111 protein-coding genes and 4 tRNA genes (1 of these 115 running past the window's edge) are annotated in these 106,988 nt (G+C 41.6%); 62 read left to right on the top strand and 53 right to left on the bottom strand.

Going from position 1 to position 106,988, the window contains the following annotated elements; all coding sequences use genetic code 11:
- From LEP1GSC185_RS09870 to LEP1GSC185_RS09850, 5 genes are all read left to right on the top strand, one after another.
- Positions 1-680: DUF6989 domain-containing protein (locus LEP1GSC185_RS09870; RefSeq protein WP_081580602.1), on the top strand; the 680-nt coding region annotated here is incomplete at its 5' end.
- A gap of 6 nt (positions 681-686) precedes the next feature.
- Entirely contained in the window at positions 687-1,679 is a 993-nt protein-coding gene (locus tag LEP1GSC185_RS09865; protein ID WP_008590470.1) for a UDP-3-O-acyl-N-acetylglucosamine deacetylase, read from the top strand.
- Positions 1,680-1,782: 103 nt separating this feature from the next.
- Positions 1,783-2,163, top strand: a complete 381-nt coding sequence (locus LEP1GSC185_RS09860) for a TIGR04452 family lipoprotein (protein WP_008590572.1) — start codon at positions 1,783-1,785, stop codon at positions 2,161-2,163.
- A gap of 112 nt (positions 2,164-2,275) precedes the next feature.
- Positions 2,276-4,081, top strand: coding sequence for a translation elongation factor 4 (lepA, locus tag LEP1GSC185_RS09855; RefSeq protein ID WP_008591640.1), 1,806 nt, complete (start codon positions 2,276-2,278; stop codon positions 4,079-4,081).
- Between the two features lie 3 nt (positions 4,082-4,084).
- Entirely contained in the window at positions 4,085-4,987 is a 903-nt protein-coding gene (locus tag LEP1GSC185_RS09850) for a PALP domain-containing protein (RefSeq protein WP_008589597.1), read from the top strand.
- A gap of 70 nt (positions 4,988-5,057) precedes the next feature.
- Here LEP1GSC185_RS09850 and LEP1GSC185_RS09845 read toward each other — a convergent pair whose 3' ends face one another.
- Genes LEP1GSC185_RS09845 through LEP1GSC185_RS09835 form a run of 3 tightly spaced genes read right to left on the bottom strand, consistent with a single transcriptional unit; the run spans position 5,058 to position 8,406 of the window.
- On the bottom strand, positions 5,058-5,789 hold the full coding sequence (locus tag LEP1GSC185_RS09845) for a succinate dehydrogenase/fumarate reductase iron-sulfur subunit (protein ID WP_008589583.1): 732 nt from the start codon (positions 5,787-5,789) through the stop codon (positions 5,058-5,060).
- The gene (locus LEP1GSC185_RS09840) at positions 5,789-7,705 is read right to left on the bottom strand and encodes a fumarate reductase/succinate dehydrogenase flavoprotein subunit (RefSeq protein ID WP_008591217.1); all 1,917 of its coding nucleotides are present in this window, start codon (positions 7,703-7,705) and stop codon (positions 5,789-5,791) included. The genes LEP1GSC185_RS09845 and LEP1GSC185_RS09840 overlap by 1 nt, the downstream gene beginning before the upstream one ends.
- Positions 7,705-8,406, bottom strand: coding sequence for a succinate dehydrogenase cytochrome b subunit (locus LEP1GSC185_RS09835; RefSeq protein WP_008589777.1), 702 nt, complete (start codon positions 8,404-8,406; stop codon positions 7,705-7,707). The genes LEP1GSC185_RS09840 and LEP1GSC185_RS09835 overlap by 1 nt, the downstream gene beginning before the upstream one ends.
- A gap of 219 nt (positions 8,407-8,625) precedes the next feature.
- On the opposite strand from LEP1GSC185_RS09835, the gene LEP1GSC185_RS09830 reads away from it, so the two are divergent.
- From LEP1GSC185_RS09830 to LEP1GSC185_RS09815, 4 genes are all read left to right on the top strand, one after another.
- Positions 8,626-10,104 carry an aldo/keto reductase gene (locus LEP1GSC185_RS09830; protein ID WP_008590215.1) on the top strand — a complete coding sequence of 493 codons (1,479 nt, stop codon included), beginning with the start codon at positions 8,626-8,628 and terminating at the stop codon, positions 10,102-10,104.
- A complete protein-coding gene (locus tag LEP1GSC185_RS09825) occupies positions 10,088-10,570 on the top strand; it encodes a DUF309 domain-containing protein (RefSeq protein WP_008590280.1) in 483 nt (160 codons plus the stop codon). Before LEP1GSC185_RS09830 ends, LEP1GSC185_RS09825 begins: the two co-directional genes overlap by 17 nt.
- 4 nt (positions 10,571-10,574) lie before the next feature.
- Positions 10,575-11,468: an alpha/beta fold hydrolase gene (locus tag LEP1GSC185_RS09820; RefSeq protein ID WP_008591406.1), complete on the top strand. Its 894-nt coding sequence runs from the start codon at positions 10,575-10,577 to the stop codon at positions 11,466-11,468.
- Between the two features lie 168 nt (positions 11,469-11,636).
- On the top strand, positions 11,637-11,846 hold the full coding sequence (locus LEP1GSC185_RS09815) for a hypothetical protein (RefSeq protein ID WP_008590531.1): 210 nt from the start codon (positions 11,637-11,639) through the stop codon (positions 11,844-11,846).
- 71 nt (positions 11,847-11,917) lie between these two features.
- Here LEP1GSC185_RS09815 and LEP1GSC185_RS09810 read toward each other — a convergent pair whose 3' ends face one another.
- Positions 11,918-12,223 carry a hypothetical protein gene (locus LEP1GSC185_RS09810; RefSeq protein WP_010515678.1) on the bottom strand — a complete coding sequence of 102 codons (306 nt, stop codon included), beginning with the start codon at positions 12,221-12,223 and terminating at the stop codon, positions 11,918-11,920.
- Between the two features lie 233 nt (positions 12,224-12,456).
- Here LEP1GSC185_RS09810 and LEP1GSC185_RS09805 point away from each other — a divergent pair, with 233 nt between their 5' ends.
- The 3 genes from LEP1GSC185_RS09805 to LEP1GSC185_RS09795 all read left to right on the top strand — a co-directional run bounded on the left by LEP1GSC185_RS09805 (position 12,457) and on the right by LEP1GSC185_RS09795 (position 13,302).
- On the top strand, positions 12,457-12,651 hold the full coding sequence (locus LEP1GSC185_RS09805; protein WP_008590016.1) for a hypothetical protein: 195 nt from the start codon (positions 12,457-12,459) through the stop codon (positions 12,649-12,651).
- Positions 12,652-12,733: 82 nt separating this feature from the next.
- A complete protein-coding gene (locus LEP1GSC185_RS09800; protein WP_008589469.1) occupies positions 12,734-12,907 on the top strand; it encodes a hypothetical protein in 174 nt (57 codons plus the stop codon).
- Entirely contained in the window at positions 12,904-13,302 is a 399-nt protein-coding gene (locus LEP1GSC185_RS09795; RefSeq protein WP_008596609.1) for a putative toxin-antitoxin system toxin component, PIN family, read from the top strand. Before LEP1GSC185_RS09800 ends, LEP1GSC185_RS09795 begins: the two co-directional genes overlap by 4 nt.
- A gap of 7 nt (positions 13,303-13,309) precedes the next feature.
- On the opposite strand, the gene serA is transcribed toward LEP1GSC185_RS09795, so the two are convergent.
- The gene (gene serA, locus LEP1GSC185_RS09790; protein ID WP_010515672.1) at positions 13,310-14,533 is read right to left on the bottom strand and encodes a phosphoglycerate dehydrogenase; all 1,224 of its coding nucleotides are present in this window, start codon (positions 14,531-14,533) and stop codon (positions 13,310-13,312) included.
- Between the two features lie 114 nt (positions 14,534-14,647).
- Between serA and LEP1GSC185_RS09785 the strand changes: the two genes are divergently transcribed.
- Entirely contained in the window at positions 14,648-15,193 is a 546-nt protein-coding gene (locus LEP1GSC185_RS09785; RefSeq protein ID WP_008589519.1) for a hypothetical protein, read from the top strand.
- Positions 15,194-15,284: 91 nt separating this feature from the next.
- Here LEP1GSC185_RS09785 and lysS read toward each other — a convergent pair whose 3' ends face one another.
- From lysS to LEP1GSC185_RS09765, 4 genes are all read right to left on the bottom strand, one after another.
- Positions 15,285-16,784, bottom strand: coding sequence for a lysine--tRNA ligase (gene lysS, locus LEP1GSC185_RS09780; protein ID WP_008591748.1), 1,500 nt, complete (start codon positions 16,782-16,784; stop codon positions 15,285-15,287).
- A gap of 1 nt (position 16,785) precedes the next feature.
- A complete protein-coding gene (locus tag LEP1GSC185_RS09775) occupies positions 16,786-17,421 on the bottom strand; it encodes a hypothetical protein (protein WP_008590395.1) in 636 nt (211 codons plus the stop codon).
- Between the two features lie 57 nt (positions 17,422-17,478).
- Positions 17,479-17,561, bottom strand: a tRNA-Leu gene (locus LEP1GSC185_RS09770).
- Between the two features lie 64 nt (positions 17,562-17,625).
- Entirely contained in the window at positions 17,626-18,297 is a 672-nt protein-coding gene (locus LEP1GSC185_RS09765) for a CDP-alcohol phosphatidyltransferase family protein (RefSeq protein WP_008590525.1), read from the bottom strand.
- Between the two features lie 128 nt (positions 18,298-18,425).
- Between LEP1GSC185_RS09765 and LEP1GSC185_RS09760 the strand changes: the two genes are divergently transcribed.
- A tRNA-Asp gene (locus LEP1GSC185_RS09760) sits at positions 18,426-18,499 on the top strand.
- Positions 18,500-18,501: 2 nt separating this feature from the next.
- Here the strand turns inward: LEP1GSC185_RS09760 and fliG are convergent.
- From fliG to pdhA, 4 genes are read right to left on the bottom strand one after another with little or no spacing between them, the layout of a single operon-like run.
- Positions 18,502-19,521: a flagellar motor switch protein FliG gene (fliG, locus tag LEP1GSC185_RS09755; RefSeq protein ID WP_024863995.1), complete on the bottom strand. Its 1,020-nt coding sequence runs from the start codon at positions 19,519-19,521 to the stop codon at positions 18,502-18,504.
- Positions 19,522-19,543: 22 nt separating this feature from the next.
- Positions 19,544-20,878: a pyruvate dehydrogenase complex dihydrolipoamide acetyltransferase gene (locus LEP1GSC185_RS09750; protein ID WP_008590825.1), complete on the bottom strand. Its 1,335-nt coding sequence runs from the start codon at positions 20,876-20,878 to the stop codon at positions 19,544-19,546.
- Between the two features lie 44 nt (positions 20,879-20,922).
- On the bottom strand, positions 20,923-21,897 hold the full coding sequence (locus tag LEP1GSC185_RS09745; protein WP_008589422.1) for a pyruvate dehydrogenase complex E1 component subunit beta: 975 nt from the start codon (positions 21,895-21,897) through the stop codon (positions 20,923-20,925).
- The gene (gene pdhA, locus LEP1GSC185_RS09740; RefSeq protein ID WP_008591551.1) at positions 21,897-22,877 is read right to left on the bottom strand and encodes a pyruvate dehydrogenase (acetyl-transferring) E1 component subunit alpha; all 981 of its coding nucleotides are present in this window, start codon (positions 22,875-22,877) and stop codon (positions 21,897-21,899) included. The genes LEP1GSC185_RS09745 and pdhA overlap by 1 nt, the downstream gene beginning before the upstream one ends.
- Positions 22,878-23,337: 460 nt before the next feature.
- Between pdhA and LEP1GSC185_RS09730 the strand changes: the two genes are divergently transcribed.
- The 4 genes from LEP1GSC185_RS09730 to LEP1GSC185_RS09715 all read left to right on the top strand — a co-directional run bounded on the left by LEP1GSC185_RS09730 (position 23,338) and on the right by LEP1GSC185_RS09715 (position 26,514).
- On the top strand, positions 23,338-24,183 hold the full coding sequence (locus LEP1GSC185_RS09730) for a flagellin N-terminal helical domain-containing protein (RefSeq protein ID WP_008591598.1): 846 nt from the start codon (positions 23,338-23,340) through the stop codon (positions 24,181-24,183).
- A 454-nt stretch (positions 24,184-24,637) separates the two neighbouring features.
- Entirely contained in the window at positions 24,638-25,486 is an 849-nt protein-coding gene (locus LEP1GSC185_RS09725) for a flagellin N-terminal helical domain-containing protein (RefSeq protein WP_008590488.1), read from the top strand.
- A gap of 153 nt (positions 25,487-25,639) precedes the next feature.
- Positions 25,640-25,960 (top strand): ArsR/SmtB family transcription factor, encoded by a 321-nt coding sequence (locus LEP1GSC185_RS09720; protein ID WP_008589581.1) that lies wholly within the window; start codon positions 25,640-25,642, stop codon positions 25,958-25,960.
- A gap of 2 nt (positions 25,961-25,962) precedes the next feature.
- The gene (locus LEP1GSC185_RS09715; RefSeq protein ID WP_008590971.1) at positions 25,963-26,514 is read left to right on the top strand and encodes an SRPBCC family protein; all 552 of its coding nucleotides are present in this window, start codon (positions 25,963-25,965) and stop codon (positions 26,512-26,514) included.
- A 61-nt stretch (positions 26,515-26,575) separates the two neighbouring features.
- On the opposite strand, the gene LEP1GSC185_RS09710 is transcribed toward LEP1GSC185_RS09715, so the two are convergent.
- Positions 26,576-27,823 (bottom strand): lipoprotein LipL46, encoded by a 1,248-nt coding sequence (locus LEP1GSC185_RS09710; protein ID WP_008591746.1) that lies wholly within the window; start codon positions 27,821-27,823, stop codon positions 26,576-26,578.
- Between the two features lie 66 nt (positions 27,824-27,889).
- On the opposite strand from LEP1GSC185_RS09710, the gene LEP1GSC185_RS09705 reads away from it, so the two are divergent.
- The 6 genes from LEP1GSC185_RS09705 (at position 27,890) to LEP1GSC185_RS09680 (ending at position 33,357) form a co-directional block, all read left to right on the top strand.
- Complete coding sequence (locus LEP1GSC185_RS09705) at positions 27,890-29,149, top strand: exo-beta-N-acetylmuramidase NamZ family protein (protein WP_008590652.1); 1,260 nt, start codon at positions 27,890-27,892, stop codon at positions 29,147-29,149.
- A 31-nt stretch (positions 29,150-29,180) separates the two neighbouring features.
- Positions 29,181-29,786, top strand: coding sequence for an LIC_11883 family protein (locus LEP1GSC185_RS09700; protein ID WP_008590397.1), 606 nt, complete (start codon positions 29,181-29,183; stop codon positions 29,784-29,786).
- A complete protein-coding gene (locus tag LEP1GSC185_RS09695; RefSeq protein WP_008591310.1) occupies positions 29,783-30,637 on the top strand; it encodes a DUF2797 domain-containing protein in 855 nt (284 codons plus the stop codon). Before LEP1GSC185_RS09700 ends, LEP1GSC185_RS09695 begins: the two co-directional genes overlap by 4 nt.
- Positions 30,638-30,645: 8 nt before the next feature.
- Positions 30,646-31,509, top strand: coding sequence for a M48 family metalloprotease (locus tag LEP1GSC185_RS09690; RefSeq protein WP_008589432.1), 864 nt, complete (start codon positions 30,646-30,648; stop codon positions 31,507-31,509).
- A gap of 100 nt (positions 31,510-31,609) precedes the next feature.
- Positions 31,610-32,800, top strand: coding sequence for a DUF2157 domain-containing protein (locus LEP1GSC185_RS09685; protein ID WP_008591082.1), 1,191 nt, complete (start codon positions 31,610-31,612; stop codon positions 32,798-32,800).
- Positions 32,797-33,357, top strand: coding sequence for a GDYXXLXY domain-containing protein (locus tag LEP1GSC185_RS09680; protein ID WP_008591141.1), 561 nt, complete (start codon positions 32,797-32,799; stop codon positions 33,355-33,357). The genes LEP1GSC185_RS09685 and LEP1GSC185_RS09680 overlap by 4 nt, the downstream gene beginning before the upstream one ends.
- Here the strand turns inward: LEP1GSC185_RS09680 and LEP1GSC185_RS09675 are convergent.
- The 5 genes from LEP1GSC185_RS09675 to LEP1GSC185_RS09655 form a co-directional block, all read right to left on the bottom strand.
- Entirely contained in the window at positions 33,329-34,207 is an 879-nt protein-coding gene (locus tag LEP1GSC185_RS09675) for an NAD(P)-dependent oxidoreductase (protein ID WP_008591532.1), read from the bottom strand. The genes LEP1GSC185_RS09680 and LEP1GSC185_RS09675 overlap by 29 nt on opposite strands.
- Positions 34,208-34,252: 45 nt before the next feature.
- A complete protein-coding gene (gene mce, locus LEP1GSC185_RS09670) occupies positions 34,253-35,002 on the bottom strand; it encodes a mammalian cell entry protein Mce (RefSeq protein ID WP_008591769.1) in 750 nt (249 codons plus the stop codon).
- A gap of 74 nt (positions 35,003-35,076) precedes the next feature.
- Positions 35,077-35,844 (bottom strand): ABC transporter ATP-binding protein, encoded by a 768-nt coding sequence (locus tag LEP1GSC185_RS09665; RefSeq protein ID WP_008590059.1) that lies wholly within the window; start codon positions 35,842-35,844, stop codon positions 35,077-35,079.
- A gap of 3 nt (positions 35,845-35,847) precedes the next feature.
- Complete coding sequence (locus LEP1GSC185_RS09660) at positions 35,848-36,627, bottom strand: MlaE family ABC transporter permease (RefSeq protein ID WP_008590801.1); 780 nt, start codon at positions 36,625-36,627, stop codon at positions 35,848-35,850.
- A gap of 5 nt (positions 36,628-36,632) precedes the next feature.
- Positions 36,633-38,033 (bottom strand): hypothetical protein, encoded by a 1,401-nt coding sequence (locus LEP1GSC185_RS09655; protein WP_008590309.1) that lies wholly within the window; start codon positions 38,031-38,033, stop codon positions 36,633-36,635.
- Positions 38,034-38,071: 38 nt separating this feature from the next.
- On the opposite strand from LEP1GSC185_RS09655, the gene LEP1GSC185_RS09650 reads away from it, so the two are divergent.
- Positions 38,072-39,133, top strand: a complete 1,062-nt coding sequence (locus tag LEP1GSC185_RS09650; protein ID WP_008591071.1) for a D-alanine--D-alanine ligase — start codon at positions 38,072-38,074, stop codon at positions 39,131-39,133.
- Between the two features lie 145 nt (positions 39,134-39,278).
- Here LEP1GSC185_RS09650 and metW read toward each other — a convergent pair whose 3' ends face one another.
- The 3 genes from metW to LEP1GSC185_RS09635 form a co-directional block, all read right to left on the bottom strand.
- Positions 39,279-39,890 carry a methionine biosynthesis protein MetW gene (gene metW, locus LEP1GSC185_RS09645; RefSeq protein ID WP_008591316.1) on the bottom strand — a complete coding sequence of 204 codons (612 nt, stop codon included), beginning with the start codon at positions 39,888-39,890 and terminating at the stop codon, positions 39,279-39,281.
- Positions 39,887-40,996 carry a homoserine O-acetyltransferase MetX gene (gene metX / locus LEP1GSC185_RS09640; RefSeq protein ID WP_008590144.1) on the bottom strand — a complete coding sequence of 370 codons (1,110 nt, stop codon included), beginning with the start codon at positions 40,994-40,996 and terminating at the stop codon, positions 39,887-39,889. Before metX ends, metW begins: the two co-directional genes overlap by 4 nt.
- Positions 40,997-41,113: 117 nt before the next feature.
- Entirely contained in the window at positions 41,114-42,418 is a 1,305-nt protein-coding gene (locus tag LEP1GSC185_RS09635; RefSeq protein ID WP_008591311.1) for an O-acetylhomoserine aminocarboxypropyltransferase/cysteine synthase family protein, read from the bottom strand.
- Positions 42,419-42,752: 334 nt separating this feature from the next.
- Here LEP1GSC185_RS09635 and impL63 point away from each other — a divergent pair, with 334 nt between their 5' ends.
- Positions 42,753-44,429, top strand: coding sequence for a cytoplasmic membrane protein ImpL63 (gene impL63 / locus LEP1GSC185_RS09630; RefSeq protein WP_008591243.1), 1,677 nt, complete (start codon positions 42,753-42,755; stop codon positions 44,427-44,429).
- On the opposite strand, the gene LEP1GSC185_RS09625 is transcribed toward impL63, so the two are convergent.
- The 4 genes from LEP1GSC185_RS09625 to LEP1GSC185_RS09610 form a co-directional block, all read right to left on the bottom strand.
- Positions 44,430-45,182, bottom strand: coding sequence for an RsmE family RNA methyltransferase (locus tag LEP1GSC185_RS09625; RefSeq protein ID WP_008589587.1), 753 nt, complete (start codon positions 45,180-45,182; stop codon positions 44,430-44,432).
- Positions 45,183-45,188: 6 nt separating this feature from the next.
- Positions 45,189-45,653, bottom strand: coding sequence for a hypothetical protein (locus tag LEP1GSC185_RS09620; protein WP_008590628.1), 465 nt, complete (start codon positions 45,651-45,653; stop codon positions 45,189-45,191).
- Between the two features lie 62 nt (positions 45,654-45,715).
- Entirely contained in the window at positions 45,716-46,540 is an 825-nt protein-coding gene (gene fcpB, locus LEP1GSC185_RS09615) for a flagellar-coiling protein FcpB (protein WP_008590453.1), read from the bottom strand.
- A gap of 126 nt (positions 46,541-46,666) precedes the next feature.
- A complete protein-coding gene (locus LEP1GSC185_RS09610) occupies positions 46,667-47,962 on the bottom strand; it encodes an AAA family ATPase (protein ID WP_008596622.1) in 1,296 nt (431 codons plus the stop codon).
- An 81-nt stretch (positions 47,963-48,043) separates the two neighbouring features.
- Here LEP1GSC185_RS09610 and fliN point away from each other — a divergent pair, with 81 nt between their 5' ends.
- The gene (gene fliN, locus LEP1GSC185_RS09605) at positions 48,044-48,562 is read left to right on the top strand and encodes a flagellar motor switch protein FliN (protein ID WP_008590289.1); all 519 of its coding nucleotides are present in this window, start codon (positions 48,044-48,046) and stop codon (positions 48,560-48,562) included.
- 47 nt (positions 48,563-48,609) lie between these two features.
- Here the strand turns inward: fliN and LEP1GSC185_RS09600 are convergent, their stop codons facing one another.
- The 3 genes from LEP1GSC185_RS09600 to LEP1GSC185_RS09590 are packed head-to-tail and all read right to left on the bottom strand — an operon-like array spanning position 48,610 to position 50,980.
- On the bottom strand, positions 48,610-49,542 hold the full coding sequence (locus LEP1GSC185_RS09600; RefSeq protein WP_024863997.1) for an SPFH domain-containing protein: 933 nt from the start codon (positions 49,540-49,542) through the stop codon (positions 48,610-48,612).
- Entirely contained in the window at positions 49,542-50,477 is a 936-nt protein-coding gene (locus LEP1GSC185_RS09595; RefSeq protein ID WP_008596626.1) for an SPFH domain-containing protein, read from the bottom strand. The genes LEP1GSC185_RS09600 and LEP1GSC185_RS09595 overlap by 1 nt, the downstream gene beginning before the upstream one ends.
- Positions 50,478-50,509: 32 nt before the next feature.
- Positions 50,510-50,980, bottom strand: coding sequence for an NfeD family protein (locus LEP1GSC185_RS09590; RefSeq protein ID WP_024863998.1), 471 nt, complete (start codon positions 50,978-50,980; stop codon positions 50,510-50,512).
- Between the two features lie 71 nt (positions 50,981-51,051).
- Between LEP1GSC185_RS09590 and LEP1GSC185_RS09585 the strand changes: the two genes are divergently transcribed.
- The 6 genes from LEP1GSC185_RS09585 (at position 51,052) to fliM (ending at position 56,579) form a co-directional block, all read left to right on the top strand.
- Positions 51,052-51,489, top strand: a complete 438-nt coding sequence (locus LEP1GSC185_RS09585) for a heme-binding domain-containing protein (RefSeq protein WP_008590588.1) — start codon at positions 51,052-51,054, stop codon at positions 51,487-51,489.
- An 18-nt stretch (positions 51,490-51,507) separates the two neighbouring features.
- Positions 51,508-52,929, top strand: coding sequence for an argininosuccinate lyase (gene argH / locus LEP1GSC185_RS09580; RefSeq protein WP_008591707.1), 1,422 nt, complete (start codon positions 51,508-51,510; stop codon positions 52,927-52,929).
- The gene (locus LEP1GSC185_RS09575; protein ID WP_008590922.1) at positions 52,926-53,828 is read left to right on the top strand and encodes a peptidylprolyl isomerase; all 903 of its coding nucleotides are present in this window, start codon (positions 52,926-52,928) and stop codon (positions 53,826-53,828) included. Before argH ends, LEP1GSC185_RS09575 begins: the two co-directional genes overlap by 4 nt.
- Positions 53,828-54,436: a hypothetical protein gene (locus LEP1GSC185_RS09570; protein ID WP_008589517.1), complete on the top strand. Its 609-nt coding sequence runs from the start codon at positions 53,828-53,830 to the stop codon at positions 54,434-54,436. Before LEP1GSC185_RS09575 ends, LEP1GSC185_RS09570 begins: the two co-directional genes overlap by 1 nt.
- A 137-nt stretch (positions 54,437-54,573) precedes the next feature.
- The gene (locus LEP1GSC185_RS09565) at positions 54,574-55,557 is read left to right on the top strand and encodes a hypothetical protein (RefSeq protein WP_008591228.1); all 984 of its coding nucleotides are present in this window, start codon (positions 54,574-54,576) and stop codon (positions 55,555-55,557) included.
- Entirely contained in the window at positions 55,554-56,579 is a 1,026-nt protein-coding gene (fliM, locus tag LEP1GSC185_RS09560; protein WP_008596585.1) for a flagellar motor switch protein FliM, read from the top strand. Before LEP1GSC185_RS09565 ends, fliM begins: the two co-directional genes overlap by 4 nt.
- 114 nt (positions 56,580-56,693) lie before the next feature.
- On the opposite strand, the gene LEP1GSC185_RS09555 is transcribed toward fliM, so the two are convergent.
- Positions 56,694-56,912 carry a ferredoxin gene (locus LEP1GSC185_RS09555; RefSeq protein WP_008589921.1) on the bottom strand — a complete coding sequence of 73 codons (219 nt, stop codon included), beginning with the start codon at positions 56,910-56,912 and terminating at the stop codon, positions 56,694-56,696.
- A gap of 255 nt (positions 56,913-57,167) precedes the next feature.
- Here LEP1GSC185_RS09555 and lsa33 point away from each other — a divergent pair, with 255 nt between their 5' ends.
- A complete protein-coding gene (gene lsa33, locus LEP1GSC185_RS09550) occupies positions 57,168-58,097 on the top strand; it encodes a surface adhesin Lsa33 (protein WP_008590342.1) in 930 nt (309 codons plus the stop codon).
- 55 nt (positions 58,098-58,152) lie between these two features.
- Here the strand turns inward: lsa33 and LEP1GSC185_RS09545 are convergent, their stop codons facing one another.
- Together LEP1GSC185_RS09545 and queF are read right to left on the bottom strand one after the other, a co-directional pair.
- Positions 58,153-58,416 (bottom strand): SemiSWEET transporter, encoded by a 264-nt coding sequence (locus tag LEP1GSC185_RS09545; RefSeq protein WP_008591760.1) that lies wholly within the window; start codon positions 58,414-58,416, stop codon positions 58,153-58,155.
- Positions 58,416-58,829: a preQ(1) synthase gene (gene queF / locus LEP1GSC185_RS09540; protein ID WP_008590312.1), complete on the bottom strand. Its 414-nt coding sequence runs from the start codon at positions 58,827-58,829 to the stop codon at positions 58,416-58,418. The genes LEP1GSC185_RS09545 and queF overlap by 1 nt, the downstream gene beginning before the upstream one ends.
- Before the next feature lie 90 nt (positions 58,830-58,919).
- On the opposite strand from queF, the gene guaA reads away from it, so the two are divergent.
- Positions 58,920-60,731: a glutamine-hydrolyzing GMP synthase gene (gene guaA / locus LEP1GSC185_RS09535; RefSeq protein ID WP_008591477.1), complete on the top strand. Its 1,812-nt coding sequence runs from the start codon at positions 58,920-58,922 to the stop codon at positions 60,729-60,731.
- 14 nt (positions 60,732-60,745) lie between these two features.
- Here the strand turns inward: guaA and LEP1GSC185_RS09530 are convergent, their stop codons facing one another.
- Positions 60,746-61,204, bottom strand: a complete 459-nt coding sequence (locus LEP1GSC185_RS09530; protein ID WP_008590125.1) for a DUF4505 family protein — start codon at positions 61,202-61,204, stop codon at positions 60,746-60,748.
- Between the two features lie 59 nt (positions 61,205-61,263).
- Between LEP1GSC185_RS09530 and LEP1GSC185_RS09525 the strand changes: the two genes are divergently transcribed.
- Both LEP1GSC185_RS09525 and LEP1GSC185_RS09520 read left to right on the top strand, forming a co-directional pair.
- Positions 61,264-61,334, top strand: a tRNA-Cys gene (locus LEP1GSC185_RS09525).
- A gap of 17 nt (positions 61,335-61,351) precedes the next feature.
- Positions 61,352-61,438: transfer RNA gene (locus LEP1GSC185_RS09520), tRNA-Leu, on the top strand.
- 2 nt (positions 61,439-61,440) lie between these two features.
- On the opposite strand, the gene LEP1GSC185_RS09515 is transcribed toward LEP1GSC185_RS09520, so the two are convergent.
- Positions 61,441-63,411 (bottom strand): O-antigen ligase family protein, encoded by a 1,971-nt coding sequence (locus tag LEP1GSC185_RS09515; RefSeq protein ID WP_008589462.1) that lies wholly within the window; start codon positions 63,409-63,411, stop codon positions 61,441-61,443.
- A 108-nt stretch (positions 63,412-63,519) separates the two neighbouring features.
- Between LEP1GSC185_RS09515 and LEP1GSC185_RS09510 the strand changes: the two genes are divergently transcribed.
- The 9 genes from LEP1GSC185_RS09510 to LEP1GSC185_RS09470 all read left to right on the top strand — a co-directional run bounded on the left by LEP1GSC185_RS09510 (position 63,520) and on the right by LEP1GSC185_RS09470 (position 73,155).
- Entirely contained in the window at positions 63,520-64,419 is a 900-nt protein-coding gene (locus LEP1GSC185_RS09510) for a glycosyltransferase family 2 protein (protein ID WP_008591015.1), read from the top strand.
- Position 64,420: 1 nt separating this feature from the next.
- Positions 64,421-65,200 carry an LBBP_01157 family protein gene (locus LEP1GSC185_RS09505; protein ID WP_008590406.1) on the top strand — a complete coding sequence of 260 codons (780 nt, stop codon included), beginning with the start codon at positions 64,421-64,423 and terminating at the stop codon, positions 65,198-65,200.
- 2 nt (positions 65,201-65,202) lie between these two features.
- The gene (gene gmhA / locus LEP1GSC185_RS09500) at positions 65,203-65,790 is read left to right on the top strand and encodes a D-sedoheptulose 7-phosphate isomerase (RefSeq protein WP_008590434.1); all 588 of its coding nucleotides are present in this window, start codon (positions 65,203-65,205) and stop codon (positions 65,788-65,790) included.
- Positions 65,791-65,793: 3 nt separating this feature from the next.
- On the top strand, positions 65,794-66,582 hold the full coding sequence (locus LEP1GSC185_RS09495) for an ATP-binding cassette domain-containing protein (RefSeq protein ID WP_008596554.1): 789 nt from the start codon (positions 65,794-65,796) through the stop codon (positions 66,580-66,582).
- On the top strand, positions 66,566-68,044 hold the full coding sequence (locus LEP1GSC185_RS09490; RefSeq protein ID WP_008591315.1) for an FHA domain-containing protein: 1,479 nt from the start codon (positions 66,566-66,568) through the stop codon (positions 68,042-68,044). Before LEP1GSC185_RS09495 ends, LEP1GSC185_RS09490 begins: the two co-directional genes overlap by 17 nt.
- Before the next feature lie 152 nt (positions 68,045-68,196).
- On the top strand, positions 68,197-69,594 hold the full coding sequence (gene leuC, locus LEP1GSC185_RS09485; RefSeq protein ID WP_008591716.1) for a 3-isopropylmalate dehydratase large subunit: 1,398 nt from the start codon (positions 68,197-68,199) through the stop codon (positions 69,592-69,594).
- 12 nt (positions 69,595-69,606) lie between these two features.
- A complete protein-coding gene (leuD, locus tag LEP1GSC185_RS09480) occupies positions 69,607-70,233 on the top strand; it encodes a 3-isopropylmalate dehydratase small subunit (protein WP_008590100.1) in 627 nt (208 codons plus the stop codon).
- A gap of 30 nt (positions 70,234-70,263) precedes the next feature.
- Positions 70,264-71,265, top strand: a complete 1,002-nt coding sequence (locus LEP1GSC185_RS09475; protein ID WP_008591494.1) for a PLP-dependent cysteine synthase family protein — start codon at positions 70,264-70,266, stop codon at positions 71,263-71,265.
- Between the two features lie 6 nt (positions 71,266-71,271).
- The gene (locus tag LEP1GSC185_RS09470) at positions 71,272-73,155 is read left to right on the top strand and encodes an AAA domain-containing protein (RefSeq protein WP_008591097.1); all 1,884 of its coding nucleotides are present in this window, start codon (positions 71,272-71,274) and stop codon (positions 73,153-73,155) included.
- A gap of 3 nt (positions 73,156-73,158) precedes the next feature.
- Here the strand turns inward: LEP1GSC185_RS09470 and LEP1GSC185_RS09465 are convergent, their stop codons facing one another.
- Positions 73,159-73,785: an NrsF family protein gene (locus tag LEP1GSC185_RS09465; protein WP_232298402.1), complete on the bottom strand. Its 627-nt coding sequence runs from the start codon at positions 73,783-73,785 to the stop codon at positions 73,159-73,161.
- Between the two features lie 126 nt (positions 73,786-73,911).
- Here LEP1GSC185_RS09465 and LEP1GSC185_RS09460 point away from each other — a divergent pair, with 126 nt between their 5' ends.
- From LEP1GSC185_RS09460 to gshAB, 7 genes are read left to right on the top strand one after another with little or no spacing between them, the layout of a single operon-like run.
- Positions 73,912-74,472, top strand: coding sequence for an RNA polymerase sigma factor (locus LEP1GSC185_RS09460; RefSeq protein ID WP_008589970.1), 561 nt, complete (start codon positions 73,912-73,914; stop codon positions 74,470-74,472).
- A gap of 29 nt (positions 74,473-74,501) precedes the next feature.
- Positions 74,502-75,674 carry a GNAT family N-acetyltransferase gene (locus tag LEP1GSC185_RS09455; protein WP_008590815.1) on the top strand — a complete coding sequence of 391 codons (1,173 nt, stop codon included), beginning with the start codon at positions 74,502-74,504 and terminating at the stop codon, positions 75,672-75,674.
- Complete coding sequence (gene clpS / locus LEP1GSC185_RS09450; RefSeq protein WP_008590347.1) at positions 75,671-75,994, top strand: ATP-dependent Clp protease adapter ClpS; 324 nt, start codon at positions 75,671-75,673, stop codon at positions 75,992-75,994. Before LEP1GSC185_RS09455 ends, clpS begins: the two co-directional genes overlap by 4 nt.
- Positions 75,991-78,234, top strand: coding sequence for an ATP-dependent Clp protease ATP-binding subunit ClpA (gene clpA, locus LEP1GSC185_RS09445; RefSeq protein WP_008590769.1), 2,244 nt, complete (start codon positions 75,991-75,993; stop codon positions 78,232-78,234). The genes clpS and clpA overlap by 4 nt, the downstream gene beginning before the upstream one ends.
- Positions 78,234-79,997, top strand: coding sequence for a gamma-glutamyltransferase (gene ggt / locus LEP1GSC185_RS09440; RefSeq protein ID WP_008589392.1), 1,764 nt, complete (start codon positions 78,234-78,236; stop codon positions 79,995-79,997). Before clpA ends, ggt begins: the two co-directional genes overlap by 1 nt.
- 31 nt (positions 79,998-80,028) lie before the next feature.
- A complete protein-coding gene (gene gshA / locus LEP1GSC185_RS09435) occupies positions 80,029-81,570 on the top strand; it encodes a glutamate--cysteine ligase (RefSeq protein WP_008591216.1) in 1,542 nt (513 codons plus the stop codon).
- Positions 81,558-82,598: a bifunctional glutamate--cysteine ligase GshA/glutathione synthetase GshB gene (gshAB, locus tag LEP1GSC185_RS09430; protein ID WP_024863999.1), complete on the top strand. Its 1,041-nt coding sequence runs from the start codon at positions 81,558-81,560 to the stop codon at positions 82,596-82,598. The genes gshA and gshAB overlap by 13 nt, the downstream gene beginning before the upstream one ends.
- On the opposite strand, the gene LEP1GSC185_RS09425 is transcribed toward gshAB, so the two are convergent.
- From LEP1GSC185_RS09425 to LEP1GSC185_RS09385, 9 genes are all read right to left on the bottom strand, one after another.
- Positions 82,581-82,841 (bottom strand): glutathione S-transferase N-terminal domain-containing protein, encoded by a 261-nt coding sequence (locus tag LEP1GSC185_RS09425; protein ID WP_008589741.1) that lies wholly within the window; start codon positions 82,839-82,841, stop codon positions 82,581-82,583. The two genes, gshAB and LEP1GSC185_RS09425, sit on opposite strands and share 18 nt — an antisense overlap.
- A gap of 1 nt (position 82,842) precedes the next feature.
- Positions 82,843-83,154, bottom strand: a complete 312-nt coding sequence (grxD, locus tag LEP1GSC185_RS09420; RefSeq protein ID WP_008589793.1) for a Grx4 family monothiol glutaredoxin — start codon at positions 83,152-83,154, stop codon at positions 82,843-82,845.
- Positions 83,155-83,176: 22 nt separating this feature from the next.
- Positions 83,177-83,401, bottom strand: a complete 225-nt coding sequence (locus tag LEP1GSC185_RS09415) for a BolA/IbaG family iron-sulfur metabolism protein (protein ID WP_008591569.1) — start codon at positions 83,399-83,401, stop codon at positions 83,177-83,179.
- Positions 83,402-83,466: 65 nt separating this feature from the next.
- Positions 83,467-83,739, bottom strand: a complete 273-nt coding sequence (locus tag LEP1GSC185_RS09410) for a BolA family protein (protein WP_008590190.1) — start codon at positions 83,737-83,739, stop codon at positions 83,467-83,469.
- Between the two features lies 1 nt (position 83,740).
- A complete protein-coding gene (locus tag LEP1GSC185_RS09405) occupies positions 83,741-84,514 on the bottom strand; it encodes an ABC transporter permease (RefSeq protein ID WP_008589500.1) in 774 nt (257 codons plus the stop codon).
- Entirely contained in the window at positions 84,511-85,428 is a 918-nt protein-coding gene (locus LEP1GSC185_RS09400; RefSeq protein WP_008591043.1) for an ABC transporter ATP-binding protein, read from the bottom strand. The genes LEP1GSC185_RS09405 and LEP1GSC185_RS09400 overlap by 4 nt, the downstream gene beginning before the upstream one ends.
- Positions 85,429-85,490: 62 nt before the next feature.
- Positions 85,491-86,870 (bottom strand): dihydrolipoyl dehydrogenase, encoded by a 1,380-nt coding sequence (locus tag LEP1GSC185_RS09395; RefSeq protein ID WP_008590036.1) that lies wholly within the window; start codon positions 86,868-86,870, stop codon positions 85,491-85,493.
- 223 nt (positions 86,871-87,093) lie between these two features.
- Complete coding sequence (locus LEP1GSC185_RS09390; protein WP_008591492.1) at positions 87,094-87,909, bottom strand: hydroxyacylglutathione hydrolase; 816 nt, start codon at positions 87,907-87,909, stop codon at positions 87,094-87,096.
- A 27-nt stretch (positions 87,910-87,936) separates the two neighbouring features.
- A complete protein-coding gene (locus LEP1GSC185_RS09385; protein ID WP_008590086.1) occupies positions 87,937-88,251 on the bottom strand; it encodes an STAS domain-containing protein in 315 nt (104 codons plus the stop codon).
- A gap of 275 nt (positions 88,252-88,526) precedes the next feature.
- Between LEP1GSC185_RS09385 and LEP1GSC185_RS09380 the strand changes: the two genes are divergently transcribed.
- The gene (locus LEP1GSC185_RS09380; protein ID WP_008591479.1) at positions 88,527-89,483 is read left to right on the top strand and encodes an MBL fold metallo-hydrolase; all 957 of its coding nucleotides are present in this window, start codon (positions 88,527-88,529) and stop codon (positions 89,481-89,483) included.
- Between the two features lie 31 nt (positions 89,484-89,514).
- The gene (glpK, locus tag LEP1GSC185_RS09375; RefSeq protein ID WP_008590669.1) at positions 89,515-91,011 is read left to right on the top strand and encodes a glycerol kinase GlpK; all 1,497 of its coding nucleotides are present in this window, start codon (positions 89,515-89,517) and stop codon (positions 91,009-91,011) included.
- Here glpK and LEP1GSC185_RS09370 read toward each other — a convergent pair.
- From LEP1GSC185_RS09370 to sppA, 6 genes are all read right to left on the bottom strand, one after another.
- Positions 91,008-92,318, bottom strand: a complete 1,311-nt coding sequence (locus LEP1GSC185_RS09370; RefSeq protein ID WP_008590526.1) for a hypothetical protein — start codon at positions 92,316-92,318, stop codon at positions 91,008-91,010. The genes glpK and LEP1GSC185_RS09370 overlap by 4 nt on opposite strands.
- Positions 92,319-92,335: 17 nt before the next feature.
- On the bottom strand, positions 92,336-92,623 hold the full coding sequence (locus LEP1GSC185_RS09365) for a hypothetical protein (RefSeq protein WP_008589534.1): 288 nt from the start codon (positions 92,621-92,623) through the stop codon (positions 92,336-92,338).
- Positions 92,624-92,679: 56 nt separating this feature from the next.
- Positions 92,680-93,660 (bottom strand): PP2C family protein-serine/threonine phosphatase, encoded by a 981-nt coding sequence (locus LEP1GSC185_RS09360; protein ID WP_008591122.1) that lies wholly within the window; start codon positions 93,658-93,660, stop codon positions 92,680-92,682.
- Positions 93,657-94,274: a hypothetical protein gene (locus LEP1GSC185_RS09355; protein ID WP_008591325.1), complete on the bottom strand. Its 618-nt coding sequence runs from the start codon at positions 94,272-94,274 to the stop codon at positions 93,657-93,659. The genes LEP1GSC185_RS09360 and LEP1GSC185_RS09355 overlap by 4 nt, the downstream gene beginning before the upstream one ends.
- A gap of 145 nt (positions 94,275-94,419) precedes the next feature.
- Positions 94,420-95,838: an MBOAT family O-acyltransferase gene (locus LEP1GSC185_RS09350; protein ID WP_008591057.1), complete on the bottom strand. Its 1,419-nt coding sequence runs from the start codon at positions 95,836-95,838 to the stop codon at positions 94,420-94,422.
- A gap of 23 nt (positions 95,839-95,861) precedes the next feature.
- Positions 95,862-96,857 (bottom strand): signal peptide peptidase SppA, encoded by a 996-nt coding sequence (gene sppA / locus LEP1GSC185_RS09345; RefSeq protein WP_008591613.1) that lies wholly within the window; start codon positions 96,855-96,857, stop codon positions 95,862-95,864.
- Between the two features lie 170 nt (positions 96,858-97,027).
- Here sppA and LEP1GSC185_RS09340 point away from each other — a divergent pair, with 170 nt between their 5' ends.
- The 5 genes from LEP1GSC185_RS09340 (at position 97,028) to LEP1GSC185_RS09320 (ending at position 102,700) form a co-directional block, all read left to right on the top strand.
- The gene (locus tag LEP1GSC185_RS09340; RefSeq protein ID WP_008590228.1) at positions 97,028-97,900 is read left to right on the top strand and encodes an aldose epimerase family protein; all 873 of its coding nucleotides are present in this window, start codon (positions 97,028-97,030) and stop codon (positions 97,898-97,900) included.
- A gap of 76 nt (positions 97,901-97,976) precedes the next feature.
- On the top strand, positions 97,977-99,671 hold the full coding sequence (locus LEP1GSC185_RS09335) for a DNA repair helicase XPB (RefSeq protein ID WP_008596578.1): 1,695 nt from the start codon (positions 97,977-97,979) through the stop codon (positions 99,669-99,671).
- A 17-nt stretch (positions 99,672-99,688) separates the two neighbouring features.
- Positions 99,689-100,906, top strand: coding sequence for a pyridoxal phosphate-dependent aminotransferase (locus LEP1GSC185_RS09330; protein ID WP_008589769.1), 1,218 nt, complete (start codon positions 99,689-99,691; stop codon positions 100,904-100,906).
- A gap of 19 nt (positions 100,907-100,925) precedes the next feature.
- Positions 100,926-101,900, top strand: coding sequence for a hypothetical protein (locus LEP1GSC185_RS09325; protein ID WP_008591072.1), 975 nt, complete (start codon positions 100,926-100,928; stop codon positions 101,898-101,900).
- A complete protein-coding gene (locus tag LEP1GSC185_RS09320) occupies positions 101,885-102,700 on the top strand; it encodes an alpha/beta fold hydrolase (protein ID WP_008590636.1) in 816 nt (271 codons plus the stop codon). The genes LEP1GSC185_RS09325 and LEP1GSC185_RS09320 overlap by 16 nt, the downstream gene beginning before the upstream one ends.
- Here the strand turns inward: LEP1GSC185_RS09320 and LEP1GSC185_RS09315 are convergent.
- Positions 102,666-104,132 carry a sodium:solute symporter family transporter gene (locus LEP1GSC185_RS09315; RefSeq protein ID WP_008589561.1) on the bottom strand — a complete coding sequence of 489 codons (1,467 nt, stop codon included), beginning with the start codon at positions 104,130-104,132 and terminating at the stop codon, positions 102,666-102,668. The two genes, LEP1GSC185_RS09320 and LEP1GSC185_RS09315, sit on opposite strands and share 35 nt — an antisense overlap.
- 118 nt (positions 104,133-104,250) lie before the next feature.
- Here LEP1GSC185_RS09315 and thrB point away from each other — a divergent pair, with 118 nt between their 5' ends.
- Positions 104,251-105,228: a homoserine kinase gene (gene thrB, locus LEP1GSC185_RS09310; RefSeq protein WP_008590351.1), complete on the top strand. Its 978-nt coding sequence runs from the start codon at positions 104,251-104,253 to the stop codon at positions 105,226-105,228.
- On the opposite strand, the gene LEP1GSC185_RS09305 is transcribed toward thrB, so the two are convergent.
- Positions 105,225-105,869 (bottom strand): hypothetical protein, encoded by a 645-nt coding sequence (locus LEP1GSC185_RS09305; protein WP_008591114.1) that lies wholly within the window; start codon positions 105,867-105,869, stop codon positions 105,225-105,227. The two genes, thrB and LEP1GSC185_RS09305, sit on opposite strands and share 4 nt — an antisense overlap.
- 3 nt (positions 105,870-105,872) lie before the next feature.
- Positions 105,873-106,196, bottom strand: coding sequence for a hypothetical protein (locus tag LEP1GSC185_RS09300; RefSeq protein ID WP_008591727.1), 324 nt, complete (start codon positions 106,194-106,196; stop codon positions 105,873-105,875).
- Positions 106,197-106,426: 230 nt separating this feature from the next.
- Between LEP1GSC185_RS09300 and LEP1GSC185_RS09295 the strand changes: the two genes are divergently transcribed.
- Positions 106,427-106,988, top strand: the 5' portion of a protein-coding gene (locus LEP1GSC185_RS09295) for a DsbA family protein (RefSeq protein ID WP_008590841.1). The gene runs 506 nt beyond the window's last position; 562 of the gene's 1,068 nt are visible here — the first part of the coding sequence; it begins with the start codon at positions 106,427-106,429; the stop codon falls past the right edge of the window.

Raw genomic sequence — 106,988 nt, 5'->3', positions numbered from 1 at the left:
AAACGACAGAAAAGCATTCCATATTCTTTCATATTTCCTTCACAATACTATGTATCATAGTTTTATTGCTTCCGATCCCGGCTACCAGCGGCTGGAGAATGTTTTTTCTAGTTATAGTGTATAATATCTCTCTACCGATCGTTGCTCAGGTTTGGGAACATGATCGTTGGATGGATATTTTTCTTTTTGTTTTACCTGTAAGCATTCTGCAAGTGATCCCGGATTGGTTCTTATCCAAGGTGCTTGGGGTTTTGGTCTTTCCTCCGGACGGGTTTTATAAGATAGGAACTGTTTCCGCATACATGGCGGGACTTTGGACTATTCCACTTTTTATTATAGTGTACGTAGCTACCCGATTCGAGAAAAGATATCCGGAATCGAATCCAATCAGCAAATATCTGTTAGCTGGATTTGGCGCGTTTTTGATCTTCTTCTTATCCGAAGAATTTATGAGGTTGATCCCGGTTTGGTATGCACAAAATGTTTCTATGATCGGACACACCGCGATCTATGTTCTATTTCCCGAATTCGTTTTAGGGATATTCGCTACATTCGCTTACTTTCATACAGAGCATAAACCTTTCAGAACAAAATTACTTTGGGCAATCCCAACTATGTTCGTATATCTAGGGGCGCTTTCTTTTAGTTATTTATTTGTAGAAGGTGTCTGGAAAGTTTAAGAAAGAATGAAGGTCCTAACCCAAATTTCAGAAATCAAAAACTTACTCTCCGATAGAAATCCGGAAATTCTCCATCTGCCTCCAGAGTTTGCGTATCAGGTGGAGATAGATCCGGATTATTCTTATACGATCCAAAAAGAATTCAGCGTAGAAGGTAAGGCGACTTTCGAAAATAAGGATGCTGTAGTTCAAGTAAGCCCAGTAAGGAATGGAAGATCTTGCTTTAGCTGGAACGGGATCAGATACGACCTGGACAGTCGGAATTGTATTAAAGGAAATCATAATATACAACTGGGAGAAGTTAAGGTGATAGAACATCCGCTGGCATGGATGTTGGCCTTTGGGGTATATGCCGATTTTACTTTGAGCGAATCTAGTTTTCCCACCTTCGATTATTGCGATCAGGTCTATATGGATCATTCTAAAGGAAATTGCAGAAAGTTAGAAAAGAGAAAAAAGATCACAGTATCTTCTCCGTTTGCCTTAATTTGGGAAAAGGGTTATTGTGTTTTAGAACCTCCAACTAAGGATACGAAAGGACTTTTGATAGACCACCAAGTGGAATATCCCGGAACAACGGTTGGAAGGTCCAGGATATTGACCGAATTGACTCCTGAAAACTTTTCCTACTTTGGAGACGCAAGAACCACCGCATTTCGTAACAAAAAGGACGCGGAAAGTTTTTACCAGATCGGACTTGCCGGAGGATTAAAGGATTATCCTTTCACATTAGAGAACGTATTACTTTTAGATGAAGATAGAATTTATAATATTCGGGACAAATTTAAGGATCCAAACTCGGATTATAACTACGAATTCATCTGTCACGAATTGATAGATATCATGTCTTGGTTAAGGTTCGTAGAAGAAAAATATGAAGGGAAATTTTTCGGTAAGATGACAACTTTTCTTTTCGATCATCATAAACAGATAGATATCGCTCAATTTTCCTGCGATCCTGAGGAATTAGAAAAATTCGGGATCCGGATCGGAAATTAATTTCAGACAATTGATTTCCAAAAACCTAAAACTACTTGTAATAGAAACGGTTTCGTTCTAAAAAATCAAAACGGACTCCAAATTTTCTCAAAAGAGGTTTTCAATGAGGATCGGAATATTACCGCTCTTATTTATCCTATTGATCGCTGCGAACTGTGTAGCGTTGAACACTACCGGATTAACGAATCGTTATAAAGGAAGCGAGGCAAAGGATAAGATAGAAGAGGCGGCAACAGTCGCGGCACAGCTTTATGCGATCAGTACCGGGGATCTTACCGGAACGACCTATATAAACAATATCTTTCTTCCTCCTATTCTCGCAGGGATTAAACCAAGTGAATACTATGCGAAGGACGATGTAAATGCATGCGTGGATGAGATCAAATTGTTTGGTGCTTTAGGTCTTGCGCCCACTATCGGCGTTTTATTCGGTCAATGCTCTAATCTGCAGCCTGACAATAATGTGTACGGAAATATCAATTAAGTTTCCTTTTCTACACTAATTCTCCTCGACCCTGCAAACGGGGGCCGGGGAGAAATTTCCCTCAGTAAAAGACTTTTCACCGGCTCCGTCCCGCTGGACTTTGTTTTTAACAATGTCCGATCGCCAACAATTCATCCGCAATTTCTCAATTATCGCCCATATTGACCATGGAAAGTCCACCTTAGCGGACAGACTTTTGGAAATAGGCCGGATCACTGATGATCGGACAAAAAAAGACCAGATCCTGGACTCCATGGATATTGAAAGGGAGAGAGGGATCACAATTAAGGCGAACAACGCCACTTTCAACTATACCGCTGCCGACGGTCATACATATACGATGAACCTGATCGATACTCCGGGCCACGTGGATTTTACCTACGAAGTATCCAGATCCTTAAAAGCCTGCGAAGGTGTTCTTCTTATAGTAGATGCAAGCCAAGGAGTAGAAGCTCAGACCTTGGCAAACCTATACCTTGCGATGGAGCAAGATCTAGCAATCATACCGGTTATGAATAAAGTGGACCTTCCCGCAGCCGATGTAGAAAAAACCAAACTGCAGATCGAAGATAGTTTAGGTTTGGACGCGGAGAAAGCTGTAGCTATTTCCGCAAAAACAGGACTGAATGTCCAAGCCGTCTTAGAAGAAATTACAAAACAAATTCCTCCTCCTAAAGGGGATCCTAAAGGTCCACTTAAAGCGCTTATCTACGATTCCTATTTCGATCCGTATATGGGAGTTGTGATCAAGATCAGAGTGTTTGACGGTTCAGTAAAGAAAGGAGACCGAATCCTTTTGATGAGTAGCCAAAAGGATTTTACGGTAAACGAGGTCGGGATCAAAGGAATCGGTTTAACACCTACGGATTCTCTTACAGCCGGAGAAGTGGGATATATCATCGCAGGTATTAAAAAAGTTTCCGATGCAAGAACGGGAGATACTGTTACCTTATTCTCCAACCCGAGTGCGGAGGCGGTACCAGGTTACAAAGATGCAAAACCTATGGTATTTGCAGGATTATTCCCTATCATGGGGGAACAATTCGAAGAATTAGTAGATGCGATCGAAAAGATGAAACTGAACGACGCAGCTCTTGTATATGAAAAAGAAAGTTCTGCCGCATTAGGGTTCGGCTTCCGTGTTGGGTATCTTGGACTTCTCCATATGGAGATCGTACAAGAAAGATTAGAAAGAGAATTTAATCTTGATCTGATCACTACCGCTCCTTCCGTAAAATATACGATCCGAATGAAAAACGGAGAAGTATTCGATATAGATAATCCTTCCAAATTTCCGGATCCTGTTTTTATAGAAGCTACGGAAGAGCCTTACGTTAAGGCCTCTATTATCACTCCGAATGAATATGTAGGAAATATCATGTCACTGGCGATTGATAAAAGGGGAGTCCAATTGGACACCGTTTACCTTTCGCAAGATAAGGTGCAGTTGACTTATGAGATACCGCTCGCAGAATTAATTTTCGAATTTTATGATAAACTAAAATCTCTAACCAGAGGATATGCTTCTTTGGATTACGAACCTTGCGGTTATAAGGCATCAAGACTCGTAAAAATGGATATTCTCGTAAACGGAGAATCTGTGGATGCACTTTCCATGATCGTCCACACTTCCAAAGCGGAATCTAGAGGTAGAGAGATCATTGAAAAATTAAAAGAGATCATTCCTCGACATCAATTCATGATCCCGATCCAAGCTGCGGTCGGCGGTAAAATTCTCGCTCGAGAAAGTATTTCCGCTCTTCGTAAAAATGTAACGGCTAAATGTTACGGGGGAGATATCACTCGTAAGAAAAAACTTTTAGAGAAGCAGAAAGAAGGGAAGAAGAGGATGAAACAGATAGGAAACGTGGAAATCCCTCAAGAAGCCTTCTTGGCAGTTCTAAAGACCGGAGATTAATTTTTGAAAGACTCCGTTTTGCGTCCACGCAGAACTGGAGTTGATTCCGTTCTCAAAATACATTCCTCTGAACTTTTTATCAAAAGAGAAGATCGGATCTTCTTTTCCCAAGGTACCAAGATCCGAAAGTTAATTGGAATCTATAAAAGTTTAGAATCGAAATTCCGGTCCGGAGAAATAGATAAGATCATTTTACAAGGGAATTTGCATTCAAATGCAATTTTAGCAGGCAGTTTGTTCTTTCGGTTTGTCGAAGTGCCTACAAAAATCCTGGGATATTCCAGGGACCCAGGGCTAATTACTCCTGCTTCTATCATTTCTAAACAATTTTCTGAATTGGAATTGTATCCTACGAGGAAGGAGTGGGAAAAAGCTGTCGAAGATACTACAAAATTCCCCCCTTCCAACGAATTCTTAGTCCCGGAATATCTATTCACGCCCACTGCCTTACAGGGACTTACTTCTCTCTGGGAGGAAATAGATCCCACTCGGTATGATCAAATCGTTTTAGACGTCGGCTCAGGGCTTACTTGGATTTCGGCAATTCTATGGGGAAAACTTCCAGTCACTGGGATTTGTCTCGGAATACAAAAACAGAAGTTTCTGCCTTGGTTAGGGGCTCATATGTCGTCACTTCGACTTTCGCAAATGGATTTTTCCTCGGAAAAACTAATCGACCCGAAAGAGAAATTAGAAGGCGATTTTTCCTACGGTAAACAAGGGAAATTCTGGTTACAAAGATCTAAAGAATTCCAAAAAAGATTCGGACTTTATCTTGAGCCTATATATGCAGTTAAGTCCATTAGCATTATTGAATCTATGATGCAAAAAAAAGAGTTGGAAGGGAGAATTTTGTATGTTTACCAAGGAGGTATTCTTCAAGGGGGAATTTCTTCCATTTTCTAATATCTCCCAAAAATAAAAAAGGCCCTCTTATTCGAAGGCCTTTTTTTCAATCGGTATTCTACTACAATTCTTATGAAAGAATAAACTCTTTATTAAGAACTCGGATGAAATCCCGTTTGATATCTTTAGGACAGGCGGCCTCGCATTCGTATTGATTTGTACAATTTCCGAAACCTTCTTTGTCCATTGCGTTCACCATGTTTTTTACGCGTTCTTTTTTCTCAACTTGGCCCTGAGGAAGCAGTGCAAGGTGGGAAATTTTTGCGGAAACGAATAACATAGCGGAAGCGTTTTTGCAAGAAGCTACACAGGCACCACATCCGATACAGGTCGCTGCGTCCATCGCAACGTCCGCATCTTTTTTAGGGATAGGTAATGCGTTTGCGTCAGGAGCTCCTCCAGTATTGATGCTAACGAATCCACCTGCTTGGATGATCCTGTCAAAACCGCTTCGATCCACTACCAAGTCTTTTACGACCGGGAATGCTTTTGCTCTCCATGGCTCGAGAAAGATCGTGTCCCCATCTTTAAAACTTCTCATATGAAGTTGGCAAGTAGTCACACCAGGAAGCGGCCCATGAGCCTCTCCATTGATCATAATATTACAAGAACCGCAAATACCTTCTCTACAATCATGCTCGAACGCAATCGGATCTTCTCCTTTTACGATCAGGTCCTCGTTGACTACATCCAACATTTCTAAGAAAGACATATCGGGAGAAACCCCTTTGGCATCGTAATTTACGATCTTGCCTTTCTCTTTCGCGTTTTTTTGTCTCCAGACTTTTAGTTTGAGGTCCATTATTTGTAGCTCCTCGTAGCGAGTTTGATATTCTCGAATTCCAGTTTTTCTCTGTGCTCTGTAGGTTTTGCTCCTACACCTTTCCATTCCCAAGCGGTGGCATGACAGAATTTATCGTCGTCACGTTTTGCCTCTCCGTCGTCCATCTGGTGTTCCGTACGGAAATGGCCTCCACAAGATTCTTCTCTTGTGAGAGCATCTAAGCAGAGAAGTTCCCCGAATTCTAAGAAGTCTGCAACTCTTCCTGCTTTTTCCAAAGATTGATTTAGCTCAAGCCCGGAACCTGGAACATTTACATTCTGCCAGAATTCTTCTCTGATCTGAGGGATTTTTACCAGAGCTTCTTTTAGGCTCTTCTCGTCCCTTGCCATTCCGCAGTTGTTCCACATGATCTTTCCGAGTTCTTTATGGAAAGAGTCCACAGTTCTTTTTCCTTTGATGGAAAGAAGTTTGTTGATCTGTGAATTTGCGTCTGTCTCTGCTTTTTTGAATTCTGCATGATCGGTAGAAGGAGTTTTTCCAAATCCGACTTCTGCCAGATAATTTCCGATGGTGTAAGGAAGAACGAAATATCCGTCTGCAAGTCCTTGCATCAAAGCGGAAGCTCCAAGTCTATTCGCTCCATGATCTGAGAAGTTTGCCTCACCGATCACGAATAGTCCCGGAAGATTGCTCATAAGGTTATAATCTACCCAGAGCCCTCCCATTGTATAGTGAACAGCAGGGTAAATTCTCATTGGAACTTTGTAAGGATTTTCTCCGGTGATCTGCTCATACATCTGGAATAGGTTTCCGTATCTTTCCGCGATTGTATGCTCTCCCAAACGTTTGATCGCAGAGGAGAAGTCTAGATATACACCTTGGCCTCCTGGTCCTACGCCGAATCCTGCGTCGCAAACTTCTTTTGCGGAACGGGAAGCAATATCGCGAGGACAAAGGTTTCCGTAACTTGGATACTTTCTTTCCAAGTAATAATCTCTTTCGCTCTCAGGGATATCCGCAGGGTTACGAGTGTCCCCCTGTTTTTTAGGGACCCAGATACGTCCGTCGTTTCTAAGAGACTCGGACATCAAGGTCAACTTGGATTGATGGTCACCTGAAACTGGGATACAAGTAGGGTGGATCTGAGTGTAACAAGGGTTCGCCATGAAAGCTCCCTTTTTGTATGCGCGGAAAGTCGCAGTAACGTTAGATCCTTTCGCGTTTGTGGAAAGGTAGAATACGTTACCGTATCCTCCGGAAGCAAGAACCACTGCGTCAGCAGAATGAACAGTCACTTGGCCGGTTACCAGATCTCGGATCACAACACCTTTTGCATGACCGTCGATTACAACTAAGTCCAACATTTCGGTTCTAGGATACATCTTCACATTTCCTAAACCGATCTGCCTGGAAAGTGCGGAGTAAGCTCCTAACAGAAGCTGTTGTCCTGTTTGACCTTTTGCATAGAATGTACGGGAAACTTGGGCTCCACCGAAAGATCTATTGTCCAAATGTCCGCCATATTCTCTTGCGAAAGGAACACCTTGGGCAACGCATTGATCGATGATGTTTGTAGAAACTTGAGCTAAACGATATACATTCGCTTCTCTTGCTCTGAAGTCTCCACCTTTGATCGTATCGTAGAATAAACGATAAACTGAGTCGCCATCGTTTTGGTAGTTTTTCGCTGCGTTGATACCACCTTGGGCAGCAATAGAGTGAGCTCTACGCGGGCTATCTTGGAAGCAGAATGTTTTAACATTATATCCTAATTCTGCTAATGTAGCCGAAGCGGAACCTCCTGCGAGTCCTGTTCCGATTACGATAACTGTATATTTTCTTTTGTTAGCCGGGTTAACTAATTTGATATGGGATTTGTAATCGTCCCATTTTTTTTCCAAGGGACCCGATGGGATTTTGGAATCTAAACTCATTATTGCGCTCCTGGAACTTTCACGAAGTTGAGAAGAATGGCAACCGGCATGGAAGTATTGCCGATGAAGATGGTTAAAGCGTAGAGTATCGCAAATGCGTTCGTCTTAGGCGCCCAGAAAGGAGTGTTAAATCCAAGAGTTTGGAAAACGCTCGTTACTCCATGACGAAGGTGGAACGCAAGCAAGGTCATCGCTATTATATAGGAAACAGAAACGTAAACATTCTTGAACCCTAAGATCACCATGGAGTAAACGTCATGTCTTTGTTTATCGCCAATGGTTTCTTGGAGCGCGAAGTTCTCCGGCTGGATCTTACCTAAAGTAAAATGAAGCAAATGGTATATTACAAAAGCTAATAATACGGAACCTGTTAAAGCCATATAGCGGGAAGACAATGTAGCTTGGATCGTACTTTCTTTTACATAGCCAACCGGTCTTGCTTTCTTGTTTTCCAAGGACAGCTTGAGGGCGTAGTAAACGTGTAATACGAACGCTACTAAAAGAATTCCGCGGGCTAGCCATAATAGTCCGCCTAAATTGTGTAAGAACTCAGCGTAAGTGTTAATCTTATCCGGTTCTTGGAAGATCTGGAGGTTCCCCAGCATGTGTACAAACACAAAGCCGAAGAGAATGATTCCGGTAATCGCAACGATAGTCTTTCTACCGATGGACGACCTTAGATATCCAGCTTGAAAATCCATTCAAAATCTCCTGTGAGGATCATGGGAAGAAGTCATCGATTTGTTTGAGGAAGGGAGCAAAAACGAAAGATCGAATTTAGAATCCCTCTACAAAGTAGGATAAAAAATAAGGCCCAGACGAAAAGCACTTTTAAACTAAAAGACAAAAAATGGACATTTGCAGAGGAATATTTAGACTTGGTCTCATTTAGTGCGACGCGAAAATTCAAAAAACCGCAAATGATTTCAAAAGACCCATTTCAGTCTTTGTATAGAGAAATCCTTCACGAGGGGAGAAAGGAAAAATTTCCCCCAGGGAAAAAGGGGGAAGGACCTGGATATTTTTTATTCAGGGACCTTAGGCTTTCCCGAATTGCGTTCGGCGGATATAGGATCGGACTAGAAGATCCGGAACATAAGGACGCCCTTATTCTCGCACTTAAATCGGGAGTAAACGTCATAGATGTTTCAGCCAATTACGGAGATGGGGAAGCGGAAAGTCTAGTGGGCAAAGTCCTGGATGAAAATTTCAAAAAAAGGCAACTCCACCGAAAGGAAATTTTTATAGTCACGAAAGCAGGATATATCCAAGGCCGGAATATGAAATTGGTCGAGTCCAAAGAAAAGGAGAAGGATCAATTTCCGGAAATTACTTACTACCAATCCGGCTGTTACCATTGTATCTCCCCTGGATTTTTAGAAGACCAGTTGGAAAGATCTAGAAAACGCCTTGGACTTTCTACCATCGACGCCTTCTTACTGCATAATCCTGAATATTTTCTAAGCCATTCTGAAAAGAATGGCCTCTCGAAAGAAGAGGCCCATGCGGAATACTATCGTAGGATCAAAGAGGCATTCCAGTTTTTAGAGAAGGCAAAAAAAGAGGGAAAAATCCAGTTTTATGGAATTTCCAGCAATACTTTTCCTTTGGAGGAAGAGGAATATACTCATACTTCTTTGTCGAAGTGCCTACAAATTGCTGAGAAAATCGCCGGAAAAGAAAACGGATTCGCAGTGGTTCAGTTCCCAGGGAATTGGTACGAGGATGGATTTCTCCGAAATCGGTCAGAAGGCAAAACTTTACTCGAAATCTGTAGTAACTTCGACCTTCTCCCTCTAATCAACCGGCCGCTCAACTCTTTCCAAGCGGGAAAAGGAATGGTTCGGCTATCCTACACTCCTCAGAGCCAAACCCCGGATCAGTCGAAGCTACTACAAATCCTAGAATTAGAATCCTCTCTTCTTGAAACTCTTTCTCCCAACCCAAATCGGAATTCACTTTCCAAACTTTGGCAAACATATGGAGAAAAGATTCGCTCCGAAGAACAATTCCAAATCCTTCTACAAAAATCCTGGATCCCTATTTTGAGAGCAGTAATCGACGAAGTATATTCAGAAAAAGGAAAAGAATCTGCCGAGGAATATCTGCGAGTACTGAACACAGCTCTTCCTCTGTTGGAAGAACAAATACAGATCCGTTCTTCCGAAAATCTTTCTGGGCTGTACCGAAATCTGATCTCTCGATTTCATTCACAAGGAGAAGCTCCGGAAACTTTGTCCTCCCTAATGGTATTTCATTTAGCCTCACTTTTGGAGAAGGGAATAGTTCTACTCGGAATGAGAAAAAGAAAATATGTAAGGGATATTCTTCCAATCTTCAAAATACGACTGCCTGAGATCCCGAGATCGGAATGGGGAGAAAATGGAATTCGACCCTGAAATACTTTCCATATTAGAAAAAGTGAAACAAGGAGACGCGGATGCGAGCTTCGATTATGCCTGGGAGGAAGGAATAAAACTCTATCGAAAAGGAAGATATTTCGAACTACACGAAGTATTCGAATTTCAATGGAAGAAGGAAGCAGGTGGAAGAAAACTTCTATTGCATGGATGGATCCAGCTTGCAATCTCCTTAAATAAAGTTTTTGTAAAACCGAATATACGCGGATCAAAGATGCAAGCGGAGAAATCCAAGGAGAAGTTCCTCAAACTTTCCGAAACTGGAGAACTTTCTTCGCTTGGAAGAGAGCAAAACGCCCTTATTATCTCTTATTTAGAAAAATTTTTAAGCAATTTTCAAAGTGAAGAAAGTTGGGATCTAAAACGAATTACAGAACTTTCTTTGCCTGAAATGTCAGAAAACGCAAAGGAATTGTTTTCAAGTTCTGTTTTCCCAGCATCGTGACCCTATGGAAGTCTCGGATCCTCAGAATAAAAACCAAGAAAGTGGATTTTTCGAATCCGGCGGATATAAACTCCATTATACAAAGAGAGACAATGGAAAGGGAAGAGCATTGCTTCTTCTACATGGGTTTATGGATTCTTCCCAAACATTTTTGTTCCAAGAAGAATATTTATCCAAACATTTCGATCTATATCGTTTCGATTATCGAGGTCATGGGGATTCCGAATGGCTGAGAGAAGGTTTCTACCACTTCATGCTTCCATTGGTGGATACAAAAACTTTCATCCAAAAATTTCTTCCTGAAAAATTCCATATACTTGGGCATTCTATGGGAGGAGGGCTTGGCTCCCGTCTTGCTGGATTGTATCCAGAAAGAGTGGAGAGTCTCATATGTCTGGAAGGATTTAGTTCTATCCAAGATCCGGAAAAAGAAAGAAGAAGATTCCTTGGCTGGTTGGAAAATTGGGAGCTCAGCCTTGCGGGAAAAGACAGAAAGCGCCAAAAAAATTTTAAATCGGTGGAAGATGCAGCGGCAAGATTGGCTCCCATCTACCCAAGACTCCCTAAAGAAAGACTTTTAAAGATCACGGAAACTCTAACAAGGCCAGCAGAAGAAGGCGGTTATATGTGGAAGAGTGATCCTTCCTACAAAAACGGACCTCCTGTATTTTTAAGTCCCCAATTTACTAGACATCTTTGGGAAACAATCTCCTGCAATGTTCTGGTCGTCTATGGGCAGAAAACTCATCTTGCGTTGGATGATAGTAAAGAAGTATTCTCGCATATTAGAAATTTAAAATATATTGAAATAGAGGATGCAGGTCATAATATGCATCATGATCGCCCGGAACTTCTTGAGACTATACTCGAAGAATTCTACGTAACAAATTTAAAGTAAACGGATCTTAAATAGATATCGGTGTCGGATAACGTATTTGCCACTCACACATGTTTAGTACGAAAAATTCGGAGACATAAAAAAATTTCCTGATATTCTTCAAAAAAAACTTGTACTTTTATAGTACCGGAATAGTTTTCCTCCAACGTTTTGTAGTTAGGGGCGAACATGGTAAGCAGCAAATTTAAAGAGCAAATGGAAAGATACGTAAACTACCGAGGGATAGACATCATTCTTCATTTAAAAGACGGTTCTATCATCGAATTGGATAAAAACAGAAGACTCGTAGGCGAAGAGATCGTATATTTTCCACAAAAAGCGAATCCTAGCAAAATTTCTCTTACCATGATCCAGAAAGCGGATCTGTTCGTCGCATAAACAAGAACGACGAAATCCTCAAATAAAAATTCAAAACGACACCGGGTCATCCCGGTGTTTGTTTACAAACCTTAAGCTAAGGTTTGGATCAATTCTTCTATCTCTTTGATCTTATCGAAATCCTTTTCGGTGTAATTCAAGAACACGTCGTATTCCACATCGGATACACGATCACACTTGATCACCTTCATAGGAATATCGATTGAACCGGAGACACTGATCGTTCCTACTTTGAGAGCTAGGTTTGTACCCGGTTCCCATGGAATTTCCGTTCTATGCACGATTCCTACGAGCACATTTTCTGCTATCCTCAACTTCGAACTTTCTAACACCTGAAAGCCTACGTTAAGTGTGGAGGGGATTCTATTGTATTTCATGGCGGTTATCCTCCCGGTTTTCTGAAAGAGCTTAGATTAAGTCGCTTACGTTCCGATTAAGATCCTTTTACGATCCTGAAAAAATCGATCGAATCGACGAATATCCTATTTAAAGCAATTTCTATACCAGTAACCTTATATTCAGCCCCGGACAAATAGAAAATCGTGCAATGCACCAAAATATTAAGTCACTTTCCAATATAGCGAACATTTATTGAGATTAAGCAGAGAAGATGCGAGATTGGATAGTGATTTCTTCAGGAAGTCTTCCTAATGAGTCTACGTTACTACATGGCAGATTTTTAGAGAAGTTCAGGACATCCTCTTACATTGCTAATTTATTAAGCGAATTGGTAGTAATACATTCTTCTTTGGAAATTTATTATTCCGGAATCACTTTTCCTTTATTCCTTCTTTCTTTCTCTTGATTTTCTGCTGTCATTCTTTGTAATACAGAGGTCTGAGATGAGGAAAGTGGTCTCGGTTAGTCTAGACGAGGAATTGGAATCTATGTTACTTAAAAGCGCACGTAGACAAAAAGTTTCCAAAAGTGAAGTGGTTCAAGCTGCACTGAGACAATATTTCTTTTTAACCGAAGCAAAACGATTCCGTAAAAACCTGAAAAGTTACGCGGAAAAAGCTGGATATCTCAGCGAAGAAGATATCTACAAAGATATCTCTTGAAGATTGTTCTAGATACGAACGTACTTCTTTCTAGTTATTTATTCCAAGGATATACCGCAGAGGTGTTTGACCATGTTTGGTTAAATCACGAGATCATACTGTCAGAATGGATCCTTACTGAATTCAAAGAAGTATGTTCCCGGAAATTTAAGATCAAAGAAGTTGATATCCGAGAGGTTTTAGATCATCTTAGGGGCGGGGCAAAAGTTTACCAACCTAAAGGTCGTCCCCCGAAAGTTTGTGCTGATCCGGACGATGACAATATTCTGCATATTGCGGAATTTTCTAAGTCGGATTGGATCTTGAGTGGAGACTCCGATCTTCTAAAATTAAAACAGTTTCAGAAAATCGAAATCATTTCTCCAAGAGAATATAAACTGAAATTTTTGGTTTGAATGTAAATCAGTAAAGAATTCTGGTCTTGATAGATCCAGGATGTCTTTCAATTCTCTCTTTCAGTTCGTCTCCAACGCTCATATTGATTACCATGGAGAGATAACCTATTTCAGCGCTCGTTCCTAAATGTTGGGAGCTGATATTTGCTCCAATCTCGGAAACCATACTGTTGATATCTTTCAAGAATCCAGGTTGGTTTTTATGAACATTCAGTATCCTATACATTCCCTGCGGGATCGGATTCAATTCTATGTTCGGAAAGTTTACCGCAAAAGTAGTCGAGCCGTTGTTTACAAACTTCAGAAGTTTAGATGCAACTTCTGTCCCGATATTCTTCTGAGCCTCTTCCGTAGAACCGCCGATATGAGGGGTCAATATTACGTTTTGCAAATTCTGCAGTGGAGTAATGAACGGATCGCTATTGGATTCAGGCTCTTGTGGAAAAACATCGACTCCTGCACCAGCGATATGACCTGACTTAATCGCCTCAGCAAGCGCTTCCAAATCCACAACCTTACCTCTGGAAAGGTTGATAATATAAGCTCCCTTTTTAGTTGCCTTGATCTCTTTTCCACCGTATAAATTCATCGTTTCAGGAAGTTCAGGCACATGGAAGGTAACAAAATCAGATACGGATAATAGTTCTTCATAAGAATTGAGGGGAGTTGCATTTCCTAAGGGAAGAACGGTTTGGGTATCATAATAAACCACTTTTAGGCCCATTGCTTCCGCAAGCACGGAAACCTGGCTACCGATATGACCGTAACCGACGATCCCCAATGTTTTTCCTCGAACCTCGAAACAGTTCTTAGAAATTTTATTCCATATCCCTGCATGAGTGTTACGGATATGGTCCGGGACCCTTCTTGCTAACATTACGACTTCTGCAATTACAAGTTCAGCAACCGAACGAGTATTGGAATAAGGAGCGTTAAATACTGGGATCCCTTTCTTTTCCGCTTCCGCCAAGTCTACTTGGTTTGTCCCGATGCAGAAACAACCTACGGTCATCAGTCGTTTGGCCTTTGCTAAAACAGGTGCGGTCAGATTGGTCTTACTTCGAATCCCCAGAACATGAATGTTCTCGATTTCTTTCGAAAGTTCGTCTTCGCCCATGGCTTGGGGGAGAAGGCGGACATTAAAACCGTCTTTTTGAAAGAGTTGGAATGCGTCTTGGTGTACATTCTCTAATAGGAGGACGTTTATCTTTTCTTTCGGGTAGGAAATCATAGTTCTATTACCATGGAACGTATCCTCGGCTTCCCTGAAAACGGATTTTTTTACTTCACCTTTGGGAGATCGTGAGAAGAATGGAACGGAAATCACAGAGGAGACCGCTTTTCAATGATCCGTTCTAATTTCTCTTTTTTACATGTTTCTATTTTCGCGGTATTTTTTGCCGTTTTACTGAATTCTTGCTCGGCTCGTGTCCAAGTCCTTCCCGAACCCGTAGTGGAGCAGACACTTTTCAGAAGTGGTCCTATTTGTCCCGGCGCAATTTTCTGCAGCCTTGGAAAACCGGGTTCTTTGAATTTTAAAGGAATTCTTGTGAATAAGACAGGGGAGAAACCGATCTTCTTGGAATATTATATGAGCTCTTTTGAAGAAAGTTTTCCGATCGGGATCTCTATGAAGTTAGATCAAACCTGGCATAACCTCAGAAAGACTTCTACCGATTATGGGGATACTGTTCGAGTTGTGTCCATTCTTCCTTCGGATGTTGCCGACAAATTGTTCTCCGCAAAAGAGATCCAGTTCAGCTTTTCTTCTCGAGACAATACGAACACATTCACTTTAAGTTCTTCGAATACAGACAATCTAAAATCTTTATTGAAGGACCTAAAAGAGAAATTGGATTCTCAGGCAAAATTAACGATCACAAATCATTAAAAGATTATTGCCTGAGCCAACGTTTGTCTCTGGTTAAGGATTCGTTACCCGGAATATCTCGATGGATCCCCGGGCTTTAATCGGAGATTTCTTATTCAGGTCTCATCAGAGGGAATAGGATAGTATCTCTGATAGAATGAGAATTTGTGAGTAACATCACCAAACGATCTATTCCGATCCCGAGACCACCCGTCGGAGGCATTCCATATTCGAGCGCACGGATATAATCCTCGTCCATCATGAATGCCTCATCGTCTCCCGCTTCTCTTTGTTTCACCTGATCTTCGAATCTTTCTTTTTGATCGAATGGATCGTTTAACTCTGAGAATGCATTTCCGATCTCTCTACCTACAATATAAGGTTCGAATCTTTCCACATAATCAGGGTTTTCAGGATTCGATTTTGCCAATGGAGAAAGTTCCTTAGGATAATCCGTCACGAATACTGGTTGGATTAGATTCGGTTCCGCTTTTTCGGAGAATACTTCGTCCGCTACTTTCCAGATAGAAGTACATTTACTTGCGTCCACTTTTACGGAGCTAGCTTTTTCTTTGGCTTCTTCTAGGGTCTTTATCTGAGAGAAATCGATCCCTGAATATTCTTTGATAATATCCACGTATTTCACTCTCCTCCAAGGAGGGCTTAGATCCACTAGATCATTGCCATATTTGATCTTAAGAGTTCCGCAGATCTTTTGAGCTACAGAGGTTATCAGTTTTTCCGTTAACTCCAACATTTTTCCCATGTCGCCGTAGGCCATATATGCTTCTAGCATAGTGAACTCCGGATTGTGTTTGGTAGAAATTCCCTCGTTCCTAAAGTTGCGATTCAATTCGAATACTCTGTCTAGTCCGCCGACGATCAGGCGTTTTAGATACAATTCCGGAGCGATCCTTAAGAATAATTGCATGTCCAATGTATTGTGGTGAGTCACAAACGGCCTAGCTGCAGCACCTCCCGCAATCGGTTGCATCATTGGAGTTTCCACTTCTAAAAATCCTTCGGAAGTTAGGAAATTGCGGATCTCGGATACGATCCTGCTGCGAGTGATAAAAGTATCCCTTACATGATCGTTTACCACCAAGTCCACATAACGCATTCTATATCTTTGTTCTACATCGGCGAATGCGTCGTAGATAACTCCGTCTTTCTCTTTCACAACAGGAAGTGGGCGGACACATTTTGCAAGTAAAGTAACGGAAGTTAAGTGAAGAGTAGTTTCTCCTTTTTGAGTTTGAAAAAGGTAACCTTCGATTCCGATCAGATCTCCTAAATCCAAACTTTTAAAAAGAGTATAATTCTCTTCTCCTAGATCGTCTCTGGTTGCATAAAGCTGGATGACCCCGGACTTATCCTTTAAATGAGCGAAACTTGCCTTTCCCATTACACGTTTGGAATGCAAACGCCCGCCTAATAGGAATTTTTTTTCAGGACCTGTCGGGGTCTTAGAATACATCTCTATCAAAGATGCGGAATCCGAGTCAGGGAAGAATCGGACCGGGTAGGGGTCTACTCCCTTCTCCTTTAAGTTTTTGATCTTCTCGATTCTTTGCTGGATAAGTTCGTTTGTTTCTTTTAAGTCGTGGGACATTTTAATTTCCTAATAGTATCAGATATAAATGTTTAGAGAGTCTTCCAAGGATGGATTCCAGGCTTTTCGGTTTCGTAAACCAATCCCAAGAACCAATCCCTTCGTTTACTTTGGAGACTGCGATATAAATTCCCGCAGGTTCCAAAACATTCCTATATAATTTTAACAAGGTTGCAGAATCGTATTCTTTTCCTACCAAAAGAAAAGTTTTCCACTGACGATCCAGCGCTATCTTTAAGAGAGTTTTAGGGAATTCCTGAGGACCGGCTTCGACGGTATAAACCAATATTTTAGTCTCATCCACTCCGAGAGAAACTAGATAGGTTTGTAAAGCACCGCTAGGATCTCCTACAATCCCCAAATCGGAATCTTGGTTGGGAGGAGAATGTAGTATAACGATCACTGGAGCTAGGCCCTTCTTCCATAAAGTCGCAGCTTGTTTGAATTTGTCTTTTTTTCCTGTTTCAATTGTTTCCAGAACGATAGCGTCCGATTTTTTGGGGTCCGCTTTTGAAACTAAAATATAGGGAGAAGAGAAGAATAAGATCAGAAATAGGATCAATAATCCGAAAAAACCGTAAGAAACAAGTTTGGCTTTGTCTAAGAAATCTTTAACGGAGAGAGCACCCGATGTCATAGTTCTACCGAGGGTTGGTATTTCGGGATGGAGGAAAGTGGGCCAGGTAGGACGAATTGCTCGAGAGGGGACTCGAACCCCTACACCGAACCGGCACAAGCACCTCAAGCTTGCGTGTCTACCAATTCCACCACCCGAGCGGTCGCGATTGACAGAATGGGTGAGGAGGCTCCGGTGTCAAGGAAATTCAAACTGGGCTGAGGATCAGACCAATTCGTACTTTTTCTTTTGCTTTTTATCTTCCGGATCTAAGATGAATCTTTCAGGATGGAACACTATATCCCAATATCTTTTGGAATAAGCCACCACTCCGATACTTAGTACTAAGACCAAAATATAACCTGAATATTCCGGATGATGGAAGAAGTGATTTTCAGGTAAACTTGGACCGATCAGTGGTAAGGTCATATACCACAAAACTGCGGCCGCGACAAGACCCACTCCGAACTTACCCCACCAATTCGGTTTTCCTTGGATCCCTCTTTTTAAATATAAGAATCCACCCAACCAAACTCCCAAAATCTCTCTTAGGATATATATGATAAGAATCCAGAGAGGAAACTGGTAATAATGAACGATTACCGATAGACCGCCAATAGTAACAAACTTGTCGCAGATAGGATCGAGATACTTTCCCAAGACTGATTCTTGGGAAAGTAGGCGGGCTAGAAACCCGTCTAAAAAATCCGTCAGCACCGCAAGAATGCATGTACCTATGGCTAAAAATAAATATTCGCTGCTACGAGGAGACTCGATATGTTTGCGAGTGAATTGTATAAAAAAAGGAAGAAGTAAAACTCTAGAGACGGATAAAAAATTAGAAAGAGTAAATACCCTCTCTTCGAGCAGGTCCTTTGGTTTTTTTTCTTGAAGCATCTAAGAAGGCCGACAGTCGGAAAAACTCCGCTATTGGAAAGGCTATGGAATGGACTTAAAAATTCATCCCTTTTTCAGATAAACGAATTGACCCCCGAGCTCGCTCAGAAATTATGTTCTTCATAAAAGGAGCTGTAGCTCAGCTGGTTAGAGTGCCTGCCTGTCACGCAGGATGTCGCGGGTTCGAGTCCCGTCAGCTCCGGATTAGATAAACTCTTCCGAGTCCTTTTTAATAATAATTTCCCCGATCTCTTCCAAATCACGCAGTGCAGTCAACACGCTGTTCCTTGCGTCTGTGATCTCTTTTAAGGTCACTTTCCCGCGGATATCCATGCTTTCTAAAATATCGTTAGCCCTGTTTTTGGACATTGCCTCGAAGAAATGGGCTTTGATCTGGTCGGAAGATCCTCTGAGTGCGATAGCTATTAGATCGTCGTCTCCGATCCGATTGATGAGCAGTCTCATTTCTTTTGAGTTGAGAAGAAGTACATCTTCGAATGTATACAATTTTTCCCGGACTTGAGAGGCCAGTTCCGGAGACTGTTCTTCCAATTCTTTTAAAATGGTTTCTTCCAAAGATTTATCCATATGATTCAGGATATTTGCAAGAGCTTCTGCTCCGCCTGCTTCGCTGAATTCTGATTTATCTCTTTGTTCATATTTTTTCTTCAGAACTTTTGCGATTTGCCGGATCGCATCAGGATGGGTTTTGGTGGTGTTTGCGAGTCTAAGCGCCACCTTACTTTGGAGCTCCTTTGGCAAAAACTTAAGTGTTTCGGCCGCTTTTTTTGGATGTAAGAATGCAAGAGTGACTGCGATAGTTTGGGTATGTTCGGGAGCGAGTAGGTGAGCAAGAGTCTGAGGTTCTGCGTCGTTTAAGAAGGAAAAGTCCTCCTCAGTGTCCTTTCTATCCAGTTTTCCTAATATGTTTTCCGATTTTTCTTTTCCTAAAGATTTTTGGAGTAATTCTCTAGCGGTCTCGATTCCGCCTCTGGATTCTGCAGCTAGGTCTTTTAAGGAACCTTGGAAATCTAAAAGAACTTCTTCTTTTTCGGACTTGCTGATCGTTTTGATCTTCGCCATTTCCTGGACGATCTCTTCGATCAACTTTTCATCCAGTTGTGCCAATGCCTTAGCAGCCGCGTCCTTGTCTAAGGACAGAAGTAGCATTGCCGCCTTTTTAACTTTTTGGTCTCTGATCTTAAGATTGGAATCTTGGTCCACTGCTTCTTCGCCCACAAAGAAATCAGGCAAGTAACCGAAGAGGATGTTCCAGAAAATTTCGAAACACTTCCAACCAACCGGCTCCCACCGCACCGTCTACCACTCTATGATCGCAGGATAGACAGACTGAAAGAGTTTTTCCGGGGACTATATTTCCGTTTTTGATTACGGGTTTAGATACCACGTTTCCTACCGCTAGGATTGCGGCTTCCGGTTCGTTGATTACCGCAGCAAAACGATTTACACCGAACATTCCCAAATTGGAAACAGTGAAGGTTCCGTCTGAAAACTCTTCCGGTTTGAGTTTTCGTTCCCTTGCACGGGAAGCAAGCTCTTTTACCGTCCTACCGATTTCCAAAACGGACCTTTTGTCTGCATTCCTAACATAAGGAGTGATGAGTCCACCTTCGATAGAAACTGCCACGCCTATATCCACTCTTCCATGCTTTAGGATATGATCTTCTCTCCAGGAAGAATTAACTTCGGGAACTTTTAGGAGCGCAAGAGCGGAAGCTCTGATGATAAAATCATTGATACTAAGTTTGATCTCTTCTCCTGATTCCTTTAGGTCGGAGTTGAAATTTTCCCTCAATTGAACGAGAGCATCCGCATCGATCTCCATATCCAAATAGAAATGAGGCTGGTGGGTTTTGGAATGGACCAATCTAGAAGCGATTGTTTTTCTCATTCCTGAGATCGGAAGTTTCTCTTCTTGGATATGCTCACCTGCAAATGGTGAAGTTCCGCTAGACGAAAATGCGGAGATCCCATTTTCAATATCCCTTTTTATAATCCTACCGTCCGGTCCGCTTCCTCTGATCTTAGAAAGATCAATTCCACTCTCTTGCGCGAGTCTTTTGGCAAGAGGGGAAGCCTTGACTCTTCCTTCCAGAGCTCCAGGAGAAAGGCCCCTGGTAACCGGGCTTTCTTTCGTTGAGGAGGCTTCTTCTTCCTCTGGTTCCGGGGTTGTCGAAGTGACTACAATTTCAGTTTTTTTAGGCGCCGGGTTCGGGGAAGGTGAAGAACTCTGGGCGGCCAAAGGAGCCGCAGCTTGGGAAGACGCTCCCGAAGCTGAAGACCTGGATTTTGCTTCGGAAAGTAGGGAAGTGATATCTTCTCCCGCTTTTCCGATGATGGCCACCGGGGCTCCCACAGGGAGTTTGGCGCCTTCCTGGGCCAAAATTTCAAGGATTACTCCGGAATCGAAGGCTTCCATTTCCATGACCGCTTTGTCGGTTTCTACCTCGGCTAATATTTCTCCGGGAGCGACAGAATCGCCTTTCTTCTTTAGCCATTTTACCAAAACACCTTCCGACATGGTCGGGGAAAGTTGGGTCATTTCGGAAATTTTTGCCATTTAATTTTCCTATTTATAATATAATAATATTCGAATATTATGATTTACTTAATCATATCTCTTACTTTTTTGATTATTTTTTCCTCGCTGGGAAGCGAGGATCTTTCCAGATTCGCAGCATAAGGCATGGGCACATCTTCCTGTGTTATCCTTTCTACCGGAGAATCTAGATAATCGAACGCCTCTTTTTGGATCAAATAAGCGACTTGTGCTCCGAATCCTGCCACATTCCAGCCTTCTTCCACTATCAAAACTTTGTTTGTTTTTCTGACGGAAGCCAAAATCCCTTCCTCATCTAAAGGTCTTATACTTCTTAGATCTAAAACTTCTACTGAAATTCCTTCTTTTGCCAGTTTTTCCGCCGCGGGCAGAACATACATAAGAGCTCTGGACCAACTGATGATAGTGAGTTGTGTTCCTTCTCTTTTGATATCCGATTTTCCCATCGGGATCAAGAATTCACCTTCCGGAACTTCTCCTTTTGAGCCGTACAGTACTTCGCTCTCTATGAAGATGGTTGGATTATTGTCTCGGATGGAAGTTTTTAATAGTCCGTAGGCATCCGAGGGAGTGTAGGGCGCTAGCACTTTGAGTCCAGGAATATGTGCGTACCAACTTTCAAATGATTGGGAATGTTGGGCAGCAAGTCTTCCGCCGGCGCCACCCGCACCTCTGAAAACGATTGGGATCGGGAATTGTCCCGCGCTCATATAATTCATTTTGGCTGCTGAGTTGATGATCTGATCGATTGCAACAAGTGAAAAGTTCCAGGTCATAAATTCAATGATCGGTCTAAGTCCCACCATTGCGGCGCCGATCCCGACTCCCGCAAATCCGTTCTCTGAAATAGGAGTATCTATTATTCTTTTTTCTCCGAACTTTGCGAGCATTCCTTGGGAAACTTTATAAGCCCCTTCGTAATGTCCTACTTCTTCTCCCATGAGAAAGATATTCGGATCCTTCTCCATCTCTTCCGTCATGGCTCGATTGAGTGCTTCTCTATATGTGAGGACTGCCATTATACGTTCTCCGCATAAACATGCTTGTATAGCCAGCCAAGAGGGGGCTCTTCACTTTTTTCGGCGAAGTCTACTGCCTCTTCTACGGTTTTGAGAATGGTTTCGTCCATCTTGGTCAATTCTTCTTGGGCCCAACCTGCGGAGAGTAAATCCTTTTCGGCTTTGATAAGTGGGTCGCCTTGTTTATATTTTTCTAATTCTTCTTTGGTTCTATATTTTGCAGGGTCGGACATGGAGTGTCCTCTGAACCTGTATGTGGAGATTTCCATGAGGGTAGGGCCTTCTCCTCTTCTTGCTCTTTCCACAGCAACTCTTACGTGTTCTCTAACTTTTCGAACCTCGTCGCCTTCTATATGATCTCTTGCGATATCGTAGGCGGCCGCTCTTACTGAAACATCTTTGACTGAAAGAGCTCTATACTCTGGAGTTCCCATTGCATAATGATTGTTCTCGCAGATCATCACTAAGGGAAGTTTCCAGATGGCGGCCAAATTCATACCTTCGTGAAAAGAGCCGATGTTGGCTGCACCTTCTCCAAAAAAACATAATGTAACTGCGCCGTCTTCGCGGTACTTGGATGCATATGCGATACCTGCTGCAAGAGAGATATGTCCGCCTACGATCCCGTGTCCTCCCATGAAGTTTTTCTTTTTATCGAAGAAGTGCATGGAGCCTCCGTTACCGGATACGATCCCAGTTTTTTTGCCGTATAATTCCGCCATGAGAGACTTGGGTTCTAGGCCTCTTGCGAGTGCGTGGCCGTGATCCCTATAGGTGGAGACTATATAATCTTTTTGTTCTAGAGCAGAGATTGCTCCGACACCCACAGCCTCTTGACCGATGTATAAATGGCAGAAGCCGCCGATTTTACCCATGCTGTACGCTTTTGCGGAAGCTTCTTCGAAGCGGCGGATCAAAAGCATTTGTCTGTATAATTCTAATAGATCTTCTGTTTCTTTTTTTGTTTTAGGTTGGCTCATAGTACTTTAAGAAATACGAAAACAATCGCAAAATATCTTCTTAGAACTAGGATATGCAAACCGATTTCGGAAATTTTTTGAAAAATGATCAGATGCGGGGAAGGGTAGCCTCTTTTTCTAAAAAAATGCTTATGGAAATTTCCGATTCGTTCGAACTTTTAGATGAGCCCAAAAAAGGAAAATTTTTTAGAAAAATTCTCCAAATCCTTTTTCTTCCTTTCTTTAAAAACAGCTAAAAATCATCAAAAATAGGCTAAAATTGGCGAAAAGATCCATTTTCGTTAAAATTAATCTAGGCCAGGTGCTTCACCGAAGATATATCTGAAGGAAACCCTGAATTTCTAGGTTTATCCCAGATCTCAGCCTTCATTTAAACATATAGAAAAAAGACCAAAACCAAACCAGCACAGATCCCGGCACGGACGCCGGGCTCATGATCTCAGTTTCAAGGAGGAAACAAATGATCATTAACCATAACTTAGCCGCGATTAACTCCCACCGCGTTCTGAAGTTCCAGAACAACGAAGTGGCGAAAAACATGGAGGCACTTTCTTCTGGTATGCGTATCAACCGCGCCGGGGATGATGCATCCGGTCTAGCCGTTTCCGAGAAAATGAGAACTCAGGTGAAAGGACTTCGCCAAGCGGAGAGAAACACTGAGGACGGCATGTCCCTGATCCAAACAACTGAAGGATATCTGCAGGAAACTAATGATATCATCCAGAGGGTCCGTGTACTTGCTATCCAATCTTCCAACGGAATCTACGGTGCAGAAGACCGTCAGATGATCCAAGTAGAAGTTTCTCAGCTCATAGACGAAATTGATCGCATTTCCTCCCAAGCAGAGTTCAACAAGATGGCATTGCTCCAAGGCGATTTCGCTCGTGGATCAAGAACCGCTTCTATGTGGTTCCACATCGGACCGAACCAGCACCAGAGGGAACGTGTTTATATCGCAACTATGACCGCTAAGGCTCTGAATTTGATCAAGTCTGACGGAACACTTTTGACTCTTTCTACTGCGGAACTTTCAAACGAAGCAATCGGCTTTCTTGACGATGCTTTAATGAAAATCAACAAACAAAGAGCAAATCTTGGAGCTTACTATAACCGTTTAGAGCATGCATCTAAAGGCCTAATGGTAGCTTACGAGAACATCCAAGCTTCAGAGTCGAGAATCAGGGACGCGGATATGGCAGAGGAAACTGTTGCATTTACCAAGAACCAAATTTTGGTTCAATCGGGAACTGCAATGTTAGCACAAGCTAACGTAAGACCTCAGTCTGTCCTCCAGTTACTTAGGTAATTAGGACTTTCCGGCAGCGGGAGCAGTGATGCTCCCGCACCGGGAAACTTTTCTGTAGAACTCCGAAGCCGCGTCATGCGGCTATCGTTGTCTACGGACCTAATCACCGTCGCAGGCTGCGGCTATCGAAGCCCTCGCTGCGGACAATAACGAAAAGGTACAGGAAAAACGTCGGGTCCAGCATTCTTCTTTCCCCAATTTTTTTCCGGTTCCTTTTCCGAGGAGAAATTCCTAAGAAACCGAACCGGGTTAGTAATAACCTAAAGCTTATTGTACTTTTGTAAGATCGCTAACGTTAGTCTGCGCTCTTGCGGTTGATTGAAAATATCCTAACTTCCTCGGGAGAAAATGACCTGTCGGGTGGTCCGACCGGGTCCATCCCGGAGCACCGGACAGGTCATGTCCGATCGGAGGATAGGGAGATCCTCCGGAAACTCTCTACAAGGAGTGTAGGATGATTATCAATCACAACCTGAGTGCGGTGAATTCTCACCGCTCTCTGAAGTTCAACGAGCTAGCTGTGGATAAAACCATGAAAGCTTTGTCTTCCGGCATGCGGATCAATTCTGCCGGCGACGATGCTTCGGGTTTGGCTGTCTCCGAAAAACTCAGAACGCAGATCAACGGACTGAGGCAAGCGGAGAGAAATACGGAAGACGGGATGAGTTTCATCCAGACTGCGGAAGGATTCCTTCAACAGTCTTCGGATATCATCCAAAGAATCCGGGTTTTGGCCATCCAAACCTCGAATGGGATTTACAGCCCCGAAGACAGACAATTGGTTCAGGTGGAAGTTTCCGCCCTTGTCGACGAAGTGGATCGTATTGCCTCTCAAGCAGAGTTCAATAGATTCAAATTGTTCGAAGGAGACTTCGCTAGAGGTTCCAAAAGAGCTTCTATGTGGTTCCATATGGGACCGAACCAGAACCAAAGGGAAAGGTTCTTCATTGGAACTATGACTTCCCGAGCTTTAAAGCTTACCAAGGCAGATGGTAGACCGATTGCGGTCTCTTCTCCTGGGGAAGCGAATGAAGTAATCGGCTTAGCCGATGCTGCGCTCGGAAAGATCATGAAGCAGAGGGCGGATATGGGAGCTTATTTTAATAGGCTGGAACATTCCGCAAAAGGTCTCATGGCGGCATATGAAAATATGCAAGCCTCTGAGTCCAGAATTCGTGACGCCGATATGGCGGAGGAGATGGTTGCTCTAACTACTAAACAAATACTCGTGCAGAGTGGTACGGCGATGTTAGTGCAAGCAAACCTAAAACCGAATTCGGTCCTCAAACTTCTACAAATGTAGTTTTCGGGAACAGGCGCCACCGGATGGAAACTCCGGTGGCTTTTTTTATTTCTATCGTCAAAATCAATTTTTACTAAATATTCCCGGCTATAATTTTCTAAAAAAATATATTTAAGTATTGACTTAATTAAGTCTACGCTTAAATATTCGCCCATGCAGGCTTTAGATGCGATTGCGGACCCGACCAGACGCAAAATTTTAGAACTTTTATTTGAAGGTGAAATGGGAGCAGGAGAAATTGCGGGACATTTTGATATAAGTGCCGCTGCGATCTCCCAACACCTTAAGGTTTTAAAAGAATGTAATCTGATCCAGGTGAGAGTGGACGGCCAAAGAAGGATTCACTCCTTGGATTACAAAGGTTGGAAAGAGATCCAAGACTGGATCGATAGAGCGAAAACTTTCTGGGAAGGAAAACTAGATCTTCTGGAAAAAGAATTGAAAGCCAATAAAATGAGAAAGGGGAGAAGATAGTGATGAAAGATCTATCTGTAAACAAAACGTATGGGACCTTCACTTCGGAGGCGGAAGTTCGTTTCCAAAGATTATTGCCCGGGCCGATCGAAACTGTTTGGGAATATCTGACCGATTCTGAAAAGCGCGGCACCTGGCTAGCTAAAGGAACTATGGAGTTAAAGGTGGGAGGGAAAGTTGAATTAAACTTTTTGCATTCTTCTCTTTCCGATGAAAAAACGTATCCGGATCGATTCAAGCAGATGGAAAACGGGATCAGTGGAGTGGAAACGATCACTGCAATTGACGCTCCTCGTTTTTTAAGTTTTACTTGGCATCCTGATTCGGAAGTTAGTTTCGAATTGGAGGAGAGGGGAGAAGATGTTCTTCTTACTCTCAGACATTATAAACTGACAGATGAATTCGGCAAACTTATGGTTTCCAGCGGTTGGCATACTCATTTGGATATTCTCGTTTCCAAACTTTATAAGGAATCGGTTCCTAAGTTCTGGCAAACATTTACGCAGCATGAAATTACTTACGGCGAAAAGCTGAAGTCTATCGCTAAGAAGTAAGACTTTACAATAAAAAAGCCGACGAGTCTCGCCGGCTTTTTTATTTATCGATCGTGTTCGACTATTTATTCGGGGTAAACTCCAGAGTAACCACACCTCTTGCAGCGGACTTAACGTTCATTTTCTTAGTAGCTAAGAAAGTAAATCCTCTATCTTTTTTATAGACTAATTCGTCCATAAAGAGTGCGTCTTTTCCTGGATAGGTAACTTCCCACTCGGAACCGCTTGTATTGCTAGTTCTAACATTGATGTCTTTTGCTGCAGTCAATTCTGCTAGATCATCTTTGAATTTAGTGGATTCGTCCGCATCCAGTCCGGTAAACTTTAGAATGATGGTATTGTTCTCGGTGAGATTGAACCATTCTTCTTTCAATTGTTTGTTTACCTTTTTGGTTACGTCTTCTGCCCAACCAGCAAGCGCTTTTTCTCTGGAAACTTTTTGAGTGATATCCGCTCCACGAGCGTCTGCGTTTCCGGATGCTACCACTTTACCGTCTCCCCAAAGTAGGATCACTTTATAAGGTCCGGTAGCAGCAGTATTGAATAGAGGTCTATCTAAAGTTTTTCCGCCGATTGCAGTTACAGGCGCTTGGTCTTCGGTCTCAACCGATCCCACTACCAGAACTTCCGCACCGGAAGATTGAGCTTGGATCAAAATAGCAGCTCCAGCATCTAAAGAGTTAACCGCATCAGCATTCAAGCCGGATGGTTTCACTGTTTTAGAAGCTTGTCCAGGATCAACGATCTTGTTTCCTGCTTTTTTAAGTCCTTTGATAATCTCTGCTTCTGCAATATTGCCATTGCTTAAAGGAGCAACGGGAGCTCCTCCTACTTTAGAAGGAACTAAAACTACGATCCTTGGATTTCCTACATCGGCGAGTAAACCTTCTACCGCAGTGGAAAGTTTAGATTCTTCGATAGTACAACGAACTGTAAGTTTTAAGATTGGTTGAGTGTCTATCTTGCCTTGGTCTTCTGCAACTATATCGTAAGATTTTACGAATGCATCCGTTTTGGAAAGTAGACTAGAGCCTAAACTTTCTCCGTCGGAAGCTTGGCTTTTGTTGGAAATTTCTTCGCCAACTACTTTACGTACCGCATTAACTTTTGCGTCTTTGATCGCTCTTTGTTTTGCGTTTGCTATATCTCCGTTATAGATCGGAGCCTCTCCGATCACGGTGATGGTATTTCCTTCTCTAGTGAATTCTTCTTTTTTCTTGCGTCGGGATCCGTCACCCGTTGCGCATGCAAAAGCGAAACCTAAAATCAGTGTGAGAGCGGTAATCCGCAGGATGGGCAGCTTTGCCATATCGCTTCCTTTTTCTCCTTGATGTATTGAATTCTGTCTATTTACTGAACAAATAAGGTATCTTACATGCGGTTCAAAGAAAGAAACAAAAAAATCCTAACTTTACTCATTTTTTTTCTGACAATTTCCTCAGGCTCCTGTGTAGAAGCGTCATCCAGAAGTCATATTTCTAAATCCAAAATTATTCCAGCCGAAGTTTCCTTTTACGAACAAGTGCTTCCTAGTCTTTCCGGTAAATCCGTTGTGCTTGTTACAAATCCATCCGGTATAGGAAGACATCCAGAGAAGATCTTAAAAGAATTTAAGGATAAAAAAGTTAAGATCAAACATTTGATCGGACTCGAACATGGATTTTTAGGATTGGAAGAAGATTTTAGCAAGTCTCCGGTCACAATGGATGAGACTTTCCAACTTCCTATCTATCATATTTATAAGGTTAAAAACTCGGAGATCCCTGCGATCCTAAAAGGTGCAGATGCAGTTGTGTTCGACGTGGTCGATATGGGAATGCGTTGTTATACTTACTTAAGCGTTCTCAAACGTTTGATGGATAATTTGCCTGATCCTAATACTAAGTTTATTCTTTTAGATCATCCAAACCCGGCATTGTATCTGGGCGCAAGGGGAGAAGGTATACAAAAGAAATTTCTAAACTTTGCAGGAGAATTTCCTTCCTTATTTTTCACAGGTATGACTTTGGGAGAAGCTGCTGCATTCTATAATGGAGAATATCTGGGCGGAAAAGTGAAATTGGATATTATCTCACCGGAAAACTTTAAAAGAGGATTTGATTGGGAAAGAGAAGGAATTCCTTGGTCTACACCTTCTCCCAATCTTCCAATGTTAGATTCTGCAAGGAATTATCTAGGTTTAGTATTATTAGAAGGAGTGAATGTTTCCGTAGGAAGGGGAACACAGGCTCCATTCGTATATTTTGGCGCTCCTTGGATGAACGAACCGGAAGATATTATCCCAGAATTGAACGAAGACAGCAAAGGCGATTATTATTATCAAAGTGTATTTTTTAAGCCGGTTTTCGGACCGTTTAAAGGAGAGATCTGCAGAGGACTTCGTTTGACTGTAGTAAATCGTAAATACGATCCGATCAGAATGGCGTATAACCTTACTTCTATTATGAAAAAGAAATATAAGGATTTTAAATGGAGACAATACGCTGACGGGTCCCATAATATAGATTTTCTTTGGGGAACGGAAAAATTCAGAGAGTCAGTCGACGCAGGTCTTACTTACGAACAATTTAAGGCTACTTATGCTGAATCTGAATCTTCTACAAATAGATTGATCCAAAAATATCTGATCTACTAATGTTTTATAAATAAATTTCGAAAGATAAATTATGAAAATCAGATTCGTCGTTATATCGTTACTTTTACTTTCCTTCTCTATTTTTGCGGAAAACGAAACTGGAGAATGGAGGGAATACGGATTGAAAGAAGTTTTAGGGCGCTTGAAATTTTACGCGTTCGCTAAGATCGCGCAGAGCGTTCGTACTGGGGCTTCTTTCGACCAAGAAATGTATGTAAAAGAAACTCCATGTGGCCAAAACTTTCCTAGGTTAGAGGGAAATTTTCAATGTGCATTGCTTAAAGTTTCTACCTTGGAAGATAAATTAGCGGAAAGTAGTTCTGAACCTACAACTCCTAACGCAGCAACCGCTAACAACGGTTTGGTCCCGAATAATACCATACCTCCTATTCCTGTAAAAGCGAAATGGTATGAGGGAAGGACACTTGCCGGAAAAGGAGTACTTTCTTTGCCGGGAAAAGAAGGGCAGAGTGATTTGAAATTATTTTATCATACTGACGGAAAGCTCAGTCATTATTCCTACGAGGATAAAATTGTGGTTTTTGACTGGAAAGGCCAAGAACTAAGCACTATCCTAACGGTAAAAGTGGACGGTAAGTTGCGACCACTCGGTGGTAAGGAATATTTTTTCCGATGAAAGAAATCTCTTCCGGATTTTTAAGAATGATGGACCACGAAGGTATCGACCCGGTAGAATATATCTGGGTAGTCGCTTCGTATCCTTCTTCCGAATCCGGAAAACAAGAGGCCAAACTTGTCCCTGCAAATTTTAAAATTGCAAGTCTTGTCGGTAAAAGAATAAAACTGGAATTTACCGGAAAGATACGTTGCGTAAACTGCGGAAAAATAACTAGCAAAAGTTTCAACCAAGGAAGTTGTTTCCAATGCTTCCAAACATTGGCGGAAAATGATCTATGTATTCTTAGACCTGAAACCTGCCATTTCCATTTAGGAACATGTAGGGAACCCGAATGGGGAGAAGGTTACTGCTTCCAAAAACATACGGTGTATCTTGCAAACACCAGCGGATTAAAAGTGGGTATCACTCGCGAAAAACCTGTCTCCAATCGTTGGGTGGACCAAGGAGCACAGGAAGCGATCCCGTTATTGGAAGTTTCTTCCAGAAGGGATGCCGGTCTTATCGAAAAACAATTTACTACTGTTATAGATGATAAAACGAAATGGCAGAAAATGGTGACGGAAGATTCTGTACCTTTCGATCTGGTTTCTAAAAAGAAAGAATTATTAGAAGTTTTGGATTCTTGGGATTTGGGTGTTCCTTATACTGAATCTGATGAACAGAAAATTACAAAATTGAGTTATCCTATTTCGGAATATCCGAAAAAATCAAAGTCTTTCTCCCCGGATAAGGAGAAGGAAATAGATTCAAAATTATTAGGCATCAAAGGGCAGTATCTTTTGTTCGAAGATGTGGTCATCAATATCCGCGCCTATGGCGGTTACGAAATCCGTTTGTATTCGGAGTGAGTTGTCCTATGAGTAAAACTTCTGTTCGCAAATTTTTCTTGGTCCTATTTTTACTTTTTTCCCTGCAAGGCTGCGGCTGGATGGTGGACCTTGTATTTCCTTTGGACGTAGACCGGTTTTTAGGGGAACAATTTTACAAGGCAGCAGTAACCGGTGAGGAACACGGTAAAGTTTTAAAAGATAGATCCTTGGAGAAATATTTACAGTCCATCGTGGACCGTATCTTAAAATCTAAATCCATCCAATACAAGGATGAATTCAAATATAAGGTAACCATAATAGACGATGATAAGGTTATCAATGCGATCTGTGCTCCTGGCGGATATATATTTGTATATACTGGACTTCTTCATTTTGTAAAAAACGAGGCGACTCTTGCCGGAATTCTTTCTCATGAGATTGCTCATGCGGAAAGAAGACATTCCACCAAACAATTATCCACAAATCTAACTTTATACTTTGTTTTGTATTTTGTTCTATCTTATGTTCTTGGGCCCGATCTCGCACAACATGCGGCCGATATTGCGGGACTTTCTACAAATCTACTTGGACTTGCAAATTCCCGTTCTATGGAAGAAGAAGCCGATGAATTCGGATTTGATTATATGAGATCCACTCCTTATTATCCGGGAGCGATCGCCGATTTTTTCAGAGATATCCAAAAGGAGAAGAAAGTAAATCCTGAGTTAAAGGGCGCCGATATTCCTTTGGAAAAATACCTAAGCACTCATCCGCTAGACGAGGATAGGATTTTAGCAAATGAAAAAAGATTGAAAGAAGCAGGCATCGGTGCGGCGAATCAAAAATCTTATTTTAAAGAAAGATACCGCAGTAATATCCAGAAATCTTTGGGAAACCAGGAAGAAGGCTGATTCTACTCTTGCTATAACCGCTCGCAATTTCCGATTCTATTTTTAATTTTAGAAAGAAAGGTTGACTGAATTCGATTTCATTCGGATAACCTTTCGCGTCATGAACTGGAAGAAAAAATTAAAAACTTGGGTAGATGGCGGGCTCATCAGCCAAGCCCAAGCAGAGTCCATTCTCAAATTCGAAGATTCTAAAAAAATTCCCTACGTATTCTATTCCTTTTTAGCCTTAGGAGTCGTTATCATCGGACTTGGGGTCGTTGCGATGGTGGCCGCGAATTGGGATAAGATCCATTATTCCGTAAAATTATTCGCCAGCTTTACGATACTTTCCGGGATCGGCATTACGATTCTTTATTCTCAAAGTAAAGAGATATGGAACGATACGATCCGTTATCTTTTGGTCTTACTTCTTTGTGTATTATTTTTTGCGAATATTGGTCTCGTTTCACAGATCTATCATACCCAAGGAAAATTATACCAAGCCCTTCTTCTATGGTCGGCAATCACGATCTTACTTGTGATCATGTATCCGGGAAGAGTGTTACAACATCTCTGGATCGCAGTATTCAGTTCTTCTTTTTTGAGTTGGATAGACAATCATCCTGATATCGGTTGGAAGGATAGAAGCCATTATTTTTCTCTCTTCTTCTTTATTGCATCTTGGGCATTCACAGGGATTGCGATCTTTACCGAGAGGAGGTTGGAAACTAAGGAGAGTAAAACTTCTATCCTGGTAAATCCGTTCTTGCTTTGGGCTTTCGGTTTCTTTTTAACTTCTTCTATTTGGGGAAGTTTCGAGACACACGATATTCCGAACCTGGATCAGGATCCCGAATTTGCCAGGAGATACGATTTACCTTTCTCTTGGTATTGGCCTTTACTTCTTCCAATTCTGTTGGTCGCGATTTCTCAAATTTTCAGAAACCGCTTTTCTCGCAGAAAGATCATTTTACTTTCTATTTCCGGAATATTCTTAGGATTTTTAAATTATCCTCAAGTGTTCCATTGGTACGGAAAATATCCAGCCATGATCTTTTTCTTTTTGGCCTGGATCCCTTTCACATTCTTATTTTTCGAATCCAGAAGATGGTTCGATCTATCTTTGCTGATCTTAGGTCTTCGATTCGTATCTATCTATCTGGAAGTATTCGGAAGTTTGCTGGCTACAGGGATCGGTTTGGTTGTTTCGGGGATCTTTATTTTGGGATTCAGTATATTAGTATTTAGAATGAGAGAAAAGATCAGAAATGCTGCGAACCAACTCTTCCAAGAGGAGGAATTAGGAATATGAAGAAGTTTTACATTTCGGTCCTTGCGGTATTTTTGCCGATTATAGTTTTGGCTTCCGTTGCATTGGAAAGAGAATTCGATCTTAGAAATGGAAAAGTTTTGATCCTTCCGATTACCGGGTACGACCCTAGGGATTTACTTTCAGGACAATATTTGAGATTTCAGATAGATCGAAAATATTCGGACGATATTTGTCAAAGAGGTGATTACGTTTCTTCTACGGTAGAATCTGCAACTGCAAGCGTGGATGGAAATAGACTTACTAAAAAGGAAGCCTGTGTTTGTTTTGATTCCAGAGAACCCTCTGAATACGAAATACGTTTTTACTCCGATTGTAAAGAGCTCAAAAACGACACGACTTGTTGGAATTACGTCAAAGGAGAATGTAATTACGGAAACTTTAATTATCCTTTCCGCAAATACTTTATCCCGGAAGAGGGCGCTCAAAAGTTGGAGGAACAACTCAGAGAACCCGGCGCTAAAATCCAATTGAGAGTGGATGAGAACGGAAATGGTCTTATCGAAAAGATCATTTGGCCGGATGTATCCTCGCAGTAACTTCGTTTAAGCTGCAATAATCCTTTTCCCCGAGACCCGCTTCGATTCCGGAGCGGTAAATCTCATCCAATCCGGAGCAAAGAGGCAATATTGTTCCGGATTCTTTTCCCAATGAGAGTGCATGTTTAAGATCCTTATACATATTCTTCAAAGCAAAATGAGTTTCATAATTTCCTGAAAATACGAATGGAAACTTGAATTCTGAAATTCCGGACTTAGCGGCGGATTGTTCTAAGATAGATTTTAGGATGGAAGGATCTATACCTTGGCTTTTTGCCAATGAAAAACCTTCCATATAAACTTGGAAGATCCCAGCTTGCACCATATTGAGTGCGATCTTTGCTTTTTGTCCGTCTCCTATGTTTCCGCAATACACGGTGTTCTTACCGCAGATCTCGAATATAAAAGAGATATCTTGGATCTCATCTTCCGATTTTGCTCCCACCATAAAGAGTATTTGTCCGTCCCTGGCAGCATTTTTAGAACCTGTCATTGGAGCGTCTATGAATGAAATATTATATTTATGGAATGTATTATTCAGTTTTAAAGTGAGAGAAGGGGAGGTTGTTCCTATATCTATTACATATTTTGCGTTTGTTTCCAAAAGTCCGGAAGAGAATACCGATTCTTCCACTACATGATCTTCCGTAAGACAGAGTATTATAATTTCCGAATCTTTTACTGCGTCTTTGATATTTCCGTGAATAAAGACTTTATCCGATTGTAGGTCTTTGATCTTTTCGGGATTACGAGCGAATAACTGAAGAGTATGTCCTTTGGAAGAGAGATTGTTTGCGATCCCTCTACCCATGATACCGGTTCCGATGATTGCGATTTTACGAGAAGACATAGGGAAAGTCTCCCGCAAAGAGCAGTATTTGGCAAGAAAAAGGTTTTAGAAAGAGCTAAGCGCCGCGCGGATAAAACTTGTGACCGGGGCTTGCTCCCTGGTATCTTCCAGACCTTCTCTCAGTTCTCTTAGAACGATCTGAGCGTCCGTTAAGACTGTATTCACATTGGTATGAAGATCGTCCCGGTTGATCAGTCTACCCAAGGTCCCATCTCCTGTGTTGATCTTAGTAGTGATATCCGCTACGTTGGAAAAAGTTTTTCTGATATCTCCTCTGTTTTCCGCGATCAATTCCGAAAGAGAGACCAGCGGATCCTGCAATACTCTTCCTTTTAAGGAGGCTCCACTGGTTTTATAATCCACTACTTGGAAGGTCCTGGGGGGGCCTTTACTTTCTTCCGTGGACTCGGAAGTTCCTGGATCTATGGAAATCACCCTTCCGGAAAGTAGACTTTCGTTACGTATTGCAATATCATAATTTTCGTACATACGCACAGGTTCTTTTAGAAGAATAGTGACTTCTACCCTGGTGGCGACTCCCACTTCCCCGGCGGGAAGTACAGCTCCATTCTCGTCTATCTGAATGAGTCGAATATTGGAAACATAGCCGAAGGGAACACCTTGTACGGTGACCTTATTTCCCACCTTGATCCCTTCCGAGTTTTTGAAATTGATCTTTAGGAATTCTCCCCGCTTTTGGACGGGTCCGCCTTCCGTCATAACGGTAAAATAACCGACTACGACTAAGGCGACGGAAAAAATAGCACCTACTAAAAGATAACGAAAGGATTTCATTTAGGATCCAAAACTCTTACTATATATATATATATCGGACTTTTTATCCAGAATATTCTCTTAGGACCCAGGTTTCAATTCTTAGTTTCCAGAATCATCGGCCCTTTGGTATGCCCATTAATAAACTGACGGATGAATTCGTTCGGAGAATTCTTCACTTCTTCCGGGGTTCCGGTAAATAGGACCTGTCCACCGTAAAAAAATGAAATGCGGTCGGCTATCATATATGCGCTGGACATATCATGGGTTACCACCACCTGTGCTGCGCCTGTTTCCTTTTTGATCCGAATAATCAGTTCGTTGATCACGTTCGACATAACAGGATCTAGACCTGATGTAGGTTCGTCGTATAATATGATCTGAGGATTGGAAGCGATCGCTCTTGCAAGTCCAGCTCTCTTCTTCATACCGCCAGAGATATCGTTCGGAAAATTATCCTTTGCGACAGTCATATCCACTAACCTGAGTTTTTCGGCAACGATACGTTGGATTTCCTCTTCCGGAAATAATTTATGCTCTCTTAAGGGGAGCGCAACGTTATCAAAAACGGTCATCCAGTTGATGAGCGCTCCTGATTGAAATAAGACTCCCATTTTAGCGCGGAGCTTTTCTCTTTCCGGAATGGTAACCCCTGAGATTTTTTCACCGAAGATCTTACATTCTCCAGCATCCGGATCCAAAAGGCCTGTGATATGTTTTAAGGTGACAGACTTTCCCGTTCCGGAAGGTCCAAGCACCACCATTGTCTCTCCTTTTTTAACCTGAAGATTCATACCTTTCAGGATCTTTCTTTGTCCGAAGGCCTTGTGCAGATTTATGAGTTCTATTGCGTATTCTTCCATAATTTATTCCCTATAGAAGATCGCAGTGATCACGTAACCGAAAAAGATTACCATCAAGAAGGAGGTAACCACTGATTCTCGGGTGGCTCTACCGACCCCGATCGCTCCTCCGCTCGTTCGTAAGCCGTGAGAACAGGAGATGGATGAAATGATGAGACCGAACACGTAACCTTTGAATAGTCCAGTGTACAGATCCTTAAGACCTGGAATGGAGGTGATCCTTTCGTTCACGTCCTGGAAATATACAATGTATTCTATTCCCAATTGAAAATGACCGACTAACGCTCCGCCTAAGATCCCCAAAATGCTGGAATATACGCAGAGCACAGGTACCATTAAAGAAAAACCTAATACTCTAGGGAATACCAGAAAGCGCACAGGATCGATAGACATTACTTCGAGAGCGTCAATTTCTTCCGAAACTTTCATGGTTCCGATCTCCGCCGCGATCGCAGATCCGATGGATGCAGCTAAAATAAGTGCGGTCATAAAAGGGGACATCTCTCGGGTGAGAGTGATCGTAAGAAGAAGTCCGATCTGACCTTCTGCCCCGAAATCCTTCAATCCAAGTCCTGTGTTTAATGTGAGAAGCATCCCTGTAAAAACGGCAACTACCGAAACTACGAATAAACTTCCGACACCGGAGATAAACATCTGGTCTAAAATTTCTTTTCTTTTTTCGACCGCAAATCTCAGGTTTAAAAAAGTTTCCGCGATCAAAATGATCGTATAACCTGCGGCGTATAGAGTATCGTTCGCTTTTTCTTTAAAGGATTCCAACATTTCGATTAGAGCCTAATCCACCAAAAAATCTGCACCGTGGTCTTATCCTTACTTCTTTCTAATCCGAATAGACCGTATAAAAATTGATAAGAAGTTTTTTCCGGAGTGGAGCTATATTCCACGAGCAATGGCACATGGATATGCAGTTCTTCTTCATTCCATCTCTGGGTATAAAGCCTCATTAAAAAAGAGAGCCTTTTTTCTCCGTTGGCCAATTTTTGATACTCAACGATAGACCAGACCGGATCCCAGATCCTTTCCACAAGTTCGGATTTTATCGGAAATAAAGAAAGAAAATTCCAAGTCAGGTTACCTTCTCTATCCTCATGCCAGCGGAAGAATGGCCAGAGCTTATAATAATTTTCTTCTCTTCCCCATTGAACGTAAGTCCTGTTCGTTCTCCACCAAAAAGGGATAAAGTAGGTCTCCGAAGATTTGAGATGATAACTATCCGTACTCAAACGGAAGTAAAAAGGAGTGAAAAATCTGGTCTCTTTGTAGGCGAATCTATAATAACCGTAAAAAGGAAATAAGATTAATTTTCTGTAATCTTCGTCGTCGTTTTGACCGTACTGGAAAAGGAAAAATAGAACGTTCAGATCCTTTTCATGAGTCCTTTTATCATATCCGTATGAAAACAAAGAACCTAAAATCGGAAACCAGAGAAAAGCTCTCGCCTTCATGTTCCCGAACTCGGAATCTTTGGAAAGGTAGAAAGGCCAAAACATTTTATAAGTAAAAGGTTCTCTTTTATCTTCGTTGATACTTCCCCATTGTATAAAAGGCCAAAGGATAGAATAACGTTCGTATTTTCCCTTATGGATCTTATGAGAATAAAACGGCAAGATCCTAAGATCGTTTCTGACTTCCGAACCTCCCCACATAACCAAAGGCCACAAGATCGAATGGGCGTTGTAATTCTTGTATTTCCAATTAGAATACAAAGGGAATAGAGTAAAATTCAACTCTGCGTAACTGACCTTTCCTCTGAGTCTTCCGAAAAGAGGGAAAAATCCGAAATAGGACTCTCTTGCGGTTTCTCCTTTTCCCCAAATCAAAAGCGGAGAAAGAGTATCCTCGTCCCAACCTAGATCGTCGTGATAGGCTTCCGTTCCGCTGATGAAAAATAAAAAACTCCATACCCTCCAATAATCCGTTTTTTCGGAATAGTAGATCGGGAATAAGAATGTATCGTATCTATAATTGGATTTAGTTTCTTTATAAGTGGAGAAGAAAGGTCTGAAGATATGCTCTTCTTCTCCCAATCTTTTTTCGGATTGGTATAAGAACCAAAATTGTTTGTATTCGGAAGGGTAAGGTGAAACCGGTTTGAAAGGGTATTCTGAAAATAGACTTTCCGTACAAACTAGGAAGAAAAGGATCAGTACTAGATTCTTATTTATCATTCTTCCCGGAAAATCCTAAGCAACAGGGGATTAGATCATTGAAAATTGCAGTTTTATTCGGCGGAACTTCCACAGAACACGAAATTTCCCTGCGCACAGGCACTTTCATAAGTAAAACTTTGTCTGCCATGGGACATTCGGTCAAACCCATTCTGATTTCCAGAGACGGGAGGTGGGCGATCCCTAAAGAGTATCGACCAGAGTTCCCGGAAGGAAATCCCAAGGATCCGGAAGAGTATTTAAGGGAATTCGAAGAACTTCATGCCATAAGCGCCGGACCGTTTTCCTCGTTAGATTGTGATGTCGCATTTTTAGGATTACATGGAACGAGCGGAGAAGACGGTTCTGTCCAAGGATTCTTAAAAGTTCTTGGGATACCATTCACAGGTTCCGATGTAAAAGCTTCTGCGCTTGCAATGGACAAGATCAGAGCAAATCGATTGTTCCAACTCGCAGGAATGTCCGTGGCTCCGTTTTGGGAATTGAGAAAAAAAGAATATTCCGAAAATCCGACTTTGGTCGAAAATTCCGGTTTAGAATATCCTCTTTTTCTAAAACCGGTAGAAGGCGGTTCTAGTTTTCATACATTCAGGATAGAAGGACCGGAAGATCTACGTAAAAGACTGCCCGAATTTTTCGATGCGGAAGAACACGCAATCTTGCAAAAATTCCTAAAAGGAACGGAAGTTTCCTGTGGAGTCTGGGAAAAGAAAGAAGGTTCCAAAAGAATTTTAGAAGCTCTTCCTCCTACGGAGATTATCCCAGGTGGAGAATTTTTCGATGTGGAATCCAAATACAAACCGGGACTTTCCCAAGAGATCACTCCTGCTCGTTTGCCTGAAAAGATCATCTCCAAGATCCAGGAACAATCCATTCTCGCCCACAAAACACTAGGTTGTGAAGGTTACTCTAGAACGGATTTTATAATCGTAGGAGAAACTCCATTCGTTCTGGAAACAAACACGTTACCCGGAATGACTGAGACAAGCCTTATCCCTCAACAAGCTAAGGCAGCAGGGATACCTATCCAAACATTGTATCAGTCTTTGATCGACCAGGCGCTCGAAAGAGCAGGGGTAGCTCCGGCCCAGAGAGTTTAGAACTATAATTACCACGCAGAGGCGCAGAGCCGCGGAGGGGAATTGATTTCATGTGTAGGAACTCTTACAAAACCCTCTGCGGCTTCGCGTCTCTTGCGTGAGAAAACCTCTGCGCCTCTCCAAACTCCGTGAACTCTTTACGAAACTACCTGATCTGAAAGAGAGCCAACTTCGCAAAAAAGTTCGGACGGAATTTTACCTGCTTCAGATCGGTAAAAAATGCTTTGTCTTCCACGGTAAAACCTCGGATATCACAGAATTCTTGGAAGTCCAGAACGGAAAGAAAATGTAAGTTAGGTGTATTAAACCAGCGATAAGGAAGAAGATCCGTAACAGGAGTTTTTCCTTGGAAAAGAATTCTAAAACGAACTTCCCAGTAACCAAAGTTCGGAAAAACGATGATCACACGTTTACCTATCCTTAAACATTCTTTTATAATGTCGCCTGGATGTCTAGTCTCTTGGATAGTCTGGTTTAAGATCACGTAATCGAAACGTTTGTCTTCGTGATGGCTTAAGCCCTCGTCAATATCTCCGTGGTGAACATAAACTCCTTTGCGGATACATTCTACGATTGCGTCCTCGTCTTTCTCGATACCTTGTCCTCTGATCCCTTTTTGTTTTAGAAGATAAAGAAGATCTCCATTACCGCAACCAAGGTCCAAAACTCTGGAACCTGGTGAGATCGTATCCAGAATATATGCGAAATCCGGCCTTTCACTCAGAGTGGTGCTACTTAAGATCTTAGAATCTATCATTCGTTCACCGGCATATTTAGGAAACCTCTGATCACATCTTCCTGTTTTTGGTTAGGAAGTAGAAAACTATCATGGCCTTCGTTCGTAGTAAGTTCCACATAAAAGACTCTTTTATCTGAAGCTTCTAAACTTTTCACAATTTCTCTGGATTGAGAAGGAGGGTAGAGCCAATCAGAACTATAAGAGACCACTAAAAATCTACACTGAGCTGGACTGAGAGCTTTAGTAAGTTCCTGGCCTTTGCCCAAACTAAAATGATCAAGGGCCTTGGTTACATAGATATATGAATTCGCATCAAACCGATCTACGAAACTTTCTCCCTGGTAGATTAAATAACTTCCTACTGCAAAATCCGAATTTAACAGATTTCCTACTGGCGGTTTCCTGCCGAATTTTTCTCTCATCTTATGGTCGGAAAGATAAGTAATATGGCCCATCATTCTTGCTAAGGCGAGACCTTTTCTAGGAGTTGCATTATCTTCGTACAATCCGTTATTCCAATTCGGGTCGGAAAGGATTGCCTGCCTTCCTACTTCGTTAAAAGCGATCTGCATTGCTGAATGTTCTGCGGAAGATGCTAGTATTATACAATTCTCTAAAGCATCCGGATAAGAAATACTCCATTGTAAAGCCTGCATTCCTCCCATGGAACCGCCGGCCACACAAAGCAATCTTTGGATACCGAAGGATTCTACCAAAAGTTTTTGAGCGGCTACCATATCCTTGATGGAAACGAAAGGGAAGCTGGAACCGTAAGGTTTACCGCTTACTGGATTGATACTCATAGGTCCAGACGAGCCTTTACATCCGCCGATCACATTAGAAGATATTACAAAATATTGATTTGTATCGAATGCTTTACCGGGACCGATATATTCGTCCCACCAACCGGGACGTTTTTCCCCTTCCGAATGAAAGCCTGCGGCATGAGCGTCTCCTGAAAGTGCATGGCAAATCAGTATTGCATTGTCTTTGTTGGGAGAAAGAGTTCCGTAGGTCTCGTAGGCGACTATGGTGGGAGAAAGGATGGAACCGTTGTCCAGGCGTAGATCTCCCAGCACTGCGGTTTTTGGTTCTACTATTCCGACGGATTGATTCGATCCCATGTTTTAAGTTCCAAATAACTAAGCCACTTTCCTTTTTCAGACGATCCAAAGCAAGCTTAGGAAAGCAAAAAGAGAAAGTGGCTGATTATTAGACGATTTTTTGGATAGAGCCGGAAGTCACACCTTTTTCAGAGCTTCGTCCAGGTCCGTAATGATATCGTCTATATGTTCCAAACCGACAGATAGTCTGATGAACTCAGGAGTAACACCCGCTGCCAATTGTTCTTCCGGACTCAACTGCTGGTGAGTAGTGGAAGCTGGATGGATCGCAAGTGATTTTGCATCTCCTACGTTTGCGAGCAAGGAGAATAATTCCAAACCGTCTATCAACTTCTTCGCTTCCGGAATTCCACCTTTTACTCCGAACCCGATGATCGCTCCGAACAATCCTCTCGTATGGTATTTTTTAGCCAGAGTATAGTTTTTATCGGAAGGAAGGCCAGGATAGTTCACCCAAGTTACTTTAGGATGTTTAGAAAGATATTCCGCAACCTTTAGGGCATTTTGAGAATGTTGGGTGACTCTCAAATGAAGAGTTTCAATACCTTGTAGGATATTAAATGCGTTAAAAGGAGAAATTGCAGGTCCCAAATCCCTTAAACCTTGGACACGGGCTTTGATGATGAATGCGATATTCACTCCGCCAAACGGCTCGAACTTACCGAAAACATCCCAAAATTTCAGGCCATGATAACTTGGATCCGGCTCAGTGAAGTTCTTAAATTTGCCGTTCCCCCAGTTGAATTTACCCGAATCCACGATGATCCCTCCAATGGAAGTTCCGTGGCCTCCTAAAAACTTGGTCAAAGAGTGAACTACAATGTCCGCGCCGAAATCGATAGGACGAACAAGATAAGGAGAAGGTAATGTATTGTCGATTACTAGCGGGATCCCGGCATCGTGAGCGACCTTAGCAACCGCCTCGATATCCAGAGTATCCAACTTAGGATTTCCCAAGGTTTCGGCAAAGATAGCTCTAGTCTTATCATTGATCGCTTTTTTGAAATTTTCAGGATTCGATTGGTCCACGAAATGGACTTTGATCCCCAACTTAGGGAAAGTATAGTGGAGAAGGTTATAAGTTCCTCCATAAAGGGAAGAAGAAGCTACGATCTCCTGACCGGATTCGACTATATTCAAAAGTGCTAATGTTTCTGCCGATTGTCCGGAAGCGGTAGCGAGTGCGGCAACTCCGCCTTCTAATGCCGCAACTCTTTGCTCTAAAACATCAGTAGTCGGGTTACCGATTCTGGTATAAATATTACCGAATTCCTGGAGACCGAATAGTCTCGCTGCATGATCTGTGTCCTTAAAAACATAGGACGTAGTTTGGTAGATAGGGACTGCCCTGGACGTGGTTGTCGGATCTGGGGCCTGTCCTCCGTGAAGAACGATTGTTTCTGGTTTGTAGTTTCTTGCCACGCTTAAGACTCCTTTTTACTGAGAGTAGAAAATTGCTCTACAATGTCCATCTAAAATTTGTTAAATAAGATAAAATAATCGTTATAACGGATATGGGGGAAGGAAGAGAAACTTGCAAAATTCTTTTGAAAATCCATCCCTTAAGAAATGAAATTCAGCATATTTTGGAAAATATTTTCTAAAATACGAGAAATATTCCCGTTTTATTGGTTTTTCAACGCAAGGTTCTGATAGAATCGGTTAGTCATTTAGATTCCGCGTACGTAATACGATACTAGTGGTACTATTTTTGGATGAATTGAAATGCGGTCCCCGGAGAAATTCCGGCTCAAATATGAAATTAAACTTTTTGAATTTATTTAGAAGATCTTTATTACTTCCGGGAATTCTACTTCTCTCTTTTTATCTTTTGCCTGCAGAAGATCTTGAGGCACAACTTTGGATGCCTCCCGGCAGACAATATATGCAACCTCCTGATCCATTTACATTCGATGCAGGGGTAAACAAGTTCAATAACGACTATTATCTATATCTTGCTCCCACCTTAAATTTGAATTTCGGGGGAGAATTCGGACTATCACTCACGGCTCCGATGAACTTTCTCGCATACGATCAGGATCCGAAAGATCCTACCTTAAAAGTAGGAAGCATTCGTAAAATCGACTACGACCAAAAGAGCGATTATCTAAGGCTGATCAATAATATCTGGTACGGGACTTACGGACTTTATAAACCTGGAGAGACTACCTTCTCTTTTTATGCTGGAAAACTTTTTGATGGATATATAGGGCACGGAACCATAGTAAACCGTTACGTAAACAACCAAAGGATAGACATTTACAATGTGGGTCTAATGGCGGATTTTAATAACGATTATGGAGGAGTGCAGGTATTTACAAATTCGGTTTATACTCACGAGATAGGCGCGGCTAGAGGATACGTTCGTCCTTTTGCGATCGCATTCAAATTATTCGATCTATTTACGGGAAGATCCCAATTATTTGGGATGTTGCAACTTGGACAAGGAAACGTGGCGGACGAAGCCGGTCGAAAAAAAGTCTATGAAGAAGCAGGAGTAGATCCTGAAGACAGAGAAAAATACAGAGCTTTGGTAGAGGACCAAAAGACCCACCAAATGAGAGAAGAGATGATCCCTATCGAGAAAAAGCCTGAATCTCGTAAGGAAAAGTTAAAAGAGTTCTTCAATCAGGACAATTTCGCAAATAGATTCTCTATAGGCTATACGACTGCATTCGATACAAAGGCTCCGACACAACTTTCATTCGATACAACCGGCCGTTTACGTTTGGATTCCAATAATAACCCGCTCGTGGAACAATCTGAAAGACTGATCATCCAAGGTATGGATGCAGAATATAAACTCATCAGCACAAAGTATATAGAGATCACTCCGTACTACGACGTAAACACCATTAAATTATTGAACTCTAAAGGAACTCATACGGGTGCAATGTTCCGCTTCGGTGGAAAAGATATCTATGCTAAGATCAAACCTGAATACAGGAATATGGATGCGAACTATATTCCGATGTATTTCGATAGCTTTTACGAATTGGAGAGATACCAATCCAATGTGAACTCTCAACTACCAATGACAAAGCTGGAAGCTGCCAAACTTATGGACCCGGATGGAGCAAGACTGAAAGGATATTTCACTTCCGTAGTATTTAATTTTTATAGAGTTTCCTTAGAAGCGAATTATGAAAATTATTCAGGACCGAATAACTCCAGGATATTCGTAGGTTTGTATTTCCCGATCGGTTCTTTTTTCATGATCTCCGGATATTATACGCGTAAGAATTTTGATCAGAATAAAGACGCATTCAAGGTGGACGATAACTCAGTCGGTGCGATAGAAGCCGCTCTGAACCTTGGATTTATAGCGATCAGAGTCCAAGACATCCGCAGATGGGTTTACGATAGCACCTCGAATAGTTTCGTTGCCCAAGACGAACAAAAGGTTCTGTTCTCTAATTCTTTGTCCTTCTAATCAACGAGGGAGAGAGTTTTCCCATTGGGAAAGAAAGAAGGACACCGCCTGTTCCGATCTTAAAACGGACGAAGAAAGTCTTACTCCCGGGATATTTGATTTTCTGAATATTTCCAATTCTGCTTTCGTCCAACCGGGCTCCGGTCCTACTAAAATGCAGTATTCTTTTTCATCCAAGGGTAGAAACTCTTGGATAGATCTTCCTTTTTTATCCAAATAGAAAAACTTACGGGAAGAGTTTATTATCTCCGAAATAGATCCCTTTTTTTGAAAACTAGACTTTTTGCCAGGTGGAACAAATCCAAGCTCCCATTTTGGAAAAAAAACATTCCCGCCTTGTTCCATTCCTAGAATCAATTTTTCTCTGATATTCTCTTCTTTCCAAATAGGGGAGGTGAGATATTCCGTTCTAGATAGTGAAGCAAGCCTGAATTCCAAAGATTGTACTCCCCAAACGCCGGCCAATTCTAAGATCTTTTCCACAGTAGGAGGTCTTTGAACGGAGAGGATTAGATGGATGCTTGGACTTCTTCTTTTAGGTTTTAAAATTTCTGTGTAAGATCCTAAAATTCCGTCTGGAGACAGTTTTCGAATTTTAAAGATCCCTAAACTAGTGTCCAGTAAACCGGCCTTGATCCTATCTCCTTCTCTTTTTTGTAAAACTTTTAGAATATGATTGATCCGACCCTGATTAGAGATCTTGAATTCCCCAGAATGAATCTTCTGAGAGGGATCCAATATTAGGTAGTTCATAAAAATCTAAATTTCTACTTGGGGAGCGTTATTCTCTTCTTCCCCTGGAGTTGGAACGGAAGGCTCCTGAGTCTCCGGAGTATCCCAATTCGGAACGGAATCGTTCCAGTTTTGGGAAGAAAAGAAACATGCTCTTGCGATCCCTATCAGGATCAGGATGAATAGAATATATTTTGCGAGTAGAGGACCGAATCCTGTCCGGTTTGGATCATTATAATTTTCGAATGATCGAGGCTGTTCTCGTTCTCCTGGATTTTGCCAGCCAAAAGATCGATTCCGACTGAATCTGGATTTGATAGATTCGAATTTATCTTTTAGAAAACGAAAAAATCCCCGTATGGAACGGGGACTCTTAGAACCGGAATCTCCTCCGGGGAGATCGTATCTTCCGCCTCTAAAACTGGCCGGGTCTTCCGGATCAAAAACGAAAGAATGATAACATCTAGGACACCGAACAGTCAGTCTTCCCAAATCAATGGGAATCCTGAGTTCAGTGCCGCAGGAAGAACAAGGAAGAATATACCGCACTTAGCTTAGTATTTCAGGGATTCCTTGAGCGTATTAACGTTCTCTTTGTAATTCTCATTACCTAATTGGTCGTTGTAATCGAAAATTTTGGTAAATAATCTGTCGAACGAATCCAAATGTTTAATGTAGAACGTCTTTTTGAAAGTGTTACGGATCGGGTGAGTCTTGGTATTTTCTACGTTAGCAAGAACGTATTTACCGACACCTTTTTCGCTAGGAGTTTCTGGGCGACCACCTTCAGGATAACCGTTCTTTTGATAAAAAAGTTCGATTTTATCGTTATGACCTGGTTGATCGTTAGGAGCTCTGTCGATGATCTCGGAAACCGATTTATCTTCGATCAGGAAGTTGTTCTTATAAACTCTGCTGATAATTTTGCTGATCTTACGGGGAGGTTCCATTCTAGGATCCGGATCGTTTGAGTTAGGTCCTTCGAAGAAGATTTCCATATATTTGGAAAGTCCACCTTGAACGATCTTACCTTGGCCTCTTTCCTCGTCCTTAATGAAATCGTAAACTTCTACTCGGATACAGTTATTTGCTGCATCTTCTTGTGCGTTACTGCTGGAAACCACACATTCGTCGTTGTTTGCTTTTCCTTTGTAAAGAACGGTTCTGAATGGAAGAACACGTACTTTCATTTTCATAAGTACGGTATGACGTTTCAGTCTTTCGTTTAGAGCGGTAACTCTTTGGTCCAGACCTTTTTCCGTTTCAAGGATAGCCGCACCGGTTTGACCGTCTTCCTTCTTTTGGCCTTGGTTGTCTTGAGCGTTGAGTATGCCTGCGATTGAAAAAATTGCCAGGCAAAATGCGATTTTGCGTTTCATTGTACCCTATTTCCTTGGTCTCTTCTGCGTTTGAGTTTCCCCGAAAGTCGAGAATACCCTGTCTCTAGTATCGGTAAAATAGACTCCCGATTAAATCCAAGACTTACATTTTCGCACCGAAAACGTTTATTTTCCGGATTTTGAACTCGTTTCCAAATACAGTTCATAGGGGGGAGGAGTCGGTTTCAATCCTTTTTCGATCAGGTAAGCCGCCCATCTCCTTTCCACAAAATCGCAGAAATCCCGTAAATCCCGGCCAGAATGCGATCCCAATCGTTGTGAAATTGTTAAACGCTCCGAATCCTGTAGATGTTTAGCATAATTCCCTAATATCGCAGCCCTTTCTTTTTCGTTAGGCAGGGGGAAGAATACGGATCTGTCGAATCTGGAAAGCAAAGCCTTATCCAAGTCCTGTTTTCTATTGGTAGCCCCCAGGGTAATTGATTTTTGTCCCCCTTCGAAACCATCTAGTTTTCGTAATAATACTGATAGAATGTTCCGGGTAGCCTCAAATAGGCCGTCGTCCCTGGAGCCTGCTAAGGAATCTATTTCGTCCAAAAATAAAAGGCAAGAAGGGAATAGGGAAGCCACGTCAAAGACATAAGCCATGTTCTGGGCGCTTTCCCCATAATATTTACTTAAAATGGATTCTACCGGCACATAGATGAGAGGGATTTCCGTCATACATGAAATCACCTTTGCCATTGTGGTTTTTCCGACCCCAGGTTCTCCTTCCAAAAGAATTGCTCTTGGTTTTGTTCTTCCGGGAAATTTACGAGTGAGTTTGGAAAGTTCCTCTAAGGTTTCAGGAGATTTTAGAGGAAGTATAATGGATTCTAATATTTGTCTTTTGACATCCTCGTAACCTGCGATGGCCTCGAATGTCATCCAGTCTCCCTTCTTCTTAGCTTCTATCGGATCGAACACATCGATCCCTAGTCTGAGTAAAAGTTCTTTTGGATTTTGGACCGACTCTTGTTTAGAAAGTCTGAGATACTTGAATAGATCGATTGCGGAAAAAATCTCCTCTCTATGGAAATCTCCCTTTTTAGTGATCTCTATTTTGCTTTGGTTCCTTCCCGCATAAAAACGGAACTTTGCATTGTCTAAAATGTTTTTAGTTTCGAATAGATTCTCATTCAGGGCTTGTAGGCAAACATATCCCGGTTCGAAAGTATGGATCCTCAGATTTTCAATATGGTTACGAACTATCTGGATACAATCCAGCAACTGTGCTTTGTCAGTGCCAGGGATAGGAAATTCGATCCTGAGATCTTTTTTGTCAGGCACAAATGCGGGAAGTTCCGCATCCTTGACTCCCAGACCTTTTAATTCCGAGTAAAGTAGGTTTTTTGCCTGGGTAAAATCCAGGATATTTCCGGAATTTCGCGCCGACGGAGGGGTCAAATCTTCAGGTTTCATTCTTTCTTCCCTAGAATTTCTCTTGTATAATCTTTCGGTTCTGTCGAAGAATTTAGAAAGAACCTTTGGAGGCAAGTCCTAATGGGTGAAGGCTCCCTTTCACAAGACGATATAGACGCATTACTAACCGGGTCCAGTCCTGGCGGTGGGGGCGGTGGCTCAGCAGATTTTAATCTGAGCGGAGAATTGGATTCCTTATTAGGAGATGCAGGCGGTGGAGCAGGTGCTTCTACTTCTCCTGCATCTGGAGGAGCTCCATCTTTCGCGGATATTGCGGCGGCCTTGGGACCTTCTTCTACTCCTGCGCCCCCAAAAGCAAGCGCTCGCTCTAGTTCCGTTTCTTCCAATACCGCGAACCTTAATCTATTACTAGATGTTAATGTGGCTCTTACTGTTGAATTAGGTAGGACAAATATGTACATTAAAGATGTCCTAGGTCTGAACGAAGGTGCAGTTGTAGAACTGGACAATGCAGTCGGAGAAGATTTGGATATTTTAGCAAACGGCAAGCTGGTAGGAAAGGGAAAACTGGTCCTATTGGATGATTATTACGGAATTAGAATTACCGAGATAGTTGATCCATCTAGAAGAATGATCTAAATAGAATTTTCGTATCCGGAAATGATTTTCCGGATACGATTTTGATCTTAAGCCTTTTTGTCCTCGCTTCCGAGTACAGACTTCATTACGGATTTAAAATTAGATAGGTTTAACGGAAGAACAAGTTCTGTTCCGTCCTGTCCTAATTTTTCCACCTCTTTGATAAATCTCTGAGCGATCCTAAGTTTAACCGCTTCTTTTCCACCTTTTGTTTTGATGGAAGACGCAAGTAGTTCAATACCCTTTGCAGTGGCGATTGCTATGGATTCAATTTCAGCAGCTTGTCCTTCCGCCTCATTGATCCTTTTTTGTTTTTCACCCTCGGACTTATTGATCGCTTCTTCTTTGATACCTAAGGAACGGTTGATCCTAGAATCTCTATCTCCTTCTGAAAGAGAGATCTGTGCCTTTTTGGTGATCTGTGCTTTTTTCTCTCTTTCCATCGCTTCAATAATGGATTTAGGAGGGGCAATGTTTACTATCTCATAACGATTTACCCGAACTCCCCAAGGTTCTCCCGCTTGGTCTAGAACTTCTAAAATTTTACTATTGATCACTTCTCTGGTCTCGAAGGTTGTATCCAGATCCATGGTCCCAATGATCGCTCTCATTGTAGTTTGTACAAGTTGGGTGACTGCGAATCTATAGTCTTCTATTCCATAACTTGCTTTTTGAGGATCAAGTACTCTTAAATACAAAATCCCATCCATCTCCACCTTAACGTTATCTTTTGTGATACAGGTTTGAGGAGGAACGTCGATCGCCTGCTCTTTTAGAGTATGATAATATGCATCATAATCTATAAATGGGATCAGAATATGGAACCCTGCATGGAGGGTCCTGCTGTATTTTCCGAGTCTTTCTACAATGATACATTCTTGAGCGGAAACGATTCTCAAAGAACGATAAAGTTTATACGCGAAGTAGAGTAAAAACCCGAGCCAAAATATCCATAAAAATACTGAAACAAACATTAGCATTACTCCTTCTCTGCATCCAATCCTGGGAATTTATTGGTTACCTTGGAGATACCTTCAAAGAAACCGACTACGTTTGCCATTTCCGTCGGAAGAACGGTGGTTTTTGCTTTTTCTAGGATGAGTCCTAATCCGGACAGATAATCCTCAGTGATCTGAAGATTGACCGCTTCTGGTCCTCCGTCGTTTCCGGTAGCTTCTGCGATCATTTGGATCCCTTTTGCTTTTGCTTGGGCGATAAACTCTATCTCTTTGGCTTTACCTTCCGCCTCGTTTACCTTTTTGATCTTTTCACCTTCGGAAAGGTTGATCGCTTCCTGTCTTTCTCCCATGGAACGATTGATACGAGAAACTTTCTCTCCTTCGGAGATAGTGATCTCTGCACGTTTTACACGTTCCGCTTTTACCTGTTCTTCCATTTCATGAAGGATTTCTTTAGGAGGAGAAATATTTTTGATCTCGTAACGGGTTACTTTAATTCCCCAAGGATCCGTTGCCTCGTCCAATGCGCGAACTACGTTTGCATTGATATCGTCTCTTTCCGAGAATGTATGGTCCAATACAAGTTTACCTATTTCGGAACGAAGAGTGGTTTGCGCCAACTGAATGGTAGCGTTTCGGAAGTTTTCGATCTCGTAAGAAGCCTTGTAAGCATCCATGACCCTGATGTACAGAATACCGTCCACCAAAATGGAAACGTTATCCTTAGTGATACAAGTCTGAGGAGGAATATCGATTGCGATCTCCTTTAAGAGTTGTTTGTATCTGATCTGGTCAATGATCGGAATGAGAAAATGAAAACCTGCGCCAAGCGCTCCACGGAAGACCCCAAGTCTTTCCACTACAAAACTGTAGGTTTGGGGAACCACAATGCAAGTCTTCATAATTAGGTAGATGACTGCTATAAAGATCAGCGTAAAAAATAGAAATGGGTCCATTTTGTTAGTTTCTAACTCCTATCCAATAATGATTAAATTTCAGGAAGCTCGATCGGCTCCACGACAAATGTCAGATTCTCTCTTTCTAAGATCCTGGCTCTTTTACCTGCCGGGATACGTTTGGATTTGCTGATCGCATCCCATTCGGTTCCTTGGAATACGACCCTGCCACCTTTCCTTTCTACAAGTATATCTTTGGAAACTAGAACGATCCTTCCGGGGCCTTCTTCGGACTTAAGAGTTGCCCTTTCCGAAGAAGAAGGAAAGAACTTCCTTAGAAAACTTCCTCCTACCCAAATTAGAATTCCTGAAAGTGCCGCCCAAACGATTGCCTGGGTCCAAAACCCTATTTCAAAAAAATAGGAAATACTTCCTACGATTGCCGCGGAAAGTCCTAAAAAAAATACGAATGTTCCTGGGACAAAAAGTTCGAGAATCATGAGAACGATCCCGGAGGCGATCCAAAGATAAGAGAGGTTATGTCCGTCTTGCAAAAAGTTCATGGTTTTAGGTAGAAGAAAGGGGAAAAATTCTATTTTCAAAAACATTCCCGTCCGTATTCTTAGCGGGAGTGATGAGAAAAATTTGGATCCGTTTCGGAATCGGACTGCTAGTCGTATTCCTTGCTCTTCAGTTAATCCCCGTCCAACCTCCGTTGGGAAAGAATGCTAATGAAATCAAAACGGAAGAACGCGTCAAAAAGATTTTTCGAAAGTCTTGTTATGACTGCCATTCGGACCTAGTACAATGGCCCTGGTATTCTAAGGTTTTTCCGGTTTCTTTATATATCTCGCATCATATAGAAGAAGGCCGGGAAGAATTGAATTTTTCCGAATGGGAAACCTTAAAGCCGGAAAAAAAGGCGGATCTAGCGGAAGAAATACTAGAGGAAATCGAAGAAGGAAATATGCCGCCCAAGGATTATATATTCCTGCATCCTAACTCAAAACTGGATCCGGAAGAAATAGAGGTCCTAAGAGATTGGCTCCAGACATTTGCGGAAAATCAATAAGGCATTTAAATCATTTTAATGAATACACCTGAGGACAAGAACTCTAAACTTTGGGGGGGAAGATTTAAAGAAAAAGCTTCTTCCATCATGGAAAGGATAGGAGAATCCATATCCTTCGACCAAAAATTGTACAAAGAAGATCTAGAAGGAAGTAGGGCTCACGCTAAGATGCTTGCAAAGATGGGCATCTTAAATTCCACAGAATTAAAAGACATACTAGACGGATTAAATCAGGTAGAAGAAGAAATCGAATCCGGAAATTTCAAATTCAGTTCCGAGCTGGAAGATATTCACATGCATGTGGAATCCAGACTTACGGAATTGAAAGGAGAAGTGGGAAAAAAATTACATACGGCTAGGTCGAGAAATGATCAGGTCTCGCAAGACACAAGGCTTTATGTAAGAAATCGTATCCAAGAAATTATCCTCCGTTTGGATTCTTTGAGAGAGGCACTTTACGAACAGGCTTCTAAAAATATAGATACGATTATTCCGGGATATACTCATCTGCAAGTCGCTCAACCGATCAGAGCCTCTCACTTTTTATTGGCCTATTTTTGGATGTTCACTCGTGATCTGGAGTTTTTCGAATTCGCCCAAAAGACTGCGAACATTCTTGTTTTAGGTTCCGGTGCAATGGCTGGAGTGAATTACCAAAACGACAGGGAGTTTTTGGCCTCTGAACTAAAAGTGGATTCTATTTCTCCCAATAGTATGGATGGAGTTTCGAATAGAGATCATCTTCTCCAATTTTTATTCGCCGCAGTACAAACAATGTCCCATGCATCTCGGTTTTGTGAGGATATCGTACTTTATTCTTCTCAGGAATTCGGTCTGGTAAAACTACCAGATTCACTCACTACCGGATCTTCTATCATGCCCCAGAAAAAAAATCCGGATATCGCCGAGCTCATTCGAGGAAAATCCGCAAGAGTTGCGGGTAACTTAAATCATCTAATCGGGCTCTTAAAGGGATTGCCTCTTACCTACAATCGTGATTTACAAGAAGACAAGTTAGCCGTTTTTGATGCGGTGGAAACAGTTCTTTTAAGTCTGGAAGGTTTAGAAGCCATGGTATCCGAAATGCAGTTCAGACCGGAAAGAGGAGAAAGATCCCTGAAAGAAGGATTTGCAACTGCGACAGATCTAGCCGACTTTTTGGTGGGAGAAAAAAAAGTCCCATTCAGAACAGCTCACGAATTAGTGGGAAGGCTTGTCTCCGAATGTGTGGAAAGAAAAGAGAATTTATTCACAATTGGCGAAGAGATTCGAAAAGGAATTTCACCTTTTTTTGCGGGAGATGAATATTCCAAAGCGGTGAGTCTGGAGTTATCTACGGATAAAAAGTCTAGCTATGGTGGAACTTCCAGAACTAGACAGTTAGAACAATTAGAACTTGCAAAACAATCTATCAACTCAATCCAAAGGAATACGAAATGAATTATCCGAATGTAAGATCGAATTCTAAGCTCCGAATTTTAGGCGCCTTAGTATCGTTTACGATTTTATTATTTTCTTTTGCCTGTAAGGCAAACCCATATGCGGAACAAAGATATGTTCCGGAGGCATATAGCCCTGTAGACGTAGTAGTTAGAAAAGAAGAAAAACCTCGCGTCGTACTTCCGGAAAAACCTGCGATCTATGCCTTGATCGAAACCACCCAAGGTAATATGCTTTTTGAATTGTACGATAAGGATGCTTCTAAAACGGTCCAAAACTTCATAGATCTGGCACAAGGAGAGAAAGAATTTACTCTTCGTAACGGACAACCCCAAAAAAGACCGTTCTATGATGGATTAACATTTCATAGAGTGATCGAAGGTTTTATGATCCAAGGTGGATGTCCATATGGAGACGGTTCAGGAACTCCCGGATACAGATTTGCTGATGAGATCAATGCGGCGAGTTTAGGCCTAGACCAGATAAAAATAGGACAGTCCCAATATTATACAGGTTATTTATACAGATACATTGGCGGAGAACTTGGAATTCGCAGCCAAAGAGAGGCGGACGAAAGAAGAGAAGAACTAGAAAGTAATTTAGAGAAGGCCAAAAATCTTTCCGTCATGGAAGTCCTATATCGATTAGGGTATCGTTATAATAATGTTGTGAAGAGTAAAAAGGCAATTAAAGGTGCATTGGCAATGGCAAACGCTGGACCGAACACAAACGGTTCTCAGTTTTTCATCAACCAAGTGGACACCCCTCATTTGGACGGCTTGCATACGGTTTTTGGACAGATCGTCCAAGGCTCGGAAGTAGTAGATAAGATCATCGCATCCGGAAACGGAAAAACTACCATCCGTAAAGTATCCATCTACGATAAGAGGGCAAAATAATGAGCACTTCCCTGGACCAAAATCCTATCTTTCTTTCGGTGGCCCGAGAGATACAAGGCTCTGGGTCCACGGGAAGAATATTAGAAAAACTTTCCGGATTGGAGGTGGACGATTCCAATGGTGGAGAAATGTTCCCAGAGATCCGGAACAAAAAAGATACTGCCTGGGACTTCTGCTCGGTAGTTTCATTGGTAAGGCTGATCCAACAAAACAGGCAGTCCGTCAGCCATTCATACGAAGAAGCGATGGCTCGTTATAGTAAGGTAAACAACTTAACCGCAAAACGAAAAGCGAATGAAGAAGAAGTCCGACTCAAACAAACTCTCACCGACTATATCTTAAAAATAGAATCCAATTTCGAAAAGAACGATAGGGCGGACGAATCCATCTTCAAAGAGATCACAAGGTTTTTCGACAGTTTGGAATCTGCGGAAAAACTCTCCGAATCCAATATTTCCAGTTTGAACTTATCCCCTAAGTCCGTGACCCAAATCGGACCAATCCTGGAAAAATACGAGGAATGTTACCAGGAATATAGTAAGCTTAAGCCTGTACTTGGGAGACTGATCCGGATCGCAGACTATATTATAGAAGATGCGGAAGGCTGAAAGTCCGGTTTCCTATAGATTTTCCCGTATTTTTTAGTAGGTTTTGTCTCTTTTTGCCGAAATCTAAAATGTAGAGCTGACTGCTCCTTCTCTAGGTCCGAATTATCGAAACCTGGAACCGGGATTGAAATTTTAGAATGAAACGAATTCTGATCATATTGATTCTTCTGAGCGCATTTGGTCTCGGATCTTATCCGAGCAGAAATGCAAGGGGAGAAGTTTCCGAAAATTATATCCAAGCCCAAGGCATTGTGGATATCAAACTTCCTAAAATGCAGTTCCGAGAGAAGGAACCGATCTCTGCATTACTTTCCGTTAGAAACACTGGGAACGAGGTTCTTAGGATCTTTCCATATGGAAAAGATCTACGCTCCTTCCAAGTGATCGTAAGAGATGAAGACGGAAGAACTGTCACAAGAATTGAAGAAGAAAGAAAACAAGATCCGGTCTTAAAAAGAAGGAATAAAGTAGAAAATCTTGTGGGAGACGAGGTCAAGGAGATCATTCTTCACAAAGATGAGACATTCTCCAAAGAGATCCGGATAGACCATTTATACGAGTTGGAACCTGGTAAAAAATATTTCGTAACCGCTTACTTCTATCCTAATATCTCCGAATATGGGGACCATTTTGTAAGATCAGAAAGCCACCCATATTTCAGTGTAGAAGAGCGTAAAAAAGATTGGGTACTTCCCGGAGTTCCTTACCAAGATCCTTCTACCGACGGATTGGAACCAGAAGAAGTGATCCATCTATTTCTAGGCGCTGAAAAAAAGAAAAACTGGAAGCTCCATTTCAAATGGATCCATTTCCCTGAATATATACAAGCATACGACAGATTTGCCAGAGATTGGCAACAATCGGAAGAAGCGGAAAAAGATTTTGTACTGGAAGAATTCAGAAATTATCTAACGGAAAACAGATCCGGCGTGTTACAATACTATAAGATCCTGGGAACGGAGAAGGTGAGTTCCAATCTTTCCAAAGTTAGAGTTGCTGTGGAAAGAAGAGTGAATAAGGTCCCTGTTCGATATGAATACGAATTTACTTTAAGAAGAATGCCGGAAGAAAACGGAATGTTTTGGAAAGTGGCTAATCTATTAGCGAAGGTAAGAAAATGACCGAGATATTATCCCAAGACGAGATAGACGCATTATTAAACGCGATCTCCAGTGGAGAGGTGGCGGAGGACGAATATTCTTCCGTAGGGGAACAGAAGAAGGTCAAAATTTACGACTTCAAACGTCCGGATAAATTCTCTAAAGACCAAATCCGTACTCTACAAATGATGCACGAGACATTCGCTCGTTTGGCAACGACCGGACTTTTCGCTCAGCTGCGAGCTTTGGTCCACGTTCACGTTGCAGCTGTGGATCAGTTGACGTACGAAGAATTTATTCGATCTATTCCGAATCCGACCACACTTGCAGTGATCAACATGGACCCACTCAGAGGTTCTGCAATTTTAGAAATCGATCCTTCCATCTCATTTACCATCATTGATCGTCTATTCGGCGGTAAGGGAGAGACTGCAAAAATCTCCCGAGAACTTTCCGAGATTGAGATGAGCGTAATGGAAGGTATTATCGTTCGTATTTTAGGGAACATGAGAGAGGCCTGGTCCACAGTGATCGACCTTAGACCTCGTTTGGGAAACATAGAAACAAACCCTCAGTTCGCTCAGGTTGTACCACCGAACGACATGGTGGTTTTGATCAACTTAGAAACCAAGATCGGAGAGGTAGAAGGTTTGACCAACCTTTGTATCCCTTATATCACGATCGAACCTATCATCAATAAACTCTCCGCCCAGTACTGGTATTCTTCCATTCGTAAAGGTGAGTTGGACGAGAACAGAGCGATCATCCAAGAACGTTTGGATCAGGTGCAAATTCCCGTGATCGCCGAAGTCGGTTCAGTCGATATTTCCATTTTGGACTTTATGAACTTAACCGTGGGCGACGTCGTGAAATTAGAAAACACCACTACCAGATCGGATATGCTTGTAAAAGTAGGGGAACGCAAGAAGTTTAAATGCCTTCCAGGTCGTGTAGGAAATAGGCTCGCTATCCAGATCGGAGATAGAGTAGAAGATATTCCGGACGAATTACTAGGGTCAACTAGATCGGAACAGGAATATTGACCTTAAATCAGCAACGGAAATTTTTGATCCAGATCAAGAGTCCAAGCAAGGCATAAAAAAAACGGGAAAAATTCCCGCTTTTGCTTTTTACAGAACTTAGAAATCGGAAAACGATTACTTTCTCCAGTGAATACATTCACCGGGACATTCATCCATCTCTTTCTGAACTGTTTTCCAATCCTCTTCTGGGATCGGAGCTTGGTTTACGTTCTCTCCTCCGATATGAGTTTCGGAAGTATCGTTATCGTCCATTTGAAAGTACTTAGGTAGATTGTCTGCACACTGGTTGCAAGAAGTACAGTTGTCCTTATCTACGTAGGCTATTTTGGTCATTCTGTCACTCCTTTGGAACTTTTTAGTTCTTCTATTTGGCGGTCTAGGGCTACAATTTCTAGACTGGGGCTATGGCGCAATACCTTTTCCTTTTAGATTGAGCCACTGATTGCCAGTCTCAATGGAATTTGAGGCCTTACGTAAATTAGACAAGCCAAGTCCCGAATAATTCAATTGATCTGAGTAAAAATGTGGACGGAAATTTCTTTCATCGATATTCTTCCTAAACCTAATCCAAGGGAGAATCAGAACTAAATGAAACGGATTGCCATAACCTTCTTTCTGGCCCTCAGCATTGTATTTGTAGATTGTAAGAAAGCCAAAGAAGATCTCCAAGGTGGAGTGATCACATTCACCAAAGGAACAGTAAAAATTTTCGATAAGGCTGGGAAAGAAAAACCTGTATCCATCGATACTTTCCTATTACCGGAAGATAAGATAGAAACCGGAAAGGACTCTTATGCGGACCTTCAATTGACTGAAGGAGTTCTTGTCAGGATCAAAGAAAACACAAGCCTTACTTTAAAGAAAATTTTTATAGATTCCGCGAATGGGGAAACCTTCGCAGACATGGGCCTGACCAAGGGAAAGGTTTTTACCAAAGTTGCTAATAAGCTTACCAAAACTTCCAAGTTCACCGTTTCTACTCCGACTGTCGTAGCTTCCGTTCGAGGAACCGAGTTCATTGTAGAAGAGACAGGTAAAGGAACAAGTACCAGAGTCTCCGACGGATCGGTTGAAGTTGCAGACGCGGATAATCCTGAAAACCAAGCAGTGGCGGATGCGGGAAAAGAAGTTAGCTCCGACGGAAATACGTTCAAAGAAGAGCCTTTGACCGAAGACGAGATCCAAGAGCTAAAGGATGATTCCGCTACCATCCAATCCATTACGGAAGAACAAAGAGCGCGTATCCAAGAGATCCTGAAAGATTTCCAAGAAAATAAAGCACGTATCCTACAAGGACTCGAAGAGCAAAAACAAAGAAATAGGGAACTGATAGAAGGCGCAAAAGAAGAAAACCGTAAACTTCTAGAAGAGGCTAAGAGTGCCGGAAAAGAAGAAAAAGAGGCTATCCAGAAAGCAGGAAAAGAAGAGAAGGAAAAAGTAAAATCTTCTATGGATGACGCTAAAAAAGAATTAGAGAACCAGCGTAAGTCTTTAAAAGACCAAGCCGCTCCTAAATAATTCCGATTTCCATTCTAAAAGAACAAGAGGCCGTTTCCGAAAGGAAGCGGCTTTTTTATTCTTCTTCTTTGGAACGAAGTTTGTACCAGAGAATTGTGGTGGTGAAAATTAAAGTGAATGCGTTCGCTAGAATGATCGGGAAATCATTTTTTAATACCCCATAACAAAGCCAGAAAAACACTCCCACGGAAAGTACAAGATACATGTTCCTGGAAATATCCCTGGTCCTTTTTTCCAAGATCACTTTGATGAGCTGGGGAAGAAACGCCAGAGTGGTCAGAGTACAAGCAATAAATCCAAGTAAGGAAATCGGATCCATCATTTGCTTGTATACTCTCTTGTGACTATAGTCTTGATCCCACCTCTTAGGTTATAATCTCCCTTGACCTTGATATATTTTGGATCTACGGATTGGATCAGATCTTCTAAGATCCGATTTACCACATTCTCATGAAAGATCCCTAGGTTCCTGTAGGCGAGAATATACTCTTTCAGGGATTTTAACTCAATACATTTAGCCTTCGGTATATAACTGATCTCTATCACCCCGAAATCAGGCAGTCCTGTCTTAGGACATACAGCGGTGAATTCTGGAATGGTAAAATCGATTGTGTAATCCTTACCTTCGTACACATTGGCGAAAGATTCTATCTCGGGAAGTTTCAGACTGGGGATATGGTCCTGTCTTCCCTCATAAGTGGAAATTCCGATCGACTCTTGTTGATGGCTCATGATTCCCTCTTTACAACCAGAGTTTTCCGGACTTTGTCTCTGGGAATCTTTTTACATCTCACATAAAGGAAACGTTAAGGATACCTTGGAATGAAGCACCAAAATGTAATTGGGATCGTGGATTTTGGAGGGCAGTATGCCCATTTGATCGCATCCAGAATTCGTCGTTTGGGGGCCTATTCCGAAATTTTAAGCAACGACGAACCTCTCGAAACGTATTCCAAACTTTCAGGCATCATTCTTTCCGGAGGACCGGAAAGCGTATATGAACCAGATTCTCCTTCTTTACCGGTAGAAGTTTTAAAACTCGGAATTCCTGTTTTAGGGATTTGCTACGGCCACCAACTCATGATGAAACTTTTGGGCGGAGAAGTCAAAAAAGCGGGCATAGCGGAATACGGAAGAGCTGCTTTGGATTTTATCGATACATCCAAAACACAATTACTCAAAGGTTTCCAAGGTGGAGAAGTCGCCTGGATGAGCCATGGGGACGAGGTGACACGTTTGCCCTCCGGTTTTACTAAAACTGCTTCTAGCCAAGATTGTGAATATGCGGTGGTGGAAAATCCGACCCAAAAATGGTTCGGGATACAACTCCATCCGGAAGTCACTCATACGGAGAAAGGCTCCGTTCTTTTAGAAAACTTCGTAAAAATTTCGGGGGCAGAAGGCACCTGGGATTTAAAACAATTCTTGGACCTAAAAGAGAAGGAACTACATTCTATCGTTCCTGCAGACAAAAAGATCTTCTTACTCGTATCCGGAGGAGTGGATTCCACTGTTTCGTATCTTCTCCTTTCCAGAGCTTTGGGAAAAGAAAGAGTTAAAGGTGTTCTAATCGATACAGGTTTTATGAGAAAGAGCGAGGTCTCAGACCTACAAGAAAAACTTTCTCCCCAAGGGATCCAGTTGCACGTTCATGATTCTTCCGAACTTTTTTATTCCAGCTTAAAAGGAAAAAAAGATCCGGAAGAAAAACGTAAAATTGTAGGAAATCTATTCCTGCAAGCCCAAGCGGATTGTGCTAAAAGTTTAGGACTGAACGCAGACGAATGGTTGCTTGGACAAGGAACCATTTATCCGGACACGATCGAAAGCGGTGGAACAAAACATTCTCATACGATCAAGACCCATCATAATAGGGTAGAAGCTATCCAGAAACTGATGGAAGAAGGAAAGGTAGTAGAGCCTATCAAGGATCTATACAAAGACGAGGTTCGAGAACTTGGAAATTACTTGGGACTTCCAAAAGAATGGACCGGAAGACATCCTTTCCCAGGACCAGGACTTGTAGTCCGAATGATCGCCCAAGAAAAACCGATCGAAGAATCCGTTCAAAAAAAATTGGATGAACTAGTCGGTTCGGATAAATCTCTGCAAGCAAAACTTCTTCCTGTAGCCTCCGTGGGAGTCAAAGGGGACCAGAGATCTTATGCACATTGCGCTGCGATTTGTGGAGATAAAACTTGGGACGAGTTGGATAAAATTTCCACAGCGATCACGAACCAAATTTCTTCCGTAAATCGAGTCGTTCTATTCCTTGGAAAATCCGAAGCATTTTCCAAGGCAAACTTTCAATTCCAAACAATCGACTTGGACAAAAAAGATTCCGATATCTTGAGAGAAGCTGATGCAGCAGTGGAGAAGATACTACAAAAAAGAAAGATCTACGATCAGATATGGCAAATGCCAGTGGTACTTCTTCCTTTAGGCTCCGAATCTGGGAAAAGAAGTATCGTTCTTAGACCTGTGGATTCCCAAGAAGCAATGACAGCGAGTTTTTTTAGATTGGAAAAAGATGTTTTGGATGAATTGGTCTCGGAAGTTCTGAAAATTCCCCAAATAGAGTATCTATTTTTCGATCTCACAAATAAACCACCCGGCACAATTGAGTGGGAATAAATTCCACTCGGAGTTTAAACCAAATCGGAAGGATTAGCCGGATCGAATTTCGGAATCAGGAAATTTTTCCCATTCCAGATCAGATTCCAATTTTCAGGACTTTCTCTCCATTCTAACTCCGGATCTAAAAGGACTTCGGTAGAGATCCTTCCCCAGATCTCATTTTGAAAAGGGTGGAGTAGATTTCCGAAAAGATCGAATTTCAAATTTTCAGGCTGGAATAAGGTCCCTTTTTCTCCTCCGTAATAGAGTTTATCACCAATTCTATGTTTAAATAGTACCGGATAATGTTCCGTTTGCACAAAATTCATTTCTTTTCCGCAAGGAGAGATATATGCATATTCTGGATATTTGCCGGTCTGGTTTTTTTCTAGATGAGTGAAAAAGAAGTCTAAAAATTTTTTATCCGTCAGCTCGGAATTTTCGTGGAATAGTCTGCCGCTTGCGTCAATTCGATAGAAATAGATCCTCAAAGTCTTTCCTCCACTTTTCTATTGACACCTTGCCTATCCGCAAAATCATACCTCATATCGGCGTCGTGGCCAAGTGGTAAGGCATGGCTCTGCAAAAGCTTGATCCCCGGTTCGAATCCGGGCGACGCCTGGCAGAGTCTCTAAAACGCCTGGATGGTGGAATCGGTAGACACCCAGGACTTAAAATCCTGTGAGTTCACGCTCGTGCGGGTTCAAGTCCCGCTCCAGGTACCAACTTACTCTGATCTAAAATCGCAAAGGTCTCCTAAATCTAAAACTGGGAGATCCATTTGTTTTGAGACATCAAATCCCCCAAATCGGATCTTAAAACTCCTGAAAAATACGATATCCGGAAAGATCGTAATTTTAGAGAGTCCCATTGTCTCTTTCCAAACGAAGGAATTCCAACCAGGTTTTAGATCTAACTCATAAGTCCCTAAATCATATTTTCGATGAGACCAATAGAGTTTATCCTCATCGAATGATTCTTCCGAAAATACAGTAACCTTGATCTTATGCGGCGGATTTTTCCAATCAGAAGAAATATAGATCCCAAAAGAATAATCCTCTTCTCTTAATTTTGCCGGGTTTGGGTATCTATGAGTGAGACAACCTTCGACTGAAAATTCGGAATTTCCTTCCGAGCTAGATACTTGGATATTTTCTGAAATTCTTCTTTTTCTTTCTTCCGCTTGGTTTCTAAAAGGAAGGAGGCGCCTTTCTATTTTTTTAGCGAGCGGGGAAGAAGAAGCAAAAACCTGTCTTCCATACGCAAGCTCCGGTGGGATAGAAAGTCTCCAGATCCAAAAAGAAGTATTAAGCAAGAAGGTGAGTGATAGAAAGATAGTAGAAGCTATAGAAAATTTAGAAGAAGTTTCCTTCTCTCTTCCCCAAAGTAGCCCGGCTAAAACAAAGAATGGAAGTGCAACCTCGTCGTCCAAAAGATAACATTGGAAAAAACCGGCTACCCAGATAAATCCAACTCCGACTAAAGGAAAATTCCCATCTTCTAAACTGGCAGAAGAGATCTTCCTAAATAAAAGATAAAAAAATCCGATCCATAGAATTCCGGAAATCCAACCACCTACGATCGCAAATTCTAAAATATCATTATGAGCATGTTTGTTTGGAGTAATAAATAGCTCGTACCAAAGTTGTTCATTTTTTTCGATAAACGATTTAGAAACTTCCGAACTGGTTTCCTTGAACCTACCGCCTCCCGTTCCAAAGACCGGATTTTCCGAGAGTAACGGAAGGCTAAGTTTATAGATCCAATATCTTTGGTTCTCAGGCGTCTGGATCTCAGTGAGTTGGGCAAGGGTTCTTTGTAATAGCCAATTCTTTTGGTAAAAGAACCGAAATGTTCCGCCGAGTGCAATAAAAAGTGCGATAACGATTGAAACTCTTACAAAGGTGATCTTAGGAAATTTTCCTGAAAAATCTTTCCATCGGCTCAAAATAAAATAAACAGTGACTGCAAAAACTCCGAGCCAAGCAGATTTACTTTGGTTGAGTAGAAATACCCAAAGTGCAAACAGAAGGAGAATACCTAATCCTAGGCTGCGTTTTAGATCCTTCTCCCTTATCTTTTGTAATACAAGAAGCGAAACACCCGGAATATAAAAAGAAATCAATCCACCATAGGTTAAATGAGTATTCATTAGCCCGATCGGAAGATAAGTCTCCAGGCCGAAAAGTGGTCCTGCAGGATGTTGTCTTCTGTCTCCCGGAGCAGGAGTAAAACCGTTGGAGATAAATTTTCCAAGTCTATATTCGCTGAAAACGGAGGCGATCCCAGAGATCAAAACGAGCAAAAACGAGATCCAAATATATTTATAGATCAGACTCCTATTCTTTTTGTCTGAGGAATGTACTGCCGTGATCGGAAACAGGATCGAAAGCCAAAAATCCCCAGCTTCCGATTGTTTTGTGAACGTTTTCCAAAAATTGGAATATTCTTCCCAATGGTATAAAGAGGAAACGAATACGAGAGTATAGGCCCCTAAAATGAATCCCCAAGGTAAAAGGTAAGATTTGATTTTTTGGAAATTCTCCTTCGGAGAGAAAATAAAACAGAAAATGCTTAAACCCGCAAATACTTGCGATGCAGAAACGGAAAGCGGAAATGCTATTAAAAATAATAATAAGGAATAGAATGAGATCCTACCAGAGGTCACGGAAATTCGAGTAAAGAAGCTGGGTTTCACCGGTCCCCAGACTTTCCTTTTCCTCTCAGATTTCCAGAAAAAACCGCTGACAAAGAAGGAAAACCTCCTATTTTAGGAATTCATTCGCTTCCGGCGATATCCGAATATATGGCAGAATCCGTTAAAACCAAGGAACCTTCTTCCTCAAAAAAAAAGAAATCCAAACAAAAACCTCCTCTCAGTAGAAACGAGGTCCGGGAAAGATTCCTAAAAAAACTTTCAGTTGCGATCATTACTTATAATGAAGAAGCGAATATCGGGGACTGCATTAAATCATGCAGAGACATTGCGGACGAGATAATCGTTTTAGATTCAAATAGTACGGATAAGACCAAAGAGATTAGTGAGTCCTTTCCCGAAGTAAAGTTTTCCTCACAAAATTTTAAGGGACATGTAGAACAGAAGAATGATGCGATCTCTCTCTGTAAGAACGAATGGATCCTATCCCTGGATGCCGACGAACGTCTGAGCGAAGAGCTTAAGGATTCTCTTAGAACATTTTTGGAAAGTCCCGAAGATCCTTCCTTGAACGGACTCAAAGTTTCCAGACTTACGTTTCATATGGGAAGGTTTATCCGTTTCTCCGGATGGTATCCTCAGACCAAATATCGTATTATCCGAAAATCCAAGTCAACATGGACCGGAGAAAATCCTCACGACTATTTGGTAGTAGAGGGAAAAGGTAAAAAGATAAAAGGGGATATCCTGCACTATAGTTTTGCGGACCTTTCACAACAAGTGGATACTATTAATAAGTTCTCTTCTATCGTTTCCTGGACCCGTTGGAAGAAGAATAAAAACTTTTCCCTGGCTCGCACGATCATCAAACCTTTCGGAAAATTCGTAGAGATCTACTTTTTCAAACTTGGGTTCTTGGACGGATTTCCTGGATTTACGATCGCCATATCTTCCGCATATTCCACTTTTCTAAAAGAAGCAAAGGTCTACGAATTAGGGAAAAAATTGATAGAACGCCCTTCTAATCTCCGAAAAGATTACGGGAAATAAAATGGCCAAGGGCAAACAAAAATCAGGTTTTTGGAATAAACTCTTTTTCTGGAGAAAGAAAAAGACAGTCTCTACTGGATCCGAAAAGGAACCGGTTAGAGAGAGTCGCGGTTATACTTGGGAGCTAAAAGACCTGAGGGAAAAAGCGGACCGCTTTTTTGTGACCCGTAAAAAACCTTCCGGTATTGTTTTCGAAAGTCCGGCCCTAAAACTGACTAAAAATAACCGCAATCTATTTCGTTTAGAGGGTAAGGAAAAATCCGGAAGAGAATATTCCTTAGTAGTCTCTACAGGCAACTATCTAACGGAGCAAGGCGGAAAGATCAGTGGAGTGATTTTTTTAGGAGAAGCGGACTTAAACAGACTTTTGAGCGGAGATCATAAGAGTCTAAAAAGTATCTTATCCGGAATTAACACCCCGAATTGGGATGAGGAATCTTGGGCGGTATTGCAAGAAGAACCGGATCTAAAACGTTCAGTTGATTCTTGGAAAGAGATCTTGAGTTGGGAACCGATTTGGAAGCAGCAAATATTGATCAATCTCAGGCCGAGCACAATCGCAGTATTATTGGTATTTTTAGGAAAAGAATTCGAGGATGTTTTCCAGGCGAATTCTTCCGAGAGAGTGAAACAGATCGTTTCTAAAGAACTTTACTTTTTGAATGTAAGCGGAAACAGGAATTCTCCGCATTCCGAAAATTTGACACTGTATGAATTCGATTCCGCCAAACGGGACTTTGAATTTGTGCTCAACAAAATTCGGTCTAAAAAGGATAAATGAGAATGAACTTAAAAGAGATTGCATCCAAACAGATCCAGGACTCCATCGAGACCAAAAAAGCGGTATTGGATACACTACTTCCGGGGATCGAAGAAGCAGGAAAACTCGCTTCAGAAGTATTAAAAAAAGGGAATACAATTCTATTTTGTGGAAACGGCGGTTCTTCTTGTGACGCTTCTCATATCGCAGCGGAACTCGTGGTACGATACAAATCCGGGAACGAAAGAAGAGCACTTCCTGCATTGGCATTGAATGCAGACTCGGCGGTTCTGACAGCTTGTTCCAATGATTATGGATACGAGTTTGTGTTTTCTCGTCAGGTGGAAGCTTTTGGAAAACCGGGAGATCTTTTGGTTGGACTTTCTACAAGCGGGAATTCTAAAAACGTGATCGCAGCAATGGAGTCTGCAAAAAAGATCGGGATGAAAACGATCTCTTTTTTAGGCGGAGACGGCGGAAAGATGAAGGGTATGGCGGATCTGGATCTGATCATTCCCAGAAAAGAAACTGCACGTATCCAAGAATCTCATATCTTGATCGGTCATATCCTTTGTTCGATCGTAGAATACGAACTTTTTCAGTTAGGATAAAACTTGGAGAGGGATCGCCCAACCGAAACAATTCTTTCTGTACAAGATCTGACTGTAAAAATTGGATCTTCTCATATTCTTAAAAACTTCGATTTCCAAATTTCTAAAAAAGAAATCCATGCTTTGGTAGGAGAATCCGGAAGCGGAAAATCCACTTTTGCAAATACTGTTCTTGGGCTTTTGCCGCAAGACGCTTCCGTAACATGGAAAAAATTTTCGCTCTTCTCTGAAAACATCCCAAGCGGAGATTTTTCCCTCTGGAAAAATTGGCGAGGAAAACGGATCAGTCTCATCCCTCAAACCGCTGCAATAGGTCTTCATCCCTTTTTAAGCATTGGGTCTCAGATCTTGGAATATTTTTCTTTGATCCAACCGGAGTTCGCTAAGGAAGAAACCTGTATCCGTTTATTAAAAGAATTCGGACTTTCCGATCCAAAAACGGCATGGAAGGCGAGGCCACATCAACTTTCCGGCGGAGAAAGACAGAGAATTTTAGTATTACTTTCGGTGTATTCCGGAGCGGAGCTGATTTTGGCAGACGAGCCCACGTCCGCTCTAGATCCGACCACGGGAAAGTCGATCCTGGATCTATTAAGGACCAGAGTGAAAGATCTGGGAGCAGGGCTTCTATTTATCAGCCATGATCTTAGTTCTGCCAGGGAGTTAGCCGATACTATAACTGTGATGAAAAGCGGAGAAAAATTGGAGACCCTAAAAAGTCCAAATGGGGCTTGGGAGCCGCATTTGGAGTATTCCAGAAAACTGTTTACTTTGGATGAAAATCCCGCTTAAATTGCAAAACCTTATGATCCGATCCTTCTTCATACACTTTCTGATCTTAGCGGCTTTCGTATATCCTTCGTTTGTCGGGGCGGAAAGTATACATTTAGAAGAATATGATATTTCCAGATATCCTAAAGTAGAATTGAAACTGAAGACAGGTAAGGGAGTATCCTTGGATCAGGAAATACTCACTGTCGCCGAACAAAAAGAAAATCGTTCTAGAAGAGTGGTTGGCCCTCTCAAGATCCATAGACCTGAAGGCACAAGACCGATCCATATTTATCTGATCACTCAGATGACGAACTCCTTCGATCATAATGTACAAGCCACAGAGATCTTAAAGACAATTGTAGAAAGAGCGGATTCCGCAGATAGGTTCAGCTTCGTATTTTTTACGGATGATGTGTTCTTCTCCAAAGACGACTTAAACAAATCTGACGCTTTGAAAGAAGCGAAGGTCCCAGGCGGGAAATCCAATCGGAATACTTCTGCCAACCTGGACTATGTTTTCCAAAAGATCTCTCCTCGTCTAAAAGATACCGATTATATTCTGACCATCTTTTATGACCAGGACCTTATCCCTTCCAACGAGGCTCAGAATGGGGAATATACTCCGAATATTCCTATCCAAGTTCTTTCTTATCCATCCAATGGTGCAAAGTTTTTGGCCAAAAGATACGGTGGGACATTCTATTCATTAAATAGCCCTGATTTTAGGACCCAAGTTTTCGGAGACCTGGATTATTTCAGAAAAGAACCATGGTCCCTGGTGTATGAGTCTCCTTTCCAAGACGAATGGCAGTTCCAAGGAAGCGGAAATTTGGAAGTAGAACTGGAGACCAGAAATTCCAGACGACTCAGCTTTTCTTATGATCTTCCCTTCCGTACAAGACTTGCAGTTTTCTTATTACACCCTTCTATCTTTCTTCCTAGTTTTACATTCTTATTAGTTCTTACTTTGGTAGCTTTGATCGTAGTTTTGAAAAAAGGAAAAAAACATCTTCCGGAAGGAAGTGTAAGCGCAGAAGAAAGACTTCATACTATTGAATTCGAACAAGACGCTTATCGCAAAATGTACGGAAACCAATACCAGTTGGTTTATTCGGAAGAAGATAGGATCGAAACGGAAAGGGCTGCCCCAGTTGCTCTAAAAGAATTCGAACAAGGAGAATCCTATGAAAAGGCAACCCTTGTATTTAAAGAAGGAAGAAATCCAGGGAAACAATACTCCCTAGCACGAGCTGAGACCAATATCGGGAATTCAGACCTATGTGATCTGGTCTTATACGAACAATCTGTCAGTAAAAATCATGCTAGGATCAGAAAAGTCCGCAATCGGTATATTTTGTACGATTTGGTCTCCGAATCCGGGACCTTCTTGAATGGTAAAAAAATTTTGAGACCTAGGATCTTGTACGATTTTGATGAGATAGGGATAGGCAAGGCTCTACTCGTTTTCCGAGGCAAGTAATAGATTCGGGGCTCCTTCCCGGAACCTTCTTTACGAAAAACCCCTGATTTTTAGCATGGAAGTAACTTCCTTTCCGAATACGTTTCGACGGCGGGTTTAAACAAGGAAGTCTAATCTTTACTCTTGAATTATCCCCAGGGGATCTGCGCACCATGAAAACAATGTTCGAAAAAATCTGGGAAGACCATTTGGTCGGTGAAATGGACGGAGGGTCCTATCTAATTTATATAGACCGACATTTGATCCATGAGGTTACAAGTCCCCAGGCTTTCGACGGCATACGAATGGCAGGCAGAAAGGTCCGTCGTCCCGAAGCTACATTCGCTACCATGGACCATAACGTTTCCACTCGGATCCGTGATCTGGAATTGGCTGATCCAATCTCTGCCAATCAGATGAAAACTCTTATCAAGAATTGTAATGAGAACGGTATTACTCTTTATGACTTAAACCATCCGGACCAGGGGATCATCCATGTGATCGCTCCTGAGATGGGACTCACTCATCCGGGGATGACCATAGTTTGTGGTGACTCCCACACTTCTACTCACGGAGCTTTTGGTGCTCTTGCTTTTGGGATCGGAACTTCCGAAGTGGAGCATGTGCTTGCTACCCAAACTCTTATGCAAAGAAGAGCAAAGACGATGGAGATCAGAGTGGATGGCCAACTTTCTCCTCATGTAACCGCTAAGGATATCGTTCTTGCGATCATAGGAAAGATCGGGACCGGTGGGGCAACCGGATACGTTATCGAATACAGAGGTTCCGCAATTTCTTCCTTAAGTATGGAAGCTCGTATGACTGTTTGTAATATGTCTATCGAGGCAGGCGCAAGAGCAGGACTCATCGCACCGGACCAAGTCACTTTCGATTATTTGAAAGGTAAAGATTTCGCTCCTAAAGGTGCAGAATGGGATCTTGCAGTCCAAAGATGGAAACGTTATGTGACAGATGAGGGAGCAAAATTCGATACTAGCGTAGTATTGAAAGCCGAAGAGATTGCTCCTCAAGTAACTTGGGGAACTTCTCCTGGACAAGTAGTTCCTGTGACAGGTATCGTTCCGGATCCTAAGGACGCACCGGATGCAGTAGAAAAGACGAGTATTGAAAACGCACTCAAATATATGGACCTAAAGCCTGGTCAAAAGATGGAAGATGTCTTTGTGAATAAGGTATTCATCGGTTCTTGCACAAACTCTAGGATCGAAGACTTAAGGGTGGCCGCTTCTACCGTAAAAGGTAAGAAAGTTTCCAGCAAGGTCCAGGCAATCGTTGTTCCCGGATCCGGAAGAGTAAAACGCCAAGCTGAAGCGGAAGGATTGGATAAAATTTTTGTAGAGGCAGGCTTTGAATGGAGACAACCAGGTTGTTCCATGTGCCTTGCGATGAACGACGACGTTTTACAACCGGGAGACAGATGTGCTTCCACTTCCAATCGTAACTTCGAAGGAAGACAAGGTAAAGGTGGAAGAACTCACCTAGTCGGTCCTGCAATGGCAGCAGCTGCCGCAGTCGAAGGACATTTTGTAGATATTCGGAATTGGAAATAAGGATACTGACTCATGAAACCCTTTACTCAACACGAAGGTTTAGCGGTCCTAATCGATCGCCCAAATATAGATACGGATGCAATCATCCCTAAACAATTTTTGAAAAAGATAGAACGTACCGGTTTCGGTATCCATCTATTCCATGATTGGAGATACTTGGATGACGAGGGAACTAAACCTAATCCTGAATTCACTCTGAATCAGGACAGATATAAGGGAGCGTCCGTTCTAGTTACTAGAGACAATTTCGGATGCGGTTCTTCCAGAGAGCATGCTCCTTGGGCATTGGAAGATTACGGATTTAGAGCGATTATTGCTCCTTCTTACGCTGATATTTTTTACAATAATTGTTTCAAAAATGGTATGCTTCCGGTTGTTTTAAAGCCGGAAGAAGTAGACGAAATTTTCAAGATCGTGGATAAGACTCCGGGAGCCAAAATTAAGATCGATCTGGACAAACAGAATGTGATCAGTCCTTCCGGAAACGTATACAATTTCGAAGTGGACTCTTTCCGTAAATACTGCTTGTTCAACGGTTTGGACGATATCGGTTTAACTCTGCAACATGCCGCAGAGATCTCTACTTACGAAGAGAAAAATCGAAAAGAAGTTCCTTGGTTGTACGCTTCTCATAAGTAATTTTCTAAATCACAGGACCCTAAGAAGACTATGTTCGACGAAATTTCACGCTCCATAGATGAATTCGGCAATAGCCTTCTCGGGGCTTTAAATAATGTCCAAAATGCTTTCGGAAGAGAGCTTAGTGTAGCTAAACCTATCAAGGAAAATGTTCTCCAAATGATAGGGAACACTCCTTTGATCCGACTCAACCAGATCGGTTCACATATTCCGAATGTAGAGATCTATCTAAAAGCTGAGTTTTGTAATCCTACCGGAAGTGTAAAAGATAGGACTGCACTTTCTATGGTGCTTGCTGCAGAAAGGAGAGGGGAATTAAAGGCCGGAGGTTCTATTTTCCAAGCCGGTTATAATACTACTGCAATCTCTTTGGCATGGATCTCTACTCTTCGCCAATACAAGTTCAAAGTATTTTTAGCTCCTGACACGGATCAGGAAAAGATCAAAGAATTAAAATCGTACGGCGCTAGTGTCGAAGTCGTCCAACTTGCAAAAGGTAACTGGGATGATTCTCTTTTAGAAACTGCAAAGGCAGCCAAGGACAAAGAGAAAAACAGCGTCATCTTGAATGAGTTCAAGGACATGGCAAACACGAATGCACACTTCTTATTTACAGGGCCTGAGATTTGGAGAGATCTTGCCGGCAATGTGGATGCATTCGTTGCGGGAGGTGGTTCCGGCGGAACTCTTTCCGGTGTAGGAAGATATCTAAAGAGTAAAAAACCTTCTCTTAGAGTGATTATGGGAGTGAGCAAAAATTCTCGTTTCATCCGCAAAATGATCCAAGGAGATTCCAGTATCCGTCTTCCCGAATCGTTCGATCCGAAAGTGACCGATCAGTACATTGGAGTAGACAGGGACGAAGCGCTTCGTTACCAATCGGAACTCTACCAAAAAGAAGGGATTTTTGCGGGACTGACTACCGGAACCACATTAGCCTCCGCTATTCATTATGCCGAAAGTCTTCCTACTCGTGAGGACCAAAAAACTCCCAGCTATAAGATCGTAGTACTTTCTCCCGACCGACTCTAATTTGGAATGGAAGAATCTTATTATTCCTCCTTACGCGAATCTTTAAAAAAAGAAAGAAAGGCGGAGCTGGATAAGTATAAGGAAGAAATCTACTCCTCCGATCTAAACAAAAGAGTCCAAGACGGATTCACAGTATTTCCATTAGTATTCGAAGACGCCGAATTAGGTGCGGATGGGAATTGGAAAGTTTTACTTAAACCCACTAAATCCAAAAATATCCCGGAACTATTTCGACCTGGCACACCTGTACGGATCGTAAAAGAATCAGAAGAGTATATCTCAGTTTTACTGAAAGCAAACGAAGATTCTTACTTAGTTTATATGGAAGAAGTTCCAGACTGGGTGGAAGAGGGTAAACTTGCTCTAGAAATCCTACCAGACGAAACAAGTTTTAAGGAATGGGACCGTGCCCTCGAAAAAGTGATCTCTGCAAAAAAAGGTTCGAGAGAAAAATACTTCGCGGACCTATTCTCCAATGAATTGGAAGTTTCTAAACCGAATTTTAAACCTCTCTCCAATTTGCCGGAAACACTGAATGATTCCCAAAAGAAAGCGGTTTCAGCAATTTTGCAGACAGAAGATTTTGTTTTAGTCCATGGCCCTCCCGGAACAGGTAAGACTAAAACAATCGTGGAAGCGATCCGCATTCTTGCATCGGAAGGCAAACGTATACTTGCTTCTGCTCCCACAAACTCCGCTTCCGATCTTCTTGTTGAATCTTTGGAAAAACTGAAAGTTCCCGTTTTAAGGATAGGTCATCCTGCCAGGATGAATCCGGACATTCTTCAGAACTCTCTAGAGATGAAACTGAACCATTCCCCCGAATCTAAACTGATAGAAAGAGATAGAAAAGAAGTCCAGGAATTACTGAAGAAGGCCCGCAAATACAAAAGAAGTTTTGGCAAGGAAGAAGCGGAGGAAAGAAGAAGCCTTTATAAAGAAGCGGACTCTTTACGGAAGAGTATTAAAGAAAGACAAAAAGTACTGGTCCGATATTTATTAGAGTCTCATCCAGTCATTGTATGTACGCATACAGGCGCTTCTTCTTACTTGCTCCATAATTTGGATTTTGATTATGCGATCTTGGACGAAGGAAGCCAGGCGATCGAACCTTCTTCTTGGATTCCGATCTTAAAAGCGAATAAGTTTGTGATTGCAGGAGATCCGTTCCAACTTCCTCCTACCGTGATCTCGGAAGATCCGTTGCTTAAAGTTTCTTTAATGGAAAGACTTCTTCCTGCTTTCCAAGACAAGGAAAGGGTATTTCTTTTGGATACTCAGTATAGAATGACTGATCCGATCCAGACATTCCCGAACCTAAAGTTCTATGAGAATAAATTAAAATCAGGACTGGAGACAGACCTTCGAGAAAAAACTCCGTTTGATTCCGGAGAACCTTTCGGCTCTAGTTTAGTATTTTTAGATAGTTCCGGAACGGATACTGCGGAAGAAAATTCAGAAGGAAGTTTAGGAAATCCTTGGGAAGCCGAATTCACAGTAAATATAGTAAAAAGGATTTTGGATTCCGGATGGGATCCTAAAGGTCTGATCCTTCTTTCTCCGTATAGATACCAAAGATATCTTTTGAGACAAAAACTAGAGGAAATACTTCCGGAACATTCTTCTCAGTTAGAAGTAGAAACTGTGGATTCTTTCCAGGGAAGAGAATCGGATGCAGTCGTATTCAGTCTGGTCCGTTCTAATTCGGAAGGCCAGATCGGATTTTTGTCTGAAACAAGAAGATGGAATGTTGGAATGACCAGAGCCAAAAAACTTTTAGTAATGGTGGGAGACGGCTCGACTTTAGGACAAAATGATTTTTTTAAAGACCTGCTTGAGACTGTGGAATTGGCGGGAGAACTTAGAACGGCTTGGGAATTTTTAGACTGAAACTTACCAACTGAATTTTTTCCGGATCGGAAAGTATAGTATTCCGATCCAAACCAAGGTAAAGCTGACATGAGAGATCAAAATATGCGAAGGATCTTGGACAGGGCAGATAAATTTAAGACCTAAATTAGAACTTGCTAATAAAAGATTTAGGAATAAAAATCCGGAAAGTCCAGGTCGAGAACTTGCCATGGTCCTTAAAATAAACCAGGCCCCCGCTCCGAATAAGATCGAAGTAGTCGCTAAGATTACAGAACAAAGTCCGACATGAATATGTGTAGGCGCCTCTTCCGTAAAAAAACGGCTTAGAATAAAAACAGTCCAAACGATCAAAAAAGATCCTGCAGCCCAAAAGACCCAGGTAGAGGTCTCCTCAGGGAAGGCGAGTTTGCTTAATAAATAAGCCGAAAAAATTCCCCAAACGAGTAATAATGCAGGCTCCGGCCACCAGCCTGGGAAAGAGTTGGTGCGGCCTGTTAAGTTGGCAACGGACCATCCGAGCGCGATTCCTAGGACCACTAAACCCAAACAGGAAAGGAAAAGGGTATAAATGTTCAGGCTTCCTTTTTGCAGGCTGGAACTCAATGTTTGGATCAGTTGTTTGGTCTTGTCCGATTCAGAATATGACATGTTCCCTCCCGGTTTAGATTTTCCGCATTTAAAGTAAGAAAGATTGGACATCCTTAAAAAATCCAGTCCAATAGCTATTCTTTATACGACTCAATCATTCATTCGAGTCAAACTGCATAAGGTTACATGGCGGAAAAGCAAAATATCTGGCAAATTCTTTCGGAAAGAATGCGCTTAGCCCAAGAAGGAGATTCCAAGGAATATGAACTCCTACTTTCCAAATGCAGAGAAATTTTAAACAATCATTTAAGCTCCAAGGTCCGTGACAAGGAAGATAGAGAGGACCTGGTCCAGGATATTCTGATCGGTATCCATAAGGCCAGGGCTACTTATAGAAGGGAAAAACCGTTTGCTCCTTGGTTTTTTTCCATCGCAAGATACAAGACCATAGACTATATCCGTAGGAAAGGAACCAGAGATAGACTTGTACCTACTGAGATGGAAGGTTTTGCCCAAGAGGAAAAAGTTTCTATAGAGGATAAGTGGGAGGTCCAACAAGGACTAGAATCCTGGCTAAACGTATTAGAACCCAGACAGAGAAGGATCCTGACAATGGCAAAGTTGGAGGGAAAATCAGTAAGGGAGATCTCCGAAACCACAGGACTTTCGGAGTCCAATGTAAAGGTGATTGTCCATCGATCTCTAGAGAAGTTGAAACGATTTTTTCTGAGTCTGAGAGAACGATAGAAGGTCCAAAATCGTCCAAGAAATAGAAAATGCCCTCTAAAACGAAGATCACCAGGATATCATCCCTCCGGGAAATTTCTACGGAGGATTGGAATCTTTTGGGAGATCCGGAAAATCCTTTTTCCAATCATGAATTTTTACATTCATTGGAACTTTCTTCTTGCGTGGGCGGAAGGACCAGTTGGCATCCTGAGTATTGGATAGCCGAGGACGAAGAGGGAACACACTCATCTCTTCCTTTTTATCATAAATACGATTCTTACGGTGAATACATTTTCGATCATTCCTGGGCCAATTTTTTCTCTCAAAACGGGCTTTCTTATTATCCAAAGGGTTTAGTGGCTTATCCATTCACGCCGGTGAACGGTAAGAAAATATTAAGAAGAAATAATGTATCTGCGGAAGAAGCGTTAGATATCCTACTTCCTCCTTTATTGGAGAACGCGAAGTTAGAAGGACTCTCTAGTATTCATTTTCTTTTTTTGGAGGAAGAAGAAGCCAAAGCATTGGAAAGAAGGGGATTTTCGACAAGGATCACTCATCAATTCCACTGGAAGAATCGAGGTTACACGGATTTCGAGAATTTTCTGGGAGATTTTAGATCCAAAAAAAGGATACAGATCAAAAAGGAAAGAGAGACAATCAAAGGATCAGGAATTCGGATCTTATGTAAAGAAGGGAAAGATATAACTGAAAAAGACATGGACTCCATCTATTCTTTTTATACGGAAACCTATTCTAGAAAATGGGGATCTCCTTATTTGAATCGTAAATTTTTTAAGATCATTTTGGAGAAATTCTCCCAAAATTTGGTATTATTTTTAGCGGAGAAGGACGGAGACACGATAGGCGGAACATTCAACCTGAAAAAGGGAAAAAAACTGTACGGAAGATATTGGGGCTCTTCTTCACATTATCCTTTTCTGCATTTCGAATGTTGTTATTATGCTCCCATCGAATACGCAATCAAGAACGGTTTCGATATTTTTGAAGCTGGAGCCCAGGGAGAGCAGAAGTTTTTAAGAGGATTTCCTGCCGTTCCTACTTATAGTTCGCATTTTATTTTCCACGACCAAGCTCGAAATGCGATTGAACGTTTTTTAGAAAGCGAAAGAATGCATATGCAGGAAATGATAAGGGAAACCAATCTTTCTTCCCCATTAAAGGCTGAGTCCGCAAGGGGAGAATCCGAAGACCGATGAGCGATTTAAAAACAGAAGAACAGGTTCTCACAAAAGAGAAACTGAAACTGAAAAAACCGGCCAAATATAGGGTAGTGATCTTGAACGACGATTATACTCCTATGGAATTTGTGGTTTGGATCTTACGCGTTGTATTTTATCGGACCCAGGTCGAGAGCGAACAAATAATGCTTCAGGCACATACTACCGGAAAGGCTCTTTGCGGAGTCTATTCTCATGACGTTGCCAGAACTAAGGTGAACGAGACTCATATGCTCGCAGAGGAACATGGACACCCTTTGCATTGCCAGATGGAAATTGAAGAAGGGGAAGAATCATGACATTATCCGAAGAACTAGAAAAATCTCTCAATCAAGCAAGGACAGAAGCCCTCAAAAGGAGGAACGAATATATCACACTTGAGCATATTCTTCTTTCATTAACATACGATCCGATTGCAGCAGAAGTTCTTCTTGCGTGTGGAGCGGACTTGGATCAATTACGTTCCGAGTTAAAAGAATACCTAGATACGGAAATGGAATCGGTTCCGGAAAGTTTCGGAGAAATAGAGCCTGAATATACGATAGGCGCTCAAAGAGTTCTTCAATTAGCCGCCTTCCATGTACAATCTACGGAGAAGAAAAAATTGGACGGAGGTTATGTATTAGCCTCTCTGTTCAGAGAAGATCAGTCTCATGCAGTATTCTTCTTGGGAAGACAGGATATTTCCCGCTTCGATGTGGTACGTTATATTTCTCATGGGATCAAAAAGTCAGGGGAGAAGGTAGGTGAGGGAACTCCAACAGACGAAAGTTCGAAAAAACAAAGCGGCGATGCTTTGGCAGATTTTTGTGTAAACCTGACTGAAAAAGCTAAACTCGGTAAATTGGATCCTTTAGTCGGAAGGGCGGAAGAAATTGAACGGACTATTCATATTCTTGCTAGACGTCGTAAAAATAATCCAATCTTTGTAGGCGACGCAGGAGTCGGAAAGACCGCGATCGTGGAAGGTTTAGCTCTTCAGATCGTAAATGGAAAAGTACCGGATGTATTAAAAAATACGAAAGTATATTCTTTAGACATGGGGCTACTTCTTGCCGGAACGAAGTTCAGAGGAGAGTTCGAGGAAAGGCTGAAGAATGTTGTGCAGGTGATTTCTTCCGATCCGGACAATGTATTGTTTGTGGATGAGATACATACTATCATAGGAGCAGGCGCAGTTTCCGGAGGATCTTTGGACGCTTCCAACCTTTTAAAACCGGCGCTCTCTAACGGAGAACTTCGTTGTATCGGAACTACAACATACAAAGAATATAAAGCGATATTCGAGAAGGACCACGCGCTTTCTCGAAGATTCCAAAAATTAGAAGTAAACGAACCAAGCGTAGAAGAGACTATCCTGATCTTAAAAGGACTTCTTCCTAAATACGAACAATTCCACTCTGTGAAATATTCCCACCAGGCTGTAGAAGAAGCGGCAAAACTTGCGGAAAGGTATATCTTAGATCGTAAACTCCCGGATAAGGCTATCGATCTGATCGACGAAGCGGGAGCCAAAGTAAAACTGAGAGAAAGTTCCAAGTCCAAGATCGTGAGCGTAAAAGAGATTGAGGAACTTGTATCAAAAATTTCTAAAATTCCTCCAAGAACCGTAAAAGCGGACGATAGAGAAAAGCTTAAGAATCTGGACGAAGAGTTAAAGGGTAAAATTTACGGCCAAGACAGAGCAGTAATAGAACTTGTCCAAGCGATCCGACTTTCCAGAAGCGGATTGTCCGAACCGGGAAAGCCTGTGGGTTCTTTCTTATTTGCGGGACCTACAGGTGTTGGCAAAACCGAATTATCCAAACAGCTTGCAGCGATATTAGGTGTGGAATTTATCCGATTTGATATGAGCGAATATATGGAGAAACATACGGTTTCTCGTCTGATCGGCTCTCCCCCAGGTTATGTGGGGTTCGAGCAAGGCGGCCAATTGACGGACGCGATCGTTCGTACTCCTCATTGTGTCTTACTTTTGGACGAGATTGAAAAGGCACATGAGGATATTTACAATATTCTACTACAGATCATGGACCATGCTACTCTAACTGATAATAACGGTAGAAAGGCCGATTTTAAACAGGTCATTCTGATCATGACTACGAATACTGGAGCTAGAGAAAGGGCTTCTAATCCATTAGGATTCGATAATACAGCCTTGATCGACAGGGGACTGAAGGCGATCGAAAAGCAGTTTTCTCCTGAGTTTAGAAATAGGCTAACCGCTGTGATTGAATTCGCGTCTCTTGACGAGGGGACTGTTTCTAAAGTGGTTCGTAAACAACTAGAGCTCCTGGAAACTAGACTGAAAGAAAAAAATATCCAACTTCATTATGGAGAAGATGTACTTCATTGGATCGCAAAAAAATCCTATGATCCTCTTTTCGGGGCGAGGCCAGTCCAAAGATGGATAGATTCTAATATTTCCAAAAAGCTCTCGGAAGAGATCCTATTCGGAGAATTAAAAAACGGCGGGGATGTGAATTTGGAAATACAAAACGAGGAACTTAAATTAGTCTTCCGTTCTAGAGAAAAATAATGTCTTTTAGAACGGTTAGACCTAATTCCAAATATTTCTTCATTCTTACCATTTTACTTCTTCTTGTTTTTGGATCTTGCAAGAAGAACGTTCTGTTCATCGAAGGTAGAGAGGTTTCTACCCAGAACCTTGTGGCGCCCAAGTTCGGGATAGATCCGAACACTTTGTTCGCCGAGTCCAAAAAGATCATGATCTCGACGGATTCAATAGATGCCTCCAAGGTCGGTTTGGAAATTTATAAGAAGGGCGGAAACACGATCGATGTCGCGGTTGCTTCTTCTTTTGCAGTATCCGTTACCCGCCCTTCTTCCACTGGAATAGGCGGTGGGGGATTTTTAGTTTATCATCATGCTAAATCTGGAAAGTCTTACGCCTTTGATTTTAGAGAGAGAGCACCTTCTTTAGCTAATCGTAATATGTATAAGGGCCGTCCTAAAGAAGAATCTTTACTAGGATTTAAATCGGTAGGCGTTCCTGGAATGGTTGCCGGTCTTGTACAGATCCATAAAAAGTTCGGTAAACTCCCTTTAAAGGAAGTTTTGGCTCCCGCAATTCGTTTAGCAGAAGAAGGATTTGTGGTTTATCCGGATCTTTCCGAAGCGATCCAGGAATCGGAACAGGACATGAGTCCCGGAATGAAAAAGATCTTTTTACCGGGCGGGAAGATCCCTGGAGCGGGAGAGGTATTCGTCCAGAAAGATCTTGCAAAAACTCTTAAGATCATTTCTGAAACCGGAGACAGGGAGTTTTACACAGGGGCAATAGCAAAAGCGCTCTCGGATGAAGTTTCGTCAAACGGAGGACAAATCCATTTCAACGACCTAAAGAATTATAGGGTAAGAGAAGAAAAACCTTTAGAGATCACTTACAGAAATTATAATATTAGGACAATGTTCCCTCCTTCCTCCGGAGTTCATCTTTTTACGATGTTAAAAATGCTGGAGACGAAAGAACTCCATTCTATGTATGATTTTTCCCAAAGTGATTATTACCATTTCCTGGCGGAAGTCATGAGAAGGGGATATTCAGACAGGGCGGTGTTAGGAGGAGATCCCGGATTTACTAAGATCCCGATAGAAACATTAATCTCTTCCGAATATGCTAAGGAAAAAATTTCCGACTTCAATCCGGGTAAGGCAACCCCTAGTTCCACATATTTAAGTAGATTGAATTTAAAGGCGGAATCTCCTCAAACTACTCATATTTCCGTGGTTGATTCGGAAGGAAATGCGGTTTCGACCACTCATTCCATCAATTATAGATTCGGCGCCGCAGTCGTACTGGACGGATATGGTTTTGTGCTGAACGATACAATGGATGATTTTAGTCGTTCTCCCGGTGAGCCTAACGTGTACGGTCTCATAGGAGCGGAAGCAAATTCCATTCAGCCTGGAAAAACTCCGTTAAGTTCCATGTCTCCTACCATCGTTTTGAAAAATGGAGAAACTTTCTTGGTCACCGGTGCTCCCGGTGGTTCTTATATAGTAAACGCAGTTTTGCAATCCATATTATTTACCTTAGACTTGAATCTCACATTGTATGAGTCGGTCGCAAGAGGAAGGATCCATCATCAGTTCTTTCCGGACGCACTTTCTATTGAAGGACCGGCAACGGATACTGCCACTTTCAATCAATTAAAGGCAAAGAAGCATGAGATAAGGCTCGGTAATAATATGGCAAAACTATTTTGTGTAAAAAGAGAGAATGGTACTTTATATGGTGCGGCTGACCCACGGGGAGACGGAATCCCTTTGGGGGAATAATATTAAACAAATAGAAATTTAGGAATATGAAATGAATCGATCCGCTAAAACTCCTGTATTTCCGAATCTGCGTCATGCTGTAAAAGCGAAACACGGTTTGGAAAAGGAAAGTATGCGTATATTTTTCGACGGAAGGATTGCCACCACTCCTCATCCGGAATCCTTGGGTTCCAGTCTGACAAACCATTTTATCAAGACTGATTTTTCGGAACCTCAACTTGAATTTGCTACAAATCCTAGGCCAAGGATTGAAGCGATAGTTAGAGAATTACAAGATCTGCATATATTCACATCCAGACATTTAAAAGAAGAATGGATCTGGCCTTTTAGTATGCCTCCCATACTTCCTAAGGAAGATAAAGACATTCCGTTAGGGCAGTATGGACATTCTTTTTCGGGAGAATGGAAAACTGTATATCGAAACGGTTTAGGTCTTCGTTATGGAAGAAGGATGCAAACCATCTCGGGGGTTCATTATAACTTTTCTTTTTCGAATTTATTCTTAAAACAAATTTTAGGAAAAGAGATCCAGGCGTTCACCAAGGAAGAAATTTCGGAATTATACTTATCGGTTACCCGAAATTTTATGCGAAGGGTTCCTGAAATCCTTTATTTAACGGGAGCCACTCCCGTGTTTGACGAGACTTTTTTGCCCGTACCAAGCGACTTTCCGTTCGTAAAACATAAGGATCATACTTATTACGCTCCTTACGCGACTTCTTTGAGAATGAGTGAGATCGGATACACAAGCAAGGTCCAAGACGAACTTCCGATCAATTATAATTCCTTGAAGGAATATATAGACGGGATGTGTTACGCGGTTAGTACTCCTTATTCAAAATACCAATCTTACGGTGGAATTCCAAACCAGCTTAACGATCATTACTTACAGATAGAAAACGAATTTTATTCTCCGATCCGGCCTAAGCAGATCCCTAAAAACGACGAAAGACCGTTGGATGCGTTGCAAAGTCGCGGGATACAATACATTGAGATCCGCTGTTTGGATCTCCAACCTGAATCTCCTACCGGGATTCACAAACCGAGCCTCGGTTATATACAGATGGTTCTTTTGGACGGGTTGTTAAAAGAAAGTAAACCAATAGACCAAAAAGAAAAATTAAAGCTAAGAGAAAACACAAGAAGGATTATCTGGGAAGGTAGAAAGCCGGGATTAAAGGTTGTAGGTGACGATGGGGAAGACCAAGATTTTCTCACAAGAGGAAAGGAATTCACCCAAAGTCTTTTACCCATCGCGGAGGAATTGGATCGTCATACAGGGAAAAAATTCTACCAAGAAATTTTAAATATAATGAACAAACGTTGGGAAGATACCTCCTGTACTCCTTCCGGAAAACTGATGAATAGGATTCTCAACGAAGGTTGGGAGTTTCGAGATCTGGGGATCCATCTCGCAAAAGAAAATTATAGAAACCAATCCCAGATGGAATTAACTCCCGGAAAATTTAATATGTTTTCTAAAGAGGTCCAGAAGTCCTTGGCTGAAAAGGTAAAAATAGAAGAAGCAGAAAAAGTTAAAAAGAATCCGACTGCAAGGATCTGCAACCATTGAAGTATAAACTGGAAACGGGACAAAAATTAGATCCGAACGAATTCATCTTAAAAGGATTCGAAGATCTGGAAATTTCCACTCAGATCGTGATCCGGGACGCACTCAACCGAGGATTAGAAGTGGAGGTTTTAGACCGTCCCAGCCATTTTATCCGATTGAAAGGACAGGGAATAACAAGGCTCGTAAAAGAAGCCTCCAAAACGGAATTAGACTCATATATGACTTTTTTAGTGATGGAAAATAAAACGATCACTAAGCGTATTTTAGGAGAATCGAATATACTTGTCCCCAGGGGAACGGCAGTCTCAGATTTGAACTCCGGATTGGAATTCCTGAATAAGAACTCGGATAGAAAGATGGTTGTAAAACCTGTTACTACCAATTTCGGGATCGGGATTAGTATTCTTCCCCCTTCTTCTTCGAATGAAGAAAGGAAGAGGGCCCTGGAAATTGCACTTGGGTTTTCTGAAACTGCGATCGTAGAGGAATTTGCGGAAGGAAACGAATATAGGTTTTTAGTAATTGGGGACGAATGTGTTGCCGTATGTAATCGTATTCCGGCAAACGTAGTCGGTGACGGCAAAAAAACGATTAAAGAACTGATAGAAGAGAAAAACTCGGATCCAAGAAGAGGGGTAGGTCATGTGACCCCTCTGGAAAAGATCCGATTGGATGATACAGAGCTAAACGTTTTAAAGGAATCAGGCAAGATGCCGGAATCGATCCCCAATGCTGGAGAAAAAGTTTTTGTTCGTAAAAATTCCAATATCAGCACAGGCGGCGATTCCGTAGATGTAACTGATATTGCACATTCTTCTTATAAAAAGTTGGCAGTACAGGCGGCCAAAGCAGTCGAGGCGAAGATCTGCGGCGTGGATATTATAGTAAAGGATCTGGAGTCGGAAGGAGATTACAGGATCTTAGAGCTGAACTTCAATCCTGTATTATATATTCATAATTATCCCTATTTAGGAAAGAATAGAAAAGTGGGTGAGAAAATTCTGGACGTCTTAGGATACAGTTCCTAATTTTTGGATCTTACTTTTTACATAATCCACGATATCTCTGGACTCGTACATTTTGATATCTCCATCTACCAGAAAAGGGACCTGGGAGAGTCCTCCTAAGCGTAGGACCTCTTCTCTACCCGGGGTTCCTCTACTGGCTTCCACCAATTCGTAGTCCTTTCCCTCTTTAAGACCCATTTCAGAAAAATGGCCGCGAACAAAAGCGCAATAAGGACAAGTATCGTATTGGAAGAGTTTCATCATATTAAGCGCCGATCTTTTTTTGGAGTTCTCCGCTTCTTGCCATTTCCACTACGATATCGTGACCGCCGATGAATTCTCCGTCTATGTATAGCTGAGGAATAGTTGGCCAGTTTGCGAATTCTTTGATACCTTCTCTAACGGTCTGGTCGGAAAGAACGTTAAATGAGTTATAATCCGCACCTAAACTTCTGAGAACATTGGTCACTCCAGCCGAAAAGCCGCACATAGGAGCGTCAGGAGTTCCTTTCATAAACAGAAATATTTTTTTAGAAGAGATCAACCCTTCGATCTTATCTTGTAATTCTTTATCCATGATACTTTTTCCTGTATGTTAATTATGATACCTTGGTTTCTAATCCTAAAGCATGGACTTCCGCTTTTAACTCGTCCTTTAATGTTGCGTATACCATTCTGTGTTGTTCCACAATGGACTTTCCGGCAAATCCGGAAAACTTTACGATCGCTTTGATATGTACTCCGTCGTTGTACGGATCTTGGATTTCCACTTCCGAGCCTGGAAGTCCCGATTGGATTTTTTCCCGAATTTCTTGGACGGTCATCTGTTATACCTTAGACTCCAATACTATCAGCAGTTTTTAGAATCTCTTCCTGGACAATCTTTTTTCTATGGGATAGACGTCTTTAATTCCAGAGCGTGGACTCCCCATTCTTTTAAGAACGGGTCCATGATACTGTAAACGGAGCGATGTTGTTCTAAAAGCGATTTACCTTGGAACTCAGGACTAGTGATGAATATTCGAATATGAGTCCCTCTTTTTTTACGAGTCGGGTTTCCGGAATGTCCTGCATGTTGTTCCGAAAAATCCTCTATTCTTAATTCCGAGGGAGAAAGTCCATTTCTCAGAAGTCTTTCCATTTCTACGAAGATATCTTGCATTTTAGGTCCTTGTTCCAAATCCACGGCTAAGTAAAAATACGGAGAGCGAATAGAGTAAAATAGTTCCTATCACTAAAAGTCCTATCGCCTCTAACGGATCAATATCGCTGACTCCTAAAAATCCGTAACGGAAAGCGTTCACCATATAAAGGATGGGATTGAATTTGGAAACGATCTGCCATCCCTCCGGAAGCATTTTGATGGAATAGAATACTCCGCCTAAATAGGTAAGAGGGGTAAGTATAAATGTAGGAATGATGGTGACATCGTCGAATTTTTTGGCGTAAAGTGCATTCAAAAATCCGCCCATTGAGAACATCAATGCGGAAAGCGCTACCGTGATGACTACGATCCCGACATCATACAATTTTAATTCGGTGAAGAATAGGGATACCAACGTTACAATAAGCCCAACTAATACTCCACGGATCACTCCCCCGATCGAATATCCAAGCACGATAAGGTAAGCAGGGGTAGGGGAAACGAGCAACTCTTCGATATTTTTTCCGAATTTCGCTCCAAAGAAGGAAGACACTACGTTATTATAAGCGTTTAATATAACCGACATCATTACAAGACCGGGAACGATAAACTGAATATAAGTGTGGGCTCCCACATCTCCGATTTGAGAGCCCACTAGTTTTCCGAAGATCAAGAAGTATAATGAAATCGTAATGCCTGGAGGGATTAGAGTTTGGATCCAAATCCTGAGGATACGGACCGTTTCTTTTCGAACGATTGTGGAGAATGCGTTGAATTTTTCTTGGAAGTTCATAGTTTTTTCTCCACTAGTTTCAAGAATAATTCCTCCAATCTATTCGATTTATTTTTCATGCTTGATATCTGTATCCCGCTTTTGTCCAAAAGTCGGAAGAGTTCGTTCAATGAATTATTCTTTCCTACATCCACTTCTATAGTCAGATCATCCAACTTATTCAAATGAAAACCGTTTAGATCGATAGTAGAAGAAATCGGTTGTTTGAGGTCCAATACGAATGTTTGTGAATCTAATTTTACAAGAAGTTCCTTCATGGAAGTGTTCTCTACGATCTTTCCTTGGTCAATGATCGCGATCTTTTTACAAAGATTTTCAGCTTCTTCCAAGTAATGAGTAGTGAGAATGATCGTGATCCCGGACTCGTTTAGTTTAACTAAGAAATCCCAGAGAGAACGCCTGAACTCTATATCCACCCCGGCGGTCGGTTCGTCTAAGATCAAAACTTTAGGATTATGGACTAAGGCCCTTGCGATCATGAGCCTTCTTTTCATTCCTCCGGAAAGTCTACCTGCACCTTCTTTTCTTTTATCGTAAAGACCGAGCTGGCTTAAATAATTGTGAGTCCTTTCTACAGCCACTTTTCGGGAAAGACCGTAATAGCCTCCCTGGTTGATGACTATATGCTCCACTTTTTCGAAAATATTAAAATTGAATTCTTGCGGGACTACGCCAATATAAGATTTCGCTAATGTAAGCTCTTTGTCTATATCCGCCCCGTAAATTTTCACTTCTCCCGAAGTTTTATTGACTAAGGAACTTAAGATACCGATCGTTGTGGACTTTCCCGCACCGTTCGGACCTAAAAGGGCAAAAAAGTCGCCCTCGTCCACGGTCAGATCGATCCCTTTTAAGGCCTGCACTCCGCCGGCGTAGGTCTTTACTAAATTTTTTATCTCTAAGGCTTTGTTCATTCCCGAAAAACCGCTCCAATTCTATGATTTTGAACAAGCCCTGTTTCGACAATCTTTTGGCTTTAGGAAGAGCTTAAGATTTCTCTAGCTTTCCTGGCAGCGTTTCTTGCGATCTCAGGCAAAGCGGGATGGACATAAATCATCTTTAGCAAGTCCTCTAGAGTCCCACCCATAGTCATCAGGAGTATAAAAAGATGAATGAGATTCGAAGCCTCGTCTCCCAGAATATGGGCACCTAAAACTTTTCTCGTTTTAGGACTTACTAGTATTTTGACGAATTGGTCTTCGGATAGTCTAGCCATTCCTGTGGCGCTTCCGGAATAAGGATGGATTGCGGAGATGTATTCGGTCCCTTCTGCCATCAATTGTTGTTCTGTTTTACCCACACCTGCTACTTGAGGATGGGTAAACACAGAGTGGGGGACAGGAGGATATTCGACCGGGGTTCTATGTTTGTCCACGTATAAGGATTGGAACAAGAACTCTCCCTCAAAGTTTACGGAATGTCGGAAGAAGTATTTTCCAATAATATCTCCCAATGCATAAACACCGTCCGCAGTAGTTTCCAAATATTCGTTGGTTTTGATATAACCTTTTTGGTCTGTTTCGATGCCTGTGTGTTGGAGGTCCAACCAATCCGTATTCGGTTTGATCCCTGTTGCGACTAACAAAGCATCTCCTTCTAAAATATAAGTTTCTTTGGAATTTTGGCACTCTAATCGGAAGATCCCATCTTTATAGTCTACCTTCTTCACTTCCGTTCCGAGACGAACATCTTCCCTTTTAGCGAATGCTTTCTCGAAACCGTCTATTATATCTTTATCTTCATGAGAAAGCATTCTGTTTCGGACGATAAAAGTAGTTTTAGAACCGAATGCGGAATAAGCAAACCCGAGCTCCAAACCTATATAGCCTCCTCCAATGACTAAAAGTTTTTTAGGAAGTTCCGTCCTTCTGAGCGCTTCTCTGCTAGTCATATAAGGTGTTCCCGCAAGTCCGGGAATATCTGGAATAGAGGGTCTACAACCCGCGGCGATAAAGATACGGTCGGCTGTGAGTAATTCGTCGTTTACTTTGATTACCTTATTCTCCACGAATCTTCCTTCGTGAGGATAAAAATCTATGTTTGGATTCTTTTCGTAAGCAGGGATAATGCTGTCGGAGTCCGCATCCACCGTTGCAGAAACCCTCTCCACTAAAGTTTTAAAATCAACGGAGAATGGGCCAGGGATTCCTAATTGAAATTTGGAGGATTCCTTTGCTTGCACTAAGATCTCCGCAGGATGGATGAGCATCTTAGAAGGAATACAACCTCTGTTCAAACAGGTCCCTCCTAGACGATCTTTTTCTAAAATTGCTACCTTATAACCAAGTTTAGAAGGAGGTGTGACTAGCTTAGTTCCTCCTCCGGAGCCTATTACGAGAATATCATACTTTTTCATGCGGTTAATTCAATGGAGATTGGGAACCTTTTAAACGAAAAGAATTCTTTTGCAGGAGACCTCGGATAAATCTCAAAAATTTATCGGGGGATTCTCTCTTAGTCATAGCTCGCCTGCGCGGACTTAAATAACCTGGTCCGTTTTCCGGAAAACGCCATTATAAAATATTAGATATTGTTTGTACTGAATTCGGAAAAATAAAAAGAAGAAGTTAAAATATCTTCTACCATTTATCCCGGAGAGATCTGAGCGCAATGAACAGAGTTTGAGGATCTGCCTCCAAGGACTGATTTTGCATTTTATTTCGAATGCCTGAGACCAGATTTTCTTTCGGGTCAAATACAAGGAAGAATGGATTGAATGTCCTTTCTTCCGAAAAGTTCGTGGTCCAAAATTCTTGGTCCGCTTTCATACTTTCCGCTTTAGTCAAAGCCTTTACGGCGGCATCGTTTTTTGGATCGATAGAAAGACTGAATTTTAGATTGTTTTTTAGATAATCATGTCCTGGATACAGTCTAACGTTTCCCGGAAGATTTTGGAACTCCTTCAGAACAGTTTTATACAAAGTTTTAGGATCTCCGCCTCGCGAACAATTCCCAACTCCGGAATTAAAGATCGTGTCTCCAGTAAAGACCGAGTATGTAGATCCATTTTCTATCTGTAAAAGACATACATGAGCAAAAGTATGTCCCGGGGTATAGATGACTTTTAAGTATGAATTTCCATCCGGACTTTCTAGGATTTTTTCTCCTTCTTCTAAAGAGATAGAAGCATGAGGGATTTTTCCTAGTCCGGCAGGATGCGCCAGAACTTTAGCCTGGTATTTGGAAACAAGTCCTTCGTTACCGCAGGTATGGTCATTATGTTCGTGAGTATTAAGGATATAATCCAGACTCCAGGACTTATTCTCTAACACTTGAGAAATTTGGTCCGGATCGTAAGGGTCTATAGAAAGTGTTTTTTGAGAAATTGGTTCTCTGACCAGGTAAGTAAAATTTCGAAGAGGACTGTCCGTGTAAATCCTGATAACTTCCAACATGGAATTTAGACAAGTGAGAAGGTAAAGTTATTGGATAATGTCTAAGTGTTTGTCTAGATTCGCAATCCTTAAAATAGTCATCACATCTCTACTTAAATTTCTGAGTTTCAGATGCCCATGTCTTTCTGTGACATACTTTTGGGTATTGAAGATTGCCCCGATCCCGGACGAGTCCAAATACACATCGCCGTCGAAGTCCAGGATGATATCCTTATGCCCCTCGTCAAACTGGCGAATGATGAGTTCTTTTAACGCAAATGCGTTCTTTAGACTTACATTCCCTTGGATCTTAACTACACAAGACCCTTGTTCCAGGGATACGTCTGTTTGAAAACCTTCCAATGAGTGGCTCCGATCTCTATTTCTCTGACTATCCTCGGGCCAAGAAAACAACGAATCTCCGAAAGAAATCCGGAATTAATTTCTAAACCGGGAGGGAACCCGATCCATTAGACTAATTTGCGGCAAAGAGGAGGTAAACTCTTTTTTGGAACGAAAACCCATCTAAATCTATTTCAAATAAAATAAGAAATAGCTCGCAAAAACTACTGATTCGGGAAAACTAAGTGCTCGATTTTGTCGCGGAACGAGCGGTTTCGGACGATATTTAAGACTGTATGCGGATCAAATTCTGGGGAGTGCGGGGCTCCATTTCTTCCCCCGTTCAGGGAGACCTGATTCGATCTAAAATTCTAAGGATACTAAGCTTGGCATCTCCGTCCGACCTGCAAAGTCCGGAGGCGATCGAGGATTTTTTAGACTCCTTAGCCCTCTCCAATTGGAGCACCTACGGCGGGAATACTACCTGCATAGAGATCCGGGATAAAGAAGATCAACTTGTCATTATAGACGGAGGTACAGGACTCAGGGAACTGGGTAACTCCATCTTACACGAAGGTTACGGTTCCGGAAAAGGAAAGGCGGTTTGGATCTTCACTCATACTCATTGGGACCATATCCAAGGAATTCCATTCTTCGTTCCTTTGTATACTCCGGGCAATAAATTCGAATTCGTAAGTTCTGTAGAAAATTTAGAAGAAAGATTGAGATACCAGCACACTTTCACTCATTTCCCGGTTCCGTTCGACGGTTTCCAGGCCGAAAAAACTTTTCGTCATGTTCCGGAAGGTAGGGCTTTCAGAGTCACCGATTCCATTACCTCCATTTCTAAAGCGGTTCGCCATCCCGGCGGAAGTTTTTCCTATAGATTTGAGGAAGACGGTAAAGCGCTCATCTTTGCATCCGACGCTGAATTCAATTTGGACGAAATGGAAAATATAGAGGATTACCTGAACTATTTCAGAGGAGCTGACGTTCTAGTATTCGATACGCAATATACCTTCGAAGAATCCTTGCAGAAAATCGATTGGGGGCATAGCACTGCTTCCATGGCGACTGACATTGCCCTTAGGGCAAATGTCAAAAAATTAGTAATGTTTCACCATGATCCTTCTTATGATGACGAAAAATTGGATGCGGTATATCTGCGTGCGATTAAATACAAAGAAATGTTTGATCCGGATAACCAATTGGAGATCATCATGGCAAGAGAAGGTCTGGAAATCCAAATTTAATCTTTAATTCAATCGATCAGGGAGTAATCGAATGAGTGAATATATCATCGGAATAGATGCCGGTACCACAGGTATACGTACTTTTTGTTTTAGTAAATCCGGGGCAGTGATCTCAAGCGCTTATTCCGAATTTAAACAATACTTTCCAAAACCGGGTTGGGTGGAACATGATCCTGAAGAGATCTGGGCGAAAACGGAAAAACTGATCCTGAAAGCGATCCGCAACGGAAAGTTAAAGCCTGAAAAAGCGGTAGCGATAGGGATCACCAACCAAAGAGAGACCACAGTATTATTCGATAAGGATACGGGTGCTCCCGTATATAACGCAATCGTATGGCAATGCCGTAGGACTTCCGACTTTTGCACTGGATTGAAAAAAGAAGGTTTGGAACCAATTTTCAGAAGAAAAACAGGCTTAGTCGTCGACGCATATTTCAGCGGAACCAAGATCAGATGGATCTTGGACAATGTAAAAGGTGTCAGAGCAAAAGCGGAAAAGGGGAAAGTTCTTTTTGGAACGATCGATACTTATCTTTTATATCGTTTGACCGCCGGAAAGTCCCATAAAACGGATCATACAAATGCAAGCAGAACTCTTATCTTCAATATAGAAAAGAAAGAATGGGATAAGGAACTATTAAAGATCCTGCAAATACCTGAGGCTATCCTGCCAGAAACCCATAATTCTTCCAACCTATTCGGAAGAACGGAAGGTGTGAAGGGGCTGCCTGATGGAATTCCAATTTCTTCTTTAGTAGGGGACCAACAAGGGGCACTGTTCGGACAATTATGTACTGAACCAGGAGAGGCAAAGAACACGTACGGGACAGGTTGTTTCTTATTATTCAATACTGGAAATAAATTACAAATTTCTAAAAATAATCTGATCACAACACTTGCCTGTGGGCCGGAAGGAAAAACTGTTTATTGTTTAGAAGGATCTATTTTTATCGGTGGGGCTGTCATACAGTATCTAAGAGACAATCTCAGATTCTTTAAGGAGTCTAAACTTTCCGAAAAGATGGCTGCGTCCGTGACCAAGGATGATGATGTGGTATTCGTTCCTGCATTTTCCGGATTGGGTGCACCTTATTGGGATATGAATGCAAGGGGAGCGATCTTGGGTCTGACCAGGGATACTACTCAAGAACAGATCACAAGAGCTGCATTAAAATCAATCGCATTACAATCTTATGAACTAGTGGAAGCGATGGAGAATGATACCGGCTCTAAATTAAAAGTCCTGAAAGTGGATGGGGGAGCAACCGCTAATAACTGGCTTATGCAATACCAGGCGGATATTTTGGGTAAGAAGATCGTAAGGCCTTCTAACCTGGATACGACCGTTTTGGGAGCGGCATATCTCGCAGGACTAGAAAGAGGTTTTTATTCTTCGGTAAACGATCTGAAAAAAAATCAAAAAACAAACAAGGAATTTACCCCTAAACTAAGCTCCAGTCTTAGAGAAAAGGAAATCAGAGTTTGGAAGGATTCTGTAAAAAGAATTCTCACCTCCGATTCTAATTAGTATGAAAAAGAGAGCAGGCTAAACTCCAAAGGTTTTTTTTCGGAATTGATGCCTGCTCCTACGATCAGTTTTGCCTGATCATATTTAGGGATTTCTAAAATAGAATCCGCAGAAATTTTAAAAAACTCGTATTGATCCCTTTCCTTCTTCGAGAGATAAATATCTATTCTGATTATATCCATATATTTAAGGACTCTAAGAAGGATTTTATCCTTGGTAACGGCATAAAGTTCGATTTGATTAGAAGACCTATTTAAATTGTATTTTTCTGAAGGGACACTTTCGAATTCTATCTCAGTTTTAGAAATATCCTCCTCAGTAGAATTTTCGATGCTGGATATACTTTTATAAACTGTAAAATTCCCTTCTTCATAATAGATCCTTCTGGAAAAACGTCTGAAAATCTCTTTTTCCACGATTTCCGGAAAAGATTCTCCTGGCTCAGGTTTTTTGCTAGGACCATCTAAGATTTGTTTCCATTTGTTTTTAGAAACATTTTTCTCCACCATTCTTCGTACAGGAGGAGAAAGTTTTGGGACCGAAAATTTTAAAATCCTTTCATCCAATTTGTTTAGAATTGAATTTAAGAATGGTCCATGTATCAGAGGAAGAATCTCGATAGAAAAGATCCGATCTCTCAGAAATTTGGCAAACTCTATCTCGTAAGTAAAAAGATTGGAAACTAACTCCTGTTCTTCCGTAGGAGTTCCTGCGTACAATATCTTTACCAAACGAAATAGATATGTTTTACTTTCAGGGTCGAAATATAACTCTTCGATCTTTTTGGTAACTTCTTCTTCATTCAGTTCCGGGTTCACTATATCTCTGAGGGAAAGATATTTGGTGGAGAACATTCTTTTTCGGAATATTCTATTTAGTTTAAATTTTCCAGTTCGGAAACTTCCTATTTGAGTTTGTAAATTTTCTCTGAGAACGAGAATGGGTATAGGAGATTGTGATGACGGAGTTCCTACTAGTTGATAAGGATTCGAACGGATCGGGTAACTGCGATCCTCGAAAATCTCTTCGGAATCTTTGGGAAATCTGGAATCTTCTGAATACAGTAACCCGTTCGCTAATTTTAAATAAGGTGGTGATTTGATCGCGGAACTCGGGACGATCTTACGATCATATTCCACTTCATATAGGAACTTTGGGATCAGCGCCGCTTGAGAATATAAATAAGGGAGTTCTTCGATATTCGATAAAGGGAAATCGTAAAAAGGCGAAATTTTAGAATGTACCCTTGCTACAGAATCGGGATTGCAGAATAGAAAATGATAATTCTCTCCCTCGAAGTAGATCATGGGAACTTGCGAAAAGATTAATCTTCTTCGAATAGATCCGGATGTAAAACGGATAGGCCCGGCGCCTTTAACTCTCTTTTGGAAAGTTTGGAAACCAGTTGTTTCTTAAATTGGATCCAGTCATAAGTTTCCTTTAAAGAATCTAACTCTTCTTCGAAGCCGTATTGTAAAAAGTCCAGTGTCTCTTCTTCCGTAAGTCCTGTGACAAGACTACTGTCGGAAACGACTCTTAAAATTTTACGAATATCTCTCTCGTTCCAGAGTAGGATTCCAGAAAGTCTTACGACCCAGTATTCATGGTCCATTCTTACAGGATCGTCTATTATTTCTCTTTGTTCAAGATTAAATTTAAATTAAGATCTTAGAATTTTCTGATCACTAAAAGACTCATATCATCTTGTATCCTGCCGCCGGTATGTTTCACAACGTCGGAGAATAGGTCGTCGATTAGTCTGCGGATATTTTTTTTGGGCGCGGTTTCTAAAAATTTGTACAAATTTTCTCCATAGTAACCGCCTATACTTCTATTCTTTTGTTCGAATAGACCGTCCGTAAAACAGAATAGAATATCGTCCCTATCCATTTTAAAACTTTGAGAAGGTTTCGGTTTTTTAAGGGGAGAATTCATAACAGTCGAAAGGAATTTTCCATCAGTGCTTACAACGTAAGTTTTATCTTCCTTGCTCTTATACAAAACTAGACTAGGATGAATTCCTGAATGGAGGAAATTCCCCTTATTATCCGCCTTCATTAAAAGGAAAGTTGCGTACAAACTCCTATGGATATGGGGATAAGTATTAGTTCTTTCTTCTAGATGTTCTAATATTTGGTCAATGATCTCGTGAGGAGTTTCGAATTTATGGACCAGATGGCCCATTTGGTTCATGATCATTAGACTGAATAACCCGGCTACATATCCGTGACCGGATGTATCTCCGATTCCCATCCAATAATTTCCGTCTTTGTCTTTTAAAAAATTATAGAAGTCTCCTCCGATCGGGTTATAGGTCATACATCTTCCGCGGATCTCATAGTTTTCATCCACATAATCCAAAGGAAGAACGTAGTTTTGCATCCTACTGTCCCCTCTACGAAAACGTTTGATGATCTTTCCGAATTCCTGCTCTTTAGGGAGGATCTTTTCCGTGATAAACAAAACGAATGCGGAAAAGTTAATGAATAAAGTAAAGCAGCATACTAAGAGTAAAACGATCGGAACTTTGACCGGCGGAGTGTAGAATTTTAGCCCAATTCCCAAACTGCCTAAAATGGAAAGATTCAGCACGATCAAAACCGGCCAGGCGTCTTTCATATACTGTTTGATCGTAGTGGAACTTCTCATCTTACCTTATAATAGGCGTGGCCTTGGTATTCCTTCTTGGAATAATTCTTGCGAGAGATCCTGAATAATTCGTCTTCTGCATAAGGTGTATTTGTGCCCTCTACAACGCCGAAAGGTTTTTCTCTGTATCCTGATTCATAGATCATCGGAATTACGGAATCGTTTGCAGGATCGTAATGATACAATAGTTTGTGGGAAGTTTCCAGGAAATTTATTTCCGGACCTGAGATTTGTTTTCCGTCTTTCCAAACGGATTCTTCTTTTTTTATTTTTTGAGTGGTAAGTAAGATCCAATTTCCCCTAGACTCATATTTTCCGGATCCTTCTATTTGGATTCGACGGGTCACTCCTTTTTCTTCGATCTCTCTCATATAGTATTTTTGGAAAGTTTTTTCCGAATTCGAAAATTCTAATCTTTCTGATTGTTTTTCCTTATAAGTGACTGAAGTTAAGGGGGAGAAAGGTGGAAGCTTTTTGTTATATACTCCGCTTAGGAATATATCGCTGGAAGATTCAGGTCTTTCCGGAAGTTCTCTGATCCAAGAAGGTGGAAAACATCCTGAAAAAAAAGAAAGAAGTACAAGTATTCTTAGAAATGCCAGTATGTCTTTCATTGGAAAATCCGGGGAAGAAACACATTATTTGCGAGTTTGAATTCTCGCTATACTTCCAAAATCCATCCGAGGCTGGGGAAAGGCAAACCGGAAATGTTTTCGCAGTCTGCCTTACGGCTTCAGATATCGGAGGAGATCAAGTCGACTAAAACTGGAAGTATATAAATTCTCCGCCTCCGTCCCCGAATATACCCATTAATAAAAGTATAACTACGGAGAAGGAAGGCAATAACCACCGGAATCGGATCTGTATCTTTTCTCTGATACTTGGATAGTATTGAACCGCATTCCAGAGGAAAGTAAATAGAATGAATGCAGCTAATTCTTCCCAACGTACGAGCGCTTTTCCGCCAATAATATTTAAGAAACCAGTAAAATAGTCCCAAGCCAAGCTGAGTGAATTTTTACCCGCAGCCGCAGTTCGGAAGAAGATACCCGAGATTGCAAATAAATGTACGATCAACGCAATTTTCCAGAAACGTTTCCAGCCTCTAGGATCTTCTTCTTTTTTAGGATCTCCCGGAGATAAGAATCTTTCTACGCCCAAGATCAGACCTAAATAAGCGCCCCAAATTACATAGCCGAAGTTTGCTCCGTGCCAAAGACCTCCTAAGGTCATAGTGATCATGGAGTTGAGTTGTGTTCTCCAGAATCCGCCCCTGCTTCCACCTAATGGAATATACAGATAGTCTCTGAGCCAAGTAGATAAGGTAACATGCCAACGTCCCCAGAACTCTCTGAAACTTGGAGATAGGAAAGGACCACGGAAGTTTTCAGGGATCTCGTAACCTAGTAAGTATGCGGAACCTCTCGCCATATCAGTGTATCCGCTAAAGTCACAATACACCTGGCAGATAAATCCAATCGTTGTTATATATAAACTGAAAAAATTATATTCTCCCGGGTGTTGGTAAATCCCGGAGATGATCCCTGAAATATTATCAGCGATCACAACCTTCTTAAATAAGCCGGAAAGGATTAGAAAGATTCCCCATTGCACTCGATTGAAATCGATTGCAGGTTTGTCCAGTTTAGGAAGAAAATCAGTGGTCCTCATGATTGGTCCTGCGATCAACTGAGGGAAGAATAGAATGAATAGGAAATAATCTACAGAAGAGATCCTTTCCGGAACATGGTCTCTGTGAATGTCTACCTGTAGTGCGATCAACTGGAATGTATAAAAGCTGATCGCTAAAGGAAGAGGTATATGGATCCCTTTTCCAAATTCGGAGAATTGCAAAGAACCGGTAAGAAAGTCCAACGAATCCAGAAAGAAATAGAAATATTTAAAGAATGCTAAGTTGATAAAATTAAGAACTATGATCCAGGTCAGAAGTTTAGAAGTGGATTTACCTTCTCTCTTATTCTCCCAAAGTTTGAGAGAAAAATAGAAGTTCACTGCGATCACGAGTAAGAAGTGGATCGAAAAAGCCGCGCCGGAATAAAAATAAAAAAGAAGAGAAGAAACTAAAAGTAAAGGTTTTCTTCCTTTTTGAGGAAGGCTCCAATACAATAAGAATGTAAGAGAAAATAAAGCTAGATAGGGTAGGGAGTTAAAAAGCATTTTAGAATTATTTTATAAAAACCTTATTCGGGAGAGAATAGATAATGCAATTTATGATCCGGAGAGATCCGGAAAGGTAGCAAGGATTCCAAGATGGTAGGACCGGTTCCGGTATTGCTATCTATTTGGTAGAAGTTTTCCGGTTGAGGACCTTTATAAGAATAGAATACGATCCTCGGGCTAAGTGTAGAAGTTGCTTTGTATCCGGGAAGTTTTGTCACTTGAACAACTGCGTCTTCGAAATAACCGATAGAATCGATTAGTCCGGTCTCTAATGCTTGGTTTGCGGAGTAAATTCTTCCGTCTGCCAATTTTCTAAGCTCGGATTCTTTTAACTTAGGTCTTCCTTTTTTGATGATACTCAAAAATCTTTCGTAATTCTCCATAATGATATCTTGGAAAACTTTCTTTTGTTCGGGAGTAAATTCTTCGATCGGGTTGCCGGTGGCCTTGTTTGGACCGGAACGAATTGTGCTACTTTTGATCCCAAGTTTGTCCAATGCTTCCTTAGCATTGATCCCGAATCTAAGAACTCCGATGGAGCCAGTGATCGTAGTAGGATGAGCCTGGATATGGTCTGTGGCCATACTCAGATAATATGCACCGGAAGCAGCCGTGTCCATGAACAGAGAAAGTACAGGCACATTCTTCTTCTTTTTGAACTCTAAAATTTCGTGATGGATCAGATCACTCGCAGTAACTGAACCGCCGGGAGAATCTATTTTTAAGATCACTCCTTTGATTGCAGGATCCGTTGCTGCCATGGACAAATAGGTTTTTACCCTGCTAACTATACTGTCCTTCTCTCCACCTAAAAGTCCTCCTGAGGATTTTTGTCCGGAGATCTCACCCTCGATCGGGATAAGTAATATTTTATCAGGACTTTCCGTAGAAGAACCGGTGACTAATTTTTCTTTTGGGATCGGAGAGGTCTGGTTCGGAAAAGAAAGAAACAAACATTGGCTTAAAAATAAGATTCCTAAAACAAATAAAATGGATTTGTGGAATAGGAATTTCATCAGCAAGCCTCATGTCCCATTCTGGGAGGGCTAGGTATCGCTTCAATTCCTTTCCTTTCCGTATAGCTTCCAAAAAAAAGTCTCAGATCCGTTTTTTACTTTCCCTCTCAGCTAGTTTTCCCAACCTCCTTCCCGCAATGTATGAATTTCGGACGGAGAACTCTCGTTTTTTGACCGACGGTACCCAATGGTTTTCTTGGGACTGGACTCATCCAATTACAAAGGAAACATTTCCGATCATTCTACCTTATGATAAAAATCTAAGTATATTCGAATCGGGTAATTTTCTCATGTTCCCCTGGGTGAATCGTCATGCTTCCACCGAATTCGTTCTCAACGGAAAAAAATGGAATCCAAAACAACTTATCCGAGATTCCAATCAGTTTCCGGTCCATGGCCTAGTTCATTCTTTAGAAAGAAAAATTTTAAAACTGAAGAATAACCAAAAGGGCGCAGAATTCAGGGTGAACTTCCCGGAAGAATGGAAAGATTCTCCGCTTTCGGGAGTTGCCATCCGAGAAGAATATTCAATCGAAGAGACTTCTTCCGGGACTCTCCTGAGTGTGAAGACTAGATTTAATAATTTGAGGTCCGATTCTATTCGATTTGCTTACGGCTATCATCCGTATTTAAGTTTAGGAAAAAATGATGAAGAATGGAAACTTCATCTTCAGTTGGCTAAAAATTTGGAACTGGGAGAGAACTTAGTTCCGATCCAACCTTTTCTTTCCAATCCGATCTCTTCCGTTTTGGACGGGGAGAAGATCCCAAAGTTAGATCATTTGTTTTACGGAAAAGAGCCTAGAGTCGTCTTGGAAAATGGGACCAAAAGATATTCGATAACGGTCTTAAGTCCTCCTCCGGAAGAAGGACAAATTCCATTAAATTATTATCAAATTTATACAAAACCGGATCGTTCTGCGATCGCAATCGAACCTTGTAGTTCTCCTGGTAATGCGCTCTTGTCAGGACAGGATCTAAAAGAGCTAAAAGGTCACTCCGAAGTCTCCGGAGAATTCAGGATTTTGGTGAGATCTTTATGATTCGGCCTTATAATCGCTTTCTTCTTGACAAGGAGGGGGTCATTTTCAGTCTAAGTTTTAGGGGAGATTCCACGCCGTGAGTAAACCGTTAATCGTACAAAGTGATAAAACTATGCTTTTAGAGGTGGACAATCCTGAATTCGAAGCCTGCCAGTTAGTAGTATCCAAATTCGCGGAATTAGAAAAAAGTCCCGAATATCTACACACTTATAGAATTTCTCCTCTTTCCTTATGGAACGCTGCATCCATCAAGATGAGTGCGGATGAGATCGTAGAATGTTTGGAAAAATATTCTAGATATTCCGTTCCGAAAAACGTAGTCAACGAGATCAGAGAGCAGATCGGAAGATACGGAAAAGTAAAACTAGTCAAGGAAGAGAATGGAGATCTTTGTATCATCTCCAATGAAAAAGGATTTTTACAAGAGATCTCTAATCATAGGGCCGTTCAGCCTTATATAGAGAAGACTGAGAACGATAAGATCTATATCAAAAAAGAATTCAGAGGCCATATCAAACAGGCTCTGATCAAGATCGGTTTCCCGGTGGAGGACCTTGCAGGTTACGACGAGGGAAACAAATACGGATTCAACCTCAGACCTACTACCAAGTCGGGTAGAAAGTTCGGAATGAGAGATTACCAGAGAGCTTCCGTGGAAGTATTCCATGCGGGTGGCGGGAACGAAGGTGGATCCGGAGTAGTGGTCCTTCCTTGCGGTGCCGGTAAGACTATCGTTGGGATCGGTGTGATGCAGATCGTGGGAGCGGAAACTCTTATCCTGGTCACAAACACACTTTCTATTCGCCAGTGGAAAAACGAAATTTTAGATAAAACTGATATTCCTGAATCCGATATCGGGGAATACTCCGGAGAAGTGAAGGAGATCAAACCGATCACCATCGCTACTTATAATATTCTAACTCATAGAAAGAAAAAAGGCGGGGATTTCACACACTTCCATCTATTCAGCGCGAATAACTGGGGACTGATCGTTTATGACGAGGTTCACTTACTTCCAGCTCCTGTATTCAGAATGACTTCTGAATTGCAGGCAAAAAGAAGATTGGGACTCACTGCAACCCTAGTCCGAGAAGACGGATTGGAAGAGGACGTATTCAGCCTCATCGGACCTAAAAAATACGATGTCCCATGGAAAGAACTGGAAAGCAAGTCCTGGATCGCGGAAGCAAAATGTAAAGAGATCCGTGTTTCTATGGAAGACGATCTTCGTATGAGATATTCTATCGCAGACGATAGAGAGAAGTTCCGCTTAGCCTCTGAAAATCCTGAGAAGTTGAAAGCTATCGGAATGATCATGAAAAAACATTCAGAGTCTCATTTGCTTGTGATCGGGCAATACATCAATCAATTGGAAGAGATCTCTAAAACGTTTAAAATTCCTCTGATCACAGGAAAAACTCCTTTGGGAGAAAGACAGGAATTGTACGATGCGTTTAGATCGGGCAGGATCAAGTCCCTAGTCGTTAGTAAGGTTGCAAACTTCTCCATCGATTTACCTGATGCGAATATTGCGATCCAGGTTTCCGGAACTTTTGGTTCTCGTCAGGAAGAGGCACAACGTTTAGGCCGGATCTTAAGACCGAAAGGCGAGGATAATACTGCCGTTTTCTATTCTTTGATTTCGAGAGATACGAACGAAGAAAGATTCGGTCAGAACAGACAACTTTTCCTTACAGAACAAGGTTACGAATACGAAATATACACTCTAGACCAATTCGGCGAATCCCTCGAAGAAAAAGTCGGAGCATAATAAAAAAAGAGGTCCAAATGGAATGGAACGCAAGAAGGCTGGAGGTAGTCGAGCCTTCACCCACCCTAGCAATCAGCGCTAAGGCGGCAGAACTAAAAAAGAAAGGCGAGGACATCGTAAGTTTCGGAGCGGGAGAACCTGACTTCGAAACGCCGGCTCATATTAAAGAGGCTGCTAAAAAAGCGATCGATAAGGGAATGACCCGCTATACGGCTGTTTCCGGTACGGTGGAACTCCGAGACGCAATCATTACTAAATTCAAAAGAGATAATGGACTGGAATATTCCAGGAACCAGATCATCGTAGGGACCGGCGGTAAGCAGGTTATCTATAATTTCTTCTTAGCTACTTTAAATCCTGGAGACGAGGTTATCATCCCGGCTCCTTATTGGGTAAGCTACGCGGATATAGTACGTCTGGCAGAAGGTAGACCGGTCATTGTTCCGACCAGCAAAGCGGACAATTTCCGTATTTCTCCCGCACAATTAGAGAAAGCGATCACGCCTAAAACAAAGGTAGTGGTTCTCAACTCTCCGTCTAACCCGACAGGTTCTGCATATTCCAGAAAGGAATTAGAAGCAATAGGAGAAGTGATCTTAAAACATAAGATCATGGTATTAAGCGACGATATTTATGAGAGTATCGTTTTCGACGGATTCCAATTTTCGAATCTAGCCATGCTTTCTCCCGAGCTAAAGGAACTAACCTTTGTTGCAAACGGTGTATCCAAAGCATACTCTATGACCGGCTGGAGGATTGGCTACGGCGCCGGACCTTTACAAATTATCCAAAACATGGATACTATCCAAAGTCAGTCTACCTCCAATCCTTCTTCTATCTCCCAAGCTGCCGCAGAAGCTGCACTAACCGGAGACCAGGCATGTGTAGCCGAAATGGCAAAAGCATTCCAGAAAAGAAGGGACTTGATCGTAGGACTCTTAAATGGGATCCCCGGAGTGGAAGTGAATGTTCCTCAAGGTGCATTCTATGTATTCCCTTACTTGACTGGAGTTTATGAGACTGACGGTTTCAAAAAACTGCAGGCTGCAAGTTCCGAAACAAGCAAGAGTAAATTATTCTGCGCTCATCTTTTGGATAAGTATAAAGTGGCTGCGGTTCCCGGGATTGCATTCGGAGATGATAATGCACTTCGTCTATCTTATGCGATGGGAGAAGAAGATATCAAAAAAGGTGTCGCACGGATCTCCGAAATGGTAAAGGACCTCTCCCATTAAAAGAATGTATTTACGCCGGTTGGTATACGCTATACTGATCGTAGCCTGTACATTCTCTCTTTATAGTCAGGAGAAAAAGCAGTACATCGTTTTAGATCCGGGAACGGAACTCTATCTGTTCCCGGAAAAAAAATCGGAAGTGCTGCGTAAACTTTCCTTCGGCGAAATTCTCTCCGCAGAAAACCAAAAAGAAGCTGATTCCAAATTCCAATTACTCACCGACAAGGATGGTCTTACCGGTTGGGCGGATTCTCGTTCCTTATTTAGAATGGGAAGTAAGGGAAGCTACCCTGTCATCACAAAGGCTATCGAAAAACTACTCTACCAAGACTCAGGTCCGAACGAGCTAGAATCCGTTTTTACCTATTTAACAAAAATAGAAGAAGGCCCAATCTTCCAAGGAAACGAGTATTTGTTCCTGAAGATCCGTAGGTTAGTCGTGTTACAAAGATACGCGGAAGTTTTACAATCCCCAGAATACAGATCCAAATCTAAACAGAAATTAGAAGACCTTTTAAAGAGTAACCCCACTGAGTTAGGGGTATATTCCAAAACTGGAAATTGGACGGACTCATTATCCAACGCACCCGAAGGTTCTAAACTAAAAGTCAGACCGGAAACTTTTTGGAAAGTAGCGGAAGCTTATCCAAATTCCAAACCTGGCGACTTCGCAGCTTATTTAGCGGTAAAATACACACCCGATGTCAGGTGTGGAAGAGATCCGATCTGTGTTCTGCAGGATGAGGAAAATCGTAGATTAAAATATCTTCTTCTTCAACCGAACGGGAACTATGCGCCCATCTTCTCATCTCATTTAGAAAGAAGACTGCTTCATTTTTCCAAAGACAGGGAAACATTAGTTTGTGATACGAAACTTCCTAAAGAATCCTCTCTCAAAAATTTCAGGAATAAAGTCCAGGAACTGCCTGCAAGATATGGAAAGAAGTTCTATTCTAAACTGAAAGTGATAGAAGAGGAATGTTTAAAGAAGTGAAACTTTTCTTTAAAGAATATCCGCCTAAAGAGACCGCGATACTTACTACTCCTATCTTAATATTACACGGACTATTCGGTTCATCGAAAAACTGGGTAAGCGTTTCCGAATTTTTAAGCAATTATTCCAAAGTATATAGCCTGGATCTTAGAAACCATGGAGATTCGCCTCATTCTTCCGAACATTCTCTGAGTGCAATGGCGGAAGATGTGAAGGAATTTATAGAAGACCATGGACTGAATAAAGTAATTTTACTCGGGCATTCTATGGGCGGACTGGTCGCAATGACGTTCTCGCTTCGATATCCTGAAAAAGTAGAAGATCTGATCATCCAGGATATTGCACCCAGAGATTATGAATTCAAATACGAAGGGGAGTTGGCTGTATTGAGGACGGATCTTTCTAATTTTAAGAACAGACAAGAAATCGATGCGGCTAGTTCTAAATACGTATCAAATCCGTTTATACGTAACTTTTTGCTCATGAACTTGGATAGAACGGAATCAGGTCAATATCGTTGGAAATTGAATGTGGATGCGATTTCTCGATCTAAAAACATGTTCCGGTCGGAATTTTCAGGCGCAGATAGACAATATTCCGGAAACGTAATGTTTATTATAGGCGGGATCTCCGAATATTTTCATACGAGCGACAAGATCGTATGTTTGGAATATTTTCCCAACGCCAAATTTGAGACGATCCCCGGTGGAGACCATTATATCCATTTTACTAAAGCGGATGAATTCCGTAAGATCCTTACCGAATTTATGGATTCGATCGTTTCCGGTCGGGAAAAATAAATCCAGAGACCAAGGCAAAGGTCCAGAATAGGATCATGCCTAACGGGACAAGAACCGTAAAATTATAGTTTTTTACTGTTCCTGAAATCCCAGTCACTAAGATAGAACTCGCTAAAGCCAAAGCCAATCCAAGGTCGGAGACAATAATCTTCTTTCTTAAGAACGGGATCACTTCGGTTAAAAAAACCGCTACCATTGAGCCTACAGTAAAAGAAGAGATCTTTAGCCCTAATTCCAAAAGTCCTTTTGTATATTTTTCAGGAAGGGAAAAAAAGAAGAAGGAGCTACAGAAAAGTAGGATCCCAAAGAACAAAGAAGAAATTTTCTGTCCTCCTAGATTCCATCCGAAATCCGCCTTTGCAGTCAATGATAACGAGTTTATTGAACTGGATAATGTAGACATGGTAGAAGCTAATATTCCGGAAAGTAGTAACCCTAAAAACGGAGCCGGAACTTCTTCTATTAGAAACTTGGAGAATACTTTGTCTTGTGGGATTGTCTGCCCGTTAAATTTGTAGAATAAGAATGTCCCGATCCCCAAGAACAATATCATTTGAAAGAATACGGCAATTCCGGAACCGATCATAGCCTTTTGAGCGTCTTTTACGTTTTTGGCGGCGAGTGATCTTTGGATAAACATTTGGTCCGCTCCATGGGTTCCTAAACTCAGCAATGCACCGCCCAAAACCGCCCAAGGTAGGAAGTAAGTAGCGGAAGTATTCTCCCATTCTAAGAACTTAAGTTTGTTTCCATTCCAAGCGGATGATATAACCGCAAAAGGTTCCGGATTTGATTTGTATAGAAGAACGAGTGCAAATACTCCACCAAATACATATACGAAATATTGTAAAGTATCCACCCAAACAACGGATCTGAATCCACCTTGCATCGTATATAAAACTGTGATCAAGGTCACTATAAGTAAGGTACAAACTCCAATCGAATATTGTGTGAAAGAATAAGGTAAAATTTTAGGAAGTCCAAACTCTAACAACATCGCTACAGGAAGTGTAGAGGCGTAAAGTCTTACCCCATCTCCTAAAATTCGAGTCACTGAAAAAAGGCCGGACATTGTTTTTTGGGACTTTCTTCCGAATCTGGTCCCTACCCATTCGTAAACGGAGAGAAAATTATGATGATAGGTGAGTGGGATGAGAACTAGGGCAACTACTGTTCTTCCTAAAATATATCCGAACACAACTTGCAAGAATGTGAAGTTTCCAGAATAAGCAATTCCCGGAACGGAAAGAAAGGTCAATGCAGAGGTTTCCGTCGCTACAATGGAAAGCGAAAGCGGAACCCAAGAAAGAGATCTGTTCGCTAAGAAGAATTCCTTAGATTCCGAACTTTTACGTCCGGATTTATAACCGAAGTACAGAACGATCCCGAAATAAAAAAATAGAACCAAAGCATCGGACCAAGCAAAATGCATACGCGAACATTCTTTCTTCCGCAAATCTAAGCGCAAATCAGAATTCTTTTCGTTTTAGAAAAGCAAATGACGATCGGAGAATTTCTCAAAAGATGGCAGAAAATCCGGATACTCGGCTATGAGCACGCCAAAATACAAATTCCAAATTAAGGTCCCTGGAACTTCCGCTAATTTAGGCTCCGGTTTCGATCTATTAGGATTGGCATTCCAGATTTATAACGAATTCAGTTTTGAATTCGGAAAGACCTCTGTGTTCACTAGAAATGTCAAAGGATCTTCCGCTCCTGTATTTACGGATGAAGAGGATCTCGTTTTACAATCTTATAAAACATATTTCGAAGTATTTGTTTCTAAACAAACAAGTATTCCCACTTCTCCGATTCCTTATTCAGTGACTATGGAGTTAGGACTTCCTTTAAAAGGAGGTTTGGGCTCTAGTGCAAGCGCAGTGGTTGCGGGATTTTCTGCGGCAAGGTTTGCGCAGGAGATGTATTTTCCGGATACAAAACCTCCGAGCGAATCTGAGTTTTTGTACCAACTTGCATTATTAGAAGGTCATCCTGATAATACGACTCCCGCTTATTTAGGAGGATTTGTTTTCTCCTATTTCGCAGAGGACAAACTTTATTATTTTAAAAGAAAATTCCCTAAGAATATACATTGTTTCTTTCTAATTCCGGAATTGGAGATCTCAACAAATCATTCTAGGAAATGTCTTCCGGATACGTACCCAATTTCTGATATTATTTTTAACCTAAGTAGAATGTCTACCTGGTGGGAATTCTTGGATTCAGGAGAACCTGGACTTCTAAAAAGAGCGTTGGAAGATAAGATCCATACTCCTTATAGAATGAATTCAGAATTTCCACTCTTACCTTTGGTTCAAGAGATTGAAAAATCAGCGATAGGCGTTTCTCTCTCCGGGAGCGGTCCTGCTGTTCTTGTCTATACCAGAAGAAAAGACTCCAAAAGATTGGAGAAAAAATTCTTGGAGCTTACAAAACAATTTTCAGATAGATCGGGAATACCTTGTAGGTTAGTCCGCCTTTCTCCGGACACCACAGGAGCTAAGATCTCTTTTAGAAAAATATCTTAATCTTCTTCCGAAGATCTTTCTTTTCCAAAGGAATATAGTCCTTTTTTGTCCCTGGATCTGGTAGCAAGTCCGGGATGGATCTTTTGGACCGAGAATATGAATCTCATTCTTTCCTTTCCTAACTTATTTACGAAAAAGTTAGAGGTTAGCCCTATCTCGAAATATTGGGTCATACGATCTTTGATGATCTTATCTGAGATCCTAAAGGATGCAGTTTGTCCTATTACCTCATGGCTTTCCAATTTTTCCTGGGATTCCATTTTGGCAAAGTGTTGCATACGAGGCGGTTTCATAATTGCAGGGCCGGAACGATTAATTAGAATATCATAATCTTCCGTATCTTTACCTTTTTTTAATAAGAATACTAGATGATCGTCTTGTATGGATTTACAGAGAGTAGGGATGTCTCCATAAACTTGGCCTACTGAAAATTTATAAAATCTGGTGCTTTCTGGAACTACGATCTCGTAGGTGTCGCCTTCTTCCGGAGGGTCCATTTGGCCTGGGCGTGTTTTGGCAGCATATGGGCGTAGAACTTCCCAATAGAAAAAGAATCCCATTCCTGAGACAGCAATGAGCGACAGGACTCCTAAGGCTAAATCCAGCTTGGGTGAAAATACAAGACCTAACTCAAAAGACAAGTTTTAGCCTTTTAAATCTATCTTACCGCGACCGGTCTTCGTTTCCGAGACTGAGCTAAATCTGGAACTTACGATCATAGATAAAAGATCTTTCATTTGTTCCGGACTGATCACTTGGCTCAATCTTTCCTCTGCACTTACTGGACTCGGTTTCATTACCAATTCATCTGCTTTTGGTTCGTTTTTCAGTTTGATTCCTTTCCAATCGACAGCTTGGATATCCAATACATCGCCAATTGGTTCATTTTCGGGTTTAGTCTCTCTTGGTACCGGAGACCATGTCGCCGGCGCCGGATACTGTCCCGAATGTATCCCATTTACGTTCATAAACCTAAACCTCCGTTTTCAGGTCCCTATTAATTCCTATCGGAAATCCGATCGCTTGCTTAATTTTTTTTCGAAATAATTCCTTTATAAGCCGGAATTTGAACGGTTTTTTTCCTATGGATTCTCGCCGATTTCTGCCTTTTTCATGCCCCGAATTATTCGTTTGCCTCCCATACTCAGCTTTCTAAATTGGCTGGTAGGGGAGCTTTTCTCCCTTTGGTAAGGATATTATGTCTGAAGAAACTTCTTCCACTCTGTTAGACCGAGTTTTTGGTCAGAAATTCAAGGCGGCACTTCCTTGGGTCTTCTTAGGTTACGTTCTATTATCTATTTATCCTATTGTGAAGTTCTTCATCCCTGAACATTATATGAGGATAGGCACATTCGGATTCTATACTATCTCCGATGTGAAAAAGGAGAACCCGGCTGCTTATCGTAAGTATCTGCAGGAAAATAACCAGCAGATGTACAGACTTTTCTCCCAACTTGCTTCTCAAGAGATCTTAAAAAAAGAAGCGGCTGCGAAAGGAATTCCTGTAGAAGAACTTACTAAGTTCGGAAGAGGATATGAGCCGGTCCAAGACGAAGTTGTCGCTGCATACAACCAATTCAAGAATGAGCCTGGACTAAAAGGAAAATCTTTAGCTGCCGTCCAAGACGAGATCGTAAAATATTTAAAAGCGGTCCAAGCGGATAGGGAAAGACAATCATTCTTCGGAAGAATGAGAGAAGAATATAATACAGAGATCATAGGACCTGAACTTCCTCCTCCTACTAGAGTTGCGATAGATC

Source organism: Leptospira licerasiae serovar Varillal str. VAR 010, assembly GCF_000244755.1.
GTDB lineage: Bacteria > Spirochaetota > Leptospiria > Leptospirales > Leptospiraceae > Leptospira_B > Leptospira_B licerasiae.
The sequence above is the reverse complement of the archived record's forward strand: the minus strand, read 5'-3'. Positions and strand labels throughout refer to the sequence as shown.

Coding starts and splice junctions, on each gene's coding strand:
- LEP1GSC185_RS09865 (WP_008590470.1), top strand. CDS start 687: ATGAAGGTCCTAACCCAAATTTCAGAAATCAAAAACTTACTCTCCGAT.
- LEP1GSC185_RS09860 (WP_008590572.1), top strand. CDS start 1,783: ATGAGGATCGGAATATTACCGCTCTTATTTATCCTATTGATCGCTGCG.
- lepA (WP_008591640.1), top strand. CDS start 2,276: ATGTCCGATCGCCAACAATTCATCCGCAATTTCTCAATTATCGCCCAT.
- LEP1GSC185_RS09845 (WP_008589583.1), bottom strand. CDS start 5,789: ATGGACCTCAAACTAAAAGTCTGGAGACAAAAAAACGCGAAAGAGAAA.
- LEP1GSC185_RS09840 (WP_008591217.1), bottom strand. CDS start 7,705: ATGAGTTTAGATTCCAAAATCCCATCGGGTCCCTTGGAAAAAAAATGG.
- LEP1GSC185_RS09835 (WP_008589777.1), bottom strand. CDS start 8,406: ATGGATTTTCAAGCTGGATATCTAAGGTCGTCCATCGGTAGAAAGACT.
- LEP1GSC185_RS09830 (WP_008590215.1), top strand. CDS start 8,626: ATGATTTCAAAAGACCCATTTCAGTCTTTGTATAGAGAAATCCTTCAC.
- LEP1GSC185_RS09825 (WP_008590280.1), top strand. CDS start 10,088: ATGGAATTCGACCCTGAAATACTTTCCATATTAGAAAAAGTGAAACAA.
- LEP1GSC185_RS09820 (WP_008591406.1), top strand. CDS start 10,575: ATGGAAGTCTCGGATCCTCAGAATAAAAACCAAGAAAGTGGATTTTTC.
- LEP1GSC185_RS09815 (WP_008590531.1), top strand. CDS start 11,637: ATGGTAAGCAGCAAATTTAAAGAGCAAATGGAAAGATACGTAAACTAC.
- LEP1GSC185_RS09810 (WP_010515678.1), bottom strand. CDS start 12,223: ATGAAATACAATAGAATCCCCTCCACACTTAACGTAGGCTTTCAGGTG.
- LEP1GSC185_RS09805 (WP_008590016.1), top strand. CDS start 12,457: ATGCGAGATTGGATAGTGATTTCTTCAGGAAGTCTTCCTAATGAGTCT.
- LEP1GSC185_RS09800 (WP_008589469.1), top strand. CDS start 12,734: ATGTTACTTAAAAGCGCACGTAGACAAAAAGTTTCCAAAAGTGAAGTG.
- serA (WP_010515672.1), bottom strand. CDS start 14,533: ATGATTTCCTACCCGAAAGAAAAGATAAACGTCCTCCTATTAGAGAAT.
- LEP1GSC185_RS09785 (WP_008589519.1), top strand. CDS start 14,648: ATGATCCGTTCTAATTTCTCTTTTTTACATGTTTCTATTTTCGCGGTA.
- lysS (WP_008591748.1), bottom strand. CDS start 16,784: ATGTCCCACGACTTAAAAGAAACAAACGAACTTATCCAGCAAAGAATC.
- LEP1GSC185_RS09775 (WP_008590395.1), bottom strand. CDS start 17,421: ATGACATCGGGTGCTCTCTCCGTTAAAGATTTCTTAGACAAAGCCAAA.
- LEP1GSC185_RS09765 (WP_008590525.1), bottom strand. CDS start 18,297: ATGCTTCAAGAAAAAAAACCAAAGGACCTGCTCGAAGAGAGGGTATTT.
- LEP1GSC185_RS09750 (WP_008590825.1), bottom strand. CDS start 20,878: ATGGCAAAAATTTCCGAAATGACCCAACTTTCCCCGACCATGTCGGAA.
- LEP1GSC185_RS09745 (WP_008589422.1), bottom strand. CDS start 21,897: ATGGCAGTCCTCACATATAGAGAAGCACTCAATCGAGCCATGACGGAA.
- pdhA (WP_008591551.1), bottom strand. CDS start 22,877: ATGAGCCAACCTAAAACAAAAAAAGAAACAGAAGATCTATTAGAATTA.
- LEP1GSC185_RS09730 (WP_008591598.1), top strand. CDS start 23,338: ATGATCATTAACCATAACTTAGCCGCGATTAACTCCCACCGCGTTCTG.
- LEP1GSC185_RS09725 (WP_008590488.1), top strand. CDS start 24,638: ATGATTATCAATCACAACCTGAGTGCGGTGAATTCTCACCGCTCTCTG.
- LEP1GSC185_RS09720 (WP_008589581.1), top strand. CDS start 25,640: ATGCAGGCTTTAGATGCGATTGCGGACCCGACCAGACGCAAAATTTTA.
- LEP1GSC185_RS09715 (WP_008590971.1), top strand. CDS start 25,963: ATGAAAGATCTATCTGTAAACAAAACGTATGGGACCTTCACTTCGGAG.
- LEP1GSC185_RS09710 (WP_008591746.1), bottom strand. CDS start 27,823: ATGGCAAAGCTGCCCATCCTGCGGATTACCGCTCTCACACTGATTTTA.
- LEP1GSC185_RS09705 (WP_008590652.1), top strand. CDS start 27,890: ATGCGGTTCAAAGAAAGAAACAAAAAAATCCTAACTTTACTCATTTTT.
- LEP1GSC185_RS09700 (WP_008590397.1), top strand. CDS start 29,181: ATGAAAATCAGATTCGTCGTTATATCGTTACTTTTACTTTCCTTCTCT.
- LEP1GSC185_RS09695 (WP_008591310.1), top strand. CDS start 29,783: ATGAAAGAAATCTCTTCCGGATTTTTAAGAATGATGGACCACGAAGGT.
- LEP1GSC185_RS09690 (WP_008589432.1), top strand. CDS start 30,646: ATGAGTAAAACTTCTGTTCGCAAATTTTTCTTGGTCCTATTTTTACTT.
- LEP1GSC185_RS09685 (WP_008591082.1), top strand. CDS start 31,610: ATGAACTGGAAGAAAAAATTAAAAACTTGGGTAGATGGCGGGCTCATC.
- LEP1GSC185_RS09680 (WP_008591141.1), top strand. CDS start 32,797: ATGAAGAAGTTTTACATTTCGGTCCTTGCGGTATTTTTGCCGATTATA.
- LEP1GSC185_RS09675 (WP_008591532.1), bottom strand. CDS start 34,207: ATGTCTTCTCGTAAAATCGCAATCATCGGAACCGGTATCATGGGTAGA.
- mce (WP_008591769.1), bottom strand. CDS start 35,002: ATGAAATCCTTTCGTTATCTTTTAGTAGGTGCTATTTTTTCCGTCGCC.
- LEP1GSC185_RS09665 (WP_008590059.1), bottom strand. CDS start 35,844: ATGGAAGAATACGCAATAGAACTCATAAATCTGCACAAGGCCTTCGGA.
- LEP1GSC185_RS09660 (WP_008590801.1), bottom strand. CDS start 36,627: ATGTTGGAATCCTTTAAAGAAAAAGCGAACGATACTCTATACGCCGCA.
- LEP1GSC185_RS09655 (WP_008590309.1), bottom strand. CDS start 38,033: ATGATAAATAAGAATCTAGTACTGATCCTTTTCTTCCTAGTTTGTACG.
- metW (WP_008591316.1), bottom strand. CDS start 39,890: ATGATAGATTCTAAGATCTTAAGTAGCACCACTCTGAGTGAAAGGCCG.
- metX (WP_008590144.1), bottom strand. CDS start 40,996: ATGGGATCGAATCAATCCGTCGGAATAGTAGAACCAAAAACCGCAGTG.
- impL63 (WP_008591243.1), top strand. CDS start 42,753: ATGAAATTAAACTTTTTGAATTTATTTAGAAGATCTTTATTACTTCCG.
- LEP1GSC185_RS09625 (WP_008589587.1), bottom strand. CDS start 45,182: ATGAACTACCTAATATTGGATCCCTCTCAGAAGATTCATTCTGGGGAA.
- fcpB (WP_008590453.1), bottom strand. CDS start 46,540: ATGAAACGCAAAATCGCATTTTGCCTGGCAATTTTTTCAATCGCAGGC.
- LEP1GSC185_RS09610 (WP_008596622.1), bottom strand. CDS start 47,962: ATGAAACCTGAAGATTTGACCCCTCCGTCGGCGCGAAATTCCGGAAAT.
- fliN (WP_008590289.1), top strand. CDS start 48,044: ATGGGTGAAGGCTCCCTTTCACAAGACGATATAGACGCATTACTAACC.
- LEP1GSC185_RS09600 (WP_024863997.1), bottom strand. CDS start 49,542: ATGCTAATGTTTGTTTCAGTATTTTTATGGATATTTTGGCTCGGGTTT.
- LEP1GSC185_RS09595 (WP_008596626.1), bottom strand. CDS start 50,477: ATGGACCCATTTCTATTTTTTACGCTGATCTTTATAGCAGTCATCTAC.
- LEP1GSC185_RS09590 (WP_024863998.1), bottom strand. CDS start 50,980: ATGAACTTTTTGCAAGACGGACATAACCTCTCTTATCTTTGGATCGCC.
- LEP1GSC185_RS09585 (WP_008590588.1), top strand. CDS start 51,052: ATGAGAAAAATTTGGATCCGTTTCGGAATCGGACTGCTAGTCGTATTC.
- argH (WP_008591707.1), top strand. CDS start 51,508: ATGAATACACCTGAGGACAAGAACTCTAAACTTTGGGGGGGAAGATTT.
- LEP1GSC185_RS09575 (WP_008590922.1), top strand. CDS start 52,926: ATGAATTATCCGAATGTAAGATCGAATTCTAAGCTCCGAATTTTAGGC.
- LEP1GSC185_RS09570 (WP_008589517.1), top strand. CDS start 53,828: ATGAGCACTTCCCTGGACCAAAATCCTATCTTTCTTTCGGTGGCCCGA.
- LEP1GSC185_RS09565 (WP_008591228.1), top strand. CDS start 54,574: ATGAAACGAATTCTGATCATATTGATTCTTCTGAGCGCATTTGGTCTC.
- fliM (WP_008596585.1), top strand. CDS start 55,554: ATGACCGAGATATTATCCCAAGACGAGATAGACGCATTATTAAACGCG.
- LEP1GSC185_RS09555 (WP_008589921.1), bottom strand. CDS start 56,912: ATGACCAAAATAGCCTACGTAGATAAGGACAACTGTACTTCTTGCAAC.
- lsa33 (WP_008590342.1), top strand. CDS start 57,168: ATGAAACGGATTGCCATAACCTTCTTTCTGGCCCTCAGCATTGTATTT.
- LEP1GSC185_RS09545 (WP_008591760.1), bottom strand. CDS start 58,416: ATGGATCCGATTTCCTTACTTGGATTTATTGCTTGTACTCTGACCACT.
- queF (WP_008590312.1), bottom strand. CDS start 58,829: ATGAGCCATCAACAAGAGTCGATCGGAATTTCCACTTATGAGGGAAGA.
- guaA (WP_008591477.1), top strand. CDS start 58,920: ATGAAGCACCAAAATGTAATTGGGATCGTGGATTTTGGAGGGCAGTAT.
- LEP1GSC185_RS09510 (WP_008591015.1), top strand. CDS start 63,520: ATGGCAGAATCCGTTAAAACCAAGGAACCTTCTTCCTCAAAAAAAAAG.
- LEP1GSC185_RS09505 (WP_008590406.1), top strand. CDS start 64,421: ATGGCCAAGGGCAAACAAAAATCAGGTTTTTGGAATAAACTCTTTTTC.
- gmhA (WP_008590434.1), top strand. CDS start 65,203: ATGAACTTAAAAGAGATTGCATCCAAACAGATCCAGGACTCCATCGAG.
- LEP1GSC185_RS09490 (WP_008591315.1), top strand. CDS start 66,566: ATGAAAATCCCGCTTAAATTGCAAAACCTTATGATCCGATCCTTCTTC.
- leuC (WP_008591716.1), top strand. CDS start 68,197: ATGAAAACAATGTTCGAAAAAATCTGGGAAGACCATTTGGTCGGTGAA.
- leuD (WP_008590100.1), top strand. CDS start 69,607: ATGAAACCCTTTACTCAACACGAAGGTTTAGCGGTCCTAATCGATCGC.
- LEP1GSC185_RS09475 (WP_008591494.1), top strand. CDS start 70,264: ATGTTCGACGAAATTTCACGCTCCATAGATGAATTCGGCAATAGCCTT.
- LEP1GSC185_RS09470 (WP_008591097.1), top strand. CDS start 71,272: ATGGAAGAATCTTATTATTCCTCCTTACGCGAATCTTTAAAAAAAGAA.
- LEP1GSC185_RS09465 (WP_232298402.1), bottom strand. CDS start 73,785: ATGTCATATTCTGAATCGGACAAGACCAAACAACTGATCCAAACATTG.
- LEP1GSC185_RS09460 (WP_008589970.1), top strand. CDS start 73,912: ATGGCGGAAAAGCAAAATATCTGGCAAATTCTTTCGGAAAGAATGCGC.
- LEP1GSC185_RS09455 (WP_008590815.1), top strand. CDS start 74,502: ATGCCCTCTAAAACGAAGATCACCAGGATATCATCCCTCCGGGAAATT.
- clpS (WP_008590347.1), top strand. CDS start 75,671: ATGAGCGATTTAAAAACAGAAGAACAGGTTCTCACAAAAGAGAAACTG.
- clpA (WP_008590769.1), top strand. CDS start 75,991: ATGACATTATCCGAAGAACTAGAAAAATCTCTCAATCAAGCAAGGACA.
- ggt (WP_008589392.1), top strand. CDS start 78,234: ATGTCTTTTAGAACGGTTAGACCTAATTCCAAATATTTCTTCATTCTT.
- gshA (WP_008591216.1), top strand. CDS start 80,029: ATGAATCGATCCGCTAAAACTCCTGTATTTCCGAATCTGCGTCATGCT.
- LEP1GSC185_RS09425 (WP_008589741.1), bottom strand. CDS start 82,841: ATGATGAAACTCTTCCAATACGATACTTGTCCTTATTGCGCTTTTGTT.
- grxD (WP_008589793.1), bottom strand. CDS start 83,154: ATGGATAAAGAATTACAAGATAAGATCGAAGGGTTGATCTCTTCTAAA.
- LEP1GSC185_RS09415 (WP_008591569.1), bottom strand. CDS start 83,401: ATGACCGTCCAAGAAATTCGGGAAAAAATCCAATCGGGACTTCCAGGC.
- LEP1GSC185_RS09410 (WP_008590190.1), bottom strand. CDS start 83,739: ATGCAAGATATCTTCGTAGAAATGGAAAGACTTCTGAGAAATGGACTT.
- LEP1GSC185_RS09405 (WP_008589500.1), bottom strand. CDS start 84,514: ATGAACTTCCAAGAAAAATTCAACGCATTCTCCACAATCGTTCGAAAA.
- LEP1GSC185_RS09400 (WP_008591043.1), bottom strand. CDS start 85,428: ATGAACAAAGCCTTAGAGATAAAAAATTTAGTAAAGACCTACGCCGGC.
- LEP1GSC185_RS09395 (WP_008590036.1), bottom strand. CDS start 86,870: ATGAAAAAGTATGATATTCTCGTAATAGGCTCCGGAGGAGGAACTAAG.
- LEP1GSC185_RS09390 (WP_008591492.1), bottom strand. CDS start 87,909: ATGTTGGAAGTTATCAGGATTTACACGGACAGTCCTCTTCGAAATTTT.
- LEP1GSC185_RS09380 (WP_008591479.1), top strand. CDS start 88,527: ATGCGGATCAAATTCTGGGGAGTGCGGGGCTCCATTTCTTCCCCCGTT.
- glpK (WP_008590669.1), top strand. CDS start 89,515: ATGAGTGAATATATCATCGGAATAGATGCCGGTACCACAGGTATACGT.
- LEP1GSC185_RS09370 (WP_008590526.1), bottom strand. CDS start 92,318: ATGATCTACTTCGAGGGAGAGAATTATCATTTTCTATTCTGCAATCCC.
- LEP1GSC185_RS09365 (WP_008589534.1), bottom strand. CDS start 92,623: ATGGACCATGAATACTGGGTCGTAAGACTTTCTGGAATCCTACTCTGG.
- LEP1GSC185_RS09360 (WP_008591122.1), bottom strand. CDS start 93,660: ATGAGAAGTTCCACTACGATCAAACAGTATATGAAAGACGCCTGGCCG.
- LEP1GSC185_RS09355 (WP_008591325.1), bottom strand. CDS start 94,274: ATGAAAGACATACTGGCATTTCTAAGAATACTTGTACTTCTTTCTTTT.
- LEP1GSC185_RS09350 (WP_008591057.1), bottom strand. CDS start 95,838: ATGCTTTTTAACTCCCTACCCTATCTAGCTTTATTTTCTCTTACATTC.
- sppA (WP_008591613.1), bottom strand. CDS start 96,857: ATGAAATTCCTATTCCACAAATCCATTTTATTTGTTTTAGGAATCTTA.
- LEP1GSC185_RS09330 (WP_008589769.1), top strand. CDS start 99,689: ATGGAATGGAACGCAAGAAGGCTGGAGGTAGTCGAGCCTTCACCCACC.
- LEP1GSC185_RS09320 (WP_008590636.1), top strand. CDS start 101,885: ATGTTTAAAGAAGTGAAACTTTTCTTTAAAGAATATCCGCCTAAAGAG.
- LEP1GSC185_RS09315 (WP_008589561.1), bottom strand. CDS start 104,132: ATGCATTTTGCTTGGTCCGATGCTTTGGTTCTATTTTTTTATTTCGGG.
- thrB (WP_008590351.1), top strand. CDS start 104,251: ATGAGCACGCCAAAATACAAATTCCAAATTAAGGTCCCTGGAACTTCC.
- LEP1GSC185_RS09300 (WP_008591727.1), bottom strand. CDS start 106,196: ATGAACGTAAATGGGATACATTCGGGACAGTATCCGGCGCCGGCGACA.